Genomic DNA, 115,343 nt, shown 5'->3' with positions numbered 1-115,343 from the left:
GATCCATGAGAACCAGCTCGCCGTGGTCAACAACGAGGTCAAGTGGGACGAGGCCGCCTGCATCGGCTGCGCTACCATCACAGGCGCCGGCGCCGCGATCAACACCGCACATGTCCGTCCCGGCGACACGGTTGCCGTGGTCGGCACTGGTGGCATTGGTTTGAACGTCATCTCCGGCGCTCGCATTTGCGGTGCGAAGAAGATCATCGCCATCGATCTCTTGGACAACAAGCTCGAGTTTGCGAAGAAGTTCGGCGCCACCGACGTGGTCAACTCCTCCAAGGAGGATCCGGTCGCCAAGGTGCGTGAGCTCACCAACGGCGGTGTTGACGAGGCGTTCGAGGCCATCGGCTTCGAGTCGACGATGAAGCAGTGCTGGGATATGCTCGGTGTTGACGGCACCGCATACTGCATCGGCCTGGCCAAGCCCGACGCGACCATTAACCTCGAGATTAATCCGGCCGATCTGCTGGTTCACCAGCGCGGTTTCAAGGGCGTGTGGATGGGCTCGACCAACATCAAGCACGACATCCCGATGTACGCCGACCTTGCCGTCGATGGCCGCCTGAACATGCACGACATCGTCAGCCAGCACATCAACCTCAGCCAGATCGACGAGGCCTACGTCCAGTTGAAGCAGGGCAAGGTCATCCGCTCCGTCATCACCGAGTTCTGATTTAGAGAAAGTGGTATTAGCCTCGTCACATTGAGTTGTGTCTTATCGATAGGTCTGGATACAGCTGATGACTTAAGTTCAGGTCAACTTCTTACGTAAGTAAGAAGTTGACCTGAACTTTTTGTAATAAACGGATTCTGTGGTCTTGATGACAATAGCAGAGTCTAGTGCTTCTGGCTTATTCAGAGGTTGAATATGGATGGAAAATAGTTAAGTTGACATATCGAATTTGATATTCTAATATAGAAGAAGCTACCGGATGGTAGCTGGAAAAAATCTGGATAGATTTTGGAATTAATAATGTATTAGTTTATATTGATTTCATACTATCCACTACGAGAGTGGAGTATTTATGTCAGTAAAATATGATGATGAAGGTATTGTTCTTCGATTTGAGCAGTCAGTGCATCAAACTATTGGTGAAACGAGCAAATTCACAGGAATGGTTCGGGCGAAATACCTTATACCTGTTATCGATAAACTTGATTTGCAGGCTAATCCGCGATCTTCAAAAGAAGGTCGTGTGACTAATGCAATTCAAGAGTCTATCGAAGACGATGTGTCTTTGTTCCCATTTAAGACTAAAGGTATATTGCTTGCTGCTTCAGATTATGAGCAACTTGATCGAGGTCGTATTCGTGTTTTCTTCGATAATGCGAATATTGAGGGCATACTTGATGGTGGTCATAACACATTGGCAATTGGTTTGTTGATCCTAGAGCGTGCTGTTGAGTTTGCAGGGAAAAAGTTGCCACGAGGCCAAAAAACTTGGAGTGAATTTAAGATTCTTTGGACTGAGCATCGTGATGATATCCAGAAATATCAAGAAGCTGTTAGGAAGAATGAGGATGGAAGTAGTGCGAATCCTGAGGTTATTGGGGATTTGTCGTTCTATGTTCCTGTTGAGCTTCTGGTTCCTGCAGATCCAGACAATGATATTTGTGTCGATGATTTTCGGCATAATCTACTCGAGATCTGTGAGGCAAGAAACAACAACGTCGAATTGACTGCAAGTGCTAAGGCGCATCAAAAAGGTTATTTCGCGGATCTTGCCAAGCTTTTGAAAGAGGAAAATCCGACAGTAAACAGTCATGTGGAATGGAAGACAAATGATGGTGGTGATGTAAAAGTCGCAGACATTATCGCATTGACGTGGATAGTATTACGCAAATTGCCACAATTCCAAGACAGTGATGATTGTCCTCCATTTAAAGATGCCGAAGGCAAAGTGGTTGAAGCACCGCATCCTCAGCAACTTTACAGTGGCAAGGGTAGCTGTTTGTCAGCATTTAATCGATTTATGAGTTCCTCTGATGTGACCGGTGGAACGAATGATTATACTTCTGAATTGCACAATCCTGTTGTGTACAGCGCTTTCCAGTTGGCTGTTCAAATCCCAGAACTCTATGATTATATCTATGCTCAGTTCCCTGATCTCTATAACCGAGCAAATGGAAGTTATGGAAATATTATTGCTGTGAAGGGGCTTAATCCGACTTCGGCCACAACAAAGAAATACACTCCATTTAGCAAACAACCTGTTCAGACTGCGAATCCCTTAGGATTTATAGTCCCACTAGTTTATGGTTTAACTGCTTTGGTTAAAGTTGAGCCGAATAAAGTGGTTTGGCGGCATGAGCCTAAAAGTTTCTTAAAAGAGAACCTGCCAAAGATTGTCTCTCAATATAAAGAAGTTTTTGATCCCTGTGGTTATGATCCACAGAAGGTCGGCAAATCTGCCATGAGCTACAGCACGGCAGAAAATGCTTATAAGATGGCTTTATTCGGGATCTTGTAAAGTCATTTTATGTCAGTTCTGGGTGCCTTGTTCATGGATTAGGTACCCAGAATTTTTATTAGTTGTCTTCAACTTTATTTGTGCAGATATTTGAAGCCCTGTTTCTGTTCGTCCGATCTATGAGTTGCGGGATATATATGGTATAAGCATGTAGATTTTCTCTGGATTTGGTTTGGCGCCGGGAACGCTCCGTAACCTTTATGCCCGTGGCTGGCGGAAAGCTCGTCATCGAGGATGCTGAGCTTTTTTTTGGGGGGGTAGTTGTCGTCTAGACTGCAGAACGACGAAAGCTCGCGTTCCAAAGTTTTGGAGTCACGGGCAGATTCAGCGACCTGATAGCAGGACAGGCCGTTCGCTCTGTTGGTGACGAAATCGATTTCGCCGCCTGTGCCTTGCCTGACGTAGACCGTTCCGGCACGACATTTGAGTTCAAGGGATACCATGTTTCCAGGACTCTGCAGGTGTTGCGCACGTTTCCTGAAACGAGTATGCAGTGCAGGCCCATATCTCGTCATAGTATTTGCATTTCTGTTTGAGGATACAGTTGAGATAAGCTTGGGTGAGTGTATCCGAAGCGCTGTAGATACTAAAGATGTTCTGCATCCGCGGATTATTGTGGCTCGAATATGTAAGTTAAAAAATACTTTTCAACTTGATAAGAAAATGCGGTAAGTTAAAAAGTATTTTTTTAACTTACCGTGCTGTAACGAATCAGATAGATTTACTCGAACGGGTACTTGAGTCCCCACTTGCTACGAATCTGGTCCATGAGCTTCATGATGCGCAGGGTGTCGGCGTGCGGCATTTCCTCGCATTCGCTCTTGCCGTCGAGGATGGCGTTGGCGGCGCTCGCGACCTCGTACTCGTAGCCGGTCAGTTCGGCGGGCACATCGACGTGGCGGGTGGGCTTGTGGTCGAGGTCGTAGAGGTCGATGCCCTCGATGTTGTTGATGTTCTGGCAGACCATGTAGCCCTTCGTACCCCAGATGGCCCCTGAGCGATCGGAGGCGCACATCATCGAGGCGGTGGCCGTGGCCATCACCCCGTCGTCATAGTGCAAGGCGATGGAATCGGTGGCGTCCACGCCGGTTTCGTAAGCAACCATGGAAGTGTCGATGTCGGCAACAGTGCGCTCGCTGGTGTCCGCGCCTAGCGCCATGTCGAAGAAATTGATCGGGTAAACGCCAACGTCGAGCAGCGCGCCGCCGGCCATGGCCGGGTAGGTCATGCGGGCCTTGTGCGTGGTGGGGTAGCAGAGGTTGGCCGTGGCGGCCTTGACCTCGCCGATCTCGCCGGACTTGATGATGTCGGCCACGAGTGCGCGCGAAGGCATGTAGCGAGTCCAAATAGCCTCGGTGCAGAGCAGTCTGGTCTCCTTGGCGGTCTCAAGCAGTTCCTGCGCCTGTGTTGTATTGGCGGTGAATGATTTTTCCACCAGAATATTCTTACCGGCCTTGAGGCACGCGATGCCCTGTTCGGCGTGCAGCGCATGGGGTGTGGCGATATAGACGAGGTCGACCTTCGGGTCGGCCAGCAGCTCGTCGTAGGAACCGTAGGAAACATCGAACCCGTACTTTTGCGCGAAATCAGCGGCACGGTCCGCGTCGCGCGCGGCGACCGCGTAAGGCTCGACCAATGTGCTGTAGCGCGGGTCGCCGGCCATCTGAACCAGCGTGTCGGCCATGGAGTGTGCGATTCTGCCAGCTCCCAGAATCGCGACGTTGACCTTGAGTCCTTTTTCTTCCGCTTCGGCGCGGTTACCGTTCAATCTGCTCATGAAAGCCCTTTCTTGCATGAAAATGTATGCAACGTCTCCATTCTAAAGTCAGGTGCGCATTGCCGGTCAGGCGAATAAGCAGGGAGTGACGATATGTGTTATTTGTCGTAAGAGTGCCGTGAAGACGTAGCAATGAAGATCGCATTTCGCGATTCTTCTGTTCAGTGCTTCGCTATGGGAAGAGAGCTATGGTAAGAACCCCGGAATGGTGGCATTTTTGATATTTGGCATATAAAGAATTCGCAGCAGGGAACGTCGAAAAATTCGATTTAAACGTTCCGTACTGCGAATCGAATGGTGGCTTTCCATTCCGCTGCTATTTCCGATACCCTCAGTTCAGTTTCATTCCTTCTGAATTGCCTTTGCGGTTTTACCGGAAGAATTCGCAGCTATGGCGGAGCTATCTGTGGATTTTGCGGAGGTATCGAAAGCCTTGGCATCGGCGGCTTTCAAGAAAAATGGCAACCTTTGCAGAGGGATCCGCGGCTTTGGATGCACTATCGTCAGGCTTCACCAGCTTCGCTTCCATCCTCGGCGACCAGACCTTTCTTCTCATCGTGACGGCGCCACCAGGAGGAGAGCACCGAGCCGGAGATGTTGTGCCAGACGCTGAAGAACGTCGACGGAATCGCGGTGATCGGGGCGGTGGCGAACGAGGTCAGCGCCAGCGTGGCGCCAAGGCCGGAGTCCTGCATGCCGACTTCGAAGGTGATGGCCTTTTGCTGCGCGTAGCCGAAGCCCTTCGGATAGATCTTGTACATGACCTTGGAGAAGCCGAAGCCGAGCCCATAGCCGCAAAGGTTGTGCAGGATGACCACCGGAATGGCCAGCGCGGTGGCCGTGCTGAAGAGGCCGGCGTGGTTGGCGGCGACGACGATGCCGATGATCAAGAGGATCGCGGTCTGCGAGATGATCGGCAGCACGTCGGTGACTTTGGAGATCTTGTCCTTGAAGATGGTGTGGCAGATGACGCCGAGGGCGACGGGGATGAGCACCACTTTGACGGCAGTGAGGAAGAGCGACTGCCAGGGAATCGCCACATACTTCGAGGCGAGCAGCTGCATCAGCAGCGGAATCATGAACGGCGCGAGCAGGGTGGAAAGCAGGCCGATGGAGACGTCGAGCGCCACGTCGCCTCGCGCCAGGAAACTCATCACGTTCGACGAGGTTCCCGACGGGCAGCAGCCCACGAGGATGACGCCGACAGCGAGCGGGCCGTCGAGGTGGAAGATGGCGCAAAGGGCGACGGCGATAAGCGGCATGATGACGTAATGGGCCACGGTGCCGACGATGACCATCAGCGGCTGCTTCAGAATTCGTGCGAAATCCTCAAGCGAAAGCGTCAGGCCCATGCCGAACAGCACGATGCCTAAGAGCCAGCTGGTATCATGCTTGGCCCATTCGCTGGTCTGCGGGACGAAGTAGTTGAACACCGCCCAGACAATGACGATCAGCGTGAACCATTTGGTGATCCAATCCGCTACCTTTTTTACCTTTTCCATCTTCTTTCAACCTCTTTCTTATTTGGGTGTTGAGTGCCACGCTAGGTAGACGTTGAGCGAATTGAGTAAGTTGTCTCAAAAATAGAAAATATGTTTCATATAGTGGACACTTGATTCGGTAATATCAGCAAGTTGATGGCGTTTCCGGCTATATTCTGCGCGATTGTTGGGTTCTGTTTGCTATATATGTGGCACTTGCAACAATCGGTGGTGACGTCCGTTTCTGCGATTTGTCGCAGACTGAAAGTGGAATGGAAATGTGACGCGGCAATCGATAACGACAGATAACAACGTTTCCTCTATCAAGGGTGACGTCGTCGTCCCCACTTCTGCAGCCGTCAAGCAAGATAAAAAGCAGCCCCAAAAACATCGCCAGAACGGCTCGGTAGAAGTAGAGAAGTCTGAAGAAGAGAAAACCGCAAAGTCGTCAAAATCGGGAAAATCTGTAAAATCGGCGAGGAAATGTGGCAAAGGCGGTTCCGGGAACGTGGGTAAAACCCGTAAGCCTGTAAACGCGGGTAAGTCGGTTCAATCCGGCAAATCTGATAAATCAGCCAAATCCGGAAAATCGGCCAAGACCCCCGAAAATACGAGCGAGGCACCCGCAGCTATACGATGTCGCATATCCGCGGCAAAAACACGAAAATCGAAGTACTGGTCCGTTCCTATCTCTTTCGTCGTGGGTTGCGTTTCCGCAAGAATGACAAACGTTATCCGGGTCATCCGGATGTGGTGCTGCCCAAGTGGCATACAATCGTCTTCGTCAACGGCTGCTTCTGGCATATGCATTCCGGCTGCACGAAATTCTCGATGCCGAAGTCCAATGTCGAGTTCTGGACGGCGAAGTTGGTGCGCAATCACGACCGCGACATCCGTCAGCGCGCCGAACTTGAGGCGGCCGGCTGGAAAGTTCTCGTTGTCTGGGAATGCGAGCTGACGAAGGCGCGCCGCGAGGAGACGCTGGAACAGCTGTATCGGCAGATCATAGGAGCGGATGAGTTCGGTGAGTTTTCCGATGAATCATGAGTGTTCAAGTGAAGTTGATATGTAGCTTGCAGCGCTGAAGCGATACATTACGGTTGCTGAAGTTCCCTGCTGCTCAGGCTGCGACGGGGATTTTCTTGAGTGCTGGTATTTCAACGATTTGATGGTGGAGCAGTCTGTGATTTCGGGTTTAGCGCAGCAGGGAAGGCGTTTACATTGATGGTTTCCGTTCCCTGCTGTGCTGCGTGAAGAAGTCGCGTGCATAAACCGCATGAGTAAACGAGATTCGCCGTTTAGACGGCCAGCTGGTCAGTCGGTCGGCCGATCAGCTTTGCAATTCCTCCAGCTGTTTCTTGGCCTTGTGCAACTTGACGTAGATTTCGTTGCGTTTGCCGGAGTCCTTTGCGCGGGCGTGGTCGCCCTCCAGCTTGGTGATCTGGGCGGTGAGTTCGGCGATTGCCGCCTGTTTGGCCAGGCGCGTATCGAGATTGCTGCCGTCGCTGTCGTGGAAAATGACCTGTGCGCACAGGCTTTGCCAGACATCGTCCAAGGTGTCGCCGTTCATTTCAAGCTTCGCTTTCGTGCCGTCCTGCCAGGCGCTGACGTACGTTTGCGTTTGTGCCTCGCCCTGATGCCCTGCTCGAACCGGCAGAATGCGTTGCAGCGCGAGGGCGCATTGAAGATCCGCATTACCTGAGGCGGTTCCGGTGCCGCTGCCTTGCGTGTTTTCGTCGTTTTCGTCCAAACCCGCATCGCGCGCACAGACAAAGAGAATGTTCGAAGCCGAACGCAATTTCGCGATATGCTCCATGACTTCCACGGGCGCGTCCTTGCAGTTCTGCACGATGCCCATCACCAAGATTTCATGCGTTTTCTTGCCTGCGGCCACGTTGATTGTGTTCGGCCGCAGCAACGCGAGCATGGTGATGGATTCGATGTCGCTCACGAACCGCTGTTTGAGCCGCACAGAAACTGGCGGCTTCACATAAAACATCTCTTTTCGTAGCATGCTTTTCGCTTCCGGGATGGCGCAGGAATTGGGCAATCCCAGCGTGAGGGCAGATATGGTTTTGCGGTGTGCAGCAGTCATCGGCGACCTTTCCTTGATGTGGATTGACATTCCGTTGATTTGTCAGTCAGACATTCCCTTTTAAGACTAACGGCACTTGTCGATTATTCGGGATTCCGTCTTGTTTTTCAAAGGGGTCGAAATAAGTCGATAGAGGCTAGGGATGTAAGTTTCATCACATATGAAGATCTTGGCCTGGGCTTGGCGAAATATCGATATATATGGTTTATTTCCAGTGGTATGTAAAGAAAAATAGTTACAAAAGTGCCGTTTTCTGTGTCATTTGATAATGCTAATTCTTTATCGCATGTCGATAATGAATGGGGCTTACTGTTTTGTGATGGATATGAAATGTTATATTCGTACATAGTACGATAAGCTTTTTTGGGGCAACGACGCGACCTGCATGGCGCTTCATTTCCGCATGACCATAAGATTAAAATCCTTAGGGAGTGTATCAAAATGGGTATGAAACCAACAGATGAAGAACGCAAGCTTCTGGCGCAATGGACCGAGGTGGATGGCGATCTTGACCAGATCGATCCTGATTTGGCCGATAAGATCCTGACCATGCGTACCGCTTTCGGGCGCGGCAACATCGCCTGCAGCCCGTATTGGGAGAACCCGGAAGGCGTCGATGCCGTCACCGATCTGGACTATGCCGGCGATGGACTGCGCGCGCATAAGCTTGATGTCTATTACCCACACGACGCTGTGGTGCGTGGCGGCAAAACGACGCCGGTGTATATCGATATCCACGGTGGTGGTTTCGTCCACGAATACAAGGAACTCAACCGCAACTTCTGCACCCACTTGGCCGATCGCGGCTTCGTGGTCTTCTCTCTGAATTACCGCCTCGCGCCTTCTGCCGATTACTTGGGGCAAATGCAAGACGTCATGACCGGTATGGCTTGGGTCAAGGAGCACTTGGCCGACTATCCGTGCGACCCCGAGAAGATCTTCATCACCGGCGATTCCGTGGGCGGAGTGATGGCGCTTTACGCCGTGGCCATCGAGCATTCGAAGGCAATGGCCGACAGCCTCGGGCTGAAACAGGCCGGTTTGAACGTCCTTGGCGGCACCCTGGTTTCGGGCATGCATAACCTGCGTCCGCTGGTCGAGCAAACTGAGGACTACATAAACGGCTCGATGATGGACGTCATCACCATGATGGCCACCCGCACCTTTGCCACCTTGAAGGCTACGAATTCGCCGTTCATCGACCTGGACTACATGGCCGCCAACGTCGATCTGCCGCCGCTGTTCCTCAACACCAGCAACGACGATTTCCTGCAGGGTGAGTCTCTGCTGCTTGGCGCCGCACTGGCCGCGCACGGTCGCGATTTCGAGGTCCATGACCGCCATGCACGCAAAGGTGAGACGCTGGGCCATATCTACCCGGTCTGCATGACCTGGTTGCCGGAAAGCCAGGACATCCTGCATAAGATTCGCGATTTCTCTTACAATCTGTTCTGATTTTTCTTCTCTCGATAGGCCGGTCGCGGCCTGGCGGCCAATCGGAATTCCTTAATGCCCCCATCGTCGCCTTTGTGGCGGTGGGGCATTGTGCGTTGTGGCAAGGGCCGACTTCTTTGTTAAGCGTAATAGAGAATAATAAAGAAACCATGCGGGTTGTTTCCCGAATCTTTTGCCGCTGGCCGCGATACGTGGCCTAAGACGAATTGCTCTCAAACTTTGAAACTTGCTCACTATGGCAGACGGGACAGGTTTACGTGTACAATAACCATGTGTTGCCCGGGTAGCTCAGGGGATAGAGCACCGCTCTCCTAAAGCGGGTGTCGTCAGTTCGAATCTGATTCCGGGCACAAATTTTCTTGGCTTTGACCGTATATTCCCATCAGGACGGCTGAGATTTCACTGGACAGGTTTTCTTGGGCCATGGGCTGCTTTCCGTTGCAGAACCTGTTTTTCAATGCTCTCAATGGGCGATGGAGTTGGCTTTCGTTTCCTCCGGTGACATCATGATTTCGATGGTTTGCATCTGGCTGTCATCCGTCATGGTGTGCTGTTGGCTATCGTTACCTATTGTGTATGATTTAATTAACGATTCTTATAGTAAGATATTGAACAAATATTTTGTGGTGTGCGTCTATTATGGTCTGTTATCTTACGTACCAAACTTGTATCGTAGGTCGATATAAGGTGAGATGTCTCATTAATGGAGTTTTAAGTAAGTAGAGGGAAGAGAAAATGACATTCAAATCTCGAGGTACCCGTCTCGCCGCCGCATTATTGGCTTCGGCGACGCTGATTTCTATGGCCGCCTGCGGCTCGAGCTCCGCGAAGAGCGAGACGAAAGCGGATTCCAACGCCATGATTTCGGTGAATAACACCGAACCGCAAAGTTCGCTGGTTCCCGCCGATACCAACGAAATGGGTGGAAGCCGTATCATTCGTTACCTGTTTGAAGGCCTGGTCAGCTATGATGCCAAGGGCAAGCAGCATCTGGAGGTCGCCAAATCCATTACGCCCAATGCCGATGCCACGCAATACACCATCAAGCTCAACGATGGATGGAAATTCAGCAACGGCGAGAAGGTGACCGCTTCGTCCTTTGCCAACGCGTGGAGCTACGCGGCGAACGTCAAGCATGCGCAAAAACAGTCCAGCCGTATGTCCATCATCAAGGGCTACGACGAGATGCAGAGCCCGAACACCCCCACCGACGCGAAGCTTTCCGGCCTTGAGGTCAAGGATCCGTTGACGCTGGTGGTCACCTTGAAGAGTCCGGATTCGGTGTTTCCCATCCAGCTCGCCCATCAGTCCTTCTTCCCGCTGCCGACCGTCGCGTTCAAGGACATGAAGGCGTTCGGCAAGCACCCGATTGGCAATGGTCCCTATAAGTTCAAGTCCTGGACGGTCAACAAAAACATCATCGTGGTGAAGAACCCGGATTACAAGGGCTACCGAAAGGTCAAGAACGGCGGCATCGAATACCGCGTCTATTCCAGCCCCGACGCCGCGTATTCCGACGTGGAGGCCGGTAGCCTCGATCTGCTGATGGATGTGCCCCAGTCCGAAGTCAAGAGCTTCCGTTCGGATTCGTCACTCCATGCCTACAGCCAGCCCGGCAGCTACTATCAGGGTTTCATCATCCCCGAATGGGCGCCGCATTTCGGCTTCAACAAGGAAGGCATTCTGCGTCGTCAGGCGATTTCATGGCCATCGACCGCAACCAGATCGTCGACAAGGTCTTTTCGAACACCAAGTCCGTCGCCACCGATTTCACTTCTCCGGGAGTACCTGAGCACCAGAAGAACCTCAAAGGTACCGCCAATCTTCGTCACAATGCGGCTAAGGCTCGTGAGCTTTGGAAGCAGGCCGATGCCATCTCGCCATACAACCAAAAATTCAGCCTGGCCTATCCCTCCGACGGCGGCCATAAGCCGTGGGTGGATGCGGTTTGCAATCAGCTGAAGAACACTCTGGGAATCCAAGCCGTGGGCGATGCCTATCCGACCTTCAGCGATTTGCTCAACCGCGTGACCCAGCGCACCATCCAGACCCCGTTCTTCTCGGGCTGGTCTCTGGACTATCCTTCGGCCGAGGATTACATGACGCCGCTTTACTCCTCGGAATCCGCCGATGGCCACGGTACCAACGACGGTGATTACAAGAATCCCCAATTCGATGCCGCACTGCTCAAAGCGAAGTCGGAACTCGATCCTGCCAAGCGTACCGCCGATTTCAATGAGGCTCAGGAGATTCTCCTGAACGACCTGCCGGCGATTCCGTTGTGGTGCAACAACGTTTCAGCGGTTTCCTCGCCGAAGCTCAGGAACGTGAACTTCGACTACACGAATCTGCCGACCTACAACACCATCACGAAGTAGGCGCCAAATAGGCAGGTTCCCGCCAAGTAGTGTCCGGTAAGAATATCGGCGATATATTTGCGTCGATAGGCCGGAATGAAACAGGATATAAGCAGGGGCGTTCCTCCGATAATGATGGAGGAACGCCCCTGCTGTTTTGTCTCCTACGTGGCGGTTTTCGTCGTCTCGTAAGCTCCATTACCCGTTCAGCTGTGTACTTCGCTTTCCGTGCGTGAGCGGAAGCCGAATTTCATCGTCTCGCTGTTGTAGGCGATGACGCCGTGTCCGGTGGCCGGCAGAACGATCACTCCGCCATCGCCGTGATAGCCATCGATTTCGTCAAGGGTCGCCTTGGCCGCGTCTTCCACGTCCTGGCCGGCAAAACGCACCCTGGACGCGATTTGGTTGGCGGCGACGGCCTTGATGAACGCTTCGCCGATGCCGGTGCCGGAGATGGCCGCCGTCTCGTCGTTGGCGTAGGTGCCGCAGCCGGGCAGGGGAGTGTCGCCGACACGGCCGTGCATCTGGTTGGTGATGCCGCCGGTGGAGGTCGCGGCGGCGAGGTGGCCTTGCCCGTCGCGGGCGACGGCTCCGATGGTGCCGTGCTTCTCCCATTCGTCGCCGTCGTTCTGGGCGCTGACCAGTTGCCTGCGGCGCTCGTCGGTGATGAAATACTCGTTGTCTTCGGTTTCGATGCCCCAATCGGCCAGTTCCTGGTCGGTCGGCTCGGCGAAGAGGACGTGCTTGGTCTTGTCTTTGACGGCCTGTGCCACATCGATCGGGTTACGTGCCGTGCCGAGTCCGGTAGCGGCGCCGACGCTGCCGTCGCCGTCCATCAGGCAGGCATCCATCTGCACGATGCCATCGCTGGTCAGTGCCGCGCCATGTCCGGCGTTGAATTCGGGAGCATCCTCCATCACATGGATGGCCGCGATGACAGCTTCCTCGGCGCTTGCTCCTGCTTCGAGTTTGGCGTATCCGGCATCAAGTGCGCGGTTGAGGTCGCGATCGACTTCCTCGGCGTTGTGGTTGCCGCGTGATCCCGCCCCTCCGTGGATCAACAGTGTCAGACCGTCTTCCGCTTCAGTGGTGATGGTTACTATGCGTGCATGGTTACCCGATTCGGGCATGTTCTCCTCTTTTCCGTGTATCGAATTTCAGGCGTTGAGCCGATGCAATCATCGTAGGTGAAGGTTGGCATAATGTCATCTTATTAAGATAATAAATACTAAAAATAACAATTCTTGTATTCATCGTCAATATGTTGTGGCGGGTTTCTGGCTTCTCTCAGTGAAGACGTATATTCTGTTAGCATGATTGGCGCGGAGAATGTGTTTGAAGGCGAGAAATCGGATTGATGCATTATCGGTTTGCCGTTTGAGAGTAAGCGAAGAATGACGCAATGACAAGAACTCCACAAGGTGATGTTCGCGCAAGGTCGGCAAAGAAAGGCAACGTGAAGACGAAAACCAAGTCAAAAGCTACGGCCAAACGGAAAGGGAAGGCCGTTGCGAAGTCACGACCGGTGTCAAAAGCCAAAAAGCGCGGCGGTTTCCTAAGGGGAATCCTCGCGCTGCTGGCTTGGCTGTGCCTAGTGGTCGCGTTGCTTGGTACTGTCAGCCGGGAGCTGCCTGAGGAGTTGCAATCGCTGCCGTATGTGCCGGCGGTGGTGGCGTTCGCCCCCTGGTTCGCGCTCTTGGCGTTGGCGGCGCTGGTGTTGGCTATGGCCTCGCGCAGGTGGCTCGCCGCGCTTTTGGCATTGGCGTGTCTTGGATTGCAAGGGTGGAGGCAATACCCTTATTTCGTTTCGTCCACTCATCTTGATGCTGCTGCGGTTTCGGCGGTGAGTGGCAATCGCCCCAATACTGATGATTCCTATGCGCGCGTCATGACGGCCAATGTCTACAAAGGCCGTGCCTCGGCCAAGGCGGTAGTCGAGACGGTGCGCGACCAGCGTGTCGAGGTGCTGGCGCTGCAGGAGACCACGAAGCCGTTTATCCGCGCGCTCAAGGCGGAAGGCATCGATGATTACCTGCCTTACTCGCAGGTTTCCTCGTCGGACGGAAAATACGGCAATGCCCTGTTTTCGGCCACGGCATTGGATTCGCCGGCGGATGACGACGTCGATTCCAGCGCTTCCTTCATGCCGGGCGGCACCGTTTCGTTTGCGGACGGCAAGATTCCTGTTCGTTTCGTTTCGGTGCATACCACGTCTCCGAAACCGGGTTATTGGAACACGTGGCGCACTTCGCTCGATGATGTGGCGATGATGCGAACGCATACGAACACCAGATATGTGCTGATGGGGGATTTCAACGCGACCACCGACCACACGCCGTTCCGCAATATTCTGGGTTCCCGGTTCCACGATGCCGCGCAAAGTTCCGGTAGCGGTTTCGTGTTCACCTGGCCTGCGAACAGGCCGGGGATTCCCAAATTCGCCGGTATCGACCATATCGTCCTTGATCGGGGCATAATCGCCGGACAGGTCGGCGCCGTGGCGTTGCCGGGATCGGATCATGCCGCATTGCTTGCGACCATTGACGTGAAATGATGTGCTTTTTCACTGACAATTATCGTTTTTAATGCTGGTGAACGTAAGACGTATCGTGGCCGAATTCGCGATATTGCGACATTTATTGTGACACGGCACACATTCATCTACCTGGGTGACTAAGATGGTTTACAGGCTGAGAATGCCGAACGTACAAGTGAGATTACAATGAGGAGTGCTCATGGACGAGAAAACATTGGTAGATAAGCTTTCCAAGGTTACTACCATCACTGATTTGCAGGCGGTCGCCAAGGAGATCGGAAAGCCGCTGACCGTGGAGCAGGCTGATAAGGCGCTGAACCGCCTCTTTGGTGCCGAGAACGATACGGGCGAACTGATGGGTGATTCCGTGGCCAAGGCTGCGAAGGACATCTTCGGCTGAGTTCCGGATTCTGATCGTTAGTATTGGGGCCTGTCCGCTAATCTCAAGCGGACAGGCCCCAATACTTTTTTTACTTGATTTTGCGTTCAGACCGCGTTGGAGATAGCCTCCACGCTGGCCTTGGCGTCGCCGAAGAGCATCGACGTGTTGTCGTTGAAGAACAGCGGATTCTGCACGCCGGCGTAGCCGGTGCCCATTGAGCGCTTGAGGACGACGACCTGCTTGGCCTCCCAAACGCGCAGCACAGGCATGCCGGCAATGGGGGAATCGGGATCTTGCGCAGCGGCAGGATTGACCGTGTCGTTGGCTCCGATGACGAGGACGACGTCGGTATCGGCGAAGTCGTCGTTGATCTCATCCATTTCCATGACGATATCGTAAGGCACCTTGGCCTCGGCCAGCAGCACGTTCATATGGCCAGGCAGACGTCCGGCCACCGGATGAACCGCGAAACGGACCTCGACGCCCTGGGCGCGCAGCTTCTCGACCAAGCCTGCGACGGCCTGCTGAGCTTTCGCCACGGCCATGCCATAGCCGGGGGCGATGATGACCGTTTTCGCATCCTTAAGCATTTGCGCCACGTCGGTGGCGTTGGCTTCATGCACCTCACCGGTGATTTCCTTGGTGTCGCCCGACTTCGCCGGCTTTTCGCCGAAGCCGCCAAGGATGACGGAGACGAACTTGCGGTTCATGGCCTTGCACATCAGGTAGGAGAGGATGGCGCCGGAAGCGCCGACCAGCGAGCCGGTGATGATCAGCAGGTTGTTGTCGAGCATGAAGCCCGACGCGGCCGCGGCCCAGCCCGAGTAGGAGTTGAGCATGGAGATGACCACCGGCATGTCACCGCCGCCGATGGCCGCCACCATGTGCAGGCCGAGCAGCAGTGCCAGCACGGTCATGATGGCCAGCGGCCAGATCGAGTTGGTGGGGATGAACCAGGCGATCATCGCGATCATGACGATCAGCACGATCAGATTGATGAGGTTATGGCCGGGGATGATCAGCGGCTTCGACTTCATCTTGGCCGAGAGCTTCAGATAGGCGATGATGGAACCGGTGAAAGTCACGGCGCCGATCAGAACGCCGATATAGGTTTCGGCCAGGTGTGCGCCGTTCGGATTCTTCTCCGTGAGCCATGAGTTGTAGCCGATAAGAACTGCGGAAATGCCCACGAAGCTGTGGAGCATCGCGATCAGTTCCGGCATCTGCGTCATTTCGACGGTGCGGGCCTTGTAGATGCCGAAGGACGCGCCGACGATGAAGACCAAAGCGATGAGCAACGCCGTCACCCAGATGGGCCGGGCCGAATCGACCAAGGCCAAGGCGATGGTGGCAACGATGGCGATTGCCATGCCGATCATGCCGAGGATGTTGCCGCGGCGGGCGGTCTCCTGCTTGGAAAGTCCGGCCAACGAGAGAATGAAGAGCACTGCCGCCAGCAAGTAGGCGGATTGGGCAATGGATTCGAGTGTCATGATTTCACGCATCCTTCCTGAACATGCTGAGCATTCGATAGGTCACCAGGAACCCGCCGAACACGTTGATCGAGGCGATGGCCGCCGAAATCACGGCCAGCACCGTTACCAGCGTATTGGCCGAGCCGATCTGTAAGAGCGAACCGATGAGGATGATGCCGGAAATGGCATTCGTCTGGCTCATCAGCGGCGTGTGCAGCGAGTGCGTGACGTTGGAAACCACGTAATAACCCACGAAAATCGCGAGGATGAAAATAGAGAACGTCATCAACAGCTTCGAGTCGGCGAAGGCCAACGCGATGGCGAGCAGAATGGCCGCAATGGCCATGAGCACAGTGTTGCGCTTGCTCTTTTGCGCCTTGATGGCTTCTTCCTTGGCCTTTGCCTCCTGTTGTCGAGCCTTCTTTTCCTCGGGCGTCAGTTGCTTGGCTGTATCATCAGCTTTGGCTGCCGCAGAGACCGAGACCTTTGGCGGTGGCCAGAGGATCTCGCTTTCTCGGGTCACGGTCATGCCGCGCTGCACCTCGTCGTCAAGGTCGAGCGTGAGCGTGCCGTCCTTCTTGGGGGTCAAGAGCTTCATCAGATTGACCACGTTGGTGCCGTAAAGCTGCGAAGTCTGCTGCGGCATACGGCTGGCGAGGTCGGTGTAGCCGATGATGGTCACGCCGCCCTCGGTGGTGATCTTCTTGCCGGGCTGCGTCAGCTCGCAGTCGCCGCCGCCGCTGGCCGCAAGGTCGACGATAACCGAACCGGGCTTCATCCCGGCGACTGCATCTTTGGTGAGGGTCAGCACACCCGCGCCACGCACCAGCGCAGTGGTGATGACGATATCGGCGTTGGCGGCTTCCTTGGTATACAAGGCCAGCGTCGCCTTCTCCTGATCGTCGCTCAACGCCTTGGCGTAACCGGTGTCGGACTTCTCCTGCTGCGCGCCTTCGGCACGCACGAAAGTGGCGCCAAGGGACTCGATCTGTTCGGCGGCTTCAGGGCGCACGTCGAAGGCGCGGACCTCGGCCCCCATCGAAGCGGCCGCACCGATGGCCGCGAGACCTGCCACGCCTCCGCCAATCACGAAGACCTTGGCTGGAGCCGTTTTGCCCGCTGCGGTGACCTGTCCGGCGAACATGCCGCCGTAGGATTGTGCGGCCTCGATTACCGCGCGATAGCCGGAGACGTTCGACATAGTGGAAAGCACGTCAAGCGACTGCGCTCGTGAGATTCGCGGCACGGCATCAAGTGCCAGGGCCGTGATGTTGCGATGCGCCAAGGTGTCGAGCAGCTTGGCGTTGCTGTGCGGCGCAAGACGGGAAACCAACATGGCACCTGACTTCATCCCGGAGATCTCATCAGGCGTAGGGGTGTCGACGGTGACGACGATGTCGGCTTTCCAGACATCCGCGGTCTGGCCAATCGTTGCGCCTGCCTCTTGGTATTCATGGTCGGAGAAGTTTGCCTCTTCTCCCGCTCCGCTTTCTATAGTGACATCGTAACCGAGCTTTTTCAACTGGCCGACGGTTTTCGGCGTCGCCGCAACCAGCCTTTCGCCCGGTGATGTCTCTTTGGGTATTCCGATAATCACGATTGCTCCTTTCTTTGGGACTGTGACATTCATACATCACGATTATTGCTATGCAACGTCCATGTTGCCGCGACTATCCCATCTTTGGGTTCTTTTATCTCTTATTATAGTCAATAATTATGCATTGTTAGCAAAATCGGATATTTTACGTACGGTCGATTATGCGAGAAAATTCGATATGATCCATATCGGTTTTAGGAATATTGGCCGCCACGTTTGGAGGATGGCGCACCGCGGTCTGTATGTTGATGCGCTCTGAAAGTTTGTCCGTCATCGACACGGGCCTTGTTCCGTGCTGCGGCCTTTTCGGCGCGGGCAATCATGGCTTTTGTGATGCCATGCGGCAAACCGTCGCCTTTCTTTGCACGTTTCTTCATATTTTTGCGATATTCGATGCTCATTGTGTTCTCCTTTGAACGTATGGATGAATTTGTTGTCGGCTCTGTTATTCAAGGTTAGATTGCTGATCCGCAGAGGCGTTAAGCGTAGAGCCCTGTGGGCTCTACGCAGCCGATGTGAGCGCGCCGACGCGTGCGAAGGCTCAGTCCAATTTGGAATTACTCCAAATTGGACTGAGTACCAGCCGTCGCCGCCGTCGACTGCTGTTCGGCCTCGGCGCTCTCGAGCTTTGCTCGCACGTCGTTCAGAAGGCTTTGCGCACGTTTGGCCAACGCCTCACCGATTTCCCACTGGTGCATCGATTGGTCGAGATTAAGGCCGCCAGCCTCCAACGCCTGCACGGCTTTGATGAGGTTGTCGCGCGCCTCTTCGTACGGCATCTTGGCGATTTGGTCTCGTTCCTTGTCGGTGAGACTTGAGGCGGGGGCGGCGGTCTTGCCGTCCTTGTCGTCTTTGGTCTTGTTGTCCTGTGCATCATTGGTTGTTGCTGCCATTATGAGTCCTTTACTTATCGATGGGTGTTATTCAATTGTCGTTGTGTCTAAAAGTCGGATGCCGTTGCCGGTAATCGATATGAGATTGCCGGCTATCATGTTTTCTATTCCGGGTTGACGGTTTTGGCTTCGGTTACCACCTCGCCGTGCTTCAGGGTCAAGGTCAATACATCGCCGGGGAGACCATTGTTGCATCGTCGAGCACATGCCCGTTGGCCGCCTGCACCACCGCATACCCGCGATCGAGCGTCGATTGCGGGCTCAGGGCGCTCAAACTGGCATGGAGCTTTTCGATCGTGAGGCTTGCATCGTCCACGAGCCGTGTCAAGCCCAGTTGCATCCGCTGCTTTGATTCGTCGAGGAAGCGCTGGTGCGGTTCGAGCATCGTTTGCGGATGTGTGAGGCTGGGACGGTTTGCATAGCCTTCGATGACACGGATTTCGTTGTCGATGCGGGACCGGACGCGCATGTTCATCTGCGCACGCGCGTTGGCGATGAGCTGCCACTGTTCGCGTACGTCAGGCACCACTTTCTTGGCGGCGTCGGTGGGAGTCGAGGCTCGCAGATCGCTGGCCAGGTCGATGAGTGTCCAATCGTCTTCGTGGCCGACAGCCGAAATGATGGGGGTCTCGCAGGCCGCGGTGGCCCGTACCACGCCTTCGTCGGAGAAGCCGATGAGGTCTTCGAAGCTGCCGCCGCCGCGGGCGACGATGATGACGTCGACCTCGGGATCCGCATCGAGTTTCTGAATGGCTGCGATGACTTCCGGCGGACATTGCACGCCCTGGACGTGCGAATGAACGACTTTGAACTTCACGGCCGGCCAGCGCAGGTTGACATTGGTGATCACGTCGCCTTCGGCTCGGGCCTGCGGGGCGCAGATGAGTCCGATGCATTTCGGGAATTCCGGCAGCTCGACCTTGTTTTCCTGATCGAACAGCCCCTCGCCCTTGAGCTTTTTGCGTAGCTCGTCGATTTGCGTCTTGAGGTCGCCGGCGCCGATGCGTCGGATGTCGTCGGCGACGAAGCTCAGGCGGGTGGCTTTGACCCACACGTCCGGCTTGCCGTGGATGACTACGCGGTCGCCTTGATGGAAGCCCGAGGCCATGGCCACGAAGTTGCGGAAGCCCATCACCGAAATCGAGATGTCCTCGAAATTGTCGCGCAGGGTGATGTAGCCGGAGCTGGCGCGACGCATGTTGATCTCGACGATTTGTCCCTCGATCCACGAACCGGGCCAGCGGTGTACGGCGTCGTGGTATTTCTGGCTGACCACGCTGACCGGCCACGGGTTCTCGGGCGTGGTGTCGCGCGCCAGCCGTGGCAGCTCGCCGGGACGTCTCAGCCCTTGCTGGGTTGTCAGTCCCGGATCTGCGCCCGGACCCGCATTTTGGTTGGGTGCCGTGTACCCATATCTCGTATTGAATGCCATGATTCCACAATCCTCTTGATGAAGGACAAGGATGGCCATCTTGAGATGAATTTCAAGGTTCTTGATTCAAGGGTGGACAAATTTTCGAGGCTTTCGCCAGACATCCTGATAAAAAAATAAATGTGAAAATTTTGAACTATGAATTTCCGCACTATTCCGCCGTTATTACTAAATCTGGGGGAGAAACGCCGATTGAATCCCTAGATATAGTATTTGGGGCGTCCTATAGTGATGGAAGACACAGAAAGTTACACGCGTGTGATTTCATCCATGTGATTTGTGCGATTCTGTATCGGAGTTTTGTCAGATGTAAAGGAAGGGTAAGTTGATGCAGGCTCAGGTTCTGGATGCGCCCACAAAGTCAACCACGGCGACAAAGGCCGTGTTGGTCGAAAAGCGTGACGGGCGAATTGTCGATTTTGACACGGTGAACATCATCGCCGCTGTGAAGTCGGCCTTTAAGGATCTCAACAAAGAGGTTGGTCCTGAAGAAGAACAGATGATTCGTGATCTCGCCAATGGTATTGAAGGCGAAGTCAAGGAGCGTTACAGCGGCCCGGCCAAGATTGAGGATATCCAGAATCTTGTGGAGCACGGACTTGTTGAAAATCATTTGTATGATGTTGCTCGTAACTATACGAACTATCGTCTCAACAGGGACATCGACCGCGCCAAGGCCACCGATATCAACGCCGCCGTCGATCGTCTGGTCAACAAGGACGAGACGCTGGTGCGCGAGAACGCCAACAAGGATTCCAACGTCTACGCCACGCAGCGTGATCTGCTGGCCGGCGCCGTCTCCAAGGCCTCGGCTTTCTCCATGCTTCCCAAGCGCGTCTCCAACGCACATATGAAGGGCGACATCCACTTCCACGACGCCGATTACTCGCCGTTCACCGCCGAGACCAACTGCTCGCTGCCGAACTTCGCCGATATGCTGCACAACGGTTTCGAGCTGGGCAACGCGATGATGGACACCCCGAAGTCCATCGGCACCGCGGCCACGCAGATCACGCAGATCATCAAGGACATCGCGGGCGACCAGTACGGCGGCCAGACCGTCAATCGCGCCGACGAGATGCTCGACGAGTACGCTCGCAAGGATTACAAGAAGTTCCTCGATCAGGCGCACACCATGATTCCGGATTCCATGCCGGAGGATGTGGCCCAGCAGATCGTCGACGGGCTGAAGGCCAACGAGCCCAAGACCCTGCACTTCGACGCCGATCGCAAGCCGATCCCACAGGACACTCCCTTCCACGCCGATGCGCCGAAGCTCGAGCAAATCCGCGAGATCTACGCCAAGATCATGACCCGTAAGGCCATCTACGACGCCATGCAGACCATGGAATACCAGATCAACTCCAACCGCGTCTCCAACGGCCAGACCCCGTTCGTCACCGTCGGCTTCGGCCTCGGCACTTCGTGGTTCTCCCGCGAGATCACCCGCTGCATCTTCCTGGTGCGCATCCTCGGCCTCGGCCGCGACCACCACACCGCGATCTTCCCGAAGCTCACCTACGCGGTCAAGCATGGCATCAACTCCGAGCCTAGCGACCCGAACTACGACCTGAAGCAGCTCGCGCTCGAGTGCTCCACCAAGCGCATGTACCCCGACATCCTCTTCTATGAGAACCTCGTCAAGATCACCGGTTCCTTCAAGGCGCCGATGGGCTGCCGTTCGTTCCTGCCCAGGTGGACCAATCCCGACACCGGCAAGGACGAGGAGGAAGGCCGTCTGAACCTCGGTGTGGTCACCGTCAACATTCCGCGTATCGCGCTTGAATCGCGCGGCGACAAGGACCGCTTCTGGAAGATCTTCGACGAACGTATGGATGTCGCCCACGAAGCTCTGCAGTTCCGTATCATGCGCTGCAAGCAGGCCAAGCCGATCAACGCGCCGACGCTCTATCGTTACGGTGCTTTCGGCCGTTTGAATGCCAACGACAACGTCGATCAGCTCTTCAACCGCGACCGCGCCACCGTCTCGCTGGGCTATATCGGCCTTTATGAGGCGACCAGCGTCTTCTACGGCAAGGACTGGATGCAGGATCACAGCTGGGATGCGGAAGGCAAGGAATTCGCGCTTTCGATTGTCAAGAAGATGAACGCGCTGTGCGCCAAGTGGGCCAAGGAAGAGGGCTATCACTATTCGCTCTATTCCACGCCTGCCGAGTCGTTGACCGACCGCTTCAACCGCATGGATCGTGAGAAGTTCGGCCGTGTGCCGGGCGTGACCGACCACGACTTCTATACCAATTCGTTCCACTATCCGGTCTGGCTGTCGCCAACCCCGATGGAGAAGCTCGACTACGAGAAGGACTTCCCGTACTATGCTTCGGGCGGGTTCATCAACTACTGCGAGTTCCCGACTCTGCAGACCAACCCGAAGGCGCTCGAGGCCGTGTGGGATTACGCCCACAACATCGGCATCGGCTACCTCGGCACCAACACCCCGATCGACCACTGCTACGTCTGCGGTTTCGAGGGCGACTTCGAGCCGACCGAGGAGGGCTTCAAGTGCCCTGAGTGCGGCAACTGTGACCCCGACAAGTGCAACGTCACCAAGCGTACCTGCGGCTACCTCGGCAACCCGGTGCAGCGCCCGATGGTGCACGGCCGTCACGAGGAGATCACGCACCGCGCCAAGCACATGAGCGGCGAGACCGGCCATGTCGTGCTGAAGGACGGCACCGAGCGCGAATGGTACGAAGAGGCCAAGTAGTTCGGTAGTTCGGTAAAAGCACAAAGGCAAAGGCGGTTCATCGTTTGGTGTGCCGCTTTTACTTTTGTCTTAAAACAATCGGCGATCGGCGCTGAACTTAACCCGAGGTATTGTCCCGGATGATGGTTGGATTGTGCGTCAATGCAACTGAACGGCGGTGGGGTGCTTGTAGCGATATTCCAAAATAATATCGTCATAACCCCTGTCATAGCCCGTATAAGTAATGATTGATTCGTATAAGTAATGATTGATTCGTATAAGTAATGATTGATTTTTTGATGAGAGAGAAAACCACCTCTTGGGTTTGAGATGGATTGTTCTATTTGAGAGAGGAACAATATGGGAAAACTGGCAGGCGGCAAGCTGCATGATTTCGCCGCGGACGAAACGGGTCGCGGGCCGTGGATTCCCACGGTCTACGCCAATAATCCGAAGGCGGGGCAGTGGACGAGCGAGAAGCTGAGCCACGATATGATCGCCGACTACAAGCCGCTGGTGATGACCGATGGCGAGGGTATCCGTTGTTCTGTATACGTTTCTGGTTGCCCGTTCCACTGCGTCGAATGCTTCAACGAATCCATATGGGATTTTCAGGCCGGCCATCCCTACACGCAAGGCTTCGAGGACAAGGTCATCAAGGATCTGGGCAATGACGTCGTCCAAGGCATCACGTTTCTCGGCGGCGAGCCACTGCTCAATACTGGCGTGCTGCTGAAACTCTCCAAACGCATCCGCAAGGAATTCGGCCATGATAAGGATGTCTGGTGCTGGACCGGTTATACGTGGGAGGAGCTCATGCGATCCGGCGAAAGCGACGACAAACTCGCGCTGCTGAATTATGTCGATATTCTGGTGGACGGGCGATATATGAAGGATCACCACGATTCGCTCCTGCAGTTCCGTGGTTCCAGCAACCAGCGCATTATCGACGTGCCGGCTTCGCTGCGTGCGCACGATGAGAACGGTTCGACGGCGCCCGTTATCTGGCCGAAACTGCATGACCAGCACCGCTTCATCCCCGAGGTCTACGGCAAGGACCGCTCCGCCGGCGAAGGTGCTGCCAGCTAATTGCGACAAAGGGGGTATGCATGAATCATTCCCGTTGTCAAGAGATGTAGGTCACACTAGTTGCTTCTTTTAGCTGAATCGTGATGAGGTATCTGTTCAATGGGTTGTGCGGCGACTAATCTTGCAATGTATGTGTGTGTAAACTCACAGTGTCAGATTACGCAAAACACGGTGAGTTTACGGAAATGGTAAGGATTCAGGCATGGCTGACGTGATGACAACCAAGACAACGGAGCATGAGGTTACGCCCCTGCGGGTCGGGCTCGATATCGGTTCAACTACGGTCAAGGCCGTCGTTCTCGACAAAAGCAGCGACTTGAAGGATGTGCTGTTTGCCGATTATCGGCGTCACAACGCCAATGTGCGCGCCACGGTGGCAGGGTTGCTGCGTGACATCAAGAAACAACTCGAAGAAGAGGGACGCGGCTCGCAGCTGATCAACCTCGCGATCACCGGTTCCGGCGGTCTGGGCCTGGCCGACGATATGAACGTCCCATTCGTCCAGGAGGTCATCGCCGAAACCAAGGCCATTGACCAGGTATACCCGCAAGCCGACGTCATCATCGAGCTTGGCGGCGAGGACGCGAAGATCACGTATCTGAAGCCGACACCTGAACAGCGTATGAACGGTTCCTGCGCGGGCGGCACCGGTGCGTTCATCGATCAGATGGCGACGCTGCTGGACACGGATGCCAGCGGCTTGAACGATATGGCCAAGGACTACAAGATTTTGTACCCGATCGCTTCGCGTTGCGGCGTATTCGCCAAATCCGACCTGCAGCCGCTGATCAACGACGGTGCCGACAAGCCAGACCTTGCTGCTTCCATCTTCTCGGCAGTGGCCACGCAGACCATCGCCGGGCTGGCTTCCGGCCGCCCGATTCACGGCAATGTCGTCTTTCTCGGCGGGCCGCTGTTCTTCCTTTCCGAGCTGCGTGAGGCCTTTGCCCGTGCGCTCGAAGGCAAGGTCGACAAGTTCATCGTCCCCGAAAACGCCCACCTCTATGTCGCCTACGGTTCCGCGCTCATGTGCGGCGACGACAACGAACTGGATGTGGGGCAGCACTTTGAGCCGCGCAGCTGTCAAGAGATTATCGACGACCTCGAGGCGCTGAAGAACAAGCCGGTCGACACCGCCACGATGCCGCCGCTCTTCCCGACCGAAGAGGACCGTCGCAAATTCAACGAACGCCATCATGCCGAACAGGTCAAGGTCGGCACGCTTGAAGGCGCGAAAGGCCCGCATTTCCTTGGTATCGACGCCGGTTCGACCACCATCAAGGCGACGCTGATCAACGACGACCGTGAAATCGTGTGGTCGTCTTACGGCACCAACGACGGCAGCCCGCTCGACGCGGCCGTGGAAATCGTACGCAAGATTGAGAACGAACTGCCGGCCGAGGCGTGGATCGCGCGCAGTTGCGCCACCGGCTATGGCGAAGGGCTGATCACCACTGGTCTGCACTTGGACGAGGGTGTGGTGGAGACCATGGCGCACTATCGTGGCGCCGAAATGGTGAGCCCCGGTGTCACCGCCGTCATCGACATCGGCGGGCAGGACATGAAGTACCTTGCCATCGCCGACGGCGTCATCGATTCGATCTCTGTCAACGAGGCCTGCTCGTCCGGCTGCGGTTCGTTCCTGCAGACCTTTGCGTATTCCATGGGTCTGACCATCGAGGAATTCACGCAGGCCGCGCTGAATTCCGACCACCCGGTCGACTTGGGCTCGCGTTGCACCGTGTTCATGAACTCGTCGGTCAAGCAGGCGCAGAAGGAAGGCGCCACCGTCGAGAACATCGCGGCGGGCCTGTGCTATTCCGTGGTGCGCAATGCGCTCTACAAGGTCATCAAGCTGCGTGATTCCGGCCAGCTCGGCGACACCATCGAGGTGCAGGGCGGCACGTTCCTCAACGACGCGGTGCTACGCGCCTTCGAACTGCTGACCGGCAAAGAGGTCACGAGGCCCAATATCGCCGGCCTGATGGGTGCGTTCGGCGCGGCGCTGACCGCCCGCATGCACTATGAGGATGCCCACGATCTTGACGAGAGTGCGGAGCATACCAAGTCGGCCATCGTCGAGGGCGACGAGCTCGATCATCTGTCGATGACCTCCGAGCGTGACGTGTGCAAGCGCTGCCAGAACCGTTGCAAGCTCACCATCACGACCTTCCAGGACGGCTCGCGCTACGTCACCGGCAACCGCTGCGAACGCGGTGCCGACGCGAAGGCCGAGCGCAGCGACCGCCCGAACCTCTACGACTACAAGTACAAGCGCGTCTTCGCCTATCGCAGGCTCACCGATAAGAAGGCCTACCGCGGCGAAATCGGCATCCCTCGTGCGCTCAACATGTACGAGAACTACCCGTTCTGGTTCACGTTGCTGACCAACCTCGGCTTCAAGGTCCGGCTTTCCGGTCGTTCCAGCCACGAGCTCTTCCAGTCCGGCATCGAATCCATCGCCTCGGAGAACATCTGCTACCCGGCCAAGATGGTGCACGGCCATATCAAGTGGCTGCTGGACCGCGGGGTCAAGACGATTTTCTACCCGTGCGTCTCCTACGAGGAGAACCTGGTCGAAGGTGACACCGACAACCATTACAACTGCCCGATCGTCGCCAACTACCCGGTCGTCATCGAAGCCAACATGACCGAGCTGCGCGAGCCCGGCATCCGCTATATGCGCCCGTACTTCAACCTCGCCGACCATGAGTTGATGGTCGACCGCATCGTCGAGGAATTCGCGTGGACCAATGTCACCCGCGAAGAGGCCGAGAAGGCCGTCAAGGCCGCATATGCCGAAGACAAGATCTTCAAGCACGACGTGCAGCAGGAAGGCCTGCGCGCGCTCGCCTATATGAAGGAACACAACTGCCGCGGCATCGTGCTCGCCGGACGCCCTTACCATATCGACCCCGAAATCAACCATGGCATCCCCGAGACCATCTGCTCGCTGGGCATGGTGGTGCTTTCGGAGGATTCCATCTGCGAGCTGCAGCCGGGCCAGAACCTGCACTTGAGTGAGTTCTTGAGCGAAGGCGAGAAAGACCCGCGCGCCAAGGACGAAGGCGGGTTCCGCGAAGTCGGCGACCGCAAGGTCATCAACATGCCGTTGCGTGTGGCCAACCAGTGGGCCTATCATTCCAGGCTGTATGCGGCGGCGAATTTCGTCGCGTCCTACCCGGGGCTCGAACTCGTGCAGCTCAACTCCTTCGGTTGCGGCATCGACGCCATCACCACCGACCAGGTCAGCGAGATTTTGGCCGACAAGGCCGACGTCTACACGTTGCTCAAGATTGACGAGGTCAGCAACTTGGGCGCGGCGAAGATTCGTCTGCGCTCGCTCAAGGCGGCCATCGAGGAGCGCGAGGCCAACAAGGCCAAGCTCGCCAAGGCCCCGTCCAAGCCTGAGCTCGAAACGAAGGCCGACGGCAAGACCGACGAAGAAACGGCCAAACAAGCTGCCGAAGCGAAGGCTCGCGAAGCTGCCGCCGCCAAGCGCGAGGCCGAACTGAAGGATGCCGAGAGCAAGCTTGAAAAGGCCAAGGCGCAATTGGCCGCGGCCCAGGCTGCCGTCGATGCGGCGGCGAACAAGGCCGAGACCGCCAAGCAGAACGTCGAAGCGACGATAGCAGAGGATTCGTCTGTTTCTGCCGATTCCGCCGAGGGCCCCGAGGATTCCGATAATATGGAAGTCCCTGCCGCTCGTCAGGGCGAATTCCGCAAAACCGGTTCCAAGGCTCCGACCCCGGGTCGTCAGGTCTTGCTCGACAGCGTGATGAAGGCGAATCCGAAGCTCACCGAATCGATGAAAGAGGCTTCGCGCCGCGCCAATGGCAAGAGCGTTGCCGACGGTGGCGCGAAAACCGGCAGCGTGAACGCCACTGCGACCTCCGGCAAATCCGCCAACGGCAAGAAAAAGAAGCGCAGCAAGGGCACGCTGTCCGCATACGCCCACAAGGTGCGTTTCCAGAAGGACATGCGACGCGACTACACCATCGTCGCCCCGCAGATGAGCCCGGTGCATATGAGCCTGGTCGAGGCGGTGATCCGTTCCGGCGGCTACAAATTCGACGTGCTCAAGATGGCCGATCAGCAGGATGTGGAGACCGGTCTCAAATACGTCAACAACGACGCCTGTTACCCGGCCATCATGGTCGTGGGGCAATTGGTCGATTCGATCATCAAGGGCAAGTACGATCCGAACAAGGTCTGCCTGGCGATCACCCAGACCGGCGGCATGTGCCGCGCCACCAACTACTACGGCCTGATTCGCAAGGCCTTGGTCGATGCGGGTTATCCGCAGGTGCCGGTTATCGCACTGTCCACCCAAGGTATCGAGGACAATCCCGGTTTCAAGGCGACCCCGACGCTGCTGTGGCGGGCGATCAAGGCGTTGGTCATCGGCGACCTCTTAATGAAGTGCCATTACCGCGTGCGCCCATACGAAAAGGTCAAAGGCAGCGCCAACCAGCTCTACGAGATGTGGGACACGATCGTGCGCGAGACCATCGAACACCATGGCCATTCCGCGACCGCGAAGCGGAAGATCGGCAAGGGCTATCTGCCCTATCAGACGCTCTTGAACGAGATTGTCAAGAGCTTCGACGCCCTGCCGTTGCGCAATATCCCGCGCAAGCCGCGTGTCGGCGTGGTTGGCGAGATCTTGGTGAAGTACCATCCCGATGCCAACAACCACCTGGTCGATCAGATCGAGGAACAGGGCTGCGAGGCCGTGGTGCCCGGCATCATGGAGTTCATGACCACCCGCCCCTACATCACCGACTGGAACGAACACAACACCGGCATGGGCGGCAACAAGAAAGTTTATGCGCTGATGCGTTGGGGCCTCGACCGCATCCTGAACCCGGTGCGCCGCGCCATCGACCTTGCGCACGGCAAGTTCATCCAGGACACCCCGATGCCGGAATTGGTGAAGCTCGCCTCCACCGTCACCTCGATCGGCGTGCAGGCCGGCGAGGGCTGGCTGTTGACCGGCGAGATTCTTGAGCTTATCAGGTCCGGCTGCCCGAATGTCGTGTGCGCCCAGCCGTTCGCCTGCCTGCCCAACCACGTCACCGGACGCGGCATGTTCGGCAAGATTCGCAGGTTGCATCCCGAAGCCAATATCGTCTCCATCGACTACGACCCGGGCGCCTCCGCGGCCAACCAGCTGAACCGTATCAAGCTGATGATCGCCGCCGCCAAGAAGGCCGATCAGAAACTGGCCAAGGTCGACTGAGCCTGAGCCCTTGTCAGCCGTTGACGGTTCTGGCATAAGGGAAATGCGCTATATGCGACGCTTGGAATCCGAGAGTGTCGCCTATAGCGCATTTTTGTAACGTTTTGCGATAAAGGTGACGCTTAAAGTGGGTGAGTGTCGTGTTTATCGCAGTTGCGTGTGGGTTTGCGTTAGGCGCGTTGCTGAGGATGGTTGGGCATCGCGCCTAGCGCATGATTCGTACGGTTACCACTCACCACTCGGCACGCCAGTACTGCGGTGCAGCAGGATTGTCCTCGCACGGGACGCCAAGTCGGGCGGCGGCCATCGCAGGCCAGTGCGGATTGCGCATCGCGGCGCGTCCGATCGAGACGGCATCGACCTGGCCGGTGCGCAGCATCGTCTCGGCCTGCTCAGGGCTGGAAATACCGCCGACCACGCTGACCACGGCGTCGGTGTCGGCCAAGGCGCGTTTGATTTGTGCGCCCAACACTGCATGGAATCCGGGGCCGGAAGGCTGCAGCGGTGTGCTGACCAAACCGCCGGAAGACACGTCGACCCAGTTGATGCCGTGGTTCTTGACCAGATCGCGCATCAGGCGCGAGGTGACGTCGACATCAAGCCCGCCGGCGACCCAATCGGTGGCGGAGATGCGGATGCCCAGCGGCTTGGAATCAGGCCATGCGGCACGCACCGCGTCCACGACTTCGCGGGTCAGCCGGAACCGGTTCTCCTCGGTGCCGCCGTATTTGTCGTCGCGGGTATTGGTCAACGGCGAAAGCGACTGATGCAGCAGATAGCCGTGTGCGGCATGGATTTGGATGACGTCGTAGCCGGCGGCGTCGGCACGCCGTGCGGCAGCCGCGAAATCCGAGACGATCTGCTCGATGCCGTCTTTGCTCAGTTTCGTCGTTGGCCGATAGCCCTTGGCGATGGACTGGTCGGTCATGCCGACCGTCTGCCATCCGCCGTCTTCAAGAGGTGCGGAACCGCCGTGCGTGCCGGGAAGCCAAGGTTTGCCGGAAGCGCGTCCGCCTGCGTGGTTGAGCTGCACCGCCGCAGCCGCGCCTTGTGAGTGGATGAAGGAGACCAGACGCCGGTGTGCGGCTTCCTGCGTCTCGTTGTACATTCCGAGGTCTCGCGGTGAAATCCGGCCGGCCGCATTGACCCCTGTCGATTCGATGGTCAGCAGCCCGAACCCGCCGGCGGCGACGGCACCGTAATGTTGCAGATGCCAGTCGGTGGCCACCCCGTCCTGACGGTCGACGGCATACTGGCACATGGGGGAGAGGATGGTGCGGTTGCGCAGCGCAAACCCCGTCCCGTCCGGTGTGGGAAGGGTCAGCGGCGAAAACAAGGTGCTGCGGTTGTCTGTGGTCATGGCGGGCTCCTTGGTTGCGAGGGTTCAGATATCTTTATTCTAGGTGGTTGCCGGTCCCGCAGCGTTTTGGGCTCACCGCAATCTGATTTCAATTGAGCCGTTGCTGTGCGATAGCCGTATTCGCGGCACGGTTGTTTTCATAACCGATAATCGTCGACTGTATGGAACGTCTTCTCCGTGCGTGACTTGCGCTTCTCCTATACTGGAAACCATGTCAAAAGCCAAACAGCGTCGAATTCGCAAGTCTCCCGAAGAACGTAGAGAGGAAATCACGCAAGCCGCTGCCAAGCTCATCAGCACCAACGGATTCAATGGTATTTCGCTCAAGGACGTCGCCGATGAGGTCGGCATGAGCCAGCCAGGTCTTTTGCATTACGTTGGCAACAAAGACGGTCTGCTCTCACCCTTGATCACCGATATCTATGACACGACGGGCACGCCGGATGATTTCCTGGAGTCCGGCTTGCCGGGCAGTGACCCCGAAGGCCCGTTTTTCCCTGCATACCTGCGATTTTTGGTACGGCACAATGCCGGCAGAAAAATGATGGTGCAGCTTTATATGGTTTTGGAAACAGAATCGTTCAATCCCTCGCACCCTCTTCACCAGTACTTCGTCGAACGTCCCGAGTCGGTGTGGGGCTATTATTCGCAATTCGATTGGGCCCTGCCTGCGGAATTTCGTCCGTGGGGCGATAAGATGCGACCGGTGGTCCGCAGATGTATCGAGGCCATGGACGGCATCCAGCTGCGATGGCTGCGTGACCCTCCGATCGATCTTTACGACGAATGGCTGGCGTTCGAAAAGGTCATTTTCCCGGATGGGGTGTGGGACCATTATCGGTGATTCAGTGGGATTGATATGGCGTGCGGATGATGCTGGCGCAATCTGTGAAATATATATTAGATAAATATGTTAAAAATTGTCGGTAAAATGAATTTTAAAGGTTTTAGTACATTTTATCGAATGGATACAAGTTATAACAGACTCCATATTTTGTGGATGATCGGTTGAAAATAAGCATTCTGCAATTATGTATCGCAAGAACTGTTGCATTGTTTTAGAGAATAACTGTATAAAAAGAGGAAAAATAGAAGCCAAAATGAATAAAGTTATTAGTTATCTGATTTGACAAAAGAAATTCCGCTCACTATTATTTCGTTTATCTAATAAACGATAGATAAATTGAAATCCATCGTTATTGGGTAGATCATTGGTGATAGTGAAAGAAGTGGGTCAATGAGTGATTCCATAGTCGCCAGCAAAGCCGATCGCCTTGCTAGGCATAATGCCGCGATAGAGGCGGCGGAAAAAGATCCAGCCTTAAGCCCCGAAACCGGTCAGAAGGTTCCCAAGAAGAAACTCGTGCGATTCGGTGCCGGATTCTTCATGTTTGGCGTTTTCTGGATGACGGGACTCGGCATCGTCTCGATCGTCCTGTTGCCGGAACACTACAAACAGGTGATCGGCATCCGTCCTGATGTTCTGATCGGTTACGTCAATGCCTGCACCGCCGTGGCCTCTTTGGTCGCCAATCTCGTGTTCGGCACGTTCTCCGACCGTTCCCGTTCTCGTTTCGGTCGCCGTACTCCCTTTATTCTCCTTGGTGGCGTGCTCGGCGGTGTGATGCTCTTCCTGACGGGTACCACCAACAACGCAGTGCTGCTCACTGTCTATTACTGCCTGTGCATGTTTGGCTTGAACTGCATGATCGCCCCGATGACGGCGACCATCTCGGACCGTATTCCTTCGGGGGTCCGAGGCACGATGTCCGCGTTCTACGGGGCCGGGTCCACTATCGGTTCGCCCATCGGCTCGCTTATCGGCGCGTTTTTCGTCACCAACCTGATCCCTGGCTTCGCGTTGGCCGGTGTGCTGATGTTCCTTGGCGGCATTGTCGCGGTCGTGCTCATTCCTCGTGAGGAATCGGCCGACTATCTGCCTGCCGCCGACAAGGGCTTCAAGGACGTGATCATGTCCTTCCGTCCGCCGAAGTTCTCGACGGGCCACGATTTCTACAAGGCGTTCGTCGGACGTCTGTGCATGCTTGTCAGCTACCAGATGATCAGCGTCTACCAGATGTATATTGTCGAAAACTATGTCGGGCAGTCGGTCAAGCAGGCTGCGGCCACGATTTCGGTGATCTCGGTGATCACCATGGTTGTCTCTCTGGTCGGCTCCATCGTCGCCGGTCCGTTCTCCGATTTCATCGGCCGCCGCAAGGTCCCGGTCGTTGTGGCCTCGGTGTGCTTCGCCATCGGTATCGCGATGCCATGGATTTTGCCGACCACGACGGGCATGTACCTCTATGCCGCCATCGCCGGATTGGGGTATGGCGTCTACTCCTCGGTCGACCAGGCATTGCTCGTCGATGTGCTGCCGAACAAGGAAGAGGCGGGCAAGGACCTCGGCATTCTGAACCTCGCCACGACGTTGGGGCAGATGTGCGGGCCGCTGATCATGTCGAGCATCGTCGTCGCCGCCGGCTATTCGCTGGCGTTCCCGGTGGCCATCGCGCTGGCGCTGATCGGCTGCGTCTTCATCATGTGGATCAAAGGCGTGAAGTAGAAATTCGACAAGTCGTCGTTGCGACGGCCGGAATCGCCGTCAGTGCTTGACGGATTCGTGATGATTCGGATCCGCCGGGCGCTGACGAATCGTAGGATCAATAGGTTTTCAAAGGAAGGCAGAATCATGACTGCAACATGGATTGCATCAACGCCTGATGCGAAATTAGTGGAGACGACGGTACGCTCCCCGCACGGCGATGGAGCTCAGAAAGAGGCGAACGGCAGCGATACCGGCGGCTTGACACTCACCGGTGAGACGTTCCAGAAAGTGCGCGGCTTCGGCGGCTGCTTCAACGAGCTGGGTTGGCAGGCGCTCACCAAATATACCGACGCCGACACCGCCGAAACGGTGTTCCACGAGCTTTTCGGCCAAGACGAAATGAACTTCCGTTTCAACCGCGCACCCATCGGGGCCAACGATTTCGCCGAAGAATGGTACAGCTACGACGAAACCGACGGCGACTACGACATGAGTCATTTCAGCGTCGAACACGACGACAAGACGTTGGTTCCCTATATCCAACGCGCGCAGAAATACCAGCCGGACATGCAGCTTTTCTCGAGCCCGTGGAGCCCGCCGACGTGGATGAAATTCCCCAAGGCCTATAATTTCGGCCGCATCGTGATGACACCCGAAAACCTCACCGCCTACGCCAAGTATTTCGTGCGCTACGTCCAGGAATACGCCAAGCGCGGCATCAAGGTGACCCAGCTGCATGTGCAGAACGAGGTCTTCGCCGATCAGAAGTTCCCAAGCTGTTTGTGGTCGAGCCACGACCTCAAGGTCTTCATCCGCGATTACCTCGGACCGGCCTTCGAACGCGAGGGCATCGACACCGACATCTTCCTCGGGACGATGAACGGGCCGGAGGACATGTCGTGGACAGGCGGCGGTTACGGCATGAGCCTCAACAACTACAACCGCTTCATCGACGACATCCTCTTCGACGCCAAGGCGCGAGGCTATATCAAGGGCATCGGCTACCAGTGGGCCGGGCAGAACGCCATCGCGCGCACCCACGAATCGTGGCCGGAGCTCGAGCTTGAGCAGACCGAATCCGAATGCGGCACCGGCGACAACTCCTGGGACTACGCCGAATACGTGTTCCACCTGATGAACCACTACTTCCGTGCCGGCGCCACCGCCTACGTCTACTGGAACATGGTCTTGACCGAGATCCTGAGCACGTGGGGATGGAAGCAGAACTCGCTCTACAGCATTGACTCCAAAACCGGCAGCTTGACGCGCAATCCGGAATACTACGTGATGCGCCACTTCTCCAAGTATGTCAAGCCCGGTGCCGTACGGCTCGGCACGAGCGGACGCTTCAATTCGATGGGCATCGCCTTCCGCAATCCCGACGGCTCCATCGCCGTGGTGGTACAGAACGCGCTCGAGCGTCCGATCGATTTCAGTTTCACCGATCCGAGCGATGCAACGCATGCGGTGGCCGCGACTCTGGCCCCGCGCTCGTTCAACACCTTCGTTATCGACTGAAAGTTACGATAACAAGGTGCAATAACCACTGATGCAATTTGCGGGTACGGTCGCTGCCTTTCGTCGACAGAGGCCGTGCCTGCATCCTATTATTTTTATTGCGTATTCAATGAAGACGATACGTAAGGCAAGGATGAACCAATATGATCGAAGCGAACACAACGGCAAAGCTGCCGGACAGGATTCTTTTCGGAGCGGCGTATTACGACGAGTACATGCCGAAAGACCTTGACCGGGTCGAGACGGATATGGAGATGATGCGGCATATCGGCATCAACACCATTCGCATCGCCGAATCGACGTGGAGCACCTGTGAGCCGCAGCCCGGCATCTTCGATTTCTCGCATGTCGATCGCGTGCTCGAGGCCGCACGGAAGCACGGCATTTCGGTTATCGTGGGCACGCCGACCTATGCCGTGCCGACCTGGCTGGTGCGCATGCATCCCGACGTGCTCGCCGTGACTGCCAATGGTCCCGGCAAATACGGTGCCCGCCAGATTATGGATATCGTCAATCCTTCGTACCGTTATTACGCCGAACGGGTCATCAGAAAGCTGATCGCCCACGTCGCCCAGAATCCCGCGGTCATCGGCTATCAGGTCGACAACGAGACGAAATACTATGACTGCGTCTCGCCGGATATGCAGGCGCTTTTCGTGAAGTATCTGCGCAAGCGTTTCGACGACAATCTCGACGATCTCAATGCCGCGTTCGGGCTCGACTACTGGTCGAACCGCATCAACGCCTGGGAGGATTTTCCCGACGTGACCGGTGCCATCAACGAGTCGTTGCGTGCGCAGTTCGACAAGTTCCGTCGCTCGCAAGTGGCGCAATACCTGGCTTGGCAGGCCGATATCGTACGTCAATACGCCCGGAGCGACCAGTTCATCACCCATAATTTCGACTACGAATGGCGCGGCTACTCCTTCGGCGTGCAGCCGGCGGTCGACCATTTCAAGGCGGCCCAGGCGCTCGACGTCGCCGGCGTCGACATCTATCACCCCACCGAAGACGGGCTGACCGGCAAGGAAATCGCGTTCGGCGGCGATATGGCCCGTTCGATCAAAGGCGGGCAGAACTATTTGGTATTGGAAACCGAGGCGCAAGGTCAGCACGGCTGGTTGCCGTATCCCGGCCAGCTTCGCCTTCAGGCCTACAGCCATCTGGCCAGCGGTGCCGACAGCGTGATGTACTGGCATTGGCACTCCATCCACAACTCTTTCGAGACCTACTGGAAAGGCCTGCTGAGCCATGATCTCGAGCCGAACCCGACCTACGAGGAAGCCGGCGTCTTCGGGCGCGAGGTCGCCAGGCCCGAAGTGCAGGACCGGCTCAAGCATTTGCACAAACGCAATCAGGTCGCCATCATGGTCTCCAACGAGGCGTTGACGGCGCTCGATTGGTTCACGCTGGAAACCGGTTTCCCGGCCGGCGGCGGGCTGCGGTATAACGACATCGTCCGAATGTATTACGATGCATTGTTCGAGCTGAACATCGAAGCCGATTTCGTGGCCACGGATGCCGATGTCGAAACGCTGGGCCAGTACCGGCTCGTGGTGACCCCGGCGCTCTATTGCGCCCCGCAGCACACCATCGACACGTTGCGGGCCTATGTCAAGGCGGGCGGCCATTTGCTTTCCTCGCTTCGTTCGTTCGTCGCCAATGACGATGTCACGGTTTGGCACGATCCGGCCCCGCACGGCCTCACCGATGTGTTCGGGATGAGCTACAACCAGTTCACGAGGCCGAACGATGTCGGCGTCACTTTTGCGTCGGAAGGTGGCAACGCTGAAACCGTTGGCGTGAAGGTTCCTGCGAAAGTAGGAACCCGGGGCGACGCCGAGGCGAGGGCGTTGGTTGAATTGCTCAAGCCGAATGACGGCAATACGCAGGTTCTTGCCGGTTACCGACACCCGGCGTGGAAAACCTACGCGGCGGCTACGCGTCATGCCTTCGGCTCTGGTTGGGCGCAATGGGTCGGCACCGTGCTTGATGCCGATGCGACCCGTGCCGTAGTTCACGATGCCGCCGGAGCGGCGGGAGTCAAGACGTTGGGTGCCGACCTTGCCGGTCGCGTTACGGTGCGGGTCGGGGTCGATCGGCTTGGTGAACAGGTCGTTTATTTCTTGAATTACTCGGCCACCTCGGTGTCTTTCGCCTCCCCGATTTCCGGCAAGGTTATCGTGGGCGGTGTCAAGGTCGCTGCCGACGGATCGGCGCTTGAGGACCGCGCGTCCGCTCCGACGCCCAAAACCAGGATCGAAGCCGGAGATGAATTGAGTATTGGTCCTTGGAATCTGGTCGTCGCTGTCTGCGAAGACGGGTCGTACTGATGCCTGTCCGGATATTGATAGGCGCACATTGCGTCGATATTGATGTCCATCGGGCTGATCGAGGCCATGGCTTGACATTCAATAGTCTTGATAACAAACTAAAAAGTCAAAGGTGATAAAAATGAGTACAAATGAACTGCTGCCGTACCAGAACCCGAACCTCAGCGACGGCGAACGCATCTGCGACCTCCTCGGGCGCATGACGCTCGAAGAGAAGGTCGGCCAGATGCTGCAGCTCGACGCCAGGGGCGGCAACCTCAAGCATCTCATCGTCGAGCGTCATGTCGGTTCGATTCTGCACACCCGGCCGTCCGATTTGCCCAAGGCCGCCGAGATGGTACGCAAGAAGACCAGACTCGGCATCCCGCTGGTCATCGGCGATGATTGCATCCACGGTTATTCGTTCTGGGAAGGCGCGACGATCTACCCCGAACAGCTGGGCATGGCCTCCTCCTGGGATCCGGCGAAGGTCGAGAAGATGGCACGCGCCACCGCTGAAGAGGTCTCGGCGACCGGCGTGCACTGGACCTTCTCTCCGGTGCTCTGCATTTCCCGCGATACCCGATGGGGTCGTGTGGGCGAGACCTTCGGCGAAGACCCGACGCTGATCGGCGAGTTCGCCTCGGCCATGGTACGTGGCTATCAGGGTGGTGCCAAAGCGGGCGAACCGCTCTCCCGCGACGCCATCCTGGCCTGTGCCAAGCATTTCGCCGGTTATTCGGAAACGCAGGGCGGGCGCGACGCCAGTGAAGCCGATTTGTCGCATCGCAAACTTGCCTCGTGGTTCCTGCCGCCGTTCGAGCGGGTCGCGCGTGAAGGCGTCGGCACGTTCATGCTCGGCTACGAGTCCATCGAAGGGGTTCCGGTGACTTTCAACCACTGGCTCTTGAGCGACAAGCTTCGCGGCGACTGGGGCTACAAGGGCATGCTGGTCACCGATTGGGATAACGTGGGCCGCTCGGTCTGGGAGCAGAAGGTCAAGCCCGATTTCGTCCATGCCGCGGCCGATGCCGTCAAGGCCGGCAACGATCTGGTGATGACCACACCGCAATTCTACGAAGGCGCGATCGAGGCGGTCAGGTCGGGGCTGCTCGACGAGTCCGCGATTGACGAGGCGGTCTCGAGAATTCTCGCCGTGAAGTTCCGTCTGGGGCTTTTCGAGGACCCTCGTCTGCCTGATCGCCAGCGCATCGACGCGGTTATCGGCAATGACGCACATCGCCAGACGAATCTTGAACTGACGCGCGAATCGGTGGTGCTGCTGCGCAACGGTTCGCAATCCTGGGGTGGTCTCGATGCCGCTGGAAACGTCGGCAGAACAAGGCAATGGAGTATCAGGGGCAATAGACTTGCGAAAGCCGGCAAACCGATACTGCCGCTTGATGGCAAAGCCATTCGACGCATCGCCGTTGTCGGCCCGCTTGCCGATGACGCGCAGACGCAGCTGGGCGACTGGGCCGGCAACTCCGGCCAGGTCTCCTGGATGCCCAAGGGCCAGCCACGGGGCATGATCACAACCGTGGTCGACGGATTGCGCGCCATCGGCAAGGATAACGGTTTCGAAGTCGCTTATGCCAAGGGAGCCGAGGTGGTGGAACTCGTCGATGACCCTGCCGGTCCGACGTTTGCGGACGGTCAGCCCCGTCCGAAGGTCGCGCAATCCGCCCCGGTCGACCACTCTCAGCTCGACGAAGCCGTTGCCGCCGCCAAGACCGCCGATGCCGTGGTCGCCGTCGTTGGCGATGTCATCCCACTGATTGGCGAAGGCCGTTCCACCGCGACGCTCAGGCTGCAGGGCGGTCAGGTGGCGTTGCTTGATGCGCTTTCCAATGTCGCCAAGGCGCAGAACAAGCCGTTCGTTGTCGTCCTGATGAGTTCGAAGCCTCAGGTGTTGCCGGACAGTGCACTGAACGCCGATGCTCTGCTTTGGGCGCCGAGCCCCGGCATGGAAGGCGGACGTGCCATCGCCGAAATCATCATGGGTGTCACTTCGCCGAGCGGCCGTCTGCCGATTACCTTCCCACGCGATACCGGCCAACTGCCTGTATATTACAACCAGATTCGCGGCCAGCACGCCTGGCGTTACGCCGACCTCACCCAGGACCCGGCCTTCGCGTTCGGTGAAGGCTTGGGCTACACCACTTTCACCTATCGCAAGCCGAAGATCGAGGACGGGAATACGCCGTTTACCGTCGATGACACCTTGCAGGTTTCGATAGATGTGACGAATACCGGCAGCTGTGCCGGTACCGAAGTGGTGCAGGCCTATATCGGCGACCTGGTCACTTCGGTCAGCTGGACCGACCGCGAGCTCAAGGCGTTCCGCAGAGTGACGTTGAAGCCGGGGGAGACGAAGAGCGTCACGCTCGACATCCCCGTTTCGGCATGCTCCATCGTCGACGCCGACGCCAACCGCATCGTCGAGCCGGGCGAATTCGAGCTGCTGGTCGGCCATTCCTCCCGTCGTCGCGATCTGAAGCGCACCACATTCACGGTTGAGTGACGATCCGGGCCTGATTGCCCGGGAATGTATGCGAGTCCGCTCGACTTGATTGTCGAATCCCGTCATTTTCGGGCCACTGAGGTGATGCAAGTGGCTTGTTTGTGGCGGGATTGGTGGGTTTCGCCATTTTCGCGCCGTTGGGGTTGGTTGTGCGGCTTGAATGTGGCGGAACATCCGGGTAGGGGATGGCGGCAGGCTCGACAACATGAGCAAGCGGCGACACAAGCGGAAATCCGAGGAATCTGCAGGGCCGCCAATCGGGCCGGCAAACGTTGTGCCTCAAATGAATTTTGATGCGCAACCCGCGTAATTACTCGATAAACGAATCCGAAACGAATACGATGAAAAGATATGAACATTACTCCACGGGTGAGTTACGCGCATGTGGGCGCGAAGGTAAATGACAAGCATGTGGCCAGTCTGTTGCGTTTCTTCGCTTCCGGCGCCAAACCCGAAAGCAACGACGGCTACGGGGTCGAGATTGAGCATCTCCCCGTACGCAACGGCAGCGATTGTGCGGTCAGTTACGCGCAAACCGACGGCATTGAAACTCTGCTTGAGCGACTTCGACCTTATTATGACCCCGACAAGGAATTCGTCGAGGACGGCCATCTGCTGGGCCTTGCCCGACCCGGCATCGCTTTGTCGCTGGAGCCGGGCGGCCAATTCGAGACCTCGATCGGCGTGTTGCATACGCCGCAGGAACTGCTTGATATCTACGCAGGATTCCGCGCCGAAATCAACCCCATCCTTGACGATCTGGGATTTCGCCTGATCAATTACGGCTATCAGCCGGTCACGAGTTTTGCGGACATCACAATCAATCCCAAGCGTCGCTACGCGGCGATGAACGAGTATCTGGGCCATGTCGGCTCGTACGGGCCCTGCATGATGCGCTGCTCGGCCTCCACCCAGGTGAGCATCGATTACAGTGACGAGGCCGATGCCATCGCCAAAATGCGTGTCGGCACGGCGTTGGGGCCGATCATCTCCATGTTCTTCCGCAATTCCCCGTATTTTGAAGGTGCGCGCAATCCCTTCCCGCTGCTGCGCCAACGCATCTGGGACAAGGCCGACCCGCAACGCGCCGGCATCACGCCGGGGCTTTTCGACCCGCGCTTCGGCTGGGAGGATTACGCCCGTGACATCTTGGCCACGCCGATGATGTTCGCCGACCTGACGCACACGCCGGAAGCCGCGAACTTAAGCGAAGACGAGCAGGAATTCGTCGCCTTCAGGCGCAATGCCGCCGATATCTACCCCGACCGTGAGCTCAATGCATACGAGGTCGGCCATATCCTTTCGACGCATTTCAACGATGTGAGGCTCAAGAATTTCGTGGAGCTGCGGCACTGGGACTCGCTGCCGATCGAGCGCGCGGAACTGTTGACGCAAGCCGTGAAGAACGTCTTTTATGACGATGCCAATTTTGCCCGCTGGAAGTCTTTCGCCGAAGGGCTTTCCGTCGTCGACGTCGAGCTGGCGAAGGACGATCTGCAGGCGCACGGCATGGCGGCACGGCCTTTCGGCAAGTCTATGGACGAATGGCAGGACGCACTCGGGCTTGAAGACACCCGTGCCGACATCCCCGGCGATCCGGTTCATCCCGAGGTGTTTCAGCGGTGAGACCCATATTTTTCCACGAGTCCGGAAAAGTATGAGACCGGCCTACCGATATCCTTCCCACATCGGCATCGGCATCAATTCGGCTTCGCACTCGGCCCACATCTCGTTCAAGTCTCGTTCGGGGGCGCGCAGCCACCGCAGCTGGATGCCGTCCATCATGCTGAATCCGGCCTGAAGCAGATGTTCGATATTGGTGTTTTCGGGAACATGCCAAGGAATCTGCAGCATCTCCGCCAGCAGGTTTTGGTCGCGTTTTTTGAAGTATTCATGTGCCGGATGCTTTGAATCGATGGCTTCCGCGTCCAGGGTGGAGAACATGTGGACCTGTTCGGGCCGCTTGGCGTTGATGGCCACGACCTCGCGCCACATTCGCGCCACGTTCGGCCTGTCGTTCATTCTGAAATGATCCATGATGGCTTCGGTGCCCGGGTCGTATATCTCGTCGAGAACAATATTGAGCAGCCCCTCTTTGCTGCCTACGTGATGGAGCACTCCGGCCTTGGTCATTCCCACGCTGTTGGCGATTTTCTGCAATGAAGTGCCGTAATACCCGCGTTGTCCGAACGAAACGACGGCGGCATTGAGTATCGCCGTGCGGCTATCGGTGCCGTTGTCGTGTTTCTTGGTGTGGGAAAAATGCAGCATGGTTGGAAGGCCTCTTTTATATATGACCGGTTTTTATTATCCTCTGAGAGCTAGACCGAATGTGGCTTGTTGTATATCTCTTGCACGCAAATGATATTCGCGGTCGGCATATAGCGATGCCGTGCCCTGATGGAATCGAGGACACGGCATCGCTGGCAATGGTTCGACGTTACTTGACTCGACGAATCATCATGATGAAGATGGTGCCGACAAGCATGAAGACGATGGCGACCGGGAAGACGCCTCTGTAGCCACCGGTCAGACTGATGAACAAGGTGGTGAAGCCGGGGGCGAGTGCCTGGCCGATGGTGTTGGCGAGGTTCAGGATGCCGAGGTCCTTGCCGGCTTCCTGCGGGTTGGGCAGAACGTCGACGTTCAGCGCCTGGTCGACGGACATGTAGCAGCCGTTGCCGAGGCCGGCGAGCGTGGCGTAGATGTAGACGCCGGTGGTCGTGGGAATCAGCCAGGCTACAAGCATGCCGATGGCGATGATGACGCAGGCGACGGCGACGATGAACTTACGGCGGTGTAGATAGTCGGAAAGTGGGCCGGAAGCCACGGAAGCGAGGATGGTGGCCACCAGCGTGATGACGGCCATGATCTGCATGGCGGTGCCGGCGTCCTTGATGCTCAGATGCACGTAACGTTCGAGGATCAGCAGTTGGTAGCCGGAGATCATGAACGAGCCGATGACGAAGGCGAGACGGCCGAAGAGGGCGAGGTAGAAGTCGCGGCAGTTCTTGGTCGGCGGAATGAACGACTTGAGCACTTCAGCCACGGAGGTGGCCTTGGTGTTGTTCTCCGCGGATTGCTCACGGGGCCAGATCAGTACGGTGATGATGCCGGAGAAGAGGAAGACGCAGGTGCCGATGGTCAGACCGGTGTTGAGCTTGGTCAAAAAGAAGCTGCCGATGAAGCTGCCGGCCTGCATGCCGACGATCTGGCCGGCGCCGTAAAGGGCGGAGAAGGTGCCGCGCACATCCTCGGGGATGCGGTCGGAAAGTACGGCGACGGCGGGGGCGATGAGGCAGTTGATGCCGACCTGTACGATGCACCATCCGATGACCATCCACAGCAGCGACGTGGAGTGGGCGGTCAGGAAGTAGCCTGCGGCGCCGATGATGCCGCCGGCGACGATCCAAGGGGTGCGCTTGCCGATCTTGAATTTGGAAACGTCGGAGAAGGTGCCGAAGACGATGTTCGCGATCAGGGCGAAAATCGAGCTGACGGCGTTCATTGTGCCCAGTGCGCCTTCAGCGGAAATGCCCTTGATGCCCGAGAACACCTGCGGCAGAAGCACGCCGGAACCCATGGTGAAGGGGAGGGCCCACAGGATTGAGACCAAAGCGAAGCCCGCGGCGAAGCGAAACTTGTGCTCCAGTGGTTTTTGGGTGTCGGGTGCCAGATTCGGTGGTGTCACGAATATTTCTGCAGCCATGCATGTCCTCCTTGATTTCGCGGTAACAACAGGGTTACCGTCCGGTCGGTAAGTATTGTATCAGAATAACAGTGATTGAAATGCGGTGTTCTGCAAACTTCTCGCGATGCGATATTCACGTAATGGAAACCAATGGAAACGGAATGCGTTCACGGTTGGAAATATTCTGCAAGCTGAAAAATAGGAAACGAATATCACGTTCGGCAACGGCGGATTTCCGCTTGCTTCACGTTCGTTGCGCAAGGCCGCGTTGTAGCTGGTTCGTAATAGCGTTATATAGTCTGTCAGCTTCAGTAGTCCCTCGCTTCTGGCCGGATATGCGTCATGAATCTCTCAAGTCGTACGGCCAAGAAACGGGACAAAAGTCATGGGGGAGAAGCGGCGGTTTTTATAAAGCCAAGGAAAGAGGAATGGATGAGCAAGGCACTTGATGCCCCCCAAGGTACACAGGTGACACAGACGGGGCAACGTCCGAAGCATTTGATTCGCACGCTGTTGCGCAGTCTGAGGGAATACAAACGTGAGACATGGCTGACGCCCGCTTTCGTGATGGTCGAGAGCATTTTGGAGATTCTCATCCCCACCGTCATGGCCCAGCTCATCGACCAGGGCGTCTCCGGCGGGTCTATGCCGGCGATTTGGAAGTTCGGCATCATCCTTTTGGGTTGCGCGATCGTCTCGCTGTTTGCCGGGTTCATGTCCGGTCGTTACGCCGCCATCGCCTCCTCCGGCTTCGCCAAGAACCTGCGTCACGATCTCTTCGAGAAGGTGCAGTCATTCAGCTTCACCAACATCGACCGCTTCTCGACCGGCTCGATCATTACCAGGCTCACCACCGACGTCACCAACGTCCAGTTCGCCTTCCAGATGATCATCCGCGTGGCCGTGCGCGCGCCGATGATGGTCATCGTTGCCTGGATTTTCTCCTTCAGGATCAGCCATTCGATCTCGATGGTCTTCCTGATCATCATCCCGATTCTGGGCGTGGGCCTCACGGCGCTGTCGCTCTCGGTGCATCCGATCTTCGAGAAGGTCTTCCACACCTACGACCACTTGAACAACATCGTCGACGAGAACCTGCAGGGCATCCGCGTGGTGAAGTCCTACAACCGCGAGGAACACGAAAGCCGCAAGTTCGGCGCCGTCTCGCAGCGCATCTACGACTACTTCTGCCGTGCCGAGCACGTCATCGCCTTCAACTGGCCGATCCTGAACACCTGCATCTACGGCGCCATGCTCATCATCTCCTGGATGGGCACCAAGCAGATCGTCGGCTCACACAACAACCCGGCGCTGGGCCTGACCACCGGCGACCTCACGGCGCTGGTCACCTATGCGATGCAGATTCTAATGGCGCTGAACATGGTCTCCATGATCATCGTCATGGTCGTTATCTCCCGTGCCGACGCCGAGCGTATCTGCCAGGTGTTGAACGAAGTGAGCACCGTGCGCGACAACAGCAATCCGATCACCGAAGTGTCGGATGGTTCCATCTCGTTCAATGACGTGACATTCCGTTACTCGGCCGGCTCCGAGAAACCGGTGCTCGACGACATCAACCTCGATATCGCTTCGGGCAAGACCATCGGTATCGTCGGCGGCACCGGCTCCTCAAAGTCAAGCCTGGTACAGCTTATCCCGCGACTTTACGACGTCAGTTCCGGAACGCTTTCCGTGGGAGGCCACGACGTGCGTGACTACGACCTCGTCGCCCTGCGTGACGCGGTGGCCATGGTCTTGCAGAAGAACGTGCTGTTCACCGGCACCATCGCCGAGAACATCCGCTGGGGCAATCCGGATGCGACCGACGAGGACGTGGTTCGCGTCTGCAAGCTCGCCCAGGCCGACGGCTTCATCCGCGAATTCCCGAAGGGCTATGACACCTATATCGAGGAGGGCGGCTCCAACGTCTCCGGCGGTCAGCGTCAGCGCCTGTGCATCGCCAGGGCCTTGTTGAAGAAGCCGAAGATCCTCATTCTGGACGATTCCACCAGCGCGGTCGACACCAAAACCGACCAGCTGATCCGCAACGCCTTCGCCACCGAGATTCCGGACACCACCAAGATCATCATCGCCCAGCGTCTTGCCAGCGTGCAGGAGTCCGACGAAATCGTCGTGCTGGACGAGGGGCGCATCCTCGACCACGGCACGCATGCAGAGCTCCTGAAGACCTGTGACGAATACCGGTCGATCTACGAATCCCAGACGAAGAACCAGGGCAAGGGAGATGACGACGATGAGTGAGCAGAACCTGACGAAAACCGAAGAGACGAAAACCGCAATGAACGAACAGACAAGGAAAGCCGATAAGAAGGCCATGAAAAAGGCCAAAAGCGGCGTTCCTCCGATGAAAAAAGCGCCGAAAGGCACTGCGAAACGACTGATGGGCTACATCTTCCATTACCGTTGGCGCTGCATCGTGGTCATCATCGGCATTCTGGTGTGCGCCGTGACCCAGTCACTGCCTTCCTTTGTGCTGCAGCCGCTGATCGACAACTGCATCATGCCCTTCATCCACGCGCAGACCCCGGACTGGCGGCCGCTGATCAACATGACCATCGTCGTCGGCGCCATCTACGCGGTGGGCATGCTCTGCTCGTTCATGTGGAACTACATGGTCGTCGACATCGAGCAGGGCGTTCTGAAGACCGTGCGTGACCAGATGTTCGACCATCAGCAGAAGCTGCCGATCCGCTACTTCGACACCCATGAGCACGGCGACATGATGAGCCGTTACACCAACGACACCGATACCTTGCGTCAGATGGTCTCCCAGTCGCTGCCGCAGCTTTTGATCTCCGGCTCGTCGGTGGTGGTGGCCCTCTTTGCGATGCTCTGGCTTTCCGTGCCGTTCACCATCTTCACCGTCGTCTTTGTGGCGTTGATTCTGTTGGTGGCGCGCGTGATCGTCAGCCGTTCCGGCCGCTACTTCGTGGCCCAGCAGGAGACGATCGGCGACGTCAACGCCTTCGTCGAGGAGTCGGTCAACGGCCAGAAGGTCATCAAGGTCTTCAACCACGAGGACGCCACGCAGAGCCGGTTTGACAAGAAGAACGAGCAGCTCTTCCACGCCTCCACCCAGGCCAACATCTACGCCAATATCACCATGCCGGTCATCGGCAACATGGGCAACGTGCTCTACGTGCTGCTGGCCATCGTCGGCGGCATCGCCGGCATCAACGGCTGGTTCAATTTCGGTATCGGCGGCACTGGCACGCTGACGCTCGGCGCGATCGTCTCGTTCCTGACGCTTTCCAAGGCGCTGATCAACCCGATCAACCAGATCTCCTCGCAGATCAACATGATCATGATGGCCCTGGCCGGTGCCGCACGTATCTTCAACCTGATCGACGAACCCGCCGAATCCGACGACGGCACCGTACGCTTGGTGCATGTCGAGCTGGGCGAGGACGGCCGTACCATGACACAGACCGATCACGAGACCGGCCACTGGGCGTGGAAACGCGCCGCGGACGACGACGGCACCCGTTCGCTCGAGGCCGCCAAGAAACTCAAGGGGTCGGCCCGTGAGGTCGCGCTGAAGGCGCATGAGAAGGCGATCACCTCCCCGGACGGCCGCTTGACGCTGCTGCGTGGCGACGTGCGTTTCACCAACGTCTCCTTCGGCTACAACCCCGACAAGACCGTGTTGCACGACATCACTTGGTTCGCCAAGCCCGGCCAGAAGATGGCCCTGGTCGGCGCCACCGGTGCGGGCAAGACCACCATCACCAACCTCATCAACCGGTTCTACGACATTCAGGAAGGCCAGATCCTCTACGACGGCATCGACGTGAAGAACATCAAGAAGGACGACCTGCGTCGCTCGCTGGGAATCGTGCTGCAGGACGTCAACCTCTTCACCGGCACGGTGCTCGACAACATCCGCTACGGCAAGCTCGACGCCACCGACGAGGAATGCATCGCCGCGGCCAAGCGCACCAACGCCGACGGCTTCATCCGCATGCTGCCGCAAGGTTACAACACGGTGCTTGAGGGCGATGGGTCCGGTCTTTCGCAGGGCCAGCGCCAGCTGATCTCCATCGCGCGCGCCGCCGTGGCCGATCCGCCGGCCATGATCCTGGACGAGGCGACCAGCTCCATCGACACCCGCACCGAGGAAGTGGTCGAACAGGGCATGGATAACCTGATGAAGGGGCGCACCGTCTTCGTCATCGCCCATCGCCTCTCCACGGTGCGCAACTCCGACATCATCATGGTGCTCGACCACGGCCGCATCATCGAGCGCGGCACCCACGATGAGCTCATCGCCCAGCACGGCGAGTACTACCAGCTCTATACCGGCAAACTCGAACTGGAGTAGCCGAACAGGGTCTTGCGAAACTCCGATGCCCGTCATAGCCGAAAGGCCGTGACGGGCATTTTGCGTCAGGGATGTTGCAGATTATCGACCGGTCGCTATCAGAAAATAGCGAATAACTGAAGAGGCTCAGCTGTTAGTGATAATAATTACACAAGTTGCGTTCTTCTAACTATTCATTTACTATCTACCTTTGGCCGTTACCGGCTGATGTATATACAAGTGTCTACTCGGCACACACACTATTGGGAATTATCGGTTTTAGAGAAAAAGTATTCAAGTAAATCGTTTCTCGCAGGTATGGCTGTAGGGGATGAGGCTGTGCCGGTCACGAAAGATTGGTCAAGAGGGCATGAAAGTAACGTTATGGTCGAAGATGGTGCATAGTATTACTTCTCAATTCTCCACGAAATCTCTGGTGTTGATTCCCATCGCCGTCGGGATCAACCTCATCGGCGGAACACTGTGCTCGACACTGAAGCTGCCGTTGTTCATGGACATGATCGGCACCATGGTCATCGCCTGCCTGAGCGGGCCTTGGGTCGCGGCGTTGTGCGGGCTGCTCACCAATGTCTTTCTGGCCATCGTGGCCAATCCGGTCTATCTGCCCTATGCGTTGTCGAGCGTACTGTGCGGCCTGGTGATCGGCTATATGGTCAAGGCGGGACTGCTCAAGAAGCTGTGGGGCATCCTGCTGATCTGGCTGGCGTGCTCCGTGGTCAATACCGTCACCGCCTCCATGATCACCGTCTTCGTCTACGGCGGGGCGACGGGCGTCAATGGCACCTCCATCCTCACTGCGGCGCTCACCGTGGCGTGGAAGAACATCCTCATTTCGGTCTTTTCCTCGTCGATGCTGGAGAATCTGATCGACAAAGGCATCACGCTGTTCATCGTCACCATCGTGGTGTCCAAGATTCCGCGCCGTTTCATGAGCCAGTATGCCTCTGGCAATATCAAGACCTCCGATTTCAAAGCGATCAAGGCCGATGTGGCACCGTGCGGCTACGATCTTGAATCCATCCTTGCCGGCCTGCGACAGGGCGAAAGCGCAAACGCCTTACCGAGCGACGCGCAGATGGATGAACGCCTGTGCAAAGCCGACGAGGTGCATGATTCGCCAGGAGTGATGGGCAGAGCCAATCCGTTGGTCAAATTCCTTGGCGTCCTGGTTTTGGGCGTTGCCGCGCTGATTTGGCCCGATTTCACGCTGGGGCTCGTTCTTGTCGCTCTGCTGTTCGTGCTTGCGTGGCGTATCGGCTGCCTGAAGCCGTTTTCCGGGCTGATGTTCGGTTTTGGCGTGCCGATGGCCGTCATGCTGATGTTCATACAAGGCCTCTACAGCCCCAAGAACACCACGGTCATCGCCGATTTCGGTTTCGCACAGCTTGGCCTGCAGGGTGTGCTGTACGCCGCGAAGATCGTGGTCACCGTGCTGGTCTTCCTGGGCAGTTTCTATATCGCCAACGCCACGACCTATATCGGCTCACTGGTGGCCGCCTTGACGCAGATCGGCTGCCCCGCCAAGCTGGGTTATCTGATTTTCGCTTCCTTGAACGTGGTGCCGCAGATGCAGCGCAAGGTCACCGTAATCCGCCAGGCGCAAAGCGCGCGCGGTCTTGGTACGGGCGGTAGCCTGATCTCACGGTTCAGGGCATTCCTGCCGCTGATGGGGCCGGTGGTCATGTCGTCGCTGACCGACGCCCAGGAGCGCGGCATGACGTTGGAGACCCGGGGCTTCGGGATCAAAGGCGTGCGACGCACCAACTATGTCAAGGTGGCTTGGAGAGCGCAGGACACCATGGCCCTATGCCTGATGGCCGTCTTCTTCGTGGCGATTGTCGTCTTCTCTCTTCTTGATTACACCGGAACGCTTTCGTTGGTCTATCCGTGGGGAGGTGCGCGATGAACAACGTTGTGGAAGTCGACCATTATTCATTCACTTATCAGGATGCGCACACCCCGGCGATCAGCGACGTGAGCTTCACGGTGCGGCAGGGGGAGTTCCTGTGCATCATCGGTGCCAACGGTGCAGGCAAAACCACGCTGTGCCATGCGTTGGTCGGTCTCGTTCCCCACTATTTCAACGGCACAAGCGAAGGCAGTGTGCGCATCAACGGAGTGGACACGGCCGATGCCAGCGTGGCGGACCTGTCGAACTACATCGGTCTGGTCTTCCAGAACCCGTTCAACCAGCTCACCTATGCTTCGGGAACCGTGGCGGAGGAACTGGCCTTCGGCCTCGGCAACCGGGGCGTCGACCGCGAGGAGATGCGGCGTCGGGTGAAACTGGTCTCGCAGCTGGTGCATATCGAAGATCTGCTCGATCGTGACCCGCTCGAGCTCTCCGGCGGTCAGGTGCAGCGCGTCGCGTTCGGTTCCACGTTCATCATGGAGCCCAATATCCTCGTGCTGGACGAATGCACCACGCAGCTCGATCCGCTCGGCGCCTCCGAGATCTTCGATATCGTCAAGCAGCTCAATGCTTCCGGGGTCACCGTCATCATGGTCGATCACGACATGGAACGGGTCGCGCGCTACGCCGATTCCGTCGTGGTGATGGAGCGCGGACAGGTGCGGCTTGCCGGCAGTCCCCGTGAGATATTTTCCACTCCCGGTATCGAGCGTTACGGCATCGACGTCCCCGATTACGTGAAATTGTCGAAAGGCCTTGCTCGGCGAGGGCTAAGCGATGGAAAGCTGGCGATTACCTACGACGAAAGTCTGGCGATGACCAAGGAGGTGCTTGAGCATTGAAGATTGAATTAAGCAATGTCGGCTACAGCTATCAGTCCGGCCATCAGGCGCTTGACGATATCAACCTGTGCTTCGAAGGCGACCAGTCAGTGGCCATCATCGGGCAGAACGGTGCGGGGAAAACGACGCTGGCCAAACAGCTCAACGGCATACTGCGCCCCACGCAGGGCACGCTGACCATCGACGGAACCGAGATCGGCGAGCGGACGACCGCGCAATGGTCGAAGCGGGTGGGCTATGTCTTCCAGAATCCCGATGATCAGCTGTTTCTTGAAACCGTACGGGAGGAGTTCGCCTTCGGACCCCGCAACATCGGCGTGGACGAGGCCGTCATCGAGCAACGCATTGCCGAGGTCGCCGCATTGACCGGCCTGGAAAGCAAGCTGGACGTGCATCCCGCCGATCTGAGCCTCACGGAGAAGAAATTCTGCGGCATCGGGGCGGTCGTGATGATGGATCCGGACGCCGTCGTGTTCGACGAGCCGACCTGCGGACAGGATTACGCGGGCGACGCCCGTCTGCACGACCTGATCGCCGAGCTGAAAGACCGTGGCAAGATGTGCATCGCCATCAGCCATGATATGAAATTCGTGGTCGCCAATTTCGATCGCGTCGTCGTGATGTGCCACGGCGAGGTGCTTCTTGACGGCACGCCGCAAGAGGTGTTCTCGCAGGTCGATGTGCTACGTCAGTCCTTTGTCGCTCCGCCGCCCATCACCAGGGTGGGCCAAGGCGTCGGACTGAAAGAAACCGTCTTTACGGTTCCGCAATTCGTCGAAGCAATCGAGAACGTGCGTTCGGGGAACGAAAACCGGTCTTGAAACCGTTGGAAATCAACAATATCTGAATAATCAATATCCATATCCAGTATGAAAGAGTCGGCCATGGTGGCAATCGGCCATGACCCAGGAAAACAACAAGGGGAATGAATTCAATGAAAATTCTGAATTTCGGTTCATTGAACATCGATTTTGTCTATGATGTCGTCGATTTCGTCACCAAAGGACAGACGATCACTTCAAGCGGCTTGAACCAGTATCCGGGCGGCAAAGGGCTCAACCAGTCCATCGCGCCGCAGGCAAGGCAGGTGCCGCAATCAGCCATGCCGGCATGATCGGCGAGGACGGCGTGTTCCTGCGTGATCTGCTTGATCAGGCTGGGGGCGACACCAGCGAGGTAAGGGTCAGCAAGAAGGAGCGCACCGGCAACGCGATTATTCAGCGCAACCACGATGGCGACAACTGCATCGTCCTTTACAGCGGCGCCAATCGCGCCTTTACGAAGGATTTCGTCGACGAAGTGCTTTCCAAATTCGACAAGGGGGACTGGCTTCTCGTCCAAAACGAGACCAATCTTCTGGGCTATATCGTCGAACAGGCGCATCGGCGCGGTATGAACGTGGCCATGAACCCGTCGCCGGCCGACGAGCTTCTGGATGAGGTCGATCTGAGTCTGGTCGATTGCTTCATCCTCAACGGCGGCGAGGCCGAGGCGATCACCGGCGAGTCCGGTACGCCGGAAATCTTGCTGGATGCGATGTGCGAGAAGTTCCCGAACACCGCCACCATCCTCACTCACCAGGATCGTGGGGTTCGGGCTACGCAAAGGGAACGCAGCGTGTGCGTCAGCGAGCCTACCGTGTGCCCGTGGTCGATACCACCGCCGCGGGGGACACCTTCACCGGCTATGTCTTGGCCAATATGGTGGCCGGCGAGGATATCGCCACAAGTCTTGATCGGGCCTCAAAGACCGCAGCGATTGCGGTTTCCCGTAAGGGTGCGGCTCCTTCAATACCGTTGGCCGACGAGGTCGACAACTTCCAATCTTCACCGATTATTTCAACGGAGGAATAACGCATGAATACCCAAAAACCAAAACCACTGATCATCGATACCGATCCTGGCATCGACGACGCCGCGGCCATCACCCTCCTGGTCGATGAGCCCAGCGTCGATATCAAACTCATCGCCTCGGTTTCAGGCAATGTCGGCATCGGGCACACCACCAACAACGCCCTGAAGCTGCTGACCTTCCTTGGCCGCAGGATTCCCGTCGCCCGCGGCGCAGCGGCACCGTTGATGCGCGACAACCGCTTCGCCACCGAAGCGCACGGCAAGGGCGGCATGGGCATGTTCGATTTCCCCGAGCCCGACACCACTCTGCTGACCGCCAACAACGCGGTCCTCGAGGAGCGTCGCGTGCTGATGGAAAGCGAGGAGCCGGTCACCCTGCTCACCTTGGGCCCGCTGACCAACATCGCCCTGCTGTTCGCCACCTTCCCGGAGGTCAAGGAACACGTCGAACGCATCGTGATGATGGGCGGCTCGACCGCTCGCGGCAATATCGGCGTCTACGGCGAATTCAACATCTCCGTCGACCCGGAAGCCGCGAAAATGGTCTTCCGCTCCGGCCTGCCGATCACCATGGTCGGTCTCGACATCGGCCGCAAGGCTCATCTGGTCGTCGAAGACCTGGAAGACATGGAAGAGACCGGCGAGGTGGGCGTCATGATCGGCGCGCTGTTCCGCTCCTATGACGGCGGCCACATCGAGAACGGCATCAAGATGTACGATCCCTCCGCCGCACTGGCGATGGTCGAGCCCGATATGTTCACCATGCGCGACGCCTTTGTGGACGTGGAGATCTCCAGCCCGCTGACCCTCGGTGCCACCGTGGTCGACTACGACGGCATCATCAGCAACAACCGCAACGTTTCCGTCTGTGTGGACGTCGACGTCGAACGGTTCCGCAAACGTTTCGTTCAGCGAATCGCATCCGTTGAACGCAAACAACAATAACCAACATACTTTTCGAAGGGAAAGGAAAGTACATGGCTGAAACAGCAGTCAAGGACCAGAGCAACGGGATACCGGTTCCTGAGGAGGGGACCCCGGAGTTCGAGAAAATGAACAAGATGACCAAGGTCGCCATCCCGATCATCCTGGCCATCTACACGTTGGGCGTGCTGCAGCAGCAGGCGTTCGGCATGATTTACGCGAACATCGGCAAGCAGCTGGGCCAGCCCGGCCTGGCGCCGCTGATCACCTCGATTCCCGGCATCGTGCTGGGCATCGTATGCGTCATCTACGGTTCGCTGGGTGACTTCGTATCGCTGAAAAAGATGGTGACCTATGGTACCATCGTCTTCGTCATCGGCTCCGCGCTCGGCTGCCTGGGTCAGCTGAGCATCTGGATCGTCATCGCCGCCCGCGTGCTGCAGTCCATCGGCTGGCAGGTCACCGGTTCCATCTTCTTGGTGCTGGTCTCCAAGTACGTCGAGAAGCGCAAGCGCGTGCTCTGGTACGGCGTCTTCGTCGCGGTCTTCCGCGTGGCGGCGGCTCTGGGCGTGTTCCTGGCCGGCTACATGACCCTGGTCGATTGGCGTTGGCTCTTCGGCGTCGGCATTCTCGCCGTCTTCGGCATCCCGGCATTGGCCAAGAACCTTCCCGACCAGCACGCCGAGGGTGCTCACATCGACGGTGTCGGCTTCATCCTGATCGGCCTGTTCGCCGGTGCCGTGACGATGTTCTTCACCGATATGAACTGGGCCTGGGGCATTGCGTGCATCGTCACGCTCGTCGCCTTCGTGGTCTACATCAACAAGGCCAAGAACCCGTTCATCACCCCCAAGATGCTCGCCAATCCGGCTTTCGCCGTGACCATGACCGTCATCTTCATCGGTTACTTCTTCAGCTATACCTTGAACGCCGGCGTCAACAACATCGGTATGGACGTCTATGGCATCGATTCCTCGAAGGTCTCCAACCTTCTGGTCTGGTCCATCATCCTCGCCGCCATCATGGGCTTCGCCGCGGGTCCGATCATCCAGAAGATCGGTCGCAAGGCTTCGGTCATCCTGGCGCTCGCCTGCATGGGCGGTGGCCTGATCGCCATCGCGTTCCTGATTCCCGCAGGCCAGATCTGGGCACTCGCCGTGGCTCCTTGCATCTACTACTTCGGCACCTCCTTCTTCTATCAGCCGATCGTCGACACCGCGACGCTGACCGTGGAGGCGGAGGAGTCCGGACGTGCACTGGGCTTCAATGATCTGATCCAGGCGATCACCGGTTCCATCGGCGTCGCGCTCTTCGGACAGATGATGACCAACAAGTCCATGGGCGGCGGCTCGATCGCGGGTACCGCTCCGGGCGCTGCTTCCTCGTACGCCAACGTGTTCATCATCGGCGGCGTGATCATCCTCGTGGCCATGCTGCTCTTCATCTTCTCCATGAAGATGATCTACAGCCACTCCCGCGCAGACAGCAAAAAGTGAGTGTTTCGCTGCTGCGTAAGTGCGGGTGTCGTTTCGACGGAACCGCCTAGCCAGCCGGCAGACCCCGGTTGGCTTAAATAACAACGTGTCCTGATTCCTTTACCTGATGGAGGAATCGGGACATTTTTATATTGTTGAAACTACGATTTCACCAATCGCGTGATCGCGGCGATGGCCTCGTCCATCTTCTCGTCGGCGACCGGTCCGCCTTTGGCGGCGGCCGTGGCCACGCAGCTGTCGAGATGGTCGCCGAGCAACAGCAGCGCCACGGATTTCAGAGCGCTGTTCGACGCGGCGATCTGGGTGAGGATGTCGATGCAGTAGGTGTCGTTCTCGACCATCGCGGTGATCGCCCGTACCTGACCTTCGATGCGGCGCAGGCGGGTGACCAGCTTCTTCTTGTCGTGGACGTAGCCGACGTGGGCACATGGTTTCGAAGCGGTGTCGGACTGTGTCGTGGTTAGTGTGGGGGATATATTGTCGCCATGTACGCAGGAGTGTGCCGATTGGCCGGAACCTGCGGATTCGATACCGCCCATGGACTCTGTCGATTCCGGCGGCCTGGATTTGCTTGAGACTTTATTCGGGCGTGCACTTTCGTGTCGTACGGCTTGTTCCATCGTTGCCTTCCTTCCATCGAACGTTTCGGTCTGTTCGTGTATCGCCCATTGCGATGCTGAGCTGAATATATTGACATCATATACCCTAGGGGGGTATGCTGAATATCAGTTACGGCGAATACGACGAGGCTGCCGGAGGGTATTGCGGCGGCGGATTGTGAGGGGATATGGTTATCGACATTGCAGTGATCCTGGTCGCCCTGATCGTAAGCGTGGCCATCGTCTGGTACTTCTTCGCGCCCCGCAAGGCCGCGCAGGCTAGCCGTGAAGGTGCGTTGCAGACTGCGCATATTGTGGTGAAAGGCGGCTATACGCCGGCCGAGATCGACGTGGAGGCCGGCTCGCCGGTCCGTCTGCAATTCGACCGTCAGGAGGATGGCGAATGCTCCTCTCATGTCGTCTTCAGCGACCTCGGCATCGACCAGACCCTGCCTCCGTTCACGACGACCGACGTCGAGTTCACGCCGAACAAGCCCGGTGATCTGCCGTATGCGTGCGGGATGAACATGTTGCACGGCATGGTGCATGTGCTGCCGAAGGGTGCGAAAATCAAGGGCTGATACTCAATCCTGTAGATTCGGGGTTCAAAGTGATACCCGTAAATATCGGCGAATCAGTGACAACGGACAACGTGGACGTGGAGTGGAGTAAGTGATGAGTCAAGTGGACAAACAGGCAGTGGCACAACCTGTCGCCAGTCAGATGCAAGGCCAGGAAGATGACCCAGACGCGGTGCGCAAGGCCGAGATCAAAGCGCTCGAACGCAGGCTGGTCGTCGCCGCAGTGCTGACGATCCCGGTGTTCGTCTTCGCCATGTTCGGTATGTGGCTCAAAGCGTTCGTGCCCATGGGCGTCATCGACTTTTTCACCAATCCGTGGGTCGAGTTCCTTTTCATCACCCCGGTCATGTTCTATTCCGGCTGGCCGATTCACCGCACCGGCTGGCTGGCGCTCGCGCATCGCGCCCCGGAAATGAATTCGTTGGTGGCGCTGGGAACCGCCGCATCGTATATGTATAGCGTCGTAGTCACCGTGGCGCCGGGAATCTTGCCTGCCAGCGCCCGCGAACCCTACTACGAATCCGTCGGCACCATCATCACGCTGATGCTCTTGGGCCAGCTGCTCGAAGCCCACGCGCGTCTGGGAACCGGGGAGTCGATTCGTGCGCTGATCGGTCTCACGCCCAAAACCGCCCACGTCGTGCGCGACGGCAAGGAGTTTGACATCAACGCCGATAAGGTCGAAGTGGGCGATATCGTCGTTATCAAGCCGGGCGAGCAGCTGCCGGTCGACGGCAAGGTTATTTCGGGCCGGACTTCCGTCGACGAATCCATGATCACCGGTGAGTCCATTCCGGTTGCCAAGGGCGAAGGCGATATCGTCACCGGTGCCACGATCAACGGCAACGGAACGTTGCGATATCGCGCCACCAAGGTCGGGCGAGATACGGTGCTCGCGCAGATCATCAAACTGGTGCGCACCGCCCAGACCTCCAAGGCGCCGATTCAGAAGCTCGCCGACAGGATTTCCGGCTATTTTGTGCCGGGCATCATCCTCATCGCCATCTGGACCTTCGTGATCTGGTGGCTGCTCGGCCCCGCTCCGCAAGGGCTGTACGGCTTGGTGTCCGCCGTGGCTGTTCTGGTCATCGCCTGCCCATGCGCCTTGGGCATCGCCACCCCGCTTTCCGTGACGATTTCCACCGGCAAGGCCGCGCGTTTCGGTGTGCTCATCCGTTCCGCCGAGGCGCTGCAGACCGCACGTGACGTCGACACCGTTGTGCTCGACAAGACCGGCACGATAACGCGCGGCAAGCCGGAACTGACCGATATCGGTTGGGTGGATGATAAAGCGAGCAAGGAAACCCAAAACAATGTGCTTGAGCTGATTGCCGGAGCCGAACAGGTTTCCGAGCATCCGCTTGCTCAAGCCATCGTTAAAGGCACTGAGCAGCGCAAGCTGGAAGTGCCGAAAGCCGATTCGTTCGAAGCTGTTCCCGGCAGTGGGGTAGCGGCTAAAGTCAACGGTTATGATGTCATCGTCGGCAATGCTGATTTGATGAAAAATCGCAACATCGATACGTCGATATCCCGCAACGTCGAAGCCATGTTCAAGGACTATGCCAAGAAAGGCAAGACACCGATTCTGGCCGCAGTAGATGGCAAGTTGGTCGCCGTTCTCGCGGTGGCCGACACCGTTAAGCCGGATTCGGCCAAGGCGATTGCTGCGTTGCGCGAACGAGGGCTGCAGGTAGTCATGCTGACCGGTGACAACAAGACCACCGCCCAAGCGATGGCCGATCAGGTGGGCGTGGACCGTGTCATCGCCGGTGTCCGCCCGGAACGCAAGGCCGCCGAAATCGTGCGGTTGCAAAACGAGGGACATACGGTAGGCATGGTCGGCGACGGCATCAACGACGCCCCGGCGCTCGCGGCCGCCGATGTCGGATTCGCCATCGGCACTGGGACCGACGTGGCCATCGAGTCCTCCGACATCACGTTGGTCTCCGGCAGTCTCACCGGACTCGTGACGGCCATCGACCTGTCGCGTGCGGCCATGCGCAACATCAGGCAGAACCTCGGTTTCGCCTTCGGCTACAACGGCATCGGCATCCCGATCGCCGCAGGCATCCTCTACCCGATCTGGCATATCATGCTCAACCCTATGATCGCCGGGGCCGCGATGGCGTTCTCCTCGCTTTCCGTGGTCTTGAACGCCAATCGTCTGCGTGGTTTCAACCCGGAGACACTCAAGCCCCGTCGCTTCACCTTCAAGCTGCGCGTTCGTCACGTCGAGCTCAAGGATGCCACCGATAATGATGGAAGTTCAAAAGCCGGGTCTTCTGCAGGTTCACAGCCTGAGGGCGCGCCCCAAGCTTCGTTGCATTCGTCAGCTTCGGCTGATCCCTCGGTTTCGACCAATCTCACTTCCATCCCCGCCTTGTCGTTCGACGGTCGCAAGGTGACCACGAAATCTGTTGACGCATCTTCGGATACGCCGCACAACAAGAACAACCAACCCGCGAAAGCGAAAGAAGGAACAACCATGGATATGAACATGAACAGCGACGCCAACACCGTCAAGGACCCGGTCTGCGGCATGATGATCGACCCGAAGACCGCCGCCGGCAGCCAGGACTACAACGGCAAGACCTACTATTTCTGCAGCGACAACTGCGTGAAGAGCTTCGCCGCCGACCCGGCCAAGTATGTAGCGTGACTTGCTGTTGATAGTTTTATCTCTATTGTTTTTTTGATTGAATTTTTAATTGAAAAGTAGCAGAGAGAGTATAAAGTAAATGAAAATCCATATTGCAGGATTTTCGATGGTTGCTATCATGGCTTTTTGCAACTGTGCTCCCCGCAAGCGCGGGGATGATCCCTGTCGAAACCGAATTTTCGACTGTCGAGATCTGTGCTCCCCGCAAGCGCGGGGATGATCCCGAACGAGACCCTGTCACCAACCTGCATATCAAGTGCTCCCCGCAAGCGCGGGGATGATCCCGTGCACAGCTTATCGCCGGTGTCACGCAAAGCGTGCTCCCCGCAAGCGCGGGGATGATCCCCAGCAGAAGCTTTTCAAAAACGGCACACAGCTGTGCTCCCCGCAAGCGCGGGGATGATCCCCCGAAAGTGACTAGGAAATCACCGTACAGGCCGTGCTCCCCGCAAGCGCGGGGATGATCCCTTGGTAGCAACGCGCAGTCGATAATGCGCAACGTGCTCCCCGCAAGCGCGGGGATGATCCCGCACCCATGGATTTGCAAAAGAACGCAATGGAGTGCTCCCCGCAAGCGCGGGGATGATCCCTGGAAGTGCCTGTCGTGGTGCTCAGCCAGTTGGTGCTCCCCGCAAGCGCGGGGATGATCCCTGATGTGCCGAAGGTTTGCCTGCATCGGAACCGTGCTCCCCGCAAGCGCGGGGATGATCCCGACACCGGAGACATCGTCCCTGTCTTCAAATTGTGCTCCCCGCAAGCGCGGGGATGATCCCAAGCCAAAGCCCGGTGGAGCTGGGACAGGAAGGTGCTCCCCGCAAGCGCGGGGATGATCCCAAGATTCACGGGGGTATCCTCTCCAGTCCAAAGTGCTCCCCGCAAGCGCGGGGATGATCCCTGATGCAATGACGGAAGCTCAAAGCGCTAAATGTGCTCCCCGCAAGCGCGGGGATGATCCCAAGCTTGTGATCAGATCAATACAATGTTTCCTGTGCTCCCCGCAAGCGCGGGGATGATCCCAGTCCATTGACACGTCGCTGCGGAATTTCGCGGTGCTCCCCGCAAGCGCGGGGATGATCCCAGCGCGAGCACCTCATCGAGATGCTGACCGAAGTGCTCCCCGCAAGCGCGGGGATGATCCCATTACGTGGTTGCCTCATACCGATGCTCGACAGTGCTCCCCGCAAGCGCGGGGATGATCCTCTCTTCGGCAAACTGACGAGAACAAACACAGAGTGCTCCCCACAAGCGCGGGGATGATCCCCACTAGTGAGAATTTTGAGGAACGAACCCCGAGTGCTCCCCGCAAGCGCGGGGATGATCCCGACTTACGCCCAAAGATCGCCCAATATTCATTGTGCTCCCCGCAAGCGCGGGGATGATCCCTCAACTCGATACCGATGAAGCGGATAATAAAAGTGCTCCCCGCAAGCGCGGGGATGATCCCGTCAAACCGCCTCTGAAGCATGCCTTACGTAAGTGCTCCCCGCAAGCGCGGGGATGATCCCCGGAATGGAAATAGTGGAAAATAAAACGTCCGGTGCTCCCCGCAAGCGCGGGGATGATCCCGCGGACTTTACGGGGACCTTGTAGGTTCCGTAGTGCTCCCCGCAAGCGCGGGGATGATCCCGGGTGGAAGGTAAGAGCGGCGTCTACCGGATAGTGCTCCCCGCAAGCGCGGGGATGATCCCAACATTGTCAACGGCGTGCAAAACGGCGTCAAGTGCTCCCCGCAAGCGCGGGGATGATCCCGTCAATGACGATATTCTTCCAGAAATTGAATTGTGCTCCCCGCAAGCGCGGGGATGATCCCAGCGTGCGAATGCGCGAACGTTGGCGTTGAATGTGCTCCCCGCAAGCGCGGGGATGATCCCGGGTTGAAGACCAACGCCAATTATGGCGAGGTGTGCTCCCCGCAAGCGCGGGGATGATCCCATGACACGAATTCCGTTATCATCCAATATCGAGTGCTCCCCGCAAGCGCGGGGATGATCCCCAAGTAAGTCACGCGGAAGAACCACAAAGCCAGTGCTCCCCGCAAGCGCGGGGATGATCCCCGGTGATCTGCGGGTCGAAGCGGATCTCGGGCGTGCTCCCCGCAAGCGCGGGGATGATCCCCGATCCAATAACGATGTGGACGGATGATACTGAGTGCTCCCCGCAAGCGCGGGGATGATCCCGGCTGGGGCAGCCCCGACGATTCGCCCGTCGAGTGCTCCCCGCAAGCGCGGGGATGATCCCTCACTTTCACGTACCACTGCGTCAATTCCTAGTGCTCCCTGCAAGCGCGGGGATGATCCCGACGGCGACCTTAACATCTGGGACCAGATCTGGTGCTCCCCGCAGGCGTGGGGATGATCCTCCGGTCATGGACAAGTCCTTCGACGGTGATTTGTGTTCCTCACAACCGTGGGGATTATCTTTCTCACATGCTTTGAAACTCCATATTCACAAGTTGTTCGCGGCAAATACGGAAATTCTTTCGGGTACAGCAGTCTCGTCCTAACGTGTTAATCATAAAATCTCTGTGGGCAGAGAACTCAGGTGATTCTTCCTATACCTTATGAACGCACTATTAAAATGTATTTGGCAAATCTTCAAATTCCCAGCCAAGAAATTGTTAAAAGTCATCAGCTGTTTCGAATTAATTCGTAAGCATTGCAAAATGATATTTTTATATTCTATCGGAAGAGTATTTTGAAGTTATCAGTCAAAGCGGAATGGACCGGAGTCATGGCATCATATACAGCGGATATGTCAGCTAGATCGTATACGGCGGATGCGGCTGGCAGAACTTTGTGCTTGTCTTCCCAAGCATCAGCCTTATGGGGTAAGTCCGATAGAAACGAGAGCGAAGATTGGCTTCCGCTTTTCATGCATATGTCCGATTCGGCGTTCGTGGCGCAGAAGCTATGGAGCCAGTGGGTTCCGGAAGGTACCCGTCGTGTCGTGGAACAGGCTGTCGGCGGCAATTCCGAAATGGCGCGAAAACTATATTGTTTTCTTGCCGGGGTGCATGATATCGGCAAGGCGGTGCCTGTGTTCCAGTGCAAGCAGTGGAAGGCGGAAAACGGGCAATGGGAAGATCTTTCGTTTTTGCTTGATCAAGTAGGCCTTATATATAGTTCAGGTATCGGAGAAAAGGCGAAACCAACACATCCGATTGCCGGTCAGGTCATACTGACGCAATATTTCATACAGAAATGTCATTGGAGCAGGAAGCAGTGCGAATCGTATTTCTGCGTAGTCGGTGGTCATCATGGCAAACCTCCAGTAAGGGGAGAACTTACGATTGCAGAAAATTCATCGGGTTCCCAGATGGGTTGGCGCCCAGACGACGGTAATACTTGGAAAACCGCGCAAGCCGAGCTGATTGATTTCGTCCGTGGCCTTGTAAATTTGGATGATGCTTCTATTAATTTCCTGTCGCGTTTCAGGCTTCAACCGCTTTCCTCCATGGTTCTGACCGGTTTGGTTATCATGGCCGATTGGATTGCGAGCAACCAGGAGGTATTTCCGCTCATACCGATGCTGGGCGGTAAACAACGTTATATTCGCGATGGCAAAATCGATTTTAGGGCTTTGCAATCGCGTGCTGAAGATGGCTGGTTGAAAACCGGGTTGATTCCGGCATGGCATGATTCAGTGGATGAGGATGCATTGGATTGCTCGACGCAGGAGTTGTATGAGCGTCGCTTCTCGTTGCCAAAAGGTGCTGAGGCAAGACCTATGCAAAAAGAAGTTGTCGACATTGCCAAGCAGGTTTCGGCCCCCGGAATTATGGTCATCGAGGCTCCGATGGGTGAGGGTAAGACCGAAGCGGCGCTCGCAGTGTCGGAGGTCTTCGCCGAGAAAAGCGGTCGTGGCGGGGTCTGCGTGGCGCTGCCGACGATGGCGACCACTGACGCGATGTTCGGCAGGGTGCTTGAATGGGTCAACAAGCTTCCGCAGGGCAACGGCGAAGAATCGTCGGCGGACGGTGGTCAAAGCGCGTCAAAGCAGGAACGCAATCAAAGTGAGAAAAGCGTCTATCTGGCACACGGTAAAGCAAAGCTCAACGAGAAATTCCAAGGATTGATTGATGAATCATTCAAACAGGGCTTCAGCGATGTCGGTGATGATGTAAGTGATGATATTGCGCGCGGCAAAGATGGCACTGAATCGGCTTTGGTCTCCGAATGGATGATGGGCAAGAAGAAGGGTGTCCTGGCCAATTTTTTGGTGTGTACCATCGACCAGTTGCTGATGTCGGCTTTGGATATGAAACATGTGGCGCTGCGTCAGCTTGCGATGGTCAATAAGGTCGTCATCGTCGACGAATGCCATGCCTACGATACCTATATGAGGCAGTACTTGCTGCGTGTACTGCAATGGCTGGGTGCAGCCGGTACACCGGTGATTCTGTTGTCTGCCACTTTGCCGGAAGGTCAGCGTGCAGATATGGTTGAGGCTTATCGGCAAGGTGTAGGCCTTCCCAAATCAAAACAGGATGTTAAAGCGACGTTGCCGACTCGCAAAAATCACAAGAAAGCTGTAGATTGCGAGGAAGCGAAAGCGGTATCGCTTGGTCAGGATTCCCAGAGGAAGGAAGTCGATACCTCATATCCGCTGATTACCTATACCGACGGTCAGGAAATCAAGTCCGTGCAGACTGCGCCTTCGGGCCGACATACGTCGGTTGATATGAGCCTGATTGATGACAGCGATGAGGCATTGGTGAAGGTTCTCAAAGACAAGCTTGCCGATGGCGGGTGTGCCGGAGTCATCTGCGATACTGTCGGCCGTGCGCAAGCGGTCAAAAAGCTTCTTTCGCAACATTTCAAAGGCGAGGGCGAGGTGTTCCTGACTCATTCGCGGTTCATGGACCTGGACAGGATGTCCAACGAACAGTATCTGCGTGAAGTCTTGGGGCCAAAGGTCACGGCTAGCAACGGTCGGCGCCCCAACCGATTGATTGTGGTTGGCACGCAGGTTTTGGAACAATCCTTGGATATCGATTTCGATTTGCTGGTCACCGACATCGCTCCCGTCGATTTGCTGATGCAGCGGCTTGGCAGGGTTCATCGCCATCATAGGGGAGAAGGGGAGTCCGACAGGCCGGAGCGGCTGCGTCAGGCCAAGTGTTATGTGCGCGGAATTGAATCTTGGCAGGCGGATTGCCCAAGGTTTTCGCCGGGAATAGACAGGGTGTATTCTGCTGCTTCGTTGATGGAATCCTTGGCTGTGTCGGAGCTTGGCAAAGAAAGTGCGAGTGCTTGTGTCTCGTTGCCCGACGATATACCGGCATTGGTCCGCACCGCTTATTCCGATAGGGTTGAGGATTATGTTCCGTCAAGCTGGACTGAACGATACCAGGTGGCGCAAGAGAAAAGAAGAGCCGAGAATACGCGCAAAAAGCAGCGGGCAGGGAGTCATTTGCTGCATTCGCTGAAAGTGCTGGAATGCAGAGGCAACTCATTGGTCGATCTGTTTTCCGCTTTAGACGAGGTGAAACAGAGCAACGAGCTTGTCGATGGCAGTAAATTCCATCTGGACGACGACATCGGTCCGCGCGCGGTTCGTGACACGCAGGAAAGCGTCGAGGTGCTGTTGCTGGCCAAAAACGATAAAGGCATCAATCTTCTGCCATGGATCGGAGATGAATCGTCCGGTATTGCCTTAGGTACTGAGCTTCCTACCGACGAGATGCCGGATGATTCCCTTTCCCAACTTGTCGCGCAGTGCGCGGTGAGGCTTCCCTGGCGCTCTGTGCGCCGTCTAAAATCGATAGGCTGATTGAGCAATTGGAAGACGGATGTGCCGATTACGTCATGCAATGGCAGGAGTCCCGTTGGCTGGCCGGAAGGCTGGTGCTTTTCCTTGAAGAGGTCGCCGATGGCGGTTATGAGGCCTCGCTTCTGGGCTACCGGTTGCGGTATACGCGAGAGGATGGTCTAGAATATAAGAAAGACGATCAGCAGAACGATGGAGCCGTTGATGGGTCTTGAACAGATGGAGGCGGAATGACCAAGAATTCGAAATTCAATCTGCTGGATGAACCTTGGATTAGTGTAGTCTATACCGATGGGCATGCCTGTGATGTTTCGATTACGACGCTTTTGCGACAGGCACCGCAGATTCGTGAGATATCAGGGGATATACCGCAGCAGACCTTGCCCTTGCTGAGGTTGATTCTGGCTATCCTTTATCGTTCTTATACCGCACTCTATGATTTTGACGGTACCGACGAGCAAAAAGAGAACTTATGGAAGGTGATATGGGATCAAGGGGCTTTTGACGTTCAATCCCTTGAAGAATATCTTGCTTCTGTTCATGACAGGTTCTATCTCATTGATGACGCCGAGCCGTTCATGCAGGTGGCCGATTTACGATATGTGGGCGACAAAGAGTTCGACGATGTTGCTGAACTCATCGCCGATATTCCTAAACATGATAAGTTTCTGTTCTCGATGCGTGCGAAAGGTACCATCAAAGACGTTTCTCTGGCTGAGGCCGCACGATGGCTCGTTTTTATGCAGGCCTACGATGTCGGAGGTATCAAGACGCCGGTCGTCGGCAACACCCATGTCAACAAAGGCAAGGTCTATGCCCCCAAGGGGCATGTCGGCACTGGCTGGCTTGGGGCCATTGGTGGAACGTTCCTTGAGGGAAGGAACCTTTTCGAGACCTTGATGCTCAATTGGTGTCTTGTCGGAGACTCAAAACGAGACGACAAGCCATTGATTGGCAACGAGCAGGACAGCGCACCTTGGGAATATGAACCCGCTGGTCCCGATATTGCAATACGTGACGAGCCGCGAGGCGTGGTGGATTTGTTGACTTGGCAAAGCAGACGGGTCCGACTAGTGCCTGATGCGGACGCAGACAGGATTATAGGGGTCATTTCCTGTTATGGTGATGTCCTTATCGCCGTCAACAAACAGACCGACGAGATGATGACAGCGTGGCGTACCAGTGTTCCGCAGCAAAAGAAGCTCGATCTTTCTTCGCCTCCTTTCATGCCGAGAACGTTGAACTCCAGCAGGGCGCTATGGCGCAATCTTGAACCGATGCTGAAGATAGAGGATGACAGCCGTCGACCTGGTGTGTTGGCTTGGATGGATGCCGTGGATACACAATTCAAGGATGCTGGCGAAGCGTTGCCGCAAGTGACCATTCATACTCAATCGATGACTTACGGAACGCAGAGTTCGGTCTATGCCGATGGTATTGATGACAGCTTGGATATCAACGCCGCCTTGATGCAACCGGAAGCTCCTGAAGCCGGTGAAATCATCAATTCAATCGTTGAAGTCGTCCAGTCGCTTGAGCAATGTGTCGATGCCTTGGCGCGGTTTGTTTCTCGTATCCGCGCCGCAGGCGGCGATCGGAGCAAAGGAGCGTCGACGGATGTCAGAGAATTCGCGTATGGCAAGCTCGACGGTATGTGCAGGCAGTGGATTTCACATTTTGCCCCGGATTGCGACATTCCGCTGTATAAAAGGGAATGGGAGCAAGACGCCCACAGGCTTCTACGCCGGATTGGCCAAGATTATTTCTCCGATGACGCACAAGGTGCTGTTTTCCGTGAATTCGATGACGGCAGAGCGAAAAACGGAGCCCATATGTCTGCGGCAAGGGCATGCAATATCTATTTCAATGTGTTGTCGAATCTGCTTGGTCCGTTGAATGCTTCGGAGCAGCAGGAACAGACCCGCGACAGGAATCAACCGGAAAGAGAAGGTGATTGAGATGACGCCGTGGCAAAAGCCGATGCCTTGGGCAAATTTGTCAATGCCAAAGTCTCGCGACTGCAACGTTGCTACGTCTATGGCAATCCACGAGAAAAGACCTGGGCCCGTGCACAGCTGGCGCGTCTGCGCAGGATGGACACACAGGGCGGAAATGATTGGATGGCCGTCGGCGATGAATTGTTCGAAGATTGGCCGATCGAGGAACTCGGTGTTCCGGAACCCAAGTCAAGGGAACTTCTTGCCGTCAAAGCCGCCTTGCAGCTATACGCTTATCATCAGCAATCGGAAAGCAGTATCGGCATGAATCTGGCGATTGACGGAGATACTCCCGAGAAACAGGCCATGCAAAGAAGGTCAGGTTCGTTCGGTGGCGCCTGCCGCGGCATCCAGCCGGATTTGGACCATGCCAATGGGGTGCACTCTCGTCTGCGTAGCCTTGAAACTTCGAGCAGTTTTGAGGATTCGGTCCGTATCATGCGCGAACTCATCAAACTGATGAGAAGCGCTGCCAATCCGAGGGCATGCCGCATCTATTACCGGGAATTGGCGAAGGACCTTTATCGGCTCCAGTTCGACGGGAAACGTGATGGTGTCATCATGAGATGGGGCAGAGATTACTACATGACTCGCTCAAGTGCCAATGATGGCGATAAATCTTCGAAAAAACAATGAATCGTAGCAATAATCAAGAAAGGCATACTCATGTTCGTTGATATCTATGCAATCCAGAATGTACCGCCAAGCAACATCAACCGTGACGATACCGGAAGCCCCAAAACCGCTTACTATGGCGGCTCGTTGCGCGCCAGGGTCTCCAGCCAAGCTTGGAAAAAGGCCATGCGTGACAGTTTTAGGAAAGTTTTGCCTGTTGAGAAGCTCGGTGTGCGCACCAAGCTTGTTCCCGGCGAAGTCGCTGAGCGAATTTGCCAAAAAGACCCTGAACTGAAGGATGCCTCCGAGGAGCTGGCCGTATCTGTGTTGAAGGTTATCGGTATCAAAACGCAGTCGTCGACGAGGGCTGGTTCCCAGCAAGGCAACGACGAGACGGGATATCTGGTCTTCATCAGCGAGCGCGAACTTGATAAGCTTGCCGATCTTGCGGTGCAATGGGCTCACGACGGTGCTGACTGGGAGAAGCCAGACGCGGAAATGAAAAAGGCGGCCAAGAATATTTTCCACGGTACGCAGGCCATCGATATCGCCTTGTTTGGGCGTATGCTGGCCGATGCCCCGGATCTCAATGTGGATGCCGCTTCCCAGGTAGCCCATGCGATTTCTGTGGATACGGTTCGTCAGGAAGCCGACTATTTCACGGCCTTGGACGATCTTGCCAACGATGACAACGCCGGAGCCGCCATGATCGACAGCACGGGGTTCAATGCTTCGACGCTGTATCGTTACGCTAATGTAAATGTCGATTCACTGGCCGAGCAGATTAAGGACAGGGAAGCAGTTGCCGATGCAGTTGTCGCTTTTGTCGAGGCATTTGTACGCTCCATGCCGTCGGGCAAGCAGAATTCATTCGCCAACCACACGCTTCCCGAAGCCGTCGTCGTCTCCCTGCGTAAAGAACAGCCAATCAACATGGTTTCCGCCTTTGAAAAACCCGTTCGTGCCGATGCCGATCATTCCGTATCCCAGAATGCTGTCGAATTACTGACGAAGAAGATTGAGGAAGTGGAGACGGAGTATGATGCCAGGGCAAAGCAGTCCTGGTCGATTGGCACGGAAACCGGCACAACGCTTGAAAAGTTGAAGCAAGACCTGCATAACGCTGTTCTTGACTCTTTGAAGGCGGGGCAGGAAGCATGAGCGTCCTGCTGCTCAGTCTCTCGGCTCCCATGCAGTCGTGGGGCGACTCTTCCCGTTTCGTGCGACGCAACACGAACAACGAGCCTACGAAAAGCGGCGTTCTGGGATTGCTCGCTTCCGCACAAGGCCGCAGCAGGGAAGACCCGATAGAAGATTTGGCCGGGCTTGAGTTCGGTGTTCGTGTCGAACAACCTGGTCGTGTGATCCGCGATTTCCAGACCGAAAGGCCGGCCGAAGGCAAGCCGATGCCGTTGACGAACAGGTATTATCTGGCCGATGCCAGGTTTCTGGTGGCATTGGGTGGTGAGCGCGATTTTCTTGTGACTTTGGATGTCGCCTTACGAAATCCGAAATGGCCGTTGTATCTGGGCAGGAGGGCATGCCCGGCTGATTTTCCGGTTACGTTAGGCGTGCACGACGAGTATGACGACGTGCGCCAGGCGCTCACGCAAGAACCTTGGCGGGCCTCCGACTACTACAAAAGCAAGCACAACTCTTCGCAACTCGAAGTCGCCTGCGATGCCCATGCGGGGAGAACGCCGAAAACCAGGATGATCTGCCATTGAGTTTCAGCATCGAACACCGTCAATATGCAGGAAGGGCCGTCTATCATTTTTCGGTGCCCAATCCTGATGGTGTTGATGCTGCTGACGCTGACGATACCGACCGAATGCGGTTCGTCGATGACCACGATCCCATGAATTTCTGAGGAGTCCGGAATGTTTATCTCAAGAATCCCTTTGAACGCAGGAAGGTATGGTGCGCAGCATCTTATCTCGTCGCCGTATCGGATGCATGCGGCGGTCGAGGCGTGCTTTCCTCCCGGTGTCGCAAGGCAAACGGAAGAGGGAAGGATTCTCTGGCGGCTGGATTTCAACGAGGAAGCCCACTCGGTGTGGCTCTATGTTGTCAGTCCGGCCAAACCCGATTTCACCCATATTGTCGAACAGGCTGGGTGGCCAATGTATCAGGAATGGCAATCGAAGGATTATGCCCCGGTTTTGAGTCGTATCCATGTCGGCGCTCGTTTCAATTTCAGGTTGCGTGCCAACCCCGTTCATAAAGTCGGGCATGACAAGTTCGCAGGTAAGGGAAAGCCGCAGGATGGAAAACGGCTGGGGCATGTCACGGTAGAGCAGCAATCCCAGTGGCTCATTGATCGCTCGGAGTCGAATGGGTTCAGCGTCTTGCAACATGACGGTGACTATCAGTTGGTTGTCTCGCAGCGCAAAAAAGAGAGCGCTTCCAACGCACCGGGCAGAGCACTCAACGTAAAGGCGATGAAGTGACCATTTCCACGGCGCTTTTTGATGGCCTGTTGGAAGTTGCGGATGCTGAAAAATTCAGGCATGCGCTTTGTTTCGGTGTGGGCAGAGCCAAGGGCTTCGGTTGCGGCCTGCTGACAGTGGCGCCGATTAAGGACAATCTTTCTGCTGAATCGAGCGAATAATGGGAAATGATTCTGAGCCTTCGGCACGGGCCAAGAAAAACATAATAGTTCGATTCCGGGCTCCCCTCCTCCGGAATTGGACGAATTGGTACGTGCGGAAGACAGGATTTCCTTTGCTTATTTCGAGCATTGCATCGTCAAGCGTGACGACAATGCCATTACGGTTACCGACAACACCGGCACCATCCATATTCCTGCAGCTTCGTTGAGCGTTCTGCTTCTTGGTCCCGGCAGCAATGTCACCCACCAAGCGATGACGGTCATTGGGGAGAATGGCGCTTCGGTAATTTGGGTCGGGGAACGTGGCGTGAGAATGTACGCGTTCGGTCGTCCGCTGACGCATTCCGCTGCGTTGTTGCAGAAGCAGGCGGCTCTAGTCTCGAATACCCGGACCCGTCTGGCCGTCGCTAGGAAAATGTACGGAATGCGATTCCCGGGCGAAGATGTCAGTCGGTTGACGATGCAACAGCTCCGAGGTAGGGAAGGTGCGCGGGTTCGTAAGGTCTATCGGCAGAACTCGAAGCGAACGGGAGTCGAATGGGACAAGCGAACCTATGATCATCTCGATTTTGAGGCCGGTAACGAAATCAACCAGGCGCTTTCGGCGGCGAGCACCTGCATGTATGGTATCGCGCATGCGGTGATTGTGGCTCTTGGTTGTTCTCCAGGGCTAGGATTCGTGCATGTTGGTCATGAACGTTCGTTCGTCTATGACATTGCGGATTTGTATCGTGCCGAACTTGTTATTCCGGTCGCATTCGACACGGCTGCCACCCATCCTGAGGATATCGGCGCGGTCACGCGCCGCAATATGCGTGACGCCGTTTATGACTTGTCGATTATGTCTCGCATGGTCAAGGACATTCACTATCTTTTGGATGCCGAGGATGTCCGTGACGATTCCGATGTGGACCACGTCGGTCTTTGGGACGAAAAACTTGGCGAAGTCGATGCAGGCAAATCGTATGGCGGTGAGGCCGACGATGAGGATTCTGTTTTTATGACAGGCGGTGAACATTGATAGTTGTGGTACTGACCGCATGCCCTGTGGGTTTACGAGGCGATTTGACCCGTTGGCTGCTTGAGATTTCGCCTGGGGTGTTCGTTGGCCATGTTTCGGCGCGAGTTAGAGAAGAACTGTGGGAAAGAATCACGGGCTTGGTGAAAGACGGTCGCGCGATTATGGTCTATTCCGCCCGCAACGAACAGCATTTGGCGTTCAAAGTGCATCGTCCGGATTGGATTCCGACCGATTGTGATGGTCTCGAACTAGTCAAGCGGCCCAAGGGCACTGAGAATGCTTCCGTGTCCGGCCACGCCAAACACGGCTGGAGCAATGCCAGCAAGTATCGGAAAATCAAGAGGTTCAATAAATAAATAACAATTTAATAATCTTATATTGTAAACAATGTCTATTGGTTATAATAATTTTTATTATGAAAGGAGGTGAGAATGAAAATATCCATTAAAGAGAAAGCTGAAACCTCCTCGATTCGTATTGCGTCGAGCATTAAGCTTTCTAAGGTAAAACAGGGAAAGACTCAGAGAAGGGTAACTGCTTTGATTATTCTTCGAGATCTTATCCTTGTTTCGGTCGTGCTTCTGCTTGTAATGATGTTGTATGTAATCGCTGGCAGATAGTGCGCTCTCCATCTATGGAGATGATCCCAATTTGACCATGTTGAATTGTGGGAGTCCAAGATGGTCCTCACGATTGTGGGGTTTGAGCCCGGCGTACGCCGGGCTCTTTTTGTATCGGACTCTCGTATCGGTACGGTTGCCGAAAATTCCATACGTATTGCCAGGCTTTTTCAGTAGCCATATGTTGGTGTGGGGGTCCTTTATTTTAATCGCTCGATTGCGACGCAATGTCGCTCGCTAGAGCGCGACACGCCGGGTAATCCGCGGAATACCTTGTTTTGAGACTAAATATTGTAAATATGTCTCAAAAGCGCTTTTCGACGAGTAACATGTCTCTTGTGACTTGAGAAGTCAAACCTTCTAACAGTTATCGTAACAGAATTTTGATGTCATTGTCTGTGGTGATGGCTTTTTAGAGATATCCGGCAAGAACGGCTATTTCGTTGTTGTTGGAAAGGTTTCTTGTGTTGATTTTGATAACTATACGAGTTATTATAAAGTGATAACCCATTTAATTGTTAGAAAGGCATGCAAGGTTTGACGTAACCGGTCGGATGTATCTTGCTGGCCTTGTCGACCATGACGTGCAGCAGCGCCGTGCCGAAAGCCGGCGGGCATATCCGTACGCAATCAAAGGAGAGATGAGGGATATGCAAGAGCCAGTAGCGACATTGGATGGTTGGTATTGCCTTGACCTGTGGTGGAAGATGGATTGGCCGTCGTTCCAGAAGCAGGATGCCGAGGCGCAGCGTCGTGAGGTCGACCAGTTCAAGCAGATGCTTGCGCAGTTCGAGACCAACGAGGAAGCAGGCAAAGGAAGCTGGTATCTCTTCGACGTCAGCGGCCATAAAGGTGACCTCGGCCTGATCCTGTACCGCGAGACATTGGATGAACTCAACGAAATCGAAAACCGTCTGGCAAAGCTGCCGTTGTCGGCGTTCATGACCAAAGCCGGTTCGTTCGTCTCGATAGGGGAGTCCGGCACCTACTCCGGCAAACCGAAAACCGAGCGTGGCTGGGGCTATGTCAGCCGTGCGGTCAAGCCGAAACTGCCGAAGAAGCCTTATGTCTGCTTCTATCCGATGTCCAAAACCCGCATCCCCGACGCCAACTGGTACACCCTGCCGTTCGAGCAGCGTCAGGCCTATATGAAGGATCACGGCAAGATCGGCCGTTCGTTCGGCGGACGCGTGCTGCCGTTCATCACCGGCGCGATGGGGCTAGACGACCACGAATGGGGCGTGCTGCTGCTGGCCGACGATCCGCTGGTCTTCAAGAAGATCATCGAAGCCATGCGTTACGCCGAAGCCAGCGCCGTCTACGGCGACTTTCCGTACTTCATCACCGGAACGTATCTGCCGGCCGAGGACCTGGACCACTTCTTCCTCGATGGCTGGGAAGTGAGCAAACCGAAACCGGGTGCTCGTCACACCCTGGAAGGCGAGATCATTCCCGCAGGGGCCGATGAGCCGGTTTCTTCGTCATCCGACGCCTCCGCCTCTGCGTCTTCAACCGCGTCAGCCGCCGGGGCCAGCCATCATGAGTGATGCTGCCTCCCAAGCCCAAACCAAGGCGGCTGGGACAACCGATGCGGCGAAGGCTTTGGGGCAAGCCGTACGCAAGCCCCCGATCTGGTTCTACGCTCTGGTCGTTTTCGTCACCCAGCTCGACAGCGGCTCGGCGGGCACCCTGCTTTCCTCGATCGCCAAGACCTTCGGCCTGACCACGCTGGGCTCCTCCTGGGTGGCCGGCATCTACACGCTGGGCCTCGTGGTCGGCACGCCGATCATGGCGAACCTTTCCGACACCCGCGGCACCAAGAAGGTCTTCCTCTGGGAGCTCGGCTTCTGGTTCGTCGGCTGCCTGATCATTGCGCTGGCGCCCGTATATCCGCTGATGCTCGCCGGCCGCTTCATCCAGGCCATCGGCGACAGCGGGATCATGGTGCTCGCGATGAGCGAGCTGATGCAAGCCGCCCGCAGCAATCACCAAGGGCGCAGGGTCTCCCTCGTCGGTGTGGTCGCGGGGCTTTCCGCCATCGCCGGGCCGGCGCTCGCAGGTATGGCGATCGGGATGGCCAAGGACTGGCGTGCCTTCTATTGCGGCATGCTTCCCGTTCTGCTCATCCTTTTCGTCCTGGCTTGGTTCGTGATGGATAACCAGCTGGCGGCAACCGCTTCGAAAACCGATCTGGCGGGCCTGTGCTCGTTCTCGGTGGCGCTGCTGACGCTGATGCTCGCCATCACCTTGAGCCAGCATTTCCAGCAGTACTGGGTCGTGGTTCTTCTGCTCTTCGTCGTCGCCGTGGTCGCGTTCCTGATTTTCCTGTACTGCGAAAAGAGGCTTGACGAGGGCGCGATGCCGTTCCTGCCGATCAGCCTGTTCCGTCACCGCTCCTACGTGCTCACCCTCGTACTCGCGATGGTCGGCGGCAGCCTCTTCTCGCTGTTCGTCTATATTCCCACTTACGTTCACGTCGTCTTCCACCTATCCAAGGCGCTTTCCGGCATGACCATGATGGGCACCGGGCTGGGCAGCCTGATCGGTGCGTACGTCGGCGGCATTTTCGTCGACAAGCTCGGCAACAAGAAAGCCCTGATCGTTTCGAGCGCCATCAACGCCATTTCCGTTATCGGCATGCTCCTGACTTCCAACAGCCTGCCGGCGTTCTTTGTGCTCTCGACGCTCTTCGGCTTCGGCCTCGGTGCCTTCATGTCCTCGCCGCTGCAGGTCATCGCCGGCCGGCTTGCCGCACCTGACCAACGCATGCAGGCCATCGGCGGTGTCTCGGCCTGCAAGAAAATCGGCATGACCATCGCCCCGCTCGTCTTCGCCTCGGCCATGCTCGTCGGCAGCGTGAACGGCAACCCGACGCTGACCTCCTTCCGCGCCATGTTCCTGGTCGCGCTGGCGATCACCGTGGTGTGCATCGTGCTGACCCTATTCGTCCCCTTCAACAAAGGAAACATCGATTATGACAAGTGAACATTCCGAAAACGCATCCGCTACCCCGAAAAAGGCGGTGCTTCTGATGGCCTACGGCACCCCGTACAAAACCGAGGACCTGATGGGCTATTACACCAATATCCGCCATGGCGTCAAGCCGCCGCAACGTCTGTTTGACGAGCTCGCCGGCCGCTACGAAGCCATCGGGGGCACCTCACCGCTCGCCAAGATCACCGACGGTCAGGTCGCAGGCCTTCAGGCCGCGCTCGACCGCGATCATCCCGGCGAATATGTTGTTCGCAAAGGGTTCAAATACATTGAGCCTTATATCGCCGGCACTGTAGACGAGTTTGCGCAAGCCGGGATTACCGAGGTTTACGGTCTTCCGCTGGCCCCGCAGTATTCCGAGTATTCCGTTGAAAACTATCACGAGCGCGCGCAGGAGGCGTTGAAGAAGCATCCGGGAATCGCCTACCATCCCATCCGCAGCTGGTGGAAGGACGAGAACCTCATCAAGTTCTGGGCCGACCAGCTCGTCGCCATGAAGGAGCTCACCGATCGCGACGACACCAAGGTCATCTTCAGCGCCCACAGCCTGCCGATGCGCATCATCGACGGTGGCGACCCGTATCTCGATGAGGTTACCGGCAATGCCAAGACGGTAGCCGAGGCCGCCGGCCTGCGCGGCAAGCAATTCACCATCGCCTGGCAGAGTGCCGGACGCACCGGCGAGCCCTGGATCGGACCCGATTTTAAGGAAACCGCCAAGGACCTCATTCAAAACGGCGGCATCTCCACCGTCGTTTCGGCTTCGCTCGGCTTCATCGCCGACAATCTCGAGATTCTCTACGATGTGGACATCGAACTGAAGAATGAGATCGAATCCGTAGGCGGCAAGCTTCGGCGTCTGCGGATGCCGAACGCAGACACGCTTCTGATCGCTGCGCTGGAGGACGCCGTTCTGGGTGCCGAGTAACGAGCAGCGACAGCAATAGCAAAATCGAATACAACCGACGCAAGGAAACAACGATGGGCCAACAAGTCACGGCGGTGCTGCTGATGGGTTTCGGCACGCCATATCAATCCAGCGACATCATGGATTTCTGCACTTGCATGTTCGGTGGGCATAAGCCGAGCGAGCAGGTGTACGAAAGCGTGAAATCGCATTATGACGCGCTGAACATGGGTGGCATCTCGCCGTTGGCCCACGTCACCGACGATCAGGCAAACGCGTTGCAGCGTCGGCTTGACCATGATTTCCCAGGTCGTTACGAGGTCTATACCGGCTTCAAATACATCGAGCCCTTCATCGAGGACGTCGCCGATCAGATCGCGGCCGACGGTATCACCGATGTGCGGGGCATTGCCCTTGCGCCGCAGTATTCCACCTCGACCAACGAAGGCTACCATCGCCGGGCCGAGGCCCAGTTCGCCAAGCATCCGCGCATGGTCTACACCGCCGTGCGCGGCTGGTGGTCCGACGAGCATCTCGTTCGCTTCTGGGCCGACCGGCTTGCCGAAATCCGCGAAACCGTAGACATGCCGAATACCAAGGTGCTGCTGGTTTCACACAGCGTCAAAAATACTGTGATTGAAGGCGGCGACCCGTATCGCGACGAAGCGGTCAACAATGCCAAGGCCGTGGCCGAACGTGCCGGACTTCAAGACGGCAAGTGGTCGGTGGCCTGGCAATGCGGCGGCCCTTCGGCCGACAAATGGCTGGCCCCGGACATCGAGGTCGCCGTCCGCGACTTCATCGAGCGCGGCGAGGCGGATACTTTCGTCGTGGCCCCGCTGAGTTTCATCGCCGACAATGTCGAAGTGCTCTACGACATCGACATCGAGCTCAAGGCAAACGTCGAAAAGCTTGGTGGAACGCTGATTCGTCTTCCGTTGCCGAACGCCGACCCGCTGCTCATCGCCGCGCTCGAGGACGCGGCCTGCGGGCAATAGTATCGTTGCCTTTGCCTATCCGGCCTAATCTTGGCCGCCGGTGAACGTTTTTAAACGTTTTTAGTGTGGAGGTGTAGGAACGCCGAAACCGTTCGCTGGACGATGTCGGTGATTGCTTTCCGCGCGGGCGTTCGTGGTGCCGAAAAAACGGTTATGGCTCCATGTCCCTGCGAATTCCGCTTCCTGATGAATCCGCAGGGAGGGGGCCGCAATTTTCGTCAAACGGTCTACCTTTAATGACGTCGCCTAAACGACGGCCGCGATATTTCGTTTTGATATATTTTCGTATTTCGAGACGAAATTTTATTAAAGTGTCGCAAAATATCGTAAAGGCGTGTAGACTGAAACCAGTGATTCGATGAAGGCCTTGTCTCTTATCTTTCGCTGGTAATGACGGATGCTCGGTTTTACTGGAGGACCGGAATCCGCAGGTAGTGTGGTGAAGCGACGTCGCTTGTTCTTTCTTCCCAATTCTTTTGGCTCGCTTCACCATAGCCGTTTTGCCTCTGCCTGTTGGCTTTCCAAGATTGGCAGAGATCTTGTTTTTTCTGTAATCGCTGATTTTTAAGAAGTTCCATCTTCGCATAAACAGGATTTGGCTGTTCATGTAAGGTTCGTTTTATGATTAATCGGGAATGGATGACCGATACGTTTTAGAGGAGCGACAATGAAACGAGCGGTGGTGGGGATCGCGGCGCATGTGGACGCGGGGAAGACTACGCTGTGCGAGGCGATGCTTTATCGTGCCGGTGAGATTCGCAAGCTGGGGCGCGTGGACCACGGCGATGCTTTTCTCGACACCGATGCCATGGAGAAGCGGCGCGGCATCACCATTTTTTCGAAGCAGGCCATTCTGGATATTGGTGCCGGCGACACTGAAAATACCTCTGCAAAAGAAGGTGGAAGATTAAAAACCAGCGAGGGTAAGGGCGATTTTGCATTCACGTTGCTCGACACCCCTGGCCATGTTGATTTTTCGGCCGAGATGGAACGCACGCTCACGGTGCTCGATTATGCGATTCTCGTCATCGGCGTGGGCGACGGGCTGCAGGGCTATACCGAAACCTTGTGGCGTCTGCTGGCCCGCTACCACGTACCGACCTTCATCTTCATCAACAAAATGGATGCCGCCGGAGCCGACAAGGCGGGACTCATCGCACAGATGCAACAGCGCTTTTCCGAGGGTTGCATCGATTTCGAAGGGGATACCGAGCCGGGGAAGCAGGAGGAAGTCGCGTTGCTCGATGAGAGCGGCACCGCGATGGATGAATTGCTGGGCTGCGGCAATATCTCAGACGATACGCTGCGTTCGATGGTTGCCGAGCGGCAGCTTTTCCCTTGTTATTCCGGTTCCGCGCTGAAACTCGAGGGTATCGACGAGTTCCTGCAGGGGCTGGAACGGTATACGCGGCAACGGGATTATCCAGACGATTTCGGCGCTCGCATCTACAAGATCTCGCATGACGGACAGGGCAACCGGCTTACATGGCTCAAGGTCACCGGTGGCACGCTCAAGGTCAAGGCAGTGCTCACCAATAGGCGCGAAGAAGCCGATTCGCCCGATTCCGAAACAGAAGTCTGGCAGGAGAAAGTCGACCAGATTCGGCGGTATTCGGGAGCGAAGTTCGAACTGGCCGATGAAGTAGCTGCCGGCGAGGTGTGCGCGGTGACGGGATTGACGCGCACGTTCCCCGGCGAAGGGCTGGGCGTTGAGGCCAACGCCGGGCAATCCGTACTCCAGCCGGTGTTGACCTACACGGTGTTGCCCGGCAAATCGGATGCTGGCGAAAGCAAGCAGGATAACGTCGAGGAGACCCCAGGCAAGGATTCTTCGTCGGCGGAGCCGGTCGCCAAACCCGCCGAGGTCACCCCGGAACTGCACCATATCCTGATGGCCTTGCGCACGCTTGAGGATGAGGACCCGTCGTTGCATGTGCGCTGGGTGGCGAGGCTCGGCGAGATTCACGTGCAGCTGATGGGGGCGGTGCAAATCGAGATCATCACCCAGATGATGCATGACCGTTTCGGGCTCGACGTCCATTTCGACACCGGTGGCATCCTCTATCGTGAGACCATCACTGCACCGGTGGAGGGCATCGGCCATTTCGAGCCCTTGCGCCATTACGCTGAAGTCCATCTGCTGCTTCAGCCCGGCGAACCCGGCAGCGGGTTGCGTTTCGAATCGGAATGCAGCCTGGACGACCTCGACCGCAACTGGCAGCGCGCGATTCTCACCCACTTGCGCGAAAAGGAACATCTCGGTGTCCTCACCGGTTCTCCGATTACCGACATGACGATAACGCTGATCGCCGGCCGCGGCCACGAGAAGCATACGGAAGGCGGCGATTTCCGAGAGGCCACCTACCGTGCGGTGCGACAAGGGCTGATGGAACTGAAAAAAAAGGACGAATGCCGGCTTCTGGAACCGTTCTACAGCTTCCGTCTCGATGTTCCGCAGGATATGCTGGGTCGTGCGATGGCCGATATCCAGCGGATGAGCGGAACGTTTGACGCTCCGAAATCCGACGGCGATTACGCCGAGTTGGAAGGTCGGGCGCCGGTCTCGCAGATGCGCGACTATTCGATGGACGTCAACGCCTATACCCACGGCCGCGGGTCGCTCACCTGCGTTTTCGCCGGATATCAGCCGTGCCACAATGCCGACGAAATCATCAAACAAACCGGCTATGACCCGGAAACTGATCTTGAAAACACGCCCGATTCCGTCTTCTGCGCCCATGGTGCCGGCTATACCGTTCACTGGAACAAAGTCCCCGATTTTGCCCACGTCGACAGTGGGCTGCAGCTTGATAATTAGACGGTAAAACGGTTTTGTATAATCTTTTCTTCCGCCGCGCATAATTTCGCACGACATTAATATCATGGGGTGAGCGTGGCTTTTGCCTCGCGACGGTGCTTGGGTTACGGGAGGTCGTGCGATGGCATATATCGACGTACAAGGCGAGACGAAGCGGTACAAAACCGGTGAAACTACTATCTATGCGAATCATGACGTGACATTTTCCATCAACCGCGGTGAGTTGGTGGTCATCATCTTGGTGCTTCCGGTGCCGGTAAATCGACGTTGCTCAACATTCTGGGTGGCATGGATACCTGCGATTCCGGGCAGGTCATCATCGACGGCCAAGACATCGCGCAATACAACGCGCATGAGCTGACAACCTACCGGCGTTACGATGTCGGCTTCGTCTTCCAGTTCTACAACCTTGTTTCCAACCTGACCGCGCGTGAGAACGTCGAGCTTTCCGCTGAAATCGTTCCGCACGCGGCCGACCCGGCCCAGACACTCATTGACGTCGGCCTTGAGGACCGGCTTGACAACTTCCCGGCCCAGCTGTCCGGCGGTGAACAGCAGCGCGTTGCTATCGCCCGTGCCGTGGCCAAGAAGCCGAAGATCTTGCTTTGTGATGAGCCGACCGGAGCGTTGGACTACAGCACCGGCAAACAGGTGCTGCGCATTCTGCAGGACCAGTCGCGCAAGTTCGGTTCCACCGTCATCATCGTCACCCACAACGCCGCCATCGCGCCGATTGCCGACCGCGTCATTCACATGCGTGACGCCCAGGTGCAGAACATCGAAGAGCATGCAACGCCGGCCGACATCGACGACATCGAATGGTGACGGTATGGCGGGCGACGATACAGTAAGTCTGAAGGGCGCGCATAGCGGCCCGGAAGAACCGCAATTCCGTGGTTCAAAACGGATGCTGTGGCGCGACATCTGGCAGGCGTTTTCGAAATCGAAAGGTCGATTCTTCTCCATTGTCTGCTTGGTGGCGCTGGGCTCCTACGCGCTGGTCGGCCTCATGGTATCCGGGCCTGATATGCGTGACACCGGCAACGCTTACTTTGCCGAGCACCATCTGGCCGATCTGAATGTGATTTCGAGCTATGGGCTTGATAAGGACGATTGCCGGCAGATCGACAAGGCGCCCGGAGCCTCGCGTATCGAATACGGATACTTGAAAGATGTCGTCGTGGCGCATAGTGACGAGAGCATCCGCATACTTTCCGCGCCCAAAGATGTCTCGACCTACCATGTGGTGACGGGACGAATGCCGAAGACGTCGCGTGAGGTGGCCATCGACTCGTCACACCAAGGCCAATATCCCATCGGTTCCACAATGCATGTGAGCGAAAAGGCGGATGCGCTGGGACGTAAGGCGCTGCGCCGCGATAGTTTCAACGTCGTGGGAGTCGTGGATTCCACCGAGATCCTGAGTCACGTGAACAGTGGTCCTTCAACTTCCGGCTCCGGTTCGTTGGACGGGTATGCGGTGGTGGCGCCGAACGCTTTCCAATCCGACGATTATATGATGGCGAGGTTGACCTACACCGACCTTGACCATATGCGGGACCATTATTCCGCTGCGTATAATGACGCGTTGCAGGTACATAAAAAGGCGCTGGACAGGATTCTCGCCGGACGTCCCAAGGCACGGCGGCAGGCCATAGAGCGACAGGTCACGTCGCAGATCGATTCCGGGCGAACGCAGGTCAACGACGCCAAGGCCCAGCTCGAGGGCGCACGGCAGCAGCTGGCCGATGCGAAAATCCAGCTTGACAACGGCAACCAGCAACTGGCGGATTCCAAGCAGCAGCTGGCCACGCAGGTCGCTTCGGCACAGCGTCAGATCTCTGCTGCCCAGGTCAAGATTGCGCAAGGACAAAAGGAATACGATGCCAACAAGGCGCAGTATGATTCTGGGGCCGCGCAGATTGCGACGGCTGACTGGGCAGGTCGGCGACGCCTATACGCAGCTGAAATCCGGGCAGGCGCAGATCGACGATAATTCGGCCAAACTTGCGGCTGGTAAGAAGCAGGCCGATGATGCGGTGGCGCAGGTTACGGCCGCGCAGCAGTCGCTCACTCAAGGAATCGCGGCCTTGCAGCAACAGATAGCTGCCGGTAATGCTCAGCTTCCGTCCCTTTCCGGAACGGCACACGATACATTGCAAGCCCAGCTTGCCCAACTCAATACGCAATTGCAACAACTTCAAGCCCAGGCTCAGGTCGTCGCGCAAAAGTCAGCGGAGGCGACACAAGGCCGTGACGCTTTCATCAACGGAACCTATAACCCGGGCATGGCCCAAATCCAAGCGGCACAGGCACAACTCAACGCGAAACGTACCCAGGCTGATGCCGGCAATGCTCAGCTGCAGCAAAGGCAGCAGCAGTTGGCAGCGGCCAAGACCAAGCTCGATCAGGCGGCAACGCAACTTGCGCAGGCTCGCGTCAAAGTCCAGCAGTCACAGCAACAGCTGGCCACCACGCAACAGCAGGCCCAGGCCCAGATTGACACGGCGCAGACCGAGCTCACCGATAAGACCAACGAATACAACACCAACAAGGCGCAGTTCGATCAGGCCGAGCCCGGTGCGCAGCAGAAAATCAAGGATGCCGAACAAAAGCTCAAAGATGCCACCGCGATGCTCAATGCCGTGGGCAATCCGGTCTATTCCGTGGATTCCAAGCGTGAGACCCCGGGCAGCGACGGTTACAAGATCTATGATTCGATCTCCGTGATCGTTGACTCGCTTTCGCGCATCTTCCCGTATTTCATGTATCTGGTCGCCGCGTTGGTCACCTTCACCACGATGACGCGCTTCGTCGACGAGGAGCGCATCAACGCTGGCACGTTGAAGGCGCTGGGCTATTCAGACCGTGACGTGATGAAGAAATTCGTCATCTACGGTTTCGTCGCTTCGATTCTTGGCGCGATCATCGGCATTTTTGCCGGCCACACGCTCTTGCCGATCATTGTCTACAACGCCTACAAGGTCGGCTTCAACGTGCCGATGATTCATATGGGATTCCATTGGCAGGTCACGTTGCTGGCCTTTGCCTTGGCTCTATTGAGCGCTGTAGTGCCTGCAGTGTGGAGCGCCGCGCGTGAACTCAAAGAACGGCCTGCCGCGCTGATGCTGCCGAAACCGCCGAGCGCCGGTTCCAAGATTCTGCTGGAGCGCATCCCGTTGATCTGGAACCGTCTGAACTTCACCCACAAGGTGACCGCGCGCAACATCTTCCGTTACAAGCAGCGCATGTTCATGACCATTTTCGGTGTGTGCGGCTCGGTGGCGCTGCTGACGGCAGGATTTGCGGTGCAGGGTTCGATTTCCGGAATCAACGAGCACCAGTTCGGCGGTGTGATGCATTATAATCTCATCGCCGCGCAGAACGCGCATGTCACCGACCAGCAAGCCAAGGCCATCGATCGTCGCCTTCAGAAATCGGACATCAAACGCTCTCTGCCCGTCCACTACGAGTCCGTGAGCAAGGTCGCCGGGCGCAATGGCGACAAGCAGTCCGTCACCATGCTCGTGCCGCGCGATACCGCGACTTTCAACGATTACATCAAGCTCAACACTCGCCGTGGCCACCATCCGCTTTCGCTGAATTCGAACGGTGCCGTGATTTCCGAGCGTTTTGCGAACCTCGTGCATGCCAAAAAGGGCGACGCCATCGACTTCCAGAACGGGTCCGGCAAGACCTACCGTGTCAAGGTCACCGGCATCTGCGAGATGTATCTTGGCCATTTCATGGTGATGAGCCCGGCAGCCTATCGCACGGTTTTCGGGCAGCGTTACCAGACCAACGCCTATATGGTCACCCTGCGCGACGGCAGCATGGCCAACACCAAGCGGGCATCGGCTTCGTTCATGCGCATCGGCGGCATACAAGGCGTGGTGCAGAACACGACGCTGATGCATGAGATCGATGTCGTCGTCAAGGCCCTCAACCAGATCATGTGGGTATTGATCATCGTGGCGACCATGCTCGGCGTGGTCATTCTCTATAATCTCACCAACCTCAACGTTTCCGAGCGCATCCGCGAGCTCTCCACCGTCAAGGTGCTGGGCTTCTACAACGGCGAGACCACGATGTACATCTACCGCGAAACGATTCTGCTCTCGCTGCTCGGCATCGTCGTCGGCTACGGATTCGGCATCTGGCTGCACCGCTACATCATCACCGCCGTCCCGCCGGACGACGTCATGTTCGACCAGTCAATCGGCTGGTTGCCGTTCGTGGTGCCGCTGGTCGTGGTCGGCCTCATCACCGTCGCACTGGGGTTCTTCGTCAACACCAAACTCAAGCACCTCGATATGCTCGAGGCCCTCAAGTCCGTGGACTGAGACCGAGACAGCGGTGTTGTGCGAGTTTTCGTACGTTTTTAGCCTTTAAAAACATACGAAAACTCGCAGGATCGACCGGTTGCTCGCAAGATGACAGGTCAAATGTGGTGGCGGGTCAGCGCTTGGTTGAAGAAGCGGTATTCGTGCTCGGTGGAGCCTAGGGCGGCGTCCATCATCCGGCGGTAATCGGCCATGGTGGCGTCGGCGGCGAGCCGGTCGCAGATGCGCAACTCCTCGAGCGTGCGCGAGGCGAAACCGGGGTCGGCGTACATGCGGATCCACAGGCCGTAGGGGTGATGGTCGAGGTCGAGCCGACGTTCGCGCACCTGCCGCGCCATTTCCTGACCGACCACGGAATAGACCCAATAACATGGCATGACCACGGCTACCAGTGCCGAGTATGAACCGGTGTCGGTGAAGCGATGTTCGTGGCCGAGGTAAGCGGCGGTCGTCTCGCTCATCGGCGCGCGTTCGACGCCGAAACCATGCTCCCGATACCATTGCCTGTGGAATGTCAGCCCTTCTTCAAGACCGTACGAGGCGGCGTCGGCGAAGAACGCGCGTTCGTGCGGGTCGGCGGCGCGGCTGCTCGCCAGCGCCAGCAGCGAGGTGTAGTCGGTCAAGTAGATATCGTCCTGATGCAGGTAGAACGAGAAATCCTCGAGCGGCAGCGTTCCGTCAAGCATGCGTTCAAGGAACGGCATCGTGGCGATGCGTTTGCGGATTTCGGTAGAGCGACGCCAATAATCCTCGGTAAAGCTCAAACCCGTAGGGGAGTGCTGCCAGGTGAAATCGACAGGCCCGTGCCCGCGTCCGACATGCAGGCCGTCGGCGGCTGCGATGGCACCGGTCATCCACGCCTTGGCCCGTTTCGCGGTTTCGACCCAATCGCCGCACTGCGGTCGCAAGGCCGCCAGCGTGCTGGAAAGCGTATCGCCGGTGCCGTGCACGTTTTGCGTTGGTACTGCTGTACCTTCGATGCGGGTGATGGCTACTGAGGTTTCAGGTTTGAAAGGGCGATCTGCAGAATCGGCTGGATTGATCGGTTTGGCTGATTTGCCTAAAGTCGGGTTGTCTAATTTGTTGGTTCTGATAGTTGCACCGTACGAGTTCGGTACTGCGAGGATATCGGTGCAATCCTTGTTGCCACAGAGGGCCAAAGCGCCGCCTTTCGCGTAAACGACAACGCCAAAGTGAACAGCTACGGATTTTGTCAGCCGTTCCATTTCCTCATAGGAACGTGGAGCTTGGGGAATGGTGTGACTGGTTTTGGCTGCGTGAAGTGTAGCATTATCATCGTCTGATGGCCTGTTTCCAGCACTTTTGTTGCTCGAAACTTCGTTGTCTAATTCTGTCTTTTTGCCCATTGAGTCAAGTGCGGCCAGTTCCATCGCATTCGGTGTGATGATATCGGCCATAGGGACCAACGTCGCCAGCGCCCGCTCGGCCTCCGGGGTAAGCAGGCTGTCGCCGGACTTTGCGTACATCACCGGGTCGAGCACGACGGTTGGCTTGGCTTTGCCGCGAGTCCTGTAATCGTCCAGCAGTGCAACCAGCCAAAGACGTACGGTGTCGACCAGTTCCGGTGTGCCGAGCATGCCGATTTTCATGGCATCGATATCCGCGTCGTCGCTCACCGCCTTGAGTTGTGCGAGCAGAAACGACGGCTCGACGTTGACGATGTCGGTGACGCCTTGCGTGTTCTGCGCCAGAATGCTGGTCATCGCCGCGTAGCCGAAGACGCCTTGTGCGGTGAACGCCTTCATATCCGCCATCGTGCCGGCCCCGCCGATCGGGTCGGAGCCTTCGATGGAAAGCACGCGCAGGCGCGAGGGCTTGGCGCGGCCCAGATCGTTGTCGTAGCGCTTCTGCATATCGAGCAGCTTGGTAATGGCCTGTGCAGAACCAGCATTCAGTGCTTCTGTCGTATTTTTGGTTTCTAGGGCTTCAGAAATACCAGAATTCTGAATGGAATCGAAGGAATCGGCTGTATCGGTCATTATCACAATCTTTCCTTGTCTAGTTTTCAATATTGCGCCATTGCCAGGCGTGGTCCATTGGCCCCGAACCGGCACCGAGGTCAAGGCCGGCAGCGATGCAACCCGTGAGGTAGTCTTTGCCGCTTTGTATTGATTCGGTCAGTGATTGGCCCTTTGCGAGCCCCGCTGCGATGGCGCTGGAAAGCGTGCAGCCAGTTCCGTGGGTGTTCGGGTTGACAATGCGTTCGTGACGGAACCAGGTTATCCGCCCGTTGTCTAATAACAGGTCGTTGGCGCCATCGTGCCCATGCCCGCCTTTGACAAGCACAGCACAGCCGCCACAATGCCCGCCTTTGACAAGCACAGCACAGCCGCCACAATGCTTTGTGATACGTCGTGCGGCTTCAATGGTGCTCGCTTCATCATACGTCGTGCGGCTTCAATGGTGCTCGCTTCATCATGTATGGTTCCAGACGCGTTTTCGACGGTGTTGCCAACATTCGTGGTTTCAGGCATGACTTGGGGATTGGCGTCATTGGCAGCGTCACGAGATATATCGAAATTTGCCAATACTTCGGTTTCAGGGATGTTCGGCGTCACCAAAGTGGCTAGCGGAAGCAACTTCGTGCAAAGCGCATCAATCGAACTTTTGCTGCTCAGTCGGTCGCCGCTGGAAGCGATCATGACCGGATCGACCACGATGTTGGTGGCGTGAAAATGCCGGAGTCGCTCGGCGATGACCTCGATCAGCTCAGCACTGGGCACCATACCGATTTTGACGGCATCCGGCCGAATGTCCTCGAATACGGCGTCGATCTGCGCGGCCAAAAGCTCAGGGGAGGTGGCGGCGCTGGCCCGCACCCCCGTGGTGTTTTGCGCGGTCAACGAGGTGATGGCGCTCATCCCGTACACGCCGAAGGCCATGAACGTCTTGAGATCGGCCTGTATTCCGGCTCCGCCCGACGAGTCACTTCCTGCGATGGACAGCACTGCCGAGAGCTTGTAGGGGTGAGCGGCTGTGGACATCGCCATCGGTGAGCCATCGACAGATAGGTTATGTGGCATTTCAGCCACGTTTCGAGCGCGAGGTGTTCCACGAATCCACCATGGCCTTGGTGGTCGCTTCCGGATCGTCTGCTCCGGCGATGGCCGAGACCACGAACCAGCCGGCAGCCTGCGTCTGGGCCAGGTCCGGCAGGTCCTCCAGCTTCACGCCTCCGCCCACGACGATGGGGTAGTTCGATTCACGGCACAGCGCGTTGATGGATTCGGTGTCCTGGGTGTGGCGCTGGTGGTCGGCACCGATGACGATGCAGTCGGGTTTGGTGGTGCTCGGATGCAACGGGCCCGCGCCGATGTAGTCGATGGTGTCGGCGGGCAGAGCGTTGGCGGCTTTCACTTCGTCCAGCACCTTGCAGCTTAAGCCGATGATGGCGTCCGGTCCGAGCAGCTTGCGTGCCTCAGTCGGATTCAAATCGTCCTGTCCGATGTGCACGCCGTCGACTTTGATGCCCATATCCCGGCACTGCCAGGCGGCATCCACACGGTCGTCGATGACCAGCGGCACGGATTGCGAGGCACCGGCCTGCGCGATGACTTCGGCGCTCTGCCGCGCGATTTCGGTGATGTCTCTGGCGTCTCCGGGCTTGACACGAATCTGGACGAAGGTGATGCCACCGGCCAAGGCCTGTTGCACGATGTCGGGGACAGGCCGCGATTTGGTGTCTGCCGGGCCGAGCACGAGGTAGGAACTCAGGTCGAAGTTCTTGCGCATGGATGCAGGGAATACTGAATTATTTGTAGTCAAAATTTATTCGATTCTGTAATAGGTAATAAAATATAGACTGTATGGATTTTTTAATTACCCCGACCATATGAATGTAGGGCAATCAAAGAAGGTGGCTTCAGCCGAGAATCGGTGAGGCGGCGATTTGCTCGGGTGTGGTCGACCACAGGCCGTCGAGGAAGGCGACCTGGAATGAACCCGGGCCGTGCGAATTGGACTCGCCGGTCTCGCTGGCACGGTTGTAGAGGGCGCTCGCGGACAGTGCCGCGGTCAGAGGATCGGCAACGGCCAGATAGGTTGCGGTCACACCGCCAAGCGAACAGCCGGCTCCGGTGATCTTGGTCATCATCGCGCTGCCGCCGGGCAGACGATAGGTGTGCTCGCCGTCGGTGACGAGGTCGGTTTCGCCGGAAACAGCGACCGCGCCTTGGCCTTGTGCGTCGGACTTGGCGATGAACCGTGCAAGTGCCTTGGCGCTGGCCTCGGCCGCCTCGACGTCATCGGCGGATTCCACACCCACCGGTCCGCTGGATTGCTTTGAAGCGTCTTTTTTGCCATCCACGGCATCCTCATCCAGCGGCAGCTCCCACATCTCGCGCAGTTTGATGATCTCGGAAGCGTTGCCGCGGATGATGGTCGGCGGGGCCGCCTTGAACGACTTCAAAATGGCGGTGCGTGTGGTGCCCATTCCCGCAGCCACCGGATCCAACACCCAGCGATGGCGATCGGCGTGGAATTTCTGCGTGATCTGGGCCAACGCGTCCTTGTAGAACGGCAGCAACGTGCCCACGTTGATATAGCTGGCCCCGCTTGCCGCTTCTCCGCCCGCGATGTCGTCAGGCAGGAAGCTCATCGCCGCGGTGCCGCCCGCTGCCAGCTGGGCGTTGGCGACCAGATTGATGGTCACGAAGTTGGTGAAGGACTGGGCCAGTGGCGTGGTGTCGCGCACCGTCTGCGCGGCCTTGCGAATGAGCTCGCGCAACGGGTCGTTCGCCGCCAAATCGTTGAGATTACTGAGATTGCTGTTTGCTGATGAGTATGCGTCATTGACCATATTCGCGTCTCCCTACGATGGTATTAACCAACAGGTTCCAAGGGTCGAGCATTGTGCCCGTCTCAACTTGCGTGACCGCCGCAGCGGCTTCGCAGGTTCCCCTGCACTTACAGCTCAAGACGCTATGTCCTTCATTGGACAAGATGGATTCCCAGTCATCGGGATGGCCGGTTTCTGTGATATATCACCACGGTATATTCTGGGGTTTGTTGTTGATAGAGACAGGGAGTGTGGGATGGGTTCAAGAGTGCGTTATTTTGATATCGCCAAGGGAATTGCCATGATTGGCGTTGTCCTTGGCCATAGCATTCTTCTGGTCTCCCCGATGGGCACCGTCTCGAACTGGCTCTACATCTTCTTTTTCTCGTTCCATATGCCGTTGTTCTTCCTGCTTTCCGGGTATTTCATGCATCCCGATCGCCGATTCGTGTGGCGCAAGGAATCAAGGGAATTGCTGCTTACCTACGTCATCACGGCAGCCATGGTGGTGCTTCTTCACCTGGTTGTTGCGCTCCTGACCCATCGTGACGTTGCCGGCATCGTCGGTGGTTGGACGGTGGCCGCGTTGTACGGTTCGGGTTCCGATATGACCAATACCCTTTTCCCTATGTCGCGCTACATCGGTGCCATATGGTTTCTTCTGGCGTTGTTCTGGGCGCATCTGCTGGTTCATGTCGCTTACCGTCTTCCGGCCACTCCGTTGTGGGTTCTTGTCTTTTTCGCTTGCGGCTATGTGTCTTCGCGTTATGTCTGGTTGCCGTTGAGTGTGCAAGCGGGTTTGACAGCAACGCTTTTCGTATATTTGGGATGCCTGGCAAAACGCTTTGATATCGTCGGGATTTTCCGCCGCTGGCCCGTCCTTTGGTTTCCCAGCGCGCTCGTCTGGGGCTTGGCGATGTGGAAATTCACCGCATTCGGCTTGGCGACGAACTCTTATGGGCAGACTCCGCTGCTTTCGATTGTCGGGTCGATAGGCGCCACGTTATGCATCGTCGGCGTCTCCGCGGTCATTGACCGCTGGATTCCTTACCTGAACAAGGCTTTGGCGATGATTGGCAGGTACACGCTTCCGGTTTTCTGTGCGCATCTTCTGGAGGAGGATGACCTGCCTTGGGGCACCATCGTCGAAAGGCTTCAGCCGTTCGTTGGCTACCAAGCGGAGCCGTTTGTCATTTTGCGGCGCGCTCGGTTCTGATTGCGGTGATGGTGCTGCTGCTCTATCGAATCCCGAGGATCAACGTCGTTTTCTTCCCCTCGTTGGCCAAGAAGATTGCGGCATCGAAATCTTGAGTGTTCCTTGAACTGACGGTTTATCGTTGTCTGGTTTTGTAGGCTTGTCTGTTTTGCGGCGTCCGATTGAGGTTTCCTGAGGCTTTCTGATACTTCCTGATAATAAAAAGCCGTCGCCTTCCATTACCGTAATTGGCTGAAGGTGACGGCTTGTGAATGTTGATATACCTGTGATTACCAGCGCACGGAGATGCGCTCGCGGTCATGCGGATGCTCGGTTTCGATTTCGTCGACCATGGCGATGGCGTAGTCGGCGTAGCTGATGGCGCTTTTGCCGTCCGCGTCGGTGGTGTAGTCCTCGCCCGCAAGTACGTAATGTCCGGTGCGCTCGCCGTCGGCCTGGAAGTCGCCGGCAGGGCTGATATAGGTCCAGTGCACGTCGTCGCGGCGGCGTAGCGCGTCGAGCGCCTTGCCCATTGCCAGCGGCACGCCTTTGATGGTGTCGGGGAACGAATCCGAAAGCTGGGCCGTGTGTTCCTTGTTGGTGTAGAGGCTTCCTGCACCGCCGACGACCAGCAGCCGCGTGTCGGTACCGGAAAGAATATCGGCCAGATATTTCAGCGAGGTGCTGTATTCGTCGAATTTTGCCGGATCAAAAACACCGAAAGCGTTCACCACCGCGTCGAAACCTGCAAGGTCGGCAGCGGTAAGATCATAAAGATCCTTGACAATGGCGTGTTGCGCCTTAGTTTTGTTCTCGCCTCTCACGATGGCGGTGACGTCCATGCCACGGTTGACGGCTTCTTCGACGATCAGGCGTCCGGCTTTACCATTGGCGGCGACCACTGCGATTTTCTTGCTCATGATTTGTTCCCCTTTATAGCTAATGAATGAATGTAAATAAATGCCGATTTACTTGGCGACCTTGAAACCACTGGTCCACTGGGTGCCGCCGTTCATAGCCAGCACCATCTGCAGGGCGCCGAAGCCCTCCATGTACGATGCACGCTTCAACGGTCCGGCATCCACGAAGCGCAGGTCTGCGCCCTCGACGATGGCTTGCAAGGCTTTTTCGCATCCTCGCTGTCGGAAGCGGCCATCACCGTGGTTGGCGCGCCATCGTTCGTTCCGCTGACCAAGGTTGCGGCGAAATCGGTGTTGAACGCCTTGATGACCTTGGAATCCGGCAGTTTCGCTGCGAGTTCTTCGGCAGCTGAATGAACGCCTTGCGGCAGAGCCAGGTCCATCGTGCTGAAATCGACGGGGTTGCTCGGGTCGACCACGATTTTGCCGGCCAGTTGCGCGCCATATTCGTCGACCACGCTGGCTTCGGCGGGGTAGGGCAGCGCCAGAATGACGATGTCGCCGGTGATTTCCTCGCTCCAAACGGAGGGTGTGACGCCCGGAATGGCTGCGGCCTTGGCCTTGTCGCGGTCGATGACCTGTACGTCGGCGCCCGCCGCGACGCCGATGCCTGCCACGGCTGCCCCGATGTGTCCTGATCCGAAAACGGTGATGCTTGTCATGATGTGCTCTTTTCTTTTGAAAGCTATATGAAGAGATGCAACGGTTCCGTATGAACCGGAATCACGTCATACACTGTGGTTTCACTCTACCGAAGAACGGTGTGGAAAGACGTGAGTTACTTTCAACGCTTAGAGATACGGGGGATTTGGTGTAAGAAGACGAATTAAATGGTGAAAATAGTTGATAATATACGTCAATAAATAGCTGTGTTCACTAAACTTGTTTGGATATTTTCGCTGAATATTAGGTGGCCTATTGAGGTTGTCAGCGTGCAACTGTCGAAGTTTGGCGAAAGCGTCTGATAATAGGTTGGCACGGGTGTGCGTTGGGGTAAAGTAGCATAACTGAGTTTGGTGCGACAAAAGACACGACGATTAGGCAGGCGGGAAATTCGTGCTACAGATCAAAGACATCAGCAAGCAGTACAAGACCGGCGATTTCGTCCAGAAGGCGCTCGACCATGTGAGCCTTACGTTGCGCGACAACGAATTCGTCGCGATTCTCGGGCCGTCCGGCTCGGGTAAGACAACACTGCTCAACATCATCGGCGGACTTGACCGTTACGATGACGGCGATCTGGTGATCAATGGCACGTCGACCAGCAAATACAAGGACCGTGACTGGGACTCCTATCGCAACCACACGGTCGGCTTCGTCTTCCAGAGCTACAATTTGATTCCCCATCAGACCATCCTTTCCAACGTCGAGCTGGCGCTTACGATTTCCGGCGTCTCGCGCAAGAGTCGCCGCCAACGTGCTGTGGAGGCTCTGAAAAAAGTCGGCCTGGGCGAGCACATCAACAAGAAACCGAATCAGCTTTCCGGCGGCCAGATGCAGCGTGTGGCGATCGCCCGGGCGCTGGTCAACGATCCGAGCATCGTCCTGGCCGATGAGCCAACCGGTGCGCTCGATTCCGAGACGAGTGTGCAGATCATGGATTTGTTGAAGGAAGTGGCACAGGACCGTCTGGTGGTCATGGTCACCCACAACCCCGAGCTTGCCCATCAATACGCCAACCGTATCGTCGAACTCAAGGACGGCGTGATTCGCGGCGATTCACGCCCCGTCGAAGCCGAGGAAACGGGCGACGAAAAGCCTGCCGTCCATCGCACGATGGGCAAGGCCTCGATGTCCTTCGCCACTGCGGTCGCCCTGAGTTTCAACAACCTCAAAAGCAAGAAAGCCCGCACGATTCTGACTTCCTTCGCTGGCTCGATCGGCATCATCGGTATCGCGCTGATTCTCTCCGTCTCCACCGGTGTGAACCGCTATATTGCCGACATTCAGAAGGAGACGCTGACCTCGTACCCCATCGAGATCAACGAGCAGACCTTCGACATGAACAAGATCATGGACACGGCCCAGGCCAGCGCAGACGCTAGGAAGAACGACTCAGGCAAACACCGTACGGGCATTTACCCCGACGATTCCAGCATCAAAGGCGCCTCGTCGATGACCTCCGGCATCACCACCAACAATCTGAGCCCCTTCAAGAAGTTCCTCGACAAACCGGGCAACGACGTGCGAAAGTATGTCGGCGACGTCGGCATCCAGTATTCCTACGCCCCCAAATTCTCGGTGTTCACTCACGATTCCAAGGACACGCTCGTTGACGTTGATGGTGTGAAAGTCGGCGGCCCGCAAGGCATGCAGAGTGCGGCCAGCACCATCGCCGGGCTCAACTCATCCTCCGGTGATATCTCGAGCCTGCAATCCAAACAAATGGCGATGTTGACCGGCAAAACCGACGCCAACAAGGCTCCTGACGCGTTTGCCGAGATCATGCCCGGTGAGCACGCCGACAAGCAGCCCATCAGCTCGGTGATCCGCGACAACTACCGGATGGTCAAAGGCCACTGGCCCAAGGCGAGCGATCAGGTCGTCCTCGTGCTTGACAAGAACAACCAGATGCCGCTGACCCAGGTCTACGAGCTCGGCCTGCTTCCTGCCGCCGATTACAACGACATGATGAACCGGCTCAACAGCGGTGAAAAGGTCAAGACCGACACCAAACGCATCGATTATTCCAAAGCGATGAACCAGTCGCTGACATTGTTGCCCGCAGCCGACCAGTACGTCAAGGGTTCCGACGGACGCTACAAGTATGTGGGCAACGATGCCGACCAGATCGGCAAACTCATGGATTCCGGGTCCGCGGTGAAACTCAAGGTCGTGGGCGTCATCCGGGCCGATGCGAACGCCAAGACCACGCCGCTGGCACCGGGAATCGGATACACGCGCATGCTCACCAACCAGCTGATTGACCACGCGAAATCCAGCGAGATCGTCGCCGCGCAGCAAGCCGATCGCACCCACAACATCCTGAACGGCATGACCTTCGCACCCTCCGATGACGCGACGAAGGCCGCCAACGCCAAGGCCTACGTCGCCTCGCTTCCCGTCTCGGACCAGGCGAACATGGCCAAGACGCTGATGACCCAGGCTCCCGGCGGCATGGGTGCGGCAAGTGCCAACCAGTCCGCCGACGTCACCAAACAGCGTGCTGCCGCCGCGGCCGCCGCAGGCAATGCCGCCGTTGCCAGCAACCCGCAAGAAGCGATTGCCGGCATGGGCGAGCAGCAGGTGGCACAGGCCTTCAGCAACTATCTCGCCACGGCGCCCGAGAACGTACTGGTCTCGATCTACAACCAATACGTGTCCACCGGCACCTACTCCGGCAATCTCGCCGATTTCGGCGTCATCGGCCGCGACGCTCCGAGTTCCATCAAAATCTATGCCGACAGTTTCGATGCCAAGAACGATATCGAGGACGCCATCAAACGCTATAACGACGGCGCCAAGAAGAAGGACCGCATCGTCTACACCGACTATGCGGGCCTGATGATGAACTCGGTGACCACCATCATCAACGTCATCACCTACGTGCTGATCGCCTTCGTCGCGGTCTCGCTGGTGGTCTCCTCGATCATGATCGGCATCATCACCTACATCTCCGTGCTCGAGCGGACCAAGGAGATCGGCATCCTGCGTGCGATGGGCGCTTCCAAGCACAACGTTTCCACGGTGTTCAATGCCGAGACGGGCATCATCGGCCTGTGTGCCGGGGTAATCGGCATTGTGGTCACGCTGATCTTGATCGTGCCTGGCAACGCGGTGATGCATCACTTCATGGGCACCGACCAGGTCAACGCCGCCTTGCCGCTGACCGGTGCGATCGTGCTGATCGTCCTGTCGGTGGTCCTGACGCTGATCGGCGGTCTTATCCCGTCGCGCAAGGCCGCCAAGCAGGACCCGGCCACAGCACTGCGCACGGAATAGCCTGATCTCCAGCTTCAGCTTGATGCAGGAAGCGGATTGCTTGCACATGCTACGAAGCTGAAAGGTGCGGAGAAAAAAATAGTAGTTTGGCCCGGTCTGCGTATGAATGACGTACGCAGACCGGGCCAAACTGATGAAAGCTCTATGCTCGAAGATTATTCTCCAGCAGTTTTAAGTTCCTTGCTGCGCTTGGCTGCAGCGGCCATGGCCAAGGAGCTGACGAAGTTGACCGGTTTGTCGAAGTTGGGCTGGAAGAGCATGTCGGTACCGGCGAGCTGGTCAACGGTGAATCCTGCCTGAATGGCTACGGAGATGAGGTTCGCGGCCATGGAAATGTCGTGCTTTGCCGCAAACTGGGCGCCGAGAATACGGCCGGTGATGCGTTCGTAGACGATGGTCGCCGTCACGGGAGTGGTGGAAAGCATGAATTCCGGACGATAATTTTCCCGTATGGTGGCGGCCTGCGCGTCGATGTGACGACGATTGGCCAGATCGAGGGTCATTCCGCTGGAAGACATCGACAGGTCATAGAGCTGGATGGCGCTGGTGGCCTGTGTGCCGGCGTATTGCTTGGTGGGCTCTTCGATGTTTTCGCCGATCAGCAACGCTTCACGAATGGCGTTGGTGGCCAAGGGGCGGTATTCGTCGCTGTTGGTCGGGTTGAAATGCACGGTCGCGCAGTCGCCGGCGGCAAATACGTCATCGAGAATGTCGTTTTCAGGCGTGGCGGCACGCATGTATCTGTCGACGATGATGGCACCATAGCCCAACGTGCGCAATTGCGAGGAGACAAGGGTGGTGTTCGGCACGAAGCCGGCACCCATGACGGCCAGGTCGGCGGTGTATTCCCCGAGCTCGGTAACGACGGTGACGCCGGAACTCTCAACGCCGTCACGGTTGGTTTCGGGGCGGAATGCGACGACTTTCTGATTCATGGCCAGTGTGACACCATGGTCCCGATAGGCTTCCTCGGCCTGGCCGGTGACGTTTTCGTCGTAATTGTTGTCGAGCACATGCGGCAGAGCATCGACGAGCGTGACCTTGATGCCGCGGGTGCTCAGCTGTTCGGCGAGCTCGCAACCGATATATCCTGCGCCGACCACTACGACCGATTTGATGCTCTTCGTGCGTTCGACGATGCGCTTGCCGTCGTTGTAATCCTTGCACAGCATCGCCCGTCCGCTCTCCAGCGCCTCGCGCAGGCCTTGGATAAACGGTGTGGCAGGAGAGGAGCCGGTGGTGATGACCAGTTTATCGAAGCGGTATTGTTTGGATTTGCCGGTGTCGAGATCGGTGGCGTCGAGTTTCTTGCCTTTGACGTTGATGTCGTTGACTTCATGGCGCATGTGCATGTGCGCGCCGGCCTTTTCGAGCTCTTCCGGTGAGCTGTAAAACATCTTCTCCGTGCTGCTGACATGGTTTCCGGCCCAGAGGGCGATACCGCAGGAAAGGAAGGAGATGTTGTCGTTCTTCTCGAATACGTCCACCGTCCAATCTGGATGATTGCGAAGAATGGAAGTGGCAGCAAACGTTCCGGCGTGTGTGCAACCAATGACGGCGACTGTAGTCATAACAACTCCCTCTGATAATTCCTCAATGCCATGTTATACTCCAAAGGGGTAAAAACACTGGCTCTTCTAATATGATAGTCAGAAGGCTCGACGAATGCCTTGCAAACGTGGATTTATTAAAACGTTTTAAGTTTTATTTTGTTTTTAAATTTTGACTCGAAAGTCAACGATATCTAAGAGTTTAGCAGATTTTTAAAAAAGCTGTTTGACTTTTTACATGTCAAATCTCTTTTATTGAAAGTAAAAAACGTCGGAGAATATTACGACATTTATATAATCGATGTATATATAAGTTTATTTGTCAGATTTGTGGATTATTTTGATTTCCGAATGATATCCAGGCAAACGGATACCGGCAATGAGAATGGGGTCGATCATGGCGAAAAAGAAGAGTTCGTTTACCGTCTCCACACTGAGCGTCGCTGTAAGCCTGTTTGCCGGCGGTGCGTGCGGGTCATTGGTGCGACTGGCGTTGAGCGTGTTGCAGCCGGCCGATGCCGCTTGGCCGTTCATGACCATGGCCATCAATCTCACTGGGGCCGTGTTCCTTGGATTCATCACGGCGTATATGGCGCAGCTCGGGCCGGATATCGGCCTGTGGAGGGTGACGAGACTTGGGCTCGGCACCGGTCTGATCGGCGGGTACACGACGTATAGCACGTTCATGCTCGAAGTCGCCAAGCGCATCAGGGGCGGGCACGTGGGCGTGGCCCTCTCGTATCTTTTGGGCAGCGTCATCTTCGGCCTGTTGTGTGCGTTGCTCGGTCTGGCGATTGGAAAGGTCGTCGGTAGGCGTCGGGTCAGGCTCAATGCTTTGGTGCCTGTCGCCGGCGGGAGCCAGCGGAATGATCGTGACGTCGCTGACGGGAGCAAGGGCCAGTCCGGTGCGAATGCTTCTTCTGTTCCCGTAGATTCAGGGAACCCTGTGGCATCCGTCGGTACTGCCAACGCTGTTGAATCAGATGGACCGGCTGAGCCCAACCGTGGCCCGTTGGTAGGTGTTGCGTTCGTTCTCTTCGCCTGCGTCGTTCTTCTTGCGTTGCTGGCCAACCGCCATTACTGGCAAAACGTTGCCGCTTTCGGCTTGCTTATTGCCGCGTCGTTTATTGGCGGTATGGGGGCCTTCATCCGATACAGCGTCGATGCCTGGGTCAATAACCGTGTCCATTCTCCTTTCTCTTGCGGCACGATTGTCGTCAACCTCACCGCCTGCCTGGCAATGGGCCTGATAGTCGGCTGGTGTGCGACGCACGCGGGCACGTCGGCGCTGCAATACCTTCTGGCATCAGGGTTTCTCGGCGGTTATTCCACCTTCAGCACCGCCAGTGTGGAGGGTGCGAAGCTGATGCTCGGCGGCAAACCGGGTTGGGCTTTCGTCCATACGGCAGGGATGATGGTCGCCTCCCTTGCGTTGCTGTTGCTAGGCATGCTTGTCTAGCGCTTCTCTTGCTTATCAAAACTTGACGTTGTCAGCCCGGTTTTGCTGTTTCCGTTTGGCGTGTTTGGCTTTTGGATCCGATGATTCGATGCCTTTCGTGTGCCTGGACGGTGATTGTTTTCGTCAGTGTTGATTATCCGCAGAAAGTGCTACCAGAGGTTCTGCTACGATTTGATGAAAGGATGACATCGAGATATGGCCCAAAACCATATGCCGATGAGCATCGCTTTTGTTGGGATACATAAGAAAAAAGAGTAAGAAGGAAAAATATGGCAGGACTCATTTTCCTGATTGTCGTTCTGATTATCATCATTGGGCTGATTATCGCTGGTATTTTCGTGGTGCCGCAGCAGCAGGCCTACGTCATCGAACGTTTCGGCAAGTTCCTGAAGGTGCAATTGGCCGGTATTCATCTCAAGATTCCGTTCGTCGACCGCATCGCTACCAAGACCAATATGCGCGTCAACCAGCTGAACGTCAAACTCGAGACCAAAACGCTCGACAACGTCTTCGTCACCGTCGTCGCCTCCACGCAGTTCCGTGTCGATCCCAACAACGTGGCCACCGCCTACTACGAGCTGCGCGATCCGGCGGGCCAGCTGCGCAGCTATGTCGAGGATGCGTTGCGTAGCGCCATCCCCGCGCTCTCGCTCGATGACGCGTTCGCCAAGAAGGACGACGTCGCCGCCGACGTGCAGAAGACGGTGGGCGGCGAGATGGCGAAGTTCGGTTTCACCGTCGTCAAGACGCTGATCACCGCCATCGACCCGAGCCCCGCGGTCAAGACCGCGATGGATTCCATCAACGCCGCCCAGCGCGAGAAGGAAGCCACCCGCCAGCGTGCCGATGCCCAGCGCATCCAGATCGAGACGCAGGCCACCGCCGACGCCGAAAAGACCCGTCTGCAGGGTGAAGGCCAGGCCAATTACCGCCGTGAGATCGCCAACGGCATCGTCGACCAGATTAAGAGCCTGCAGGCCGTGGGCATGAACATCGCCGACGTCAACAACGTGGTGCTCTTCAACCAGTACCTCGACGTGATGCGCTCATTGAGCGAGTCGGGCAACGCCAAGACCGTTGTGCTTCCGGCGTCCACGCCCGGCGGCTACCAGCAGCTCTTCGACGAGGTCACCAAGGCCATGGTCACCTCCAACGAAACGAAATAAGACGGTTCGATTCCCGGATAAGCCGTTTCCCGGTGAGTGAGGAACGGATATCCGCTATACTGAGCAGTACCAGTCAAGGTGCCCGGAAAATCGAACAGCTTGACGCGACACAAAGACGTGTCAATTAGCTGGGCGGATTCCTCACTCACCCGAGGATCCGCCCAACATTATTTTCAATGGTTTCGTGCACTACTGCTGATAAACCGCGTGGAACTTGTTGCAAAAGTCCGTTTGCATGCAGCAATGGAGTAAATGGCGGGTCTGGCGCCGACAGGCTTCATATCAGTTGCAGACAGAGCCTGTTTGCCGGCATTAAATTCGAAAGACCGGCAATCAGTTTGCAAGGAATTCCGGCACGGATTCGGCCGCGTCAAGTCCCTTCTGATACATTGCTTCCAGCCCCTCCGAGTTCTTGCTCAGAGTATCCAAGCCGCATAGGTCGTCGGGAGCGAGGATCAGTACCTTGCCTTCTGCTGCTAGCTTTTCGGCGACCTGCATCTCCTCGTTATAGGTGCGATAGCGGTGCTTGAGCCGTTCGGCAGCGGCAGGGTAGGAGCGTTTCAGAAGCGCTGCGGGCGCGGCGTCCTTCTTCGCCTCGCGTATGAAGTCACGCTGGTGGGTGAGGATGAGCACGATACGGTCGTAGCCCTCGTTGATCGCCAGCTCAACGGGAATCGGATCGGCGATGCCTCCGTCGTAATAGGGGATACCGTCGATGACGTAGGGTTCGCAGGCCACCGGTACCGCGCTGGAGGCTTTCATGATGTCGTAATCGTCCTGATGCACATCGGATTTGTCGAAATAGCGAGCGTAGCCGTTGCGGGCGTCGCAGGCCACCACGGTGAACTGCGTGGGTGAGGCGGCGAAGGCGGGGTAATCGACCGGATATTCACCATCCGAGTTGGAAAGGGTGCCGTAGATATAGTCCAGGTTGGCGTAATTATGCAGCTTGATGAAGTTGTCCGCGCTCGCGTATTCCTTGCGGCTGGCATACTTCGTATAGAACGTGTACGTGCGTCCGCGTTGCCCGGAGATATAGGAGATCATGTTCGCACTGCCTGCGGATACGCCGTAGCATTTGTCGAATGTGAGCCTAAAGTCCATAAGCCGATCCATCACGCCTGCCCCGTAAATGGAACGGAAGCCTCCTCCGACATCGATCAAAGCGGTTTTCGTCATTTCTTTACCCTCCTTGAATACTCAGTCATTGTGTCGAGTGAATCGAGCATACGTCCGCCTTACGGACATTGTTTCGCCCTTGGCCGGAGAGTGCGCAAACGGTGATATGGTGACGAATTATCGCTGCAGGAAGGTCTTTGAGGCGGAAAGACGGGTTTGGAAACCAACCAATCAGGAATCGAGGCGTTTGGCGGCCAGGACGGCCATGCGCTCGCTGGTGTCCGAGTTTTCCAGGGTCACGCCGCCTTGGGCGTCGGAAGCGGCCAGTTCATGGGAGGCTTCGAGCAGGTCGTGCAGGTGGCGGACGGTGCCCTCGTTGCCGTCGATGATGGCGGTGGGGGCGGGGAGCAGCTCGCGGAAATAGTCGCGGTAGAAGACGAAATGCGTGCAGCCGAGTACTACGGAATCGATGGTATCGAGGTCATAGACGTCGAAATAGCGATGCAAGGTGGCCATGACCAGGTCGTGGTCCTCCAGCTGATCGTGCTCCACGATTTCCACGAGGTCGGGGCAGGGCTGACGGTAGATGGTGTTGTCGGCACTGAAACGGTGCATCAGCGCGGTGAATTTCTTTTCGCGAAGTGTCAACGGGGTGGCGGCGACGATGACGCGTTGCGGCAATCCGTGCCCGCGATCGCAGGCCACTTTCAGCGCCGGCTCCATGCTGATGATAGGCAGGTCGTAGGTCGCGCGCAGATCGTCGACGGCGGCCGAAGTGGCGGTGTTGCAGGCGATGACGATGGCCTTGACGCCCATGGCGATGAATCGTTCGACGATGGCGAAGGAAAGCCTGCGCACTTCTTCCGGTGTCTTGGTGCCGTAGGGGGCGTTGGCCGAATCACCGAAATAGATGATGTGTTCGTTGGGCATTTCCCTGCGGATTTCCCGTACCACCGAGATACCGCCCAGTCCCGAGTCGAACACGCCTATCGGAGCGTTTGATGCCATGTTGTCCTCTTTCGCCACGATGTTGAACCGTCTGATTGCAAGCTTAGTGATTTCGTTTTTGTATCCTACCGGTTTGAACGAACATGCACATGATAGTCGACCGGGTGAATCGTGGGAACGTTTGCGGCGATGGCATGAGGCCGGCTGCGCTCAATCCGCCTGAAGCGTTTGGCGCATGTCCATGAGGCCGGCAACGGGTAGACTGTCGGTTATGAGTCTTGCGCAATATGTCTATAAAGGCCACGGCACCGGCAACGATTTCGTCATCTACCTCGATCGCGAGGGCAGGTTCGAGCCGACCGACGAGGAGGTCCGCCATGTCTGCGATCGTCATTTCGGCATCGGTGCAGATGGGCTGATACGGCTGACAAAGCCGGAATATGTCAGTGACCTTTCGTCCGAGCAGATAGCGCTTTGCCGCCAAGACGGTGCGCAATGGTTCATGGACTATCGCAATGCCGACGGAACGCTGGCGGAGATGTGCGGCAACGGCACCCGGGTGACGACGCTGCTTGCCCAGCGTGCCGGCATTGCCGAGGCCCCAGGCGGGACTCCTTTCAGGCTGGGCACCCGGGCAGGGGCCAAAACGTTGCGCTCGCTGGGAACGCTTGCACCTTATGGCGATGACGTGTTCCAAGTGAGTCTGGGTGCCGGCAAAATCGGGTCATTGGATACTTACGAGGTCACCATTCCAGGCACTTCCGGCCAAGCCCTCGGCACGTTCGTGGATATGGGCAATCCCCACGTTGTCTCCGTTCTGGAGGACGGCAAGGCCACGCTGCCTGCCGTTGAGGATTTGAACCTTCGTCGTCAAGCCGACGGTCACTCCATCGATCAAGACCGACCAGAATGTCGAATTCGTACGAATCGATGCCTGCGACAAAGCTGCCGGTACGGGTCGTGCCACGATGCGTGTCAATGAGCGCGGATGCGGAGAGACGCTTTCCTGCGGTACGGGACTTGGCGCCACGTCGGTGACGTTGAGGGCGAAAACCGGGGTGAGCCATTGGGACATTTCCATCCGTGGAGGATTGGTGCATGTCGACGTCAGCGATGACGATGTGCTGCTTACCGGTGCCGCTGCAATCGTGGCGAAAGTGGAGCTGCTGTAAGCGGCATGGCCATTTCGGGAAAGAAAGATGCGGCGTAGGCAGGTGTAGGCAGCCACCGCACAACAAAAACCCGTACCAGCGTCTGGAAGACGGTAGTACGGGTTTCTTGTTATCAGAGTCAAAAGCCGGTCAGGCGAAAATGGCCGCGCCTTCCTTGACGAAGATAAGCGCGATGATGGCGAAGATCCACACGATGTCGACCATCCAGTCATAACGCATGCGATAGTAGGTGTTCAGTCCCTTACGCCAGCGCTTCCGTGGTATTTTCTGTACGGTTACCGTGGCGTGGGTCAACCCTATGAACATGACTGTCGTGGCGAACATCATGGTCATGCACCAAGGGCAGAGCGCCTTGATGACGAACATGGACTGGGTCATCAGCCAATATGCGTAGAGAATCGCGGTGACCCCGCCGATCCAGGCAGCTGCCGAGAACCAGTAGGGGAGCTTGACGTTGCAGGCGCCGACCACGGCGACGGTGACGAACACCGAATAGAAGCAGATGCCGAAGAACGCATTCGGGAAGCTCAGGCCACCGAACTTGATGATTTCGGCCTGCCATGATTCTGCGACGGTGGAGCAGGAAAGCACGGAGTTCACGTCGCAGCCCAACGCCTTGTTCGGGTTGCGGGCGAGCTTCAGGGTATCCGCGGCCAGCATCAGCGAGGCGAACAGGCCGATGCCCGCTCCCAGGCACATCACGCCGTAGTTCCAGATGGGTCCGTGGAAGAACCCTATGGGTTCGCGGTTGTCGCTGAATTCAGAGGGCAGCCGGCCGTTGGAATCTCCCGATGTTGTTTCCAAATCCTTCACGGCAGCTACGCTGTGTTTAGTCGACATGCATATCCCTGCTTTCTGTTCCCTAGCATTCCATCGGCTGTCGGGCTCATAGGCCTACGATAGGTCTATGACTAGCGACGAATATAACGATTGCGGTCCGGTTTCCGGCTGGGACCTTCATTGTCACACGGTATTTTCCGATGGTACCAAGACCCCTGCCGAACTTATCGACCTTGCATGCACAAGTGGGCTGCACGGTGTCGCAATCACTGACCATGATACCACTGCGGGTTGGCGTGAGGCTCAACAAGCCGCCGAAAGTCAAGGTTTCCCTTTGCTGCGTGGCAGCGAGATCACCGCGCAGGACGGACATGTCTCCGTTCACATGCTGGCCTATCAATACGATCCGGAGAACGAAGGCATCGTTGAGCTGTTCCGCTCGACGCGTCAGGCGCGCTTAGAACGTGCCAGGCGCATGGTCACGCGTTTGTCAAAGGATTTTCCCATCACCTGGGATGATGTGACGGCTCAAACCAAAAAGGGCGAGAACACGACGGTGGGCAGGCCCCATATGGCCGATGCGTTGGTGGCGGCGGGGTTCTACCGCACGCGTTCCGAGGCGTTTGCGGGAGCCATCTCGTCCTCCAGCAAATATTACATACCGACGCCTTCGCCCACGGCCTTGCGGGTCGTGCAGGTGGTGCGTCTGGCCGGGGGAGTGAGCGTTGTCGCCCATCCTTGCGATTACAGCCGCAACAGGGTCCTGCTTTCGAACGAGCAGATCGGCGCACTTGCCGATGCGGGGCTGGGAGGGCTTGAGGTGTGGCATCGCGGCAACGGAACCGAGGAGCGCGAACGTCTGTTGGGGCTCGCCCGTGAGCTTGGGCTGCTGGTGACCGGAGGTTCGGATTGGCATGGGGATGGCAAACCGAACAAGTTGGGGGAGAACCTGACGGCGGATGATGTCGTGGCCCAAATCGTGGAGCGTGGGGCCATCCCACTGGTCTCCTGAGTGACCACTTGACGCTGAGTGTCATCCCCTCCGTGCCATGGCCCGATTTCATTGGTGTGTCATAGTCACGAAACGGCTTGAAAGAAAAAATGCCCAGTTTGTGAGATGTAAAACAAAAACTGGGCTTTAGAGGATATATTATTCCACAGGCATAATTATACACCTGTGGCTGTTGTGTCTAGAGGGCTCCGAAGCCGACGGCGTGCTTGGTTTCCGATCCGACGATGGCATAGCCCAAAGCGCCGGCAGGCACCATGATATGGCGGTCTTTATCGTCGACCAGATCGATCGGCTCGCCTTTCGATACGGCGTTCGAGATGGCTTCGCTTACTTCTTCGGCGCTTTTGTCGGTCGTAAAATTGACCGGACGTGCCACGTTTTGGATTCCGATTTCGACATCCATGGGTTACCTCTTTCTTTAAGGAATGGTTCTCAGGTTTTATTGTGCCCGAAGGCTGGTCATTACGCTTCTGGCTAGGATTGCGCCGATTGTCCAATGGCAGGGGAACGACGGTTTGGGGGCCTTCGGTTTCCTGCCATTGTGAGACGGGCCGGTTTCGGTTCAGTCCGAAAGGCCGTTGGTTTTGGTGGCATCGGGGTTTTCGGTATGGTCTGAGTCGTCTGAGGCGTTGGAATCGTGGTTATCGGTCGGTAGTTCGCCGGACGGCGACGGGCTGCCAGCCTTGGTGTCATCATCCTTTGCTGTGTTCTTCCTGGCGGTGTCGGACTGTTCGACTGCATCGTCCAGTTCTTTGGCGATGTCGGATTCCGGTATCTCCCGCTCGCTGCGGCTATCCTGTGCCTTGATATTCGTTTTTGAGGCGGAACGTTCCCTTTGTGCCTTTTCCTCGGCTTCTTCAAGTCCCATCTGAGCGTCATGCAAGGCCTGCTGCTCCCGTTCGAGCAGAGGGATCAGAGCCGTTGGGGCGTCATGATTGACCTCGCCCGTCTCTGCCTTGCCGCCGTAGACGTCGTCCTCTTGCGAGTACTGGACGTGCCATGAGACCTTTTTCTCTCCGGTTTCGTCCTCGAGGTCTTCCGCTTCCGGTCCAGAATGGGTTTCGCTTTCGGGCTTTTCGGCTTCATCGTTGCTTGAACCGGAGCTCTTTTCTGCTTCGGTCAATATTATCGTGGCGGAGGACGAGGGGTTCGGCATGTTGGGATAAAGCGGTTTGGATTGCGCTGCCGGCTTCTTGTCGTCGGTGCGGTCGTCATCCTCGTCGTCAAATGTCTGCGGGCGTGCGGGCTTGAAATGTACCGGCCGGTCGGCTGTGCTGTCGTTGGCCTCCACAAGTTTGGTGACTTCTGCGGAACCGGTTTTGTCGCTCTCATCGTCTTCCTGCTCATAAGAACGCGGGCTTTTGCGCTCCTCCGCGGATGATGGGGCATCCTTTTTCGGCGATACTACGGCCGAGGCTGCGGTGGCGGCGCCTTTGGCCTTGTTGGCGACCACGGTCAGCTGATGCGCAAGATGCTCGACCTGCGCCTTGAACTGCAGGATCTTGGCATTGTCCGCGCGGGAAAGCGCCGCGATGAAATCGCCGACCTGTTGCATCTGCAGCCAAAGGTTGGCGCGAAGGAGAATGAGATCGTCGATTCGTGAGCCCATCATCGCGCCATAGGCGTTCATTAACGCATTGCGATGATCCTCATCCAATTTTGCGAACATCCAAGCCAGGTCTCGTGCAGGATCGTTGACTTGCATGTCTTGCCAGTTGCTCACTGCGGTGATGGTGGAATCGGAGAAGAGGAAGTCACCGTCCGCAAACCCTCCGTGGGTCAGGGTGGTGGAGAACGACCAGAGACCTTCGGTATCGATGATTCTGGCCCAGCTGGAGGTGATGGCAGGTGGCACGTGACCGGCCTGTTGCAGTCGTTTGATCCAACCGGTCAACTGGGTGCGAATCTGTCCGGTGGTGAACGCCGGGTATTTCGCCTCGGTGAGAAAATCGGTGCGTTGGCGGTGGATGGCTCCGATGGCGGTGCCGACGCTTGCCGCGTCCTGACAGGTCAGCAAATCAAGTCGACGTGCCTCCCCCTCGACGTGTGGTGCGACCAGCACCGAGTTTTTGCCGGTCCTGCTGCCTTTCCCGGCAGTACAGAACGCCAGCGCACGATCCAGCGTGAAGCCCAATCCGCTCATTTCATGGGATGTGGCGAGCACACCAGCCGCTTTGGCGCGTCCCGCAAGAAGTCTTTTACCTTTTGGTTCGCTGGAGACGAACACGTCGTATTGCCGCCCGGCGGTGTCCTGCACCACGGCGTACTCGATGCCGACATCATTGTCGGCCTTGTCGCTGCGGTTGTGCTCGCACACCCCGGCCATGGATGTCTCGGGCATGGCGGCTGAGGCGAGGGCCGCCAGCATAAACTTGCTTCGTAAAGTCACATCTACCAGATTAATACACCCCTATGTCCTTGGAGCCTGCTCGCTTTCAAGGAATTACAAGGCTATCGGGTATGGCTGGCAGAATGGCAGATATGAACACCAGTGATGCACGGACCTTGCTTCAAGGGCTAGACGACGCCCAACGTGAGGCCGCCACGGCCCTTGACGGACCGGTGCGTATCATCGCCGGCGCCGGTGCAGGCAAGACGCGCACCGTCACCCGGCGCATCGCCTATGCCTGCGCCAAAGGCGAGTGGGACGCGAGCCGGTCGCTCGCGGTGACGTTTTCGGTGAAGGCCGCCGATGAGATGAAGCAGCGACTGGCATCGCTTGGTGTGGGGAGCAAGGTCAGGGCGGCCACCTTCCATTCCGCCGCTCTGCACCAGCTGCGTAAGGTCTGGTATGACGTAAGTGCCGCCCCCTTCCCGCACGTCGTTGAGGACACCCAGGAAATCATCGCACGGGCGCTGAGACGGGCCACCGGATCCGACCAATACGACGACATAGCCAGACGCAATCTGCTTGCCGAAATCAACTGGGCCAAAGTCTCGCTGATCGCTCCGGAGGATTACGGGAGGGTGTGCGCAGCCACGCACAGGTTGCCTCCCGCCGGACTTGACCCGCAACGTTTCGCCGATGTCTACACGGCCTATGAGCAGGAAAAGACCTCGCGTGGCGAGATGGACTTCAACGACATCCTTTTGCTGGCCTGCCATGTCCTCGAGGCGTTCGAGGAGCCGGCCGCGTCGATTCGGCAATCTGTCGGCTGGCTTACCGTCGACGAATACCAGGATGTCTCGCCACTGCAGCACCGCCTGATGGACCTGTGGCTGGGAGGCAACCGCAACGTGTGCGTGGTCGGGGATCCTGCCCAGACGATTTATTCCTTTGCCGGCGCCTCGAGCCACGACCTGCTCAATTTCGCGGGGGAATTCGGAGAGCTCAACGCCGATATCAATCTCAATACCGATTACCGTTCCACGCCCCAGGTGGTCTCGATGGCCAATCGTGTCCTTTCCGCCGCGCCCGACCGCGACCAATATCTGCGTCTGGTTTCCGCTCGGGGCAAAGACGAGGGCATGCGTGTGGTCAAAACCGTCTACGAAAGCGACGTCGAGGAGGCGCAGGGTGTGGCTGGCCGCATTGCGCAGTTCATCGCTGCCAGCGCCAAACCGTCACAATGCGCGGTGCTCACGCGGCTCAACGCCCAGCAGCAGGTGGTCTGCAAGGCCCTGAAGGAGCGGGGAATCGCCTACCGGACCCGTCACGACGTCGGGGTATCGGGCACGGTCCTTCAAGACGATAACGAAAGCCGACGCGAGGCCATGGAGATTCTCGCCAGCAGACGTGAGCCGGGGGTCATGATCTCTTCGATTCATGCGGCAAAGGGCTTGGAGTTCAAGCATGTGTTCATCATCGGATGTTCGGAGGGGCTGCTGCCGTATGGTTCGTCCGCTCCGGGAGATGCTTTGGAGGAGGAGCGGCGGCTTTTCTATGTGGCCGTCACCCGTGCCGAGGACTCGCTGCACCTTTCCTACGCGCGCAGCAAGGACGGTGCTTCGACCTTCTCGCGTACCCCCAGCCGCTTCTGGTAGGTTGCGACGATTCGCTCAGCCCTGCGGTTTGTCGCTTTCGTCCGGTTTGTTGTCCTCGGCATTTCCGGTGGTGTCGTTGCCGTCATCCGGTTTCTGCGAATCATCAGGTTTCGATGAATCATCGTCCTTGCCGTCGTCATTGCTGCCGTCGGCATTTTCAGCGCTCGTCTCATCGTCGTCGCCTTGGGCGTTGAGCAGCTTTTCCAATTCGGCGTCCCAGTCAATGCCGGGTTTGGAAGATGCGGTAGCGCTGCCGTTGGCGGCGAACGTGCTGATGTTCGCGTCGGGATTCGTGGTATTGTCGGATTCCGACGTTTCGGTTTCGGCGGTTTCTGCGATTTCGGCCTTCCCTGCATCAACATCGGGCAACTTTGGCAACAGATCGGGATGCGACCATTTCTCGTCACGGGCCTTGTCGCCCTCTTGAGCGCCGATTTTCTCCCAGATGTCGGCCGCCTCACGCATGCGTTTGGGCCGTAGTTCCATGCCGAGCAGGCTTTCAAAGGTGCGTTCCGCCGGTCCGCCGACCGCACGTTCGCGGCGCACCATCTCACGCAACTGGTCGATATGCGGGATATGGGCCACGCCGGCCTTCCACGTCACCGCGTCGACCCAACCTTCGACCAGGGCCAGCAGCGTTTCAAGGCTTTCGAGCGCCTCTTTCTGCTCTGGGGTATCGGCGATGCCGACCTTCGTCAGATCCACGGCCCCGGAAATCGAATCGGGATCCATCGAGGTCGCGTCGCGCAACTGCTCTTCCATGGCGTCCAGATCGATGCTGATGCCGCGGGCGTACTTGCCGATCAGTGCCTCGAAGCGGGGCATGAGCCACGGCACATGGGCGAAGAGACGGGCGTGCGCCACTTCCTCGAGCGCCAGGAACGCCAGCACTTCGGCCTGGTCGATTTCCAGCGTCTTGGCGTATTCGATGGCGTTCTGCGCGATCAGTGCCCCGGCAGGGTTCTTCTGCAGAGCGATGCCTTGATCGAAGCTGCCGCGCACTTCATGCGAAAGCTGGCCTGCCGCGTGCCCGAGTTGCGTGGAGAAAGCCGTGTTGCCGAGAATCTTGATGAGATTGGCCGGATCCTTCATGTTGTCGGGAATCGGAACAGGAATCGGTCCGGCGAAGACACCGGCTATCTCGCCGTCGCCGAAGGCATCGCCGAAGCGTTCCGAGACGACGCTGGAAAGCGCGTCGCTCATGGATTGCTCGACCGGGCTGGCGAATTTTGCCCACGAATCGACCGTCGCGTTGACCCAATCGGCGCGGGTGAACACCTGTGGGTCGCCCGGAGCCGGGTCGATGTCGCTGGCAGTGTCGAGCCAAAGGTTCGCCTCGCTCATCGCCTTTCGCACGGCTTCGCCCTCACTTGCCGTGACGGTTTGCTCGCTGCCTTCGTCGTTGGCGATGGCCAAGGCCAGGGAGGTCGCCAGCTTCACGTTGACGGGTCCCTGCTCGGCGCTTTGCTGCATGTCGCCGACCGTGTTGAGGCCGCTGGTGGTGAACGCGTTCATCAGCGCCTTCACCTCGGCGGGCTTGGGCAGCTTGGTCGGATCCTGGCCGAGGAGCTGGTCTTTGACCGCGTCGGGCAGAGCACTCAGCTGCTGGAAGGCCATATCGCCCTGTATCTGACCGAAGCAGTCGATCAACCATTGGTGTATCGCGTTTTCGTCCATCGGTATCGTCCTTTATCTTGAAGTCCCGGCAATATAACGTCCGTATGCTGATTCCATATTATTGTCTTCCATGGTCTTATCGGCGTAATCTTCCGCTGGCGACGAGATTGCGGCAAAGTCGGGAATAGGTTGCGTTCCGGCGTCATTTCGTCGTTTTGCTTTGCGGCATTTTCCCCAAGGCACTGCGTCTGGGCAAGGCAGCATACTGGTGAGTTATGGCAGGCAGGAATCAGGATCAGCGGTTTTCGGGCGAGCAAACGCCGATATCACCGGTCGGCGAGGCTACGGTGGATTCGTCATCCCATGAAAGTGATGAGTTCAGCAGCATTATCAGCGCATACGGCACAGGCAATGGTTCTGCGGCAACGGCCGAAGGTTCGGGTGATGTCGATGGAAACCCTCTTTCTGATATAAGTGCCGAGAACGGGAAAATGGCCGTCGCGCAGCGCGGTCACCTGGGAATCCGGCAGCGTTTCACCGGTTATTGCTCGCGGCATTCGCTGCGGTATTTCGCGGGGTTGATTTGCGCGGTATTGTGTTTTCTGGTGCTGCTTCTGCCCAGCCCCTATGTCATCGAAACACCGGGCCCGACCCAGGATGTGCTGGGTGAATCGGCAGGCAAAGCGGTGATTGCCATCACCGGCGCGACCACGCACAAAAGCCGTGGCAAGCTGCTGTTGCTGACCGTCAATGCCCAGGGCGTTCCAGGCGCGCCGGCGCTCGGCATCCAGACCCTGATCGCATGGATCGACCCTCATCAGCAGGTCATGCCCAGCGAAGCCGTGTTCCCCGTTGGACAGAGTTCGCAGGAATACGAACAGACCTCGGCCAAGCAGATGACCGGCTCCCAGGACTCCGCCACCGTGGCGGCGCTCGCCTTCGCGAAGCAACACGGGATCGCAGGGGCCTCGCACGCCAAGGTGGAAATGCACGTCGACGACATCGGAGGTCCCTCGGCCGGCATGATGTATGCCTTGGGTGTCATCGACAAGCTCACCAGCATCGATGAGACCGGAGGCAAGACGATTGCAGGCACCGGCACCATCGACAAGCAGGGAAAAGTCGGCAAAATCGGCGGTATCCAGCTGAAAATGCTTGGCGCCAAACGCGACGGTGCCACCTACTTCCTCGCCCCCGCCAGCAATTGCGATGAGGTTGTCGGCCACGTGCCGCACGGCTTGCGCGACGTCAGGGTCTCGACGCTGGACGAGGCTTACCGCTCTTTGGTCGCCATCGGGCAAGGCAAGGCCGATGGCCTGCCACATTGCACGGCGAAGCGATGAAATACTATAGAAATGATGCAAATGTATAGCAGTTCCGCAATGTGGATGACACGCGACGTCATCGTGTGCGCTGTTCCATATGTTTGCTATATTGGAAGGGTGAATGAAACGGCATCAAAAAACGCTGAAGAGTTCGGTTTTCACCAAGGAGACATCGTACAGGAATGGCTGTGGGATGACGACGTGAGTGAATCCACTCGAGAGAAAATCATGGATTTGACCGGTCAGGATCTGGTCGACGAGGATTATGATTCTGCTGTCGACGGCGTCATCGTCTGGTGGCGCGACGGCGATGACGAGGACGCCTTGGCCGATACCATCATGGACGCACATGGGGTCATTGGTGAAGACGGACCGCTTTGGATTCTCACCCCCAAGCCGGGTCGTCCGGGCGCTCCCGCTTCCAATACGGTGCAGTCCGCTGCCAAGACCGCGGGCATGAACGCGGCCACGCCTTTGACGGTTTCCGAGGATTGGAACGGTATCCGTCTGCGGGCCTTCGGCAAAGGTCGCTGAACAGCGGTTTAGCATATATCGCGTTTTATCAAATAAAATTTGAGTATATTCGAAAGTCTTCACTGACATCTCGTTGGTGAAGACTTTCATTTTCTGTGTACGTAGTTGATTTTGAGCTATCGCATGTATTGCATATTGATAGACGATGACTAACGTAGATGATGACTAACGTGAAATCCCCACCAGTGACGAACCAGTGGGGATTATTGGGTTTCAACTGCGGCTTAGAGCCCCGGATACAGCGGGAAATCTTCGGTGAGCTTGGTGACACGGGCGTGCAGCGCCTCCACGTCTGCGTCCTTGCCGGCGGCGAGGGCGGTGCCGATGATATCGGCGACCTCCTCATACTGCGGGGCGGCGAATCCCCGGGTTGCCAGAGCCGAGGTTCCGATGCGCAGGCCGGACGCCACGGAAGCCGGACGCGGGTCGAAGGGCACGGTGTTGCGGTTGACGGTGATGCCGCATTGCGCGAGCAGGTTTTCGCCGGTCAGCCCGTCCATCTCGCTATGACGCAGATCGACCATCACCAGATGCACGTCGGTGCCGCCGGTCAGCACAGTGATGCCCTGAGCCTTGACATCATCGGCGTTCAGACGGTCGGCGAGGATCTTGGCGCCCTCGAGCGTGCGTTCCATGCGATGCTTGAAAGCCTCGGTGCCGGCGACCTTGAAGGCCACGGCTTTGGCGGCGATGATGTGCATCAACGGTCCGCCCTGCTGGCCCGGGAAAACGGCGGAGTTGATCTTCTTGCCGTATTCCTTCTTGGCCAGAATGAAGCCGGAACGTGGCCCGCCCAGCGTCTTGTGCGCGGTCGAGGAGACGACGTCTGCGTAGGGGACAGGGCTTGGGTGCAGCCCGGCGGCCACCATGCCGGCGAAGTGGGCCATATCGACCCAGAATTTCGCGCCCACCTCGTCGGCGATTTCCTTCATCGCCTTGAAGTCCTCGATGCGCGGGTAGGCGCTCCAGCCGCCGATGATCAGCTGCGGGTGGACCTCGAGCGCGCGCTGGCGAATGATTTCGGGGTCGATCAGGAAGGTGTCAGGGTTCACACCGTAGGATTCGGCGTGGTAGAACTTGCCGGAGAAGTTCATCTTGGTGCCGTGGGTCAGGTGGCCGCCATGGTCGAGTGCCAGGCCCAGCACGGTGTCGCCTGGCTTGATGAGGGCCTGATAGACGGCGGCGTTGGCCTGTGCGCCGGAATGAGGCTGTACGTTGGCGAACTCCGCTCCGAACAGCTCCTTGGCACGGTTACGGGCCAGCGTCTCGATGCCGTCGACGAACTCGCAGCCGCCGTAGTAACGGCGTCCGGGGTAGCCTTCCGCGTACTTGTTGGTCAGAATGGAGCCCTGCGCGTCGAGCACGGCGCGGGGCACGAAGTTTTCGGAGGCGATCATCTCAAGGCCGTTCTGCTGACGCTTGAGCTCATCGTTGATCAGCGACGAGATTTCGGGGTCCGCAATCGCGATGGGCGCATTGAACGCGTCCGACGAACTCTGCGCAACTGCAGGGTTGGATGTGTCGGCTTTATATGGTTCAGCCATTTTGAACTCCTTTTTCATACTCGTCGGCTGCCGGGAATGCGGCAGGTTGGTCCCGCTTCGCCGTCCTTTAATAAAGGAATGGATTCTACGGATTGTGCAGTCAAATGCATTTTGTCTTATTGCTGCACAAAAAATTATTATGCCAGAAAAGCGCGGGAACATGCCCTGTCTGTCCTTTTTATGGACAACCCGGTATTGCAAGAATTGATAATCCGTTATATGCGGGAATGCCTGAATGCGTTATCGATAAAACGGTGAGAAGGAAAAGTGGGCGATGAGGGATTCGAACCCCCGACATCCACCGTGTAAAGGTGGCGCTCTAACCAACTGAGCTAATCGCCCGTCAACCTTGTCTAGCTTAGCGCAACCGTTGCCCAGCGGGGTGTCGGCGGATTGGCGTGCCGTGCTGTTGGCGGCGAATAATGGTAATTACGCTTAAGATTGTATATTATAATAGAAGTCATTCAGACATGATATTTTAGATAAAGTGTAATCGGTTGATGTGGTCAAGACCGGCGAAAGCTTTTTACAGGGAGAAGCTGGTGGCGAATAAAGGCAACAGATGGGTCGGCAAGCATTATGAATTGCTGACGGAAATCGGGCACGGTGGCATGTCCACCGTGTATTTGGCACTTGATGCCACGCTGCATAAGCAGTGGGCCGTCAAGGAGATTCGCCATATCCCGGACAAGGAACAGCGCAAGTTCATCATCGACGGCCTGATCAGCGAAGCTAACCTCATCAAGACCTTCGACCATCCCGCCATTCCCCGTATCGTCGATCTGATCGAAGAAAACGGCAGTCTTTATATCGTCATGGACTATATCGAAGGCGAAACGCTTTCCGCGTTGGTTGCCAAGGAAGGCGCGCAAAGCGAGGAGCGAGTGACCGCGTGGGGCATCCAGTTATGCGACGCCCTCGATTATCTGCACCAGCGCATCCCGCCAATCGTTTACCGTGATATGAAACCCTCGAACGTCATGGTGACCCCGGAAGGTGCCGTCCGCATCATCGATTTCGGCATCGCCTGCGAAATGCCGCCGAAACGTGGTGACCTGCCCAAAGACTATGAAGCAAGAATGGGCACGCCGGGTTACGCCGCTCCCGAGCAGTACGACGAGTTCGGCCGCTGCGATGCTCGTACCGATGTCTACGGCTTGGGTGCGTTGCTCTATGTCTTGCTTACCGGCAAGCCGATCGAAAACGAACCTTACAAGGCGGCTCCGTTACGTCAGGTTCTGCCGTCGGCTTCCGTGGGCCTGGAACGTGTGCTGAGCAAGGCCATGCAGCACGATCCGGATCAGCGATATCAGGATTGCGCGCAATTCGCCTACGACCTTGAGCATTATTCCGATAGGGACACGAAACGACGCAAGACCATGCAGATGAAATGGCGTGCGTTCTGTGTGTTGTGTGTGGCGAGTGTTGTCGCTTTGGTATCAGGCGGTGCCACGATGGCGGCTGGGGCGGTCAATGCGAATTCGAATTATGACCTGCAGATGAGCCTGGCCGCACAGTCGACGGACAATAATGACGCCGATGCGCATTACGTCACGGCCGCGAATATCAGACCAAGTGCGATAGACCCGTATGAGGGGTTGATCAAGCGTTATGAATCCGACGGGGTGTTCAGCGCTTCCGAGGAACACCAGTTGCAGCAATCGCTCGACGATCATTCTGACGTTCTACAGAAGCAGGGCGAGAATTGGGGGCGTCTTTGCTTCGATGTGGGCAAACTCTATTGGTACTACTATTCGGTTGATCCTTCGAAGAGTCCCGACGTGGGAAGCGACTCCACCGCTCAATCGCAGTATCTGCGTATCACCGCTGCCTCACACTGGATGAACGTAGCGAGCAGCACGAATTTCCGGGATCAGAAGCTGGCCAAGCTTTATGCCACTATCGCCGATTTCAATACCTCGATAGTCCCGTTGATCAACGAGGGTTCGGACGCCGGAAAGTATGCGCCGTATTTCAAGAATCTGAACTCGCTCATGCACATGATGCAGACGAGCAACAACGATGTCATGAAGCTTTCGACCGTCAACACCGTGCTTGAGGCGTTGCGTACCTATCCGCGCAAATTCCGTGCCGACGGCGTTAGCCAGGACCAATTGAACAAGGCCATCGACGTGGCGCAGAATCTTTCGCAAGGCGTCGATCCTACGACGGCCAAGTTGCGGCAGGCGAAGGACCAGGCGACCGGCTCCATCGCCCCTGCCAGGCAGGCGGTGGCCGAGGCGTTCGTGGATATCGCAGGAACCAATGATGCAGGCGGTGCCGCCAATAACGGCGGGAAGGAGACCAGGCTATGAGTTCGGGATTCAAGATTACCGCTGTTGTGCTGTTCTCGCTGGCCGTGGTCTGCGCCATCGTGGCCGTCATTTTGTATTTCGCTTGGAACATCAGAGCCATCCGTGACACATTGACCGGCAAGACCGCAGAACGCCGCATCGCCGAGCTTCGCCGCGAAAGCGGTCGTTGGAAGGTAGATTCCAGGCGCTCTGAGGTGCAGGAGAAGGAGACGCCTTGGCGTGCCGACCAGATCCAGATACACGGCGGTTCTGATTCGGAGCCGTTGGGCGACAGTTCATCTTTCGTTGGGGATTCGATATCTGCACAGTCTTCTGCTGGGTCAGAGGATGAGGAAAACGCGGGAACCACATTGCTGGGTCAGAGTCGGCAAGCCGACGGTGCCGAGGCGGATGGAGAAGAAGGGCTTTCAACCACCCTGCTTGGTCGGGACCGACAGGTCGGCGTTGACGACGAAGAAGGCGCGACCACCCTGTTGAAGGGTTCGAGCAAGGGCAAGCCCGTTGCCTCGCATAAGGCGGCTGAGATTGAGGATGAGGATGAACCCTCGACAACCTTGCTTGGCGGTGCCTCTTCCGGTTCTTCGGAGGGCGATGATGAGGAGTTTTCTACAACGTTGCTTGGTGGCGCTTCGAAGCATTCGGCAGATGGCGGCGATGAAGAGCCCTCAACGACCTTGCTTCGTGGAAGCAAGCCGAAAGGTGGCGGTCGACGATGACGGGGACTTGTGGGGTAGCGCTTTCGCCTGGTTGCTTTGGCGGATGGCTGCTTAGTTTTAGGTTTTGCAATTTGTTGGTTTTGGGCGGGCCTGAGTGGTTTTGGTCTGACCGATTAATTGAAAGGAAAAGAAGATGAGGTTTTCAAGGAAAGGCGTGCGCAGGTCGTTGGCGGCCTGTGCGGCGGGCGTAGCTGCGGTGGCGATGTTGGTGCCGGGTTCGGCGAATGCCGTGGAGACGCGGGGCAATTGCGTGGTGGGCACAAGCACTATCGCCCAGTGCTTCCCGGACGCACAGCTGGCACAAGATGTAGCTGCCAAGGGTGGAGTCGCGGTTGGCGATGTGTTTACCCAGCATATCGTTGACACGGTCACTGAGATAGGTGGTTTTTATCGCTCTTTGGAAG

82 protein-coding genes, 2 tRNA genes, 6 pseudogenes, 1 CRISPR repeat array and 1 riboswitch (2 of these 92 cut by a window edge) are annotated in these 115,343 nt (G+C 57.1%); of the genes and pseudogenes, 60 read left to right on the top strand and 30 right to left on the bottom strand.

Annotated elements, in window-relative coordinates; genetic code table 11:
* Both OZX74_RS07240 and OZX74_RS07235 read left to right on the top strand, forming a co-directional pair.
* On the top strand, positions 1 to 676 hold the 3' portion of the coding sequence (locus tag OZX74_RS07240) for a Zn-dependent alcohol dehydrogenase (RefSeq protein WP_277156263.1). 440 nt of this gene lie to the left of the window's left edge; 676 of the gene's 1,116 nt are visible here — the last part of the coding sequence; its start codon lies beyond the left edge, outside the window; the stop codon is at positions 674 to 676.
* A 352-nt stretch (positions 677 to 1,028) separates the two neighbouring features.
* Positions 1,029 to 2,474, top strand: coding sequence for a hypothetical protein (locus OZX74_RS07235; RefSeq protein WP_277156262.1), 1,446 nt, complete (start codon positions 1,029 to 1,031; stop codon positions 2,472 to 2,474).
* 721 nt (positions 2,475 to 3,195) lie between these two features.
* Here OZX74_RS07235 and OZX74_RS07230 read toward each other — a convergent pair.
* On the bottom strand, positions 3,196 to 4,251 hold the full coding sequence (locus OZX74_RS07230) for a Gfo/Idh/MocA family oxidoreductase (RefSeq protein WP_277156261.1): 1,056 nt from the start codon (positions 4,249 to 4,251) through the stop codon (positions 3,196 to 3,198).
* 503 nt (positions 4,252 to 4,754) lie between these two features.
* A complete protein-coding gene (locus OZX74_RS07225) occupies positions 4,755 to 5,753 on the bottom strand; it encodes a bile acid:sodium symporter family protein (RefSeq protein WP_277156260.1) in 999 nt (332 codons plus the stop codon).
* Between the two features lie 615 nt (positions 5,754 to 6,368).
* Between OZX74_RS07225 and OZX74_RS07220 the strand changes: the two genes are divergently transcribed.
* Positions 6,369 to 6,779, top strand: a complete 411-nt coding sequence (locus OZX74_RS07220; protein ID WP_277156259.1) for a very short patch repair endonuclease — start codon at positions 6,369 to 6,371, stop codon at positions 6,777 to 6,779.
* Between the two features lie 283 nt (positions 6,780 to 7,062).
* Here the strand turns inward: OZX74_RS07220 and OZX74_RS07215 are convergent, their stop codons facing one another.
* Positions 7,063 to 7,827, bottom strand: a complete 765-nt coding sequence (locus tag OZX74_RS07215) for a DUF4391 domain-containing protein (RefSeq protein ID WP_277156258.1) — start codon at positions 7,825 to 7,827, stop codon at positions 7,063 to 7,065.
* A 441-nt stretch (positions 7,828 to 8,268) separates the two neighbouring features.
* Here OZX74_RS07215 and OZX74_RS07210 point away from each other — a divergent pair, with 441 nt between their 5' ends.
* From OZX74_RS07210 to OZX74_RS09150, 3 genes and pseudogenes are all read left to right on the top strand, one after another.
* A complete protein-coding gene (locus OZX74_RS07210) occupies positions 8,269 to 9,282 on the top strand; it encodes an alpha/beta hydrolase (protein ID WP_277156257.1) in 1,014 nt (337 codons plus the stop codon).
* Between the two features lie 277 nt (positions 9,283 to 9,559).
* Positions 9,560 to 9,632, top strand: a tRNA-Arg gene (locus OZX74_RS07205).
* Positions 9,633 to 10,017: 385 nt separating this feature from the next.
* A pseudogene (locus OZX74_RS09150) lies at positions 10,018 to 11,660 on the top strand (ABC transporter substrate-binding protein).
* A gap of 185 nt (positions 11,661 to 11,845) precedes the next feature.
* On the opposite strand, the gene OZX74_RS07190 reads toward OZX74_RS09150, so the two are convergent.
* Complete coding sequence (locus OZX74_RS07190) at positions 11,846 to 12,769, bottom strand: isoaspartyl peptidase/L-asparaginase (RefSeq protein ID WP_277156255.1); 924 nt, start codon at positions 12,767 to 12,769, stop codon at positions 11,846 to 11,848.
* Between the two features lie 395 nt (positions 12,770 to 13,164).
* Here OZX74_RS07190 and OZX74_RS07185 point away from each other — a divergent pair, with 395 nt between their 5' ends.
* Together OZX74_RS07185 and OZX74_RS07180 are read left to right on the top strand one after the other, a co-directional pair.
* On the top strand, positions 13,165 to 14,193 hold the full coding sequence (locus OZX74_RS07185) for an endonuclease/exonuclease/phosphatase family protein (RefSeq protein ID WP_277157460.1): 1,029 nt from the start codon (positions 13,165 to 13,167) through the stop codon (positions 14,191 to 14,193).
* A 181-nt stretch (positions 14,194 to 14,374) separates the two neighbouring features.
* Complete coding sequence (locus tag OZX74_RS07180) at positions 14,375 to 14,575, top strand: hypothetical protein (protein ID WP_277156254.1); 201 nt, start codon at positions 14,375 to 14,377, stop codon at positions 14,573 to 14,575.
* Positions 14,576 to 14,661: 86 nt separating this feature from the next.
* Here the strand turns inward: OZX74_RS07180 and pntB are convergent, their stop codons facing one another.
* The 5 genes and pseudogenes from pntB to xseA all read right to left on the bottom strand — a co-directional run bounded on the left by pntB (position 14,662) and on the right by xseA (position 19,885).
* Positions 14,662 to 16,050 (bottom strand): Re/Si-specific NAD(P)(+) transhydrogenase subunit beta, encoded by a 1,389-nt coding sequence (gene pntB, locus OZX74_RS07175; protein ID WP_277156253.1) that lies wholly within the window; start codon positions 16,048 to 16,050, stop codon positions 14,662 to 14,664.
* Between the two features lie 4 nt (positions 16,051 to 16,054).
* On the bottom strand, positions 16,055 to 17,662 hold the full coding sequence (locus tag OZX74_RS07170; RefSeq protein ID WP_348519543.1) for a Re/Si-specific NAD(P)(+) transhydrogenase subunit alpha: 1,608 nt from the start codon (positions 17,660 to 17,662) through the stop codon (positions 16,055 to 16,057).
* A 161-nt stretch (positions 17,663 to 17,823) separates the two neighbouring features.
* Complete coding sequence (locus OZX74_RS07165; RefSeq protein WP_277156251.1) at positions 17,824 to 18,030, bottom strand: hypothetical protein; 207 nt, start codon at positions 18,028 to 18,030, stop codon at positions 17,824 to 17,826.
* A gap of 156 nt (positions 18,031 to 18,186) precedes the next feature.
* On the bottom strand, positions 18,187 to 18,522 hold the full coding sequence (locus OZX74_RS07160; RefSeq protein ID WP_277156250.1) for an exodeoxyribonuclease VII small subunit: 336 nt from the start codon (positions 18,520 to 18,522) through the stop codon (positions 18,187 to 18,189).
* A gap of 104 nt (positions 18,523 to 18,626) precedes the next feature.
* Positions 18,627 to 19,885, bottom strand: a pseudogene (xseA, locus tag OZX74_RS07155) (exodeoxyribonuclease VII large subunit).
* Between the two features lie 397 nt (positions 19,886 to 20,282).
* On the opposite strand from xseA, the gene nrdD reads away from it, so the two are divergent.
* From nrdD to OZX74_RS07140, 3 genes are all read left to right on the top strand, one after another.
* Positions 20,283 to 22,679: an anaerobic ribonucleoside-triphosphate reductase gene (gene nrdD, locus OZX74_RS07150; RefSeq protein WP_277157459.1), complete on the top strand. Its 2,397-nt coding sequence runs from the start codon at positions 20,283 to 20,285 to the stop codon at positions 22,677 to 22,679.
* Between the two features lie 348 nt (positions 22,680 to 23,027).
* The gene (nrdG, locus tag OZX74_RS07145; RefSeq protein ID WP_277157458.1) at positions 23,028 to 23,747 is read left to right on the top strand and encodes an anaerobic ribonucleoside-triphosphate reductase activating protein; all 720 of its coding nucleotides are present in this window, start codon (positions 23,028 to 23,030) and stop codon (positions 23,745 to 23,747) included.
* 202 nt (positions 23,748 to 23,949) lie between these two features.
* Positions 23,950 to 28,989, top strand: coding sequence for an acyl-CoA dehydratase activase-related protein (locus OZX74_RS07140; RefSeq protein ID WP_277156249.1), 5,040 nt, complete (start codon positions 23,950 to 23,952; stop codon positions 28,987 to 28,989).
* Between the two features lie 232 nt (positions 28,990 to 29,221).
* Here OZX74_RS07140 and OZX74_RS07135 read toward each other — a convergent pair whose 3' ends face one another.
* Positions 29,222 to 30,349 (bottom strand): NADH:flavin oxidoreductase/NADH oxidase, encoded by a 1,128-nt coding sequence (locus tag OZX74_RS07135; RefSeq protein WP_277156248.1) that lies wholly within the window; start codon positions 30,347 to 30,349, stop codon positions 29,222 to 29,224.
* Positions 30,350 to 30,560: 211 nt separating this feature from the next.
* On the opposite strand from OZX74_RS07135, the gene OZX74_RS07130 reads away from it, so the two are divergent.
* From OZX74_RS07130 to OZX74_RS07105, 6 genes are all read left to right on the top strand, one after another.
* The gene (locus OZX74_RS07130; protein WP_277156247.1) at positions 30,561 to 31,193 is read left to right on the top strand and encodes a TetR/AcrR family transcriptional regulator; all 633 of its coding nucleotides are present in this window, start codon (positions 30,561 to 30,563) and stop codon (positions 31,191 to 31,193) included.
* A gap of 393 nt (positions 31,194 to 31,586) precedes the next feature.
* Positions 31,587 to 32,915 (top strand): MFS transporter, encoded by a 1,329-nt coding sequence (locus OZX74_RS07125; protein WP_277156246.1) that lies wholly within the window; start codon positions 31,587 to 31,589, stop codon positions 32,913 to 32,915.
* Positions 32,916 to 33,041: 126 nt separating this feature from the next.
* Entirely contained in the window at positions 33,042 to 34,415 is a 1,374-nt protein-coding gene (locus OZX74_RS07120; protein ID WP_277156245.1) for a glycoside hydrolase family 30 beta sandwich domain-containing protein, read from the top strand.
* A gap of 143 nt (positions 34,416 to 34,558) precedes the next feature.
* The gene (locus tag OZX74_RS07115; RefSeq protein WP_277156244.1) at positions 34,559 to 36,748 is read left to right on the top strand and encodes a beta-galactosidase; all 2,190 of its coding nucleotides are present in this window, start codon (positions 34,559 to 34,561) and stop codon (positions 36,746 to 36,748) included.
* Positions 36,749 to 36,869: 121 nt separating this feature from the next.
* Complete coding sequence (locus OZX74_RS07110) at positions 36,870 to 39,251, top strand: glycoside hydrolase family 3 N-terminal domain-containing protein (RefSeq protein ID WP_277156243.1); 2,382 nt, start codon at positions 36,870 to 36,872, stop codon at positions 39,249 to 39,251.
* A gap of 351 nt (positions 39,252 to 39,602) precedes the next feature.
* Entirely contained in the window at positions 39,603 to 40,877 is a 1,275-nt protein-coding gene (locus OZX74_RS07105; protein WP_277156242.1) for a glutamate-cysteine ligase family protein, read from the top strand.
* Positions 40,878 to 40,919: 42 nt separating this feature from the next.
* Here OZX74_RS07105 and OZX74_RS07100 read toward each other — a convergent pair whose 3' ends face one another.
* Both OZX74_RS07100 and OZX74_RS07095 read right to left on the bottom strand, forming a co-directional pair.
* Entirely contained in the window at positions 40,920 to 41,522 is a 603-nt protein-coding gene (locus OZX74_RS07100; RefSeq protein WP_277156241.1) for a TetR/AcrR family transcriptional regulator, read from the bottom strand.
* A 169-nt stretch (positions 41,523 to 41,691) separates the two neighbouring features.
* Positions 41,692 to 42,960 carry an MFS transporter gene (locus tag OZX74_RS07095; protein WP_277156240.1) on the bottom strand — a complete coding sequence of 423 codons (1,269 nt, stop codon included), beginning with the start codon at positions 42,958 to 42,960 and terminating at the stop codon, positions 41,692 to 41,694.
* Positions 42,961 to 43,374: 414 nt separating this feature from the next.
* On the opposite strand from OZX74_RS07095, the gene OZX74_RS07090 reads away from it, so the two are divergent.
* From OZX74_RS07090 to OZX74_RS07050, 10 genes and pseudogenes are all read left to right on the top strand, one after another.
* Positions 43,375 to 45,204, top strand: a complete 1,830-nt coding sequence (locus OZX74_RS07090; protein WP_277156239.1) for an ABC transporter ATP-binding protein — start codon at positions 43,375 to 43,377, stop codon at positions 45,202 to 45,204.
* A 73-nt stretch (positions 45,205 to 45,277) separates the two neighbouring features.
* Positions 45,278 to 47,284, top strand: coding sequence for an ABC transporter transmembrane domain-containing protein (locus OZX74_RS07085; RefSeq protein ID WP_277157457.1), 2,007 nt, complete (start codon positions 45,278 to 45,280; stop codon positions 47,282 to 47,284).
* Between the two features lie 373 nt (positions 47,285 to 47,657).
* Positions 47,658 to 48,263: pseudogene (locus OZX74_RS09145) on the top strand (ECF transporter S component); the annotation flags it as partial.
* Positions 48,264 to 48,359: 96 nt separating this feature from the next.
* Positions 48,360 to 49,190 carry an energy-coupling factor transporter transmembrane component T gene (locus OZX74_RS09140; RefSeq protein ID WP_348519565.1) on the top strand — a complete coding sequence of 277 codons (831 nt, stop codon included), beginning with the start codon at positions 48,360 to 48,362 and terminating at the stop codon, positions 49,188 to 49,190.
* Positions 49,187 to 50,038 (top strand): ATP-binding cassette domain-containing protein, encoded by an 852-nt coding sequence (locus tag OZX74_RS07075; RefSeq protein WP_277156237.1) that lies wholly within the window; start codon positions 49,187 to 49,189, stop codon positions 50,036 to 50,038. The genes OZX74_RS09140 and OZX74_RS07075 overlap by 4 nt, the downstream gene beginning before the upstream one ends.
* Entirely contained in the window at positions 50,035 to 50,859 is an 825-nt protein-coding gene (locus OZX74_RS07070) for an ATP-binding cassette domain-containing protein (RefSeq protein WP_277156236.1), read from the top strand. The genes OZX74_RS07075 and OZX74_RS07070 overlap by 4 nt, the downstream gene beginning before the upstream one ends.
* Before the next feature lie 289 nt (positions 50,860 to 51,148).
* Positions 51,149 to 51,613: pseudogene (locus OZX74_RS07065) on the top strand (PfkB family carbohydrate kinase); the annotation flags it as partial.
* 44 nt (positions 51,614 to 51,657) lie between these two features.
* Complete coding sequence (locus OZX74_RS07060; protein ID WP_277156235.1) at positions 51,658 to 51,891, top strand: PfkB family carbohydrate kinase; 234 nt, start codon at positions 51,658 to 51,660, stop codon at positions 51,889 to 51,891.
* Between the two features lie 3 nt (positions 51,892 to 51,894).
* A complete protein-coding gene (locus OZX74_RS07055) occupies positions 51,895 to 52,836 on the top strand; it encodes a nucleoside hydrolase (RefSeq protein ID WP_277156234.1) in 942 nt (313 codons plus the stop codon).
* Between the two features lie 32 nt (positions 52,837 to 52,868).
* Complete coding sequence (locus OZX74_RS07050) at positions 52,869 to 54,311, top strand: MFS transporter (protein ID WP_277156233.1); 1,443 nt, start codon at positions 52,869 to 52,871, stop codon at positions 54,309 to 54,311.
* 140 nt (positions 54,312 to 54,451) lie between these two features.
* On the opposite strand, the gene OZX74_RS07045 is transcribed toward OZX74_RS07050, so the two are convergent.
* A complete protein-coding gene (locus OZX74_RS07045; protein ID WP_277157456.1) occupies positions 54,452 to 54,703 on the bottom strand; it encodes a metal-sensitive transcriptional regulator in 252 nt (83 codons plus the stop codon).
* 395 nt (positions 54,704 to 55,098) lie between these two features.
* Here OZX74_RS07045 and OZX74_RS07040 point away from each other — a divergent pair, with 395 nt between their 5' ends.
* From OZX74_RS07040 to hemH (OZX74_RS06960), 17 genes are all read left to right on the top strand, one after another.
* A complete protein-coding gene (locus tag OZX74_RS07040) occupies positions 55,099 to 55,491 on the top strand; it encodes a cupredoxin domain-containing protein (RefSeq protein ID WP_348519542.1) in 393 nt (130 codons plus the stop codon).
* A 94-nt stretch (positions 55,492 to 55,585) separates the two neighbouring features.
* Positions 55,586 to 58,150 (top strand): heavy metal translocating P-type ATPase, encoded by a 2,565-nt coding sequence (locus OZX74_RS07035; protein ID WP_277156232.1) that lies wholly within the window; start codon positions 55,586 to 55,588, stop codon positions 58,148 to 58,150.
* Between the two features lie 134 nt (positions 58,151 to 58,284).
* Positions 58,285 to 60,570: direct repeats of the CRISPR family, unit length 29 nt; unit sequence GTGCTCCCCGCAAGCGCGGGGATGATCCC.
* 310 nt (positions 60,571 to 60,880) lie between these two features.
* Positions 60,881 to 63,922 (top strand): CRISPR-associated helicase Cas3', encoded by a 3,042-nt coding sequence (gene cas3 / locus OZX74_RS07030; RefSeq protein WP_348519541.1) that lies wholly within the window; start codon positions 60,881 to 60,883, stop codon positions 63,920 to 63,922.
* 8 nt (positions 63,923 to 63,930) lie between these two features.
* Complete coding sequence (locus OZX74_RS07025; protein ID WP_277156231.1) at positions 63,931 to 64,134, top strand: hypothetical protein; 204 nt, start codon at positions 63,931 to 63,933, stop codon at positions 64,132 to 64,134.
* A gap of 15 nt (positions 64,135 to 64,149) precedes the next feature.
* Positions 64,150 to 65,877 (top strand): type I-E CRISPR-associated protein Cse1/CasA, encoded by a 1,728-nt coding sequence (gene casA / locus OZX74_RS07020; protein ID WP_277156230.1) that lies wholly within the window; start codon positions 64,150 to 64,152, stop codon positions 65,875 to 65,877.
* A 9-nt stretch (positions 65,878 to 65,886) separates the two neighbouring features.
* Positions 65,887 to 66,552, top strand: a complete 666-nt coding sequence (gene casB, locus OZX74_RS07015) for a type I-E CRISPR-associated protein Cse2/CasB (RefSeq protein ID WP_277156229.1) — start codon at positions 65,887 to 65,889, stop codon at positions 66,550 to 66,552.
* Between the two features lie 30 nt (positions 66,553 to 66,582).
* Positions 66,583 to 67,692: a type I-E CRISPR-associated protein Cas7/Cse4/CasC gene (gene cas7e / locus OZX74_RS07010; protein WP_277156228.1), complete on the top strand. Its 1,110-nt coding sequence runs from the start codon at positions 66,583 to 66,585 to the stop codon at positions 67,690 to 67,692.
* A complete protein-coding gene (gene cas5e / locus OZX74_RS07005; protein ID WP_277156227.1) occupies positions 67,689 to 68,258 on the top strand; it encodes a type I-E CRISPR-associated protein Cas5/CasD in 570 nt (189 codons plus the stop codon). The genes cas7e and cas5e overlap by 4 nt, the downstream gene beginning before the upstream one ends.
* On the top strand, positions 68,255 to 68,401 hold the full coding sequence (locus OZX74_RS07000; RefSeq protein WP_277156226.1) for a hypothetical protein: 147 nt from the start codon (positions 68,255 to 68,257) through the stop codon (positions 68,399 to 68,401). The genes cas5e and OZX74_RS07000 overlap by 4 nt, the downstream gene beginning before the upstream one ends.
* 10 nt (positions 68,402 to 68,411) lie before the next feature.
* Complete coding sequence (locus OZX74_RS06995; protein ID WP_277156225.1) at positions 68,412 to 68,981, top strand: type I-E CRISPR-associated protein Cas6/Cse3/CasE; 570 nt, start codon at positions 68,412 to 68,414, stop codon at positions 68,979 to 68,981.
* On the top strand, positions 68,978 to 69,142 hold the full coding sequence (locus OZX74_RS06990; protein WP_277156224.1) for a type I-E CRISPR-associated protein Cas6/Cse3/CasE: 165 nt from the start codon (positions 68,978 to 68,980) through the stop codon (positions 69,140 to 69,142). Before OZX74_RS06995 ends, OZX74_RS06990 begins: the two co-directional genes overlap by 4 nt.
* A 52-nt stretch (positions 69,143 to 69,194) precedes the next feature.
* Positions 69,195 to 70,163 carry a type I-E CRISPR-associated endonuclease Cas1e gene (gene cas1e, locus OZX74_RS06985; protein WP_277157454.1) on the top strand — a complete coding sequence of 323 codons (969 nt, stop codon included), beginning with the start codon at positions 69,195 to 69,197 and terminating at the stop codon, positions 70,161 to 70,163.
* A gap of 5 nt (positions 70,164 to 70,168) precedes the next feature.
* The gene (gene cas2e, locus OZX74_RS06980; protein ID WP_277157453.1) at positions 70,169 to 70,519 is read left to right on the top strand and encodes a type I-E CRISPR-associated endoribonuclease Cas2e; all 351 of its coding nucleotides are present in this window, start codon (positions 70,169 to 70,171) and stop codon (positions 70,517 to 70,519) included.
* Positions 70,520 to 71,433: 914 nt separating this feature from the next.
* On the top strand, positions 71,434 to 72,330 hold the full coding sequence (gene hemQ / locus OZX74_RS06975; RefSeq protein ID WP_277156223.1) for a hydrogen peroxide-dependent heme synthase: 897 nt from the start codon (positions 71,434 to 71,436) through the stop codon (positions 72,328 to 72,330).
* The gene (locus tag OZX74_RS06970; RefSeq protein ID WP_277156222.1) at positions 72,323 to 73,768 is read left to right on the top strand and encodes an MFS transporter; all 1,446 of its coding nucleotides are present in this window, start codon (positions 72,323 to 72,325) and stop codon (positions 73,766 to 73,768) included. Before hemQ ends, OZX74_RS06970 begins: the two co-directional genes overlap by 8 nt.
* Positions 73,758 to 74,705, top strand: coding sequence for a ferrochelatase (gene hemH / locus OZX74_RS06965; protein ID WP_277156221.1), 948 nt, complete (start codon positions 73,758 to 73,760; stop codon positions 74,703 to 74,705). Before OZX74_RS06970 ends, hemH (OZX74_RS06965) begins: the two co-directional genes overlap by 11 nt.
* Positions 74,706 to 74,758: 53 nt before the next feature.
* On the top strand, positions 74,759 to 75,682 hold the full coding sequence (hemH, locus tag OZX74_RS06960) for a ferrochelatase (RefSeq protein WP_277156220.1): 924 nt from the start codon (positions 74,759 to 74,761) through the stop codon (positions 75,680 to 75,682).
* A 151-nt stretch (positions 75,683 to 75,833) separates the two neighbouring features.
* On the opposite strand, the gene OZX74_RS06955 is transcribed toward hemH (OZX74_RS06960), so the two are convergent.
* Positions 75,834 to 76,289 (bottom strand): hypothetical protein, encoded by a 456-nt coding sequence (locus tag OZX74_RS06955; protein WP_277156219.1) that lies wholly within the window; start codon positions 76,287 to 76,289, stop codon positions 75,834 to 75,836.
* A gap of 60 nt (positions 76,290 to 76,349) precedes the next feature.
* Here OZX74_RS06955 and OZX74_RS06950 point away from each other — a divergent pair, with 60 nt between their 5' ends.
* The 4 genes and pseudogenes from OZX74_RS06950 to OZX74_RS06935 all read left to right on the top strand — a co-directional run bounded on the left by OZX74_RS06950 (position 76,350) and on the right by OZX74_RS06935 (position 82,843).
* Positions 76,350 to 78,500 carry a TetM/TetW/TetO/TetS family tetracycline resistance ribosomal protection protein gene (locus OZX74_RS06950; protein WP_277156218.1) on the top strand — a complete coding sequence of 717 codons (2,151 nt, stop codon included), beginning with the start codon at positions 76,350 to 76,352 and terminating at the stop codon, positions 78,498 to 78,500.
* Positions 78,501 to 78,621: 121 nt separating this feature from the next.
* Positions 78,622 to 79,325 (top strand): annotated as a pseudogene (locus tag OZX74_RS06945) (ABC transporter ATP-binding protein).
* Between the two features lie 4 nt (positions 79,326 to 79,329).
* Entirely contained in the window at positions 79,330 to 80,496 is a 1,167-nt protein-coding gene (locus OZX74_RS06940; RefSeq protein ID WP_277156217.1) for a hypothetical protein, read from the top strand.
* Positions 80,402 to 82,843: an ABC transporter permease gene (locus tag OZX74_RS06935; protein WP_277156216.1), complete on the top strand. Its 2,442-nt coding sequence runs from the start codon at positions 80,402 to 80,404 to the stop codon at positions 82,841 to 82,843. The genes OZX74_RS06940 and OZX74_RS06935 overlap by 95 nt, the downstream gene beginning before the upstream one ends.
* A 98-nt stretch (positions 82,844 to 82,941) precedes the next feature.
* On the opposite strand, the gene OZX74_RS06930 is transcribed toward OZX74_RS06935, so the two are convergent.
* From OZX74_RS06930 to OZX74_RS06910, 5 genes are all read right to left on the bottom strand, one after another.
* Entirely contained in the window at positions 82,942 to 84,843 is a 1,902-nt protein-coding gene (locus OZX74_RS06930) for a bifunctional hydroxymethylpyrimidine kinase/phosphomethylpyrimidine kinase (RefSeq protein ID WP_277156215.1), read from the bottom strand.
* A 19-nt stretch (positions 84,844 to 84,862) separates the two neighbouring features.
* The gene (locus OZX74_RS06925; protein ID WP_277156214.1) at positions 84,863 to 85,186 is read right to left on the bottom strand and encodes a bifunctional hydroxymethylpyrimidine kinase/phosphomethylpyrimidine kinase; all 324 of its coding nucleotides are present in this window, start codon (positions 85,184 to 85,186) and stop codon (positions 84,863 to 84,865) included.
* Positions 85,099 to 85,848: a bifunctional hydroxymethylpyrimidine kinase/phosphomethylpyrimidine kinase gene (gene thiD, locus OZX74_RS06920; RefSeq protein ID WP_277157452.1), complete on the bottom strand. Its 750-nt coding sequence runs from the start codon at positions 85,846 to 85,848 to the stop codon at positions 85,099 to 85,101. The genes OZX74_RS06925 and thiD overlap by 88 nt, the downstream gene beginning before the upstream one ends.
* A 40-nt stretch (positions 85,849 to 85,888) precedes the next feature.
* Positions 85,889 to 86,629: a thiamine phosphate synthase gene (gene thiE, locus OZX74_RS06915; protein WP_277156213.1), complete on the bottom strand. Its 741-nt coding sequence runs from the start codon at positions 86,627 to 86,629 to the stop codon at positions 85,889 to 85,891.
* A gap of 97 nt (positions 86,630 to 86,726) precedes the next feature.
* Positions 86,727 to 87,662: a hydroxyethylthiazole kinase gene (locus tag OZX74_RS06910; protein ID WP_277156212.1), complete on the bottom strand. Its 936-nt coding sequence runs from the start codon at positions 87,660 to 87,662 to the stop codon at positions 86,727 to 86,729.
* Positions 87,654 to 87,775, bottom strand: a riboswitch (TPP riboswitch). Its footprint overlaps the gene before it by 9 nt.
* A gap of 122 nt (positions 87,776 to 87,897) precedes the next feature.
* Here OZX74_RS06910 and OZX74_RS06905 point away from each other — a divergent pair.
* Positions 87,898 to 88,857: an acyltransferase family protein gene (locus tag OZX74_RS06905; RefSeq protein WP_277156211.1), complete on the top strand. Its 960-nt coding sequence runs from the start codon at positions 87,898 to 87,900 to the stop codon at positions 88,855 to 88,857.
* A 269-nt stretch (positions 88,858 to 89,126) separates the two neighbouring features.
* Here the strand turns inward: OZX74_RS06905 and OZX74_RS06900 are convergent, their stop codons facing one another.
* Both OZX74_RS06900 and OZX74_RS06895 read right to left on the bottom strand, forming a co-directional pair.
* Positions 89,127 to 89,756: an NAD(P)H-binding protein gene (locus OZX74_RS06900; protein WP_277156210.1), complete on the bottom strand. Its 630-nt coding sequence runs from the start codon at positions 89,754 to 89,756 to the stop codon at positions 89,127 to 89,129.
* Between the two features lie 146 nt (positions 89,757 to 89,902).
* On the bottom strand, positions 89,903 to 90,418 hold the full coding sequence (locus OZX74_RS06895; protein ID WP_277156209.1) for an NAD(P)-binding domain-containing protein: 516 nt from the start codon (positions 90,416 to 90,418) through the stop codon (positions 89,903 to 89,905).
* A 394-nt stretch (positions 90,419 to 90,812) separates the two neighbouring features.
* Here OZX74_RS06895 and OZX74_RS06890 point away from each other — a divergent pair, with 394 nt between their 5' ends.
* Complete coding sequence (locus tag OZX74_RS06890) at positions 90,813 to 93,698, top strand: ABC transporter ATP-binding protein/permease (RefSeq protein ID WP_277156208.1); 2,886 nt, start codon at positions 90,813 to 90,815, stop codon at positions 93,696 to 93,698.
* 155 nt (positions 93,699 to 93,853) lie between these two features.
* Here the strand turns inward: OZX74_RS06890 and OZX74_RS06885 are convergent, their stop codons facing one another.
* Positions 93,854 to 95,269, bottom strand: coding sequence for an FAD-dependent oxidoreductase (locus OZX74_RS06885; protein WP_277156207.1), 1,416 nt, complete (start codon positions 95,267 to 95,269; stop codon positions 93,854 to 93,856).
* A gap of 376 nt (positions 95,270 to 95,645) precedes the next feature.
* Between OZX74_RS06885 and OZX74_RS06880 the strand changes: the two genes are divergently transcribed.
* A complete protein-coding gene (locus OZX74_RS06880) occupies positions 95,646 to 96,707 on the top strand; it encodes a CrcB family protein (RefSeq protein ID WP_277156206.1) in 1,062 nt (353 codons plus the stop codon).
* Between the two features lie 269 nt (positions 96,708 to 96,976).
* Positions 96,977 to 97,873, top strand: a complete 897-nt coding sequence (locus OZX74_RS06875; RefSeq protein ID WP_277156205.1) for an SPFH domain-containing protein — start codon at positions 96,977 to 96,979, stop codon at positions 97,871 to 97,873.
* A 333-nt stretch (positions 97,874 to 98,206) separates the two neighbouring features.
* Here the strand turns inward: OZX74_RS06875 and OZX74_RS06870 are convergent, their stop codons facing one another.
* Together OZX74_RS06870 and murI are read right to left on the bottom strand one after the other, a co-directional pair.
* Entirely contained in the window at positions 98,207 to 99,052 is an 846-nt protein-coding gene (locus OZX74_RS06870; RefSeq protein ID WP_277156204.1) for a patatin family protein, read from the bottom strand.
* A 171-nt stretch (positions 99,053 to 99,223) separates the two neighbouring features.
* Positions 99,224 to 100,000, bottom strand: a complete 777-nt coding sequence (gene murI, locus OZX74_RS06865; protein ID WP_277156203.1) for a glutamate racemase — start codon at positions 99,998 to 100,000, stop codon at positions 99,224 to 99,226.
* 211 nt (positions 100,001 to 100,211) lie between these two features.
* Between murI and dapF the strand changes: the two are divergent.
* Positions 100,212 to 101,112 (top strand): annotated as a pseudogene (gene dapF / locus OZX74_RS06860) (diaminopimelate epimerase).
* Between the two features lie 129 nt (positions 101,113 to 101,241).
* Here the strand turns inward: dapF and OZX74_RS06855 are convergent.
* Positions 101,242 to 101,811, bottom strand: a complete 570-nt coding sequence (locus OZX74_RS06855; RefSeq protein ID WP_277157451.1) for a vitamin K epoxide reductase family protein — start codon at positions 101,809 to 101,811, stop codon at positions 101,242 to 101,244.
* 208 nt (positions 101,812 to 102,019) lie between these two features.
* Here OZX74_RS06855 and OZX74_RS06850 point away from each other — a divergent pair, with 208 nt between their 5' ends.
* Positions 102,020 to 102,904 carry a PHP domain-containing protein gene (locus tag OZX74_RS06850; protein WP_277156202.1) on the top strand — a complete coding sequence of 295 codons (885 nt, stop codon included), beginning with the start codon at positions 102,020 to 102,022 and terminating at the stop codon, positions 102,902 to 102,904.
* A 178-nt stretch (positions 102,905 to 103,082) separates the two neighbouring features.
* Here the strand turns inward: OZX74_RS06850 and OZX74_RS06845 are convergent, their stop codons facing one another.
* Both OZX74_RS06845 and OZX74_RS06840 read right to left on the bottom strand, forming a co-directional pair.
* On the bottom strand, positions 103,083 to 103,307 hold the full coding sequence (locus OZX74_RS06845) for a DUF3107 domain-containing protein (protein ID WP_277156201.1): 225 nt from the start codon (positions 103,305 to 103,307) through the stop codon (positions 103,083 to 103,085).
* A gap of 159 nt (positions 103,308 to 103,466) precedes the next feature.
* Positions 103,467 to 105,272, bottom strand: coding sequence for a phosphotransferase (locus OZX74_RS06840; protein ID WP_277156200.1), 1,806 nt, complete (start codon positions 105,270 to 105,272; stop codon positions 103,467 to 103,469).
* 104 nt (positions 105,273 to 105,376) lie between these two features.
* Here OZX74_RS06840 and OZX74_RS06835 point away from each other — a divergent pair, with 104 nt between their 5' ends.
* Positions 105,377 to 106,888 carry an ATP-dependent helicase gene (locus OZX74_RS06835; protein ID WP_277156199.1) on the top strand — a complete coding sequence of 504 codons (1,512 nt, stop codon included), beginning with the start codon at positions 105,377 to 105,379 and terminating at the stop codon, positions 106,886 to 106,888.
* A gap of 15 nt (positions 106,889 to 106,903) precedes the next feature.
* Here the strand turns inward: OZX74_RS06835 and OZX74_RS06830 are convergent, their stop codons facing one another.
* On the bottom strand, positions 106,904 to 108,565 hold the full coding sequence (locus tag OZX74_RS06830; protein ID WP_277156198.1) for a zinc-dependent metalloprotease: 1,662 nt from the start codon (positions 108,563 to 108,565) through the stop codon (positions 106,904 to 106,906).
* Between the two features lie 215 nt (positions 108,566 to 108,780).
* Between OZX74_RS06830 and OZX74_RS06825 the strand changes: the two genes are divergently transcribed.
* Together OZX74_RS06825 and OZX74_RS06820 are read left to right on the top strand one after the other, a co-directional pair.
* Positions 108,781 to 109,848: a S16 family serine protease gene (locus tag OZX74_RS06825; RefSeq protein ID WP_277156197.1), complete on the top strand. Its 1,068-nt coding sequence runs from the start codon at positions 108,781 to 108,783 to the stop codon at positions 109,846 to 109,848.
* A gap of 99 nt (positions 109,849 to 109,947) precedes the next feature.
* Positions 109,948 to 110,364, top strand: coding sequence for a DUF3052 domain-containing protein (locus OZX74_RS06820; RefSeq protein WP_277156196.1), 417 nt, complete (start codon positions 109,948 to 109,950; stop codon positions 110,362 to 110,364).
* A 224-nt stretch (positions 110,365 to 110,588) separates the two neighbouring features.
* Here the strand turns inward: OZX74_RS06820 and glyA are convergent, their stop codons facing one another.
* Both glyA and OZX74_RS06810 read right to left on the bottom strand, forming a co-directional pair.
* Entirely contained in the window at positions 110,589 to 111,908 is a 1,320-nt protein-coding gene (gene glyA / locus OZX74_RS06815; RefSeq protein WP_277156195.1) for a serine hydroxymethyltransferase, read from the bottom strand.
* Between the two features lie 268 nt (positions 111,909 to 112,176).
* Positions 112,177 to 112,250 (bottom strand) — tRNA-Val (locus tag OZX74_RS06810).
* 200 nt (positions 112,251 to 112,450) lie between these two features.
* Here OZX74_RS06810 and OZX74_RS06805 point away from each other — a divergent pair.
* The 3 genes from OZX74_RS06805 to OZX74_RS06795 form a co-directional block, all read left to right on the top strand.
* Positions 112,451 to 114,223: a serine/threonine-protein kinase gene (locus OZX74_RS06805; RefSeq protein ID WP_277156194.1), complete on the top strand. Its 1,773-nt coding sequence runs from the start codon at positions 112,451 to 112,453 to the stop codon at positions 114,221 to 114,223.
* Positions 114,220 to 114,939 (top strand): hypothetical protein, encoded by a 720-nt coding sequence (locus tag OZX74_RS06800; RefSeq protein ID WP_277156193.1) that lies wholly within the window; start codon positions 114,220 to 114,222, stop codon positions 114,937 to 114,939. Before OZX74_RS06805 ends, OZX74_RS06800 begins: the two co-directional genes overlap by 4 nt.
* Positions 114,940 to 115,072: 133 nt before the next feature.
* Positions 115,073 to 115,343, top strand: partial view of a leucine-rich repeat domain-containing protein gene (locus OZX74_RS06795; protein ID WP_277156192.1) — the beginning only. Its footprint extends 461 nt past the window's final position; 271 of the gene's 732 nt are visible here — the first part of the coding sequence; it begins with the start codon at positions 115,073 to 115,075; its stop codon lies off the right edge, out of view.

This window comes from Bifidobacterium sp. ESL0798, assembly GCF_029395415.1.
GTDB lineage: Bacteria > Actinomycetota > Actinomycetes > Actinomycetales > Bifidobacteriaceae > Bifidobacterium.
Note: the sequence above shows the minus strand (reverse complement) of the source record. Positions and strands in the feature narration are given on the sequence as shown.

What these genes read in the sequence shown, in the direction of transcription:
- OZX74_RS07235 (WP_277156262.1), top strand. Translation starts at nt 1,029, where the DNA reads ATGTCAGTAAAATATGATGATGAAGGTATTGTTCTTCGATTTGAGCAG.
- OZX74_RS07230 (WP_277156261.1), bottom strand. Translation starts at nt 4,251, where the DNA reads ATGAGCAGATTGAACGGTAACCGCGCCGAAGCGGAAGAAAAAGGACTC.
- OZX74_RS07225 (WP_277156260.1), bottom strand. Translation starts at nt 5,753, where the DNA reads ATGGAAAAGGTAAAAAAGGTAGCGGATTGGATCACCAAATGGTTCACG.
- OZX74_RS07220 (WP_277156259.1), top strand. Translation starts at nt 6,369, where the DNA reads ATGTCGCATATCCGCGGCAAAAACACGAAAATCGAAGTACTGGTCCGT.
- OZX74_RS07215 (WP_277156258.1), bottom strand. Translation starts at nt 7,827, where the DNA reads ATGACTGCTGCACACCGCAAAACCATATCTGCCCTCACGCTGGGATTG.
- OZX74_RS07210 (WP_277156257.1), top strand. Translation starts at nt 8,269, where the DNA reads ATGGGTATGAAACCAACAGATGAAGAACGCAAGCTTCTGGCGCAATGG.
- OZX74_RS07190 (WP_277156255.1), bottom strand. Translation starts at nt 12,769, where the DNA reads ATGCCCGAATCGGGTAACCATGCACGCATAGTAACCATCACCACTGAA.
- OZX74_RS07180 (WP_277156254.1), top strand. Translation starts at nt 14,375, where the DNA reads ATGGACGAGAAAACATTGGTAGATAAGCTTTCCAAGGTTACTACCATC.
- pntB (WP_277156253.1), bottom strand. Translation starts at nt 16,050, where the DNA reads ATGACACTCGAATCCATTGCCCAATCCGCCTACTTGCTGGCGGCAGTG.
- OZX74_RS07170 (WP_348519543.1), bottom strand. Translation starts at nt 17,662, where the DNA reads ATGAATGTCACAGTCCCAAAGAAAGGAGCAATCGTGATTATCGGAATA.
- OZX74_RS07165 (WP_277156251.1), bottom strand. Translation starts at nt 18,030, where the DNA reads ATGAGCATCGAATATCGCAAAAATATGAAGAAACGTGCAAAGAAAGGC.
- OZX74_RS07160 (WP_277156250.1), bottom strand. Translation starts at nt 18,522, where the DNA reads ATGGCAGCAACAACCAATGATGCACAGGACAACAAGACCAAAGACGAC.
- nrdD (WP_277157459.1), top strand. Translation starts at nt 20,283, where the DNA reads ATGCAGGCTCAGGTTCTGGATGCGCCCACAAAGTCAACCACGGCGACA.
- OZX74_RS07140 (WP_277156249.1), top strand. Translation starts at nt 23,950, where the DNA reads ATGGCTGACGTGATGACAACCAAGACAACGGAGCATGAGGTTACGCCC.
- OZX74_RS07135 (WP_277156248.1), bottom strand. Translation starts at nt 30,349, where the DNA reads ATGACCACAGACAACCGCAGCACCTTGTTTTCGCCGCTGACCCTTCCC.
- OZX74_RS07130 (WP_277156247.1), top strand. Translation starts at nt 30,561, where the DNA reads ATGTCAAAAGCCAAACAGCGTCGAATTCGCAAGTCTCCCGAAGAACGT.
- OZX74_RS07125 (WP_277156246.1), top strand. Translation starts at nt 31,587, where the DNA reads ATGAGTGATTCCATAGTCGCCAGCAAAGCCGATCGCCTTGCTAGGCAT.
- OZX74_RS07120 (WP_277156245.1), top strand. Translation starts at nt 33,042, where the DNA reads ATGACTGCAACATGGATTGCATCAACGCCTGATGCGAAATTAGTGGAG.
- OZX74_RS07115 (WP_277156244.1), top strand. Translation starts at nt 34,559, where the DNA reads ATGATCGAAGCGAACACAACGGCAAAGCTGCCGGACAGGATTCTTTTC.
- OZX74_RS07110 (WP_277156243.1), top strand. Translation starts at nt 36,870, where the DNA reads ATGAGTACAAATGAACTGCTGCCGTACCAGAACCCGAACCTCAGCGAC.
- OZX74_RS07105 (WP_277156242.1), top strand. Translation starts at nt 39,603, where the DNA reads ATGAACATTACTCCACGGGTGAGTTACGCGCATGTGGGCGCGAAGGTA.
- OZX74_RS07100 (WP_277156241.1), bottom strand. Translation starts at nt 41,522, where the DNA reads ATGCTGCATTTTTCCCACACCAAGAAACACGACAACGGCACCGATAGC.
- OZX74_RS07095 (WP_277156240.1), bottom strand. Translation starts at nt 42,960, where the DNA reads ATGGCTGCAGAAATATTCGTGACACCACCGAATCTGGCACCCGACACC.
- OZX74_RS07090 (WP_277156239.1), top strand. Translation starts at nt 43,375, where the DNA reads ATGAGCAAGGCACTTGATGCCCCCCAAGGTACACAGGTGACACAGACG.
- OZX74_RS07085 (WP_277157457.1), top strand. Translation starts at nt 45,278, where the DNA reads ATGAAAAAGGCCAAAAGCGGCGTTCCTCCGATGAAAAAAGCGCCGAAA.
- OZX74_RS09140 (WP_348519565.1), top strand. Translation starts at nt 48,360, where the DNA reads ATGGATGAACGCCTGTGCAAAGCCGACGAGGTGCATGATTCGCCAGGA.
- OZX74_RS07075 (WP_277156237.1), top strand. Translation starts at nt 49,187, where the DNA reads ATGAACAACGTTGTGGAAGTCGACCATTATTCATTCACTTATCAGGAT.
- OZX74_RS07055 (WP_277156234.1), top strand. Translation starts at nt 51,895, where the DNA reads ATGAATACCCAAAAACCAAAACCACTGATCATCGATACCGATCCTGGC.
- OZX74_RS07050 (WP_277156233.1), top strand. Translation starts at nt 52,869, where the DNA reads ATGGCTGAAACAGCAGTCAAGGACCAGAGCAACGGGATACCGGTTCCT.
- OZX74_RS07040 (WP_348519542.1), top strand. Translation starts at nt 55,099, where the DNA reads ATGGTTATCGACATTGCAGTGATCCTGGTCGCCCTGATCGTAAGCGTG.
- OZX74_RS07035 (WP_277156232.1), top strand. Translation starts at nt 55,586, where the DNA reads ATGAGTCAAGTGGACAAACAGGCAGTGGCACAACCTGTCGCCAGTCAG.
- cas3 (WP_348519541.1), top strand. Translation starts at nt 60,881, where the DNA reads ATGGCATCATATACAGCGGATATGTCAGCTAGATCGTATACGGCGGAT.
- casA (WP_277156230.1), top strand. Translation starts at nt 64,150, where the DNA reads ATGACCAAGAATTCGAAATTCAATCTGCTGGATGAACCTTGGATTAGT.
- cas7e (WP_277156228.1), top strand. Translation starts at nt 66,583, where the DNA reads ATGTTCGTTGATATCTATGCAATCCAGAATGTACCGCCAAGCAACATC.
- cas5e (WP_277156227.1), top strand. Translation starts at nt 67,689, where the DNA reads ATGAGCGTCCTGCTGCTCAGTCTCTCGGCTCCCATGCAGTCGTGGGGC.
- OZX74_RS06995 (WP_277156225.1), top strand. Translation starts at nt 68,412, where the DNA reads ATGTTTATCTCAAGAATCCCTTTGAACGCAGGAAGGTATGGTGCGCAG.
- hemQ (WP_277156223.1), top strand. Translation starts at nt 71,434, where the DNA reads ATGCAAGAGCCAGTAGCGACATTGGATGGTTGGTATTGCCTTGACCTG.
- OZX74_RS06970 (WP_277156222.1), top strand. Translation starts at nt 72,323, where the DNA reads ATGAGTGATGCTGCCTCCCAAGCCCAAACCAAGGCGGCTGGGACAACC.
- hemH (WP_277156221.1), top strand. Translation starts at nt 73,758, where the DNA reads ATGACAAGTGAACATTCCGAAAACGCATCCGCTACCCCGAAAAAGGCG.
- hemH (WP_277156220.1), top strand. Translation starts at nt 74,759, where the DNA reads ATGGGCCAACAAGTCACGGCGGTGCTGCTGATGGGTTTCGGCACGCCA.
- OZX74_RS06955 (WP_277156219.1), bottom strand. Translation starts at nt 76,289, where the DNA reads ATGAACAGCCAAATCCTGTTTATGCGAAGATGGAACTTCTTAAAAATC.
- OZX74_RS06950 (WP_277156218.1), top strand. Translation starts at nt 76,350, where the DNA reads ATGAAACGAGCGGTGGTGGGGATCGCGGCGCATGTGGACGCGGGGAAG.
- OZX74_RS06940 (WP_277156217.1), top strand. Translation starts at nt 79,330, where the DNA reads ATGGCGGGCGACGATACAGTAAGTCTGAAGGGCGCGCATAGCGGCCCG.
- OZX74_RS06935 (WP_277156216.1), top strand. Translation starts at nt 80,402, where the DNA reads ATGATTCTGGGGCCGCGCAGATTGCGACGGCTGACTGGGCAGGTCGGC.
- OZX74_RS06930 (WP_277156215.1), bottom strand. Translation starts at nt 84,843, where the DNA reads ATGACCGATACAGCCGATTCCTTCGATTCCATTCAGAATTCTGGTATT.
- thiD (WP_277157452.1), bottom strand. Translation starts at nt 85,848, where the DNA reads ATGTCCACAGCCGCTCACCCCTACAAGCTCTCGGCAGTGCTGTCCATC.
- OZX74_RS06910 (WP_277156212.1), bottom strand. Translation starts at nt 87,662, where the DNA reads ATGGTCAATGACGCATACTCATCAGCAAACAGCAATCTCAGTAATCTC.
- OZX74_RS06905 (WP_277156211.1), top strand. Translation starts at nt 87,898, where the DNA reads ATGGGTTCAAGAGTGCGTTATTTTGATATCGCCAAGGGAATTGCCATG.
- OZX74_RS06900 (WP_277156210.1), bottom strand. Translation starts at nt 89,756, where the DNA reads ATGAGCAAGAAAATCGCAGTGGTCGCCGCCAATGGTAAAGCCGGACGC.
- OZX74_RS06895 (WP_277156209.1), bottom strand. Translation starts at nt 90,418, where the DNA reads ATGACAAGCATCACCGTTTTCGGATCAGGACACATCGGGGCAGCCGTG.
- OZX74_RS06885 (WP_277156207.1), bottom strand. Translation starts at nt 95,269, where the DNA reads ATGACTACAGTCGCCGTCATTGGTTGCACACACGCCGGAACGTTTGCT.
- OZX74_RS06880 (WP_277156206.1), top strand. Translation starts at nt 95,646, where the DNA reads ATGGCGAAAAAGAAGAGTTCGTTTACCGTCTCCACACTGAGCGTCGCT.
- OZX74_RS06875 (WP_277156205.1), top strand. Translation starts at nt 96,977, where the DNA reads ATGGCAGGACTCATTTTCCTGATTGTCGTTCTGATTATCATCATTGGG.
- OZX74_RS06870 (WP_277156204.1), bottom strand. Translation starts at nt 99,052, where the DNA reads ATGACGAAAACCGCTTTGATCGATGTCGGAGGAGGCTTCCGTTCCATT.
- murI (WP_277156203.1), bottom strand. Translation starts at nt 100,000, where the DNA reads ATGGCATCAAACGCTCCGATAGGCGTGTTCGACTCGGGACTGGGCGGT.
- OZX74_RS06855 (WP_277157451.1), bottom strand. Translation starts at nt 101,811, where the DNA reads ATGTGCCTGGGAGCGGGCATCGGCCTGTTCGCCTCGCTGATGCTGGCC.
- OZX74_RS06850 (WP_277156202.1), top strand. Translation starts at nt 102,020, where the DNA reads ATGACTAGCGACGAATATAACGATTGCGGTCCGGTTTCCGGCTGGGAC.
- OZX74_RS06845 (WP_277156201.1), bottom strand. Translation starts at nt 103,307, where the DNA reads ATGGATGTCGAAATCGGAATCCAAAACGTGGCACGTCCGGTCAATTTT.
- OZX74_RS06840 (WP_277156200.1), bottom strand. Translation starts at nt 105,272, where the DNA reads ATGCTGGCGGCCCTCGCCTCAGCCGCCATGCCCGAGACATCCATGGCC.
- OZX74_RS06835 (WP_277156199.1), top strand. Translation starts at nt 105,377, where the DNA reads ATGGCAGATATGAACACCAGTGATGCACGGACCTTGCTTCAAGGGCTA.
- OZX74_RS06830 (WP_277156198.1), bottom strand. Translation starts at nt 108,565, where the DNA reads ATGGACGAAAACGCGATACACCAATGGTTGATCGACTGCTTCGGTCAG.
- OZX74_RS06825 (WP_277156197.1), top strand. Translation starts at nt 108,781, where the DNA reads ATGGCAGGCAGGAATCAGGATCAGCGGTTTTCGGGCGAGCAAACGCCG.
- glyA (WP_277156195.1), bottom strand. Translation starts at nt 111,908, where the DNA reads ATGGCTGAACCATATAAAGCCGACACATCCAACCCTGCAGTTGCGCAG.
- OZX74_RS06800 (WP_277156193.1), top strand. Translation starts at nt 114,220, where the DNA reads ATGAGTTCGGGATTCAAGATTACCGCTGTTGTGCTGTTCTCGCTGGCC.